A 115,343-nucleotide genomic window follows, 5' to 3' on the forward strand; every position below is an offset into this window, starting at 1 on the left:
GAGGCGGAGGATCTGGCTCAGGAGATTATGCTGCAGTTGTTGAAATCCTTCTCTGGGGTGCGGGACATTAGAAGCCTTGACGCTTACGTCTGGACGGTTGCTCGATACACTTGGGTGAATTGGTTGAAAAAGCGTGCACACGCTCCCCAAGCGATCGAAATCAACGGCATGTCCGAACTGTCGGCCGCCCCTTCTCGGGAACCGCTTGACCGGTTGCTGGTAACCGAAGCTTACCGCGAGCTCCGCCGAGAAGTCGCGTTTCTGTCCGACATCCATCGCCGGATCGTGGTCATGCATTACTACGACGAGCTTAAAATCGGCGATATCGCGATTGCTCTGAACATTCCTGTCAACACGGTGAAGTGGCATTTGAGCGAGGCCAAAAAGAAGTTACGGAAAGGGATGAAACGTATGCGTGCAACAGGAACTTTAAGTGTCAATCCGGTCAGCATGGGGGAAATGGGCCATTCCGGTTCGGCCGGCAGCCTGGGCGAAACCAACGATTTTCTTGGACGCGCCTTGGCGCAAAATATCGTTTACGCGGCTTATCATAAGGCGCGTACCGTACATCAAATCGCGGAGGAGCTCGGAATGCCGCCGTCTTTGCTGGAAGGCGAAGTCCGGCACCTGGCCGATTACAATTTTCTCATCCAAACCTCTCCCGGCAAATATCAAAGCAATACCATCGTCTGGGACCTCTTCGAGTTAGCCGTAGCTGGTCATCAATTCTGGCAAGATTGCGCCGCCGAAGTGGCCGATGTTCATTTCGACGCAATAATGGAAGTTCGCCGGCAAGTCGAGGATAGCGGAGTTTACGTTCCGGACGGCGACTATAATTTCCTGCTCTGGACCTTGCTGCCCAAGAACATCGAGGAGCAATCTTGGCGGAGCATGCCGGCTGGCGAAAACTTCGATGCGGTCGCACCAATGCGAAAGGACGGAGGTCAATATATTGCCTATGCGGCGTTAAATCGGAGCCACTATGCCGATCCGGGTTTTGATATGAGTAGTTACGTCACCTTCGGTCCGTCGCTCCGCTACGTCGAAGACTCTCCTTTATACTTGTGGCAATTCAATACGTACTGGAGCGACCGCCAGATGGATTGGCGTTTGCTGGAATATCGGAATGTCGAGATTTGTCATGCGTTCCAACAAGGGGAACTGCCCGACAACGAAGAGAACGCTGAGCAATATTCGTTCCTGCTGGAGAAGGGGTACATCCGCAAGACGAAGGAGGGGTACAAGTTCAATGCGGTCTGGATGGACTCTCCGCAAACGTTGGATCGGTTGAACAAAGCAATGCCGGATTTGTCCGCTCTGTATGCGCCTGCTGTCGGCAAGCTCTACGACAAAATGCTCAACCTGTTCCTGCAAAATCAGCCGAAGCATTTGGAGCCGCAGCTTGCTTACATGGTGAGAGGCAACACCGGCGGAGGCCGGCTTGTCGCTTATATTTTGAAGCATTTGATCGATAACGGGAAGTTAAAACCGCCGTTGCCGCACCAGCAGAAGACGATTTCAACCTGGATGGGGCCGGTCAAGTAAGTCAGTTCAGAAATGTATACGAAGAATAGCCGTTCCCGGATGGTGGCCGTTTTTACACAAAACTCTGTCTGTCCAACGAAGTGATTAGGACATCGCTATTTCACACGGCCCCCTCCTGAACGTATGGAAATGATTAAACGTAAAATACGTTTCTTCAGTTCAACTTATATAGCAAAAAGGCGAGTCTCCATTAATCGGAGGACTCGTCTTTTTGGCTTTATTAAAAATATTTAAGAAGTGCCTTTTTGCTTACTCGCCTGCATCTGCTGGGCAAATCGCATCATCTCTTCGAACTCTTCCTCGGATACGGCGTCTCCATCGGTGCTTATGTCTTGTACAATCGGAATTTCGGGCTTGGCTTTGGTTCCTTTGCCGTATGTACGGGTACGGGTTCCAGCTGCACCAGCAGCCTGTTTGCCTTTGACCTTGGCCTGATCACGAATATATTGAACAGCTTTCTCGTAAGAGTTCACCTGCTTGAGCAACATGTTGGAGGCGATCGCCTCAACGAAGTTACGGTTAATCCGCTGCTCGCCGCCGGATACAAGCAATGCCATCAAATAATGAATCAATACATTGATGACTTCACCAGGCAACTTGTAGCTCAGATCAATTTTCTCAAATATATCGATCAGATTGTCTGGTACTGCACCCGGGAAAAATGTCTGCAACAGACGTGTGTATGGCTCATTACGCAACATCATATTGTATTGATGAATATCACACTTGGTCATAAATTGCGGAGGTACTTCGACGTAATATTCCATCTGCACTCCATGCTCAACAGGTGGTTCACCGGAGTCTTCTTTCCGCTCTGGCTCCTCCATATGCTGTCTCAGCGCCACGACCTTGGCCGCCTGTACGGTCTGTTGCTCATGACGCTTCTTCGTCTGCCTGAACTGCATGCTCGCCTTATGCTGGAGATCATCCAAAATCAGCTGGCCCTGCGGACTGAAGATATCATCTTCGTCCAGCAGTCGGCATACATCCTGCACACTGAGGTTGAACTTGTTCACTACATAATTTACAATGCCTAGTTGTTCATGGTCGAACCGCAGCTGTTCTACATGACGGCGATTGACGGACTCCCGCGGGAAACGCAAAATAATGTCGGCATAGTTCAAACTATTTTCTTCCGCTGCATCATTCGTGCCTGTCCGTTGGGCCGTAGTTGATACTTCCGACAATGCTTGCTCCAACTCGTAATCAATTACATGGGTATTCAATTCAAATATATCGTAAAAGGGAACGGAAATATTCTCTTTATTGGCTGCCGGATAAGGTGCGTCCCCATTTTCCACTGCCGAGAAACCGGAACGCAGGGAAAGAACTGCGAATTTACCAATCTTGTCACGAAGCAGCAGTGTCAAATGCTGTGTCCGGAAAAACTCTGCCGGAGAGAGCGGCGGTTGCAGCTCATATTCGTAGATGTAATCATCATTTTCCGGTATATATAGACGTGATGTCTGAAGTAGCCCCACTGCCTCAAGCTTGGATGTCTGCTCTAACAAATATTTGCGCCCTTTCTCACTTGGCTCCAAGCCAAGCGTCATGAACAGCCTCCGTTGCTGTTCAAGCGGCGAATAACCGACCTGTTCACCGGGAAGATGCTGAAACAACAGCCGATACAAGCCAACCGCAAAAGCACCTACCATGGGCTGATATGCTCCTGTAAGCATACGGTCATCCAGGGCGCTAAGTCCAAACTCCCTGTATACGCAGTAGCGATGATGTTCAGTATAATGGTGCAGATTCTTCATGCGCATAGCCTGATCTCCTTCTCCCCAAAAGTATGTTTATCTATTCTATCATAAATGTCTGATCCTCAAATGCTCAAAAACAGGTAAAAAGATGGCCTGTTCTCGTTCCGTTTCGTCCTAGGTCGACATCATTCACGTTTTCGCCGAATTCAGCAAATTTCTAAAATAAAATGTCGAGAGCCGCTAGAATACTATAAAAGCTGTAGCCGCAGAATACAAGGGAATATCTAAAGAGAATGTTCTCCAGATGTATATGAAGTACAAGTGTACAATAATCCTTATAATATAAATGAATAGCAAAAAAGCCTTCCCTTTGTACTCGTAAGCGTTTACGACAAAGACAAGACTTTCACGCGATTACAGTGGCATGTGTTGCCTCTTTCCAACAATCTAAAACATTCTGTACCCACCCAAACGCAACTTCTGGATCGTCCAGCCACTGATTATCGCACCAGCCAGTCCAGCGATGCCCGTCATATAGTCTACAAGCTGGAAAGAACCCAGATGTGACATCAGAGATGACGACTGATCCCATAGAGAGTACACAACAATAGGCAGAATTACAATAATGAACAGATAGGAAGGAAACCAGGTTGTCTTCATCAGCATGTTCAGAATGAAACCGATACCAAACATCATAACGAAAAATAATACCATCAATACTAACACAGGTATAAATTGCATCGGGCGACATTCACCTCTTCTTTCACACATTCAGGTTTCACTTCTGGATAGTAGTTAGTGTACCGCAAAAAATGTGGCGAAGCAACGAACTTTCTGGACAAATTTCCCTATATTTATACTCTGTTCATTTGCCCTTCTGCTTCATGTTGGGATACAATGTAAACGATAAAGCAATCACCCGTCCCTTATAGTGCGTGTTCAAAAAGACTGGTTTTCAGTACCGAGAAGATGGAATGAAGTTAGAAATGGAGTAGCGGAGCGTAGATAGAGCTACGTGAGCAGCTACAATGTTTCCTAAGGAAACATACTTCGTAAGCCTCCCACTTATTTCGGCTGAATGCCATATTCGATGCTGATGATGCCACCAGGCATGATTCGTAATCAAAAGCGGACTTTTTGAACAACCTCTTATAGGGATTTGGAAATATACCTTGCAGGAGGAACACAACCAATGAACGAAGCCGCATCAACACTGGAGGGCTGGTATGCCCTGCATGATTTTCGCTCGATTAACTGGGCCGCCTGGAAAGCAGCAGATGATGAAGAACGCGCTGTAGCACTGGACGAGCTTCAGGAATTCTGGAAAGAATGGAAAGAAGTCGAGGATTCATCCAAAGGAAGTACCGTTGTATATACGGTTGTAGGTCAAAAAGCAGACCTCGTCATGATGCACCTTCGTGAAACGCTGGAAGATCTGAAGGCTGTTGAGAACGCGTTTAACAAAACGATGTTTGCTCAATACACAACTAAGTCGTATTCCTACGTCAGTGTAGTGGAACTGAGCAATTATCTTGGCAAAGAAGGCGAAGACCCGATGCAGAATCCGGATATTATCGCCCGTCTGAAACCTGTTCTGCCACAACGACAATACATCTGCTTCTATCCAATGAACAAAAAACGTGAGCTGAATGACAACTGGTACATGCTGTCCATGGACGAGCGTCGCACCATGATGCGTAGTCACGGCATGATTGGCCGCAGCTATGCGGGTAAAGTAAAACAGATCATTACCGGCTCTGTCGGTTTCGACGATTGGGAATGGGGCGTTACGCTATTTGCGGATGACGCACTTCAGTTCAAGAAACTTGTCTATGAGATGCGTTTCGATGAAGTTAGCGCCCGTTATGGCGAATTCGGTTCGTTCTATGTGGGAAGTCTGTTGAACGAAGGAACACTGGAAGACATGCTTAAGCTGTAAAAATAGCACAAAGCACAATAAAGCACCGCGACATCTCCTATAAAGGATACTGTCAGCGGTGCTTTATTATCTATCTATATTCTACTACCTCAAGCTTGATTTAGATCTATATTGTTTGAACTATTTATTTACACAAAAACGGAAAGGACAGAAAAAACCTGAAAAAGCGAAGCTACAAGCTTTCTGCAAGAAAGCTACTTCGAAAGCATCCACTTCGCCTAAAAGCTTTCTGAAAGAAAGCTGCATCGGAAGCATACGCTATCACCGGATTTTCCCTTTAACAAAAGGGAATCAAAAAAATCTGGGGATAACAGCGATTGGAAGGTTATGTCTCTAATCCTCGTCCTCTTCATCTACCGCTTTCAGCGATTCGAGGAATTCGGCTGTGGCCCGGTCACGGTCACGCCCCTTCTCTTTAAGACGCTCAATCGCGGGCAAAATGAGAATATCCACTTCTTTCTGCACAATGTAGGCCAGATCATACTGATCCTGTTCCTCGAGATAACCACCGACCTGCATCAGGGCGTTGTATCGATCCAGCTCTTCACGTGTTAATAATCCCCGGACCTGAACACTGCAATGTCTCATCCAAAAAACCGCCCTTTCTTCAGGACTAGCGGAATACCACCAATGATGAACAGATAACGCAGATCAACCAGTTTTTTCAACTGAGCCGCTTTCCAGCCCTTGTATTTCTTGCCGCCTACAACGGCAATGGCTTCACCTTTACCCAATGAAGCAACCGTGCCTTTGCTCGTAAATACAAAAGGTTGTGGCTGTTTCTTGCGAATAGATGCCACGACGTTCTTGGCGCAGTTCACACCCTGCTGCATCGCAATCTGGGCTGTTGGTGGATAAGGCCGTCCTTCCGCGTTGAACACAAGTGAATTATCACCAATGACATAGACATGCTCATGACCTGGAGCACGCAAGTAGTCGTCTACTTTCACACGTCCTCGCATCACTTCAAGACCTGCCTGTTCCAGTAGTGAGTTACCGCGAATTCCGCCGGTCCATACGACTGTAGCAGCATCGAGTTTTTCACCCTCACCCACAATAACCCCGTCCGGGAGACATTGCTTGATTGGAACACCAATCTTGAAAGTAACGCCCTTCTTCTTGAGCACATTCATCGCATGTTCTACCAATTCCGGATCAAATCCAGGCAAAGCCGAAGGTGCTGCCTCTACATTGTAGATATGCACGTGTTTTGGATTCACGTCGAACTCCTTGCACAGCTGTGGAATACGATCTGCAAGTTCAGCTACGAATTCAACACCACTGAAACCCGCTCCACCTACGACAAACCGAATACGATTTCGTTTGTTATCGTTTTTGTACATCGCAAATTGATATTCGATGTGTTCTCGAATCAGTCTGACCGAGTTAATGCTGCGGATTGTCATGGCGTGATCGAGCATCCCCGGAATCCCGAAGGTCTCAGGCTCACCGCCTAGTCCAATAATCAGATAATCATAGGATAACGTGCCGTCCTCCAGAATAATCTTCCGATCCTGCAGACGAATCTCCTTCACGGAAGACTTGACCAGATCAATCTTGAACTCATCAATCAGCTTGGAAATGGGCACTCTTGCATGCTCAATGGTATCCGTGCCGGCTGCCGGCATATGTAGATGTGTAGTAATATAATGATAATCATGCCGATTCACCAGTGTGACGTCGGCCTCGTTATAGTTCAATTCCTTCTGCAGCCGCTGGGCTGTCAGAATCCCGCCATAGCCCGCGCCGAGGATGACGATTTTGGGAATACTGCTCATGTCTATACCCCTTCCGGTTTCACTTGCATCAGCCCGATCTTGGGTGAGATGCAAAATGCACATACTTACAAATATTGATGAGGTCTTGCCCATTATGACGACAAATGTTAACTTCGCGAATTTATTTAAACGTTTGCATCAATTTCATAACTCACTAAAAATGGATTTTATGAAACTAGATATCGACATATCGAACCGTTTTGATCTATATCTAGACTTGATTGAAGCAACTAAAGGTTTATGAAATTGATACGTTTGCACGCAAGTTATCGTTTCAAGTTGTGAAATTAACCACAAGATTCTACAAAACACGGGATCTGTCTTCATATTACATATTGACTCTAAATTAGACAAAAAAACACATAGTACAGGTCAAGGATATCTGTATTTCTAGTAAAGATCAAGGTTTTTTTTGTTATTTTTCATAACCTTTCATTTCCAATTTCATCCTATTCTCATCTGATCTTCATCAATTGTTCCCAGTTTCGTGACGCTGCTAACTTTGCAACCCTGAATACACCGTTTATAATAGGAAAGACAGTTCAGCACCCATGCCGGTTACGATCCGTAGCCTGCACATTCTTTCTGTTAACTACCTATTAAAATATGAAAGGTGTTGTTGATTCTTGACTGCACAAAATTCCAGTCATGATATGACTGATTTACTTATTATCGGAGGAGGCCCTGCGGGTCTGTTCGCCGCGTTTTATGGTGGGATGCGTCAGGCATCCGTTACACTGGTTGAAAGTATGCCACAGCTTGGCGGACAACTTGCCGCTCTTTACCCGGAGAAATACATCTATGATGTAGCCGGATTCCCGAAAGTAACAGCTCAAGAACTGGTGAATAACCTCGTTGAGCAAATGAATCATTTTAACCCGAACATTCGCCTTGAAGAAAAGGTTGTATCGGTGGAGAAAAAGGATGAGCAACATTTCGTCGTGAAGACGGATGAGAATGAATATCATGCCAAAGCCGTCATTATTACAGCTGGTGTAGGTGCATTCGAACCACGTCGCCTGGAGCTTGAAGGTGCTGCCAAGTTCGAGAAGAGCAACCTGCACTACTTCATCAGTGATCTGAATGCCTTCGCTGGCAAAAAGGTACTGATCAGTGGGGGCGGTGACTCCGCGGTAGACTGGGCACTTATGCTGGAGCCTATCGCTGAGCAAGTAACGCTGATCCATCGCCGGGACAAGTTCCGTGCACATGAGCACAGTGTCGAAAACCTGATGAATTCCAAGGTGAATGTGGTTACACCGACCGAAATCACGGAACTTCATGGGGATGACACGATTACCAAGGTAACCCTTTCCCATGTGAAAACTAAAGAAACACAGGAAATCGAAGTAGATGACGTGATCGTTAACTTCGGATTTGTCTCTTCTCTCGGACCGATTGCCGAGTGGGGTATCGAAATTGACAGCAACTCCATCGTTGTTGATTCCCGCATGGAAACATCCATTCCAGGAATCTTCGCTGCCGGAGATATCACAACATATCCGGGTAAACTGAAGCTGATCGCTGTCGGATTCGGCGAAGCTCCAACAGCCGTCAACAATGCGAAGGTATACTTCGATCCGGATGCCAAATTGTCCCCAGGACACAGCAGTAACATGAAACGCTAGTTTTGCTGAAATAACATATATTGATACAAAAAAGGGTATCTTACTCCTGAGTGAATCCATATCAGGAGGGATACCCTTGTCTTATATATGCCCGCTGTGTAACGGTCTGGTTGTACCGGAGCAGGCTTGCCCCCACTGCCTTCAGGGACTGTTAGAATGCGGCAAATTGGATGATTACACCGGACCATACAGCCCCTACGTATTCCAAACTTCCTCTGACACGGCAGACGAAGTCGAAAACGTTTGCAATCATGTGATGTACTGTCACCATTGTCAGACGAGCACGCCATGGCCAGTCTTACTATGGGACTTGTCCGGAAACCTGTAACATTGCCTGCAATGAGGATCTCTAGTGAAGAATGGCAGATACGTCGGTACCCAGTTTGCGCTTATGGATTTCTGCCAACAGCAGTGCGATGAAATCTCGTTCGAGATTCAACTCAATCGCTTTATGGTAGGAATCCAACAACATCTCATCGGATAACATAGCCATTTCCCGCCACAACCTTTCCTTTTTTTTCCTCAAAACTATCATATCAGAGATTCATATAGAGAACAAGCGTTCTTGTTATCCACAACGATATGTGGAAATCCTGTGCATAGTTTGTTGATAAATGGAAAAAATATAGAGTAATCAACGTGTATAGTGTGGACAATATTTATGCACAGGGAGTTTGTACTACTGTCAGAACGTTTATCAGCGTATTTTTTTTGGAATAAATTCATAGTTTCAAGACTTGTTGCGAGTAAATTACCCGGTAATGTAAAATTTCAAACGGTTTTCATACCGTTTTCTTTTATATATTATCGGTTTTTCTTGAATTTTCTTGAGTTTTCCCATTCATTTTCTATTGGGGTCTGGTATTCACTTCCAGAATCCAGATCTTGCCTGAATAATCCAGTCCATAATCAAATCCAAGCTGACCTACACCAGGGAACTGACTTTCCATAATGTACGTACATGTCAGTGTAAGTGAACGCATCTCCCGGCGTTTGTGCCGACCGGATATATGTGGCAGGGATAAACCAAGAGCTCGCCTTCCGGATAACATGGTGCCACCTTTGCTCAGATTCGTCACACAGAGTCCGGGACGAGCGAGTCGTCCTACTAAGGAACGGAATACCCAGCCTCGTTGGGTTTTGACAACTTTGACTCTGTAATCAACAGGTCTCCCTTGAATTGTTGCCAGATGAATGCCTTGCTGGATCAAGTACTTGCGTTTAGCCTTTACACGCACCAGAGAGCGATACATCTGGCTGAAACTGGCGAAAGAACGGGTTGTTTTCATATGGGTGTATCGATAAGCCCCACCGCTGGCCGATACCCGGATAACACCGTAACCTCCGCCTCCTAAAATAGGTTTGACATACACCATTCCATAACGACTGAGCATTTGCAGCAGATTACCCGAGTTGAATGCCTTGGTCTGTGGGATATGGACAGCAGCTACCGGATATTTCATCAGAGCCGCTGTCTTCCGCCATTTGCTTGCAAGTTGTCTCGACATGGGTTGATCTCCTTCCTTGAAACAATAGTCCTTCCTTATACATACTCAACAGAAGCCTTGCTTTCTTGGATGTTTGTCCGCGGCAAGGGCCCCTTTTCCATGTAACCTGTCCCAGGGGAGATGGCGGAAACGGGAACAAGCGCCCGGTTTACTTTTCAAACAAGTCAATCTGTCGTATGCTACTAAGGAATGGCTTGGAAGGGCTTAAATATGAGGATCTAAGGAGCGTTAAGAACAAATGGAAGCATTTTTCAAATCACTTTATGGCGTAGCCTATTTTGCAATGTCGATCGTTCTGGTAGCTGTTACGGTACTTCTCTTTGTCACAGGTATTCGACTGTTTATGCAAAAGCGTAATCGCGGCTTTGCCGTGAGTTGTCTTATATTTGCCTGTTTCATCGTCTTTATCATTATTGTTATGTTAACTACGCCCTTCTCTGCCACACCGCCGGGTTCACCGGAAGCCATGGCTGCCCTTCTTCACTTCGGGTAGTTGAACCTCTGTAGAAGGAGATGCTTATGACACGTACTAATGAAACCTTAGGAATTATTGATATCGGCTCGAACTCCATTCGTCTGGTTATCTATGAACTGGACCAGGACGAAGCCTATCGCATCATTCATGAAGACAAATACGCCGCTCGTCTGAGCAGCGTTGTTGAGTCCGATGGAACCATTCTGCGCCATTCTCTGGATAAAGCCATCACCATCTTGAGTCAATTCAAAGCGACCTGTGAAGCGTATCAGACCAAACTGATTCGCGCAGCAGCTACGGCAGCTATTCGTAATGCAAGCAATGTCCTGGAGATTATTGAATGGCTGGAGACCGAGACGGGGCTTACCATTGAATGTGTATCGGGAGATCGGGAGGCCTATTATGGGTTCCTTGGTGTCACTCAATCCATTGATCTGGCAGACGGTTACGTCGTGGATATTGGAGGCGGCAGCACAGAGATCACGGTCTTTCGGGATCGGAAAAGGTTACATAGCATCTCCCTCCCTATTGGTGCTGTGAATTCACATGCCCGTTACGGGGGCGAAGATCAGTGGACTGAGGAGAATGCAAATGCATTATGCAACGAAGTCACTGAGGCTCTCCGTGGACAGGATTGGATTCGTGAGCATCCTGATCTGCCACTCATCGGACTTGGCGGCACAATGCGTACACTCGCCAAAGTGGAACAGAAGCGCACCCAGTATTCTTTGCCTGTCAGCCATCATTATGAGATCAGTGAGGAAGCGATGGAGAACATCGCTCGCTCCTTACCACATCTCACCTCGGCACAGCGCAAAAAGGTACCTGGGCTCGCCAAAGATCGCGCTGACATCATTGTGCCCGGCGTACTGATCCTGCGAACTGTCTTCCAGATAATACAGGGAGATCGTTATGTGGTTAGTGGCGCGGGTCTACGAGACGGGTTGTTGCGTGATTACATGGCTGGAGGGCAGCCGGTCGTTCCAGACGCGCTGAGGGACAGTATCCGCAACTTTATCCATTTTGGTCCGCCTATTCCAGAGAAACGTCTGCAACGGATTCATCAGGATATGGTTACCCTGTATACGGCATTACAAGGTACCCCTCCTGATCAAGCAGATGCCCGAATCCTGTATGCATCCTCCATGCTGCACATGGCAGGTAAACAGATTAACTATTTCCGTTATACACAGCACTCGGCCTATTGGATCATGAATTCAAGCATTTATGGACTTTCTCATCGGGAGACCATTCTAAGTGCCAGTGCAGCTGATTATCATCCCAAAAAAAGAACGCCCCAGCTGCTGAATAAGCACCGGGACATTCTGAAAAACTCGGATGAGCGGCATGCTCATCGTTTAGGCTCTCTGCTCCGCGTAGCTGAAGCCATCAATCGATCCGAGAGCATCGCTGCGATCAAAGCAACAAAAGAAAACGACTCGCTGCAGGTGCAATTCACCTGTACAGCTGAGCCGTTACTGGAACTTGATGGCCTGGAAGAGGCCGTCAAGGATCTGAAGGAAGCCTGGGGAGTTACGTTAACGCACTCCATTCAGCAGGCTTCCAAGGGATAATACCCATGGCCTCCGTCTGACTTCTCAGCGGGGGCTTTTCATTTTCTACAAATACATAATTGCCACCAGGCATAAGTTGTCTCGCTTTGACATTATCCATAAGGGACAGATTAAGGATATCCACTAGCATCTTTTTCAGCTCTGGATCAAATACGGGACACATCAGTTCAATTCTTCGATTCAGGTTACGTGTCATCCAGTCTGCACTGGAGATGAATACATCCGGGTTTCCGCTATTTTCAAAATAAAACAACCTTGAATGCTCCAGAAAACGATCCACAATGCTAATGACCCGAATATTCTCACTGAGCCCCTCTACCCCCGGACGCAGACAACATACACCACGCACAATCAGATCGATCTGCACGCCGGCTTGAGAAGCCTCGTACAATTCATCAATCATTTCCTGATGGGATAAGGAGTTGATCTTGGCAATGATTCTGGAAGGTTTGCCTTTCAGCGCGTGCTCTGTTTCTCTACGAATCAGTGCAAACAGCTCATCCTTCATACCATCCGGAGCTACGCGGAACGCCTGCAATGCCTTCGGACCGGAGTATCCTGTAATCTCATTGAACAATTCGGATGCATCTTCCCCAATAATTGGATTAGAGGTGAACAGTCCCACGTCCGTATAAACTTTGGCTGTACTCTCATTATAGTTACCGGTTCCTACATGAACATAACGTCTCAGCCCCTGCTGTTCCCTGCGTACAACAAGAATGATTTTGGCATGGGTCTTCAGTCCAACCAGTCCATATACCACGTGACAACCGGCTTTCTCCAGCTTACGCGCCCAAGCAATGTTGCGCTCTTCATCAAACCGGGCTTTCAGTTCCACCACCACCGTGACCTGCTTACCACTCTCAGCTGCAAGTGCAAGTGCCGGAATAAGGCGTGAATCGCCATTGACCCGATATAATGTCATCTTGATGGCCAGAACTCTTGGATCTTCCGAAGCCTCCAATATAAAATCAGTGACTGGTTCAAACGATTCGTACGGATGATGCACCAGTACATCGCGTTTGCGCAGTAGCTCAAAATGACTTTCTCTTGGCAGAAACTCAAGTGGGTAGACTGGCTTCACCGGACTGTATTTCAGATGTGAGAAACTTTCCAGACTGTCTACGAATCCCGCCAGAAAACTCAGATCAAGTGGTCCATCAATTTCATATACCGGGTCCTGAATATCAAATTCATCCTGCAATTCCAATAAAGCATCCGGACGAAAATCCTTACAGACTTCCAGTCGTACAGGAGCCCCGCGGCGTCTGCGGCGTAATTCTTTTTCAATAGCCTCAAGCAGATCTTCCGCTTCTTCTTCATTAATAAACAGATCCGCATTACGGGTCACTCTGAATTCCTGTGCAGCAAGCGAGATATATCCGCTGAAGAGCGTATGGATATGATGTTTGATAAGATCTTCAATCAGTATGAATGTTTTCTTCTTGCTATTCGCCCGAATGGGAGCCTGAACTACCCGCGGCAGATTGGAAGGCACCTGAACAATAGCCATAAACGGCTCGCCCTCTTGCTCCCCTTCCTTCTGTAACATCACGGACAGATAGACAGACTTGTTGTGTACCAGTGGGAACGGACGACTCTGGTCAATCGCCATCGGTGTGAGTACCGGAAAAATAATCTCATGAAAGTACTGGTCCATTGCGCGCTGCTGTGTCACATTAAGATCTGTATATTCCTGAATGTTCACGCCTTTCTTGGCGAGTAGACGGATGAGTTCACGATACGTTTTATACTGTTCGGCGACCATAGTCCCGGTTCGTTTGATCAATCTGCGGTACAATCCCGAAGGCGTGTATCCTGTAAAATCTTTTTGCGTGAATCCGGCCTTGATCTTCTCTTTTGTCTCTGCCACCCTTACACTGACGAACTCGTCCAGATTACTAGCGACAATGCCGAGAAATCTCATGCGTTCCAGCAGAGGCGTTGTTGGATCCTGGGCCTCCTGAAGTACGCGCCGATTAAATTCAACCCAACTCAAATCACGATTAACGTAGTTGCCTGTTTTGACGTCTCTATGCATGTATGGCCTCCGAATGTGTTGCATATCTATTCTTGGTTAGAAGTTCTCATATAATTGTACTATTCGTAATCAACATCAAGCGTCAGCGCAGTGTAAACGCTACGTAAAATTTATGTAAATGATACCTCATGGCCGCAACTTTTTCCATCCCTTTACAAAGGTCAATAGACAGAGTAAAGTGAAGTACAGTGTGATTTGGTCCGGTTGCTTGTTCTCATTCCAAATATAGTTGATTAAAGGAGTATATAATGAAATCCAACAAACCTAGAACATTACAAAAAAATATAGAGTTTTTCACAGCTGCACTATCCCAATGTATGGTAAGCGCATGGCAGGAAGACCCGGCTGGTGTCTATTGCGAGGTCGGTTGTGGCATTGTGGAGCGGATCAGTGAAGACAGTGTGCGCATTCGAAACAATGACGGAACCAAGAGCCATTATGCACGAGATATCACGATGTTCCAGACTGAAAAATAATTTTTCGTAAATACGTAAAAAAGACTAGCTTTCCGAAACAAGGTGTTGTATACTCTTGCCACAAGGAAAGGAGGTGCGTCAACATTTCTAATGTCATGTTGAACGTGTCCCTTACCCGATCCACTAGCTCAAATTAAAAGAGTCTGGTGGAGGCGCGGGATACGGATCAATGTTTCAAAAAGCGCCACGGGTAGAAAAGCCGTCTTCGGACGGCTTTTTGTTTTCTCTTTTTCTATAGAGAGGTTGAGAAAACACCCAAAATATTGGAAATGGACCCTTTAGTAGAGCAAACCAGGATGGCTATAATTAGGATGCAACTCAACCTAAATCCGAGGAGGCATCTTGTAATGTTCAAAAATGTAAGGGGTTTCAAGACATCCATCATGTTGGCTTTTGTTTTGTTATTCACCTCCATCATGTTGCCCGCAGGTCAGCATGCCAGCGCAGCACCAAGTTTCGCCAAAGGAGCCGACATCAGTTGGGTTCCCGGAATGGAAGCCCAAGGTTACAAATGGAAAGATAAAAACGGCGTACAGCGCGACATCATTGATATTTTGAAAAAAGACTATCAAATCAATTCCGTTCGCATTCGGGTATTCGTTAATCCTTCGAATGATTATGGGAACGGTTACATGAATAAGGATCGTGCGGCTGCACTCGCACAACGTGCCAAGAATGCTGGCATGAGTGTAATGCTTACCCTGCACTATAGCGATTCATGGGCAGACCCTGGTCAACAAACCAAACCAGCTGCCTGGAAAAACTACACGTTTCAACAGCTCATGGATGCGGTGTGGAACCACACACGTGATGTCATGACGGCGATGCAAAGCAAAGGCGTTACCCCTGACTGGGTACAGATCGGTAATGAAACAAGCAACGGCATGTTATGGGAAGATGGTAAAGCATCTACCAACATGAAAAACTATGCGTGGTTGGTGAACACTGGCCATAACGCAGTAAAATCCCTGAGCAGCGGCACCAAAACCATTGTGCATCTGGCAGGTGGAGATGATAACGCCCTCTATGTATGGAATATTGGTGGTCTGATCAATAACGGAGCTAACTTTGACATGATTGCCATGTCCCTCTATCCTTCAGCTTCCGGCTGGAACACTGCTGTGACAAATACAGTAAACAACGCCAAGGATATGATCAACCGTTATGGCAAAGAGATCATCATCTCCGAAATTGGCATGGACAATAACCAGGCTGCAGCTGGAAAAAGTTTTGTTGCTGCGATGAAAAACCAAATCCGCAATCTGCCAAATGGCAAAGGTAAAGGTGTATTCTACTGGGAGCCTCAGGCTACACCAGGTTATAACAGTGGATATGGTAAGGGCGCTTGGCAGTCGAATATGATGCCGACTGTTGTCATGGAAGGATTTATTGACTAGAACACGGAGAGGTTAGAAGTGTGGGCTTTGGGGAGCAGTGTGGTGGCGTTCCGGTGGCGGATCGTTCTTATGATCGCTGTTATCCCCAGATTTTTATGAATTCCCCTGATAGGGGGAAAATCCGGGGATAAAGGCGACCGCTCCGCTTCTTCAGAATCGATTCCGCCCCCTCCACTACGTTGCTGCTCCTTGAGACACTTCTAAAACCGTGTGTAGGCAATGGTAAGTAGTAAGGTAAAACAAGAGCTTGAGGCGCTGTTCCCGGGGGGATTAGCGCCTTTTGGCGATGAAGTGCATTGAGGGGGCATCGTGGTGGGCGTTCCGGTGGCGGATCGTTCTTATGATCGCTGTTATCCCCAGATTTTATGAATTCCCCTTATTGGGGAAAATCCGGGGATAAAGGCGACCGCTCCGCTTCTTCAGAATCGATTCCGCCCCCTCCACTACGTTGCTGCTCCTTGAGACACTTCTAAAACCGTGGGTAGTCAAATGGTAAGTAGTAAGGTAAAACAAGGGCTTGAGGCGCTGTTCCCGGTGGGAGTAGCGCCTTTTTTTACGTTGGAGCGAGTGTACAGTTGAGGGTGCCATTTGGGCAGCGTGCAGGGCATTCCGGGGGCGCAACGTTCTTATGAGCAGGCTAAATGCAGAATGGTTTTTTCGCTTACATATGAATATAATAAAATAAAATCATGCAGAACATCGGGGTTAGCTTATTTTAAGAGCAGGGGAAAATGGATGAGTTTTTTAAAAATGTTCGGTCAGTTAGCTGGGGAAGTTACCGGGAAAGTGTTGGGCGGTAGCGTGAGGGTTGTTGGCGAAATTGCAGGAAGCCCCTTTATCAAAGAAGTCGGAAACGGCGTAGAGAAAGCCACGATTAATACAGGCAAAACCGTTGGACAACTCGCTAGCGGTACATATGATCTTGCCAGTGGTGCAATTCGAAAAGATGATACCGCCATAGACGCGGGGCTTGCCGATATTGGAGGTGCTGTAACCAATACTGCAAAAGGTGTAGCGATATCAGCCAAGTATGTATATAACAGCGGTAAAGATGTTGTTGTGGGCATGAAAGAGGAAGATAAGGACAGAGTGAAGCTTGGTGCCAAGAATCTTTTAGCTGCTGCTGCGGTAACAACACTCGCTGTCGGTATCATCGATGCAGTTGATGGGGCTGAAGGTGTGGATACGTCGGAATCCGGATTAGATCACCAATAACACAACAACTGAAGAAAAACAGCTTATTAGGGCAACCAAAATATGGAGACAACTAAATGATATTTTTTCAAGAAAAATCCGTTGTTTCTTCTGAATAAAACATGAGTAGATGAACACCGTTATCACAACGGGCAGATATAAATGAAGATCCGGACCATCCGTGCTCGGTAATAGTTTATTAATATATCTACCTATCGTCTCGTTGACCATCATGAACCCATATATACTACCGATTATTGCTGAAACTGCAAACTGAAATAGTATCTGAACTACAGCCTTCTTTACAAAGAATGGTTCTCGTTTGCGGTAACGGTTATTAACCATCATATATCTGTCGCCTCCTCGTTTTTCTATTTCTCTTTTTGGTTACTATTTTTGATTACTACTCCTGTATTTTACCATAACGTTGATCAGCCTTCCTTTTTAGTTTTTATCGACCTATCGCTCCCCCACAAACAACAAATTGCCCTCTCCACCTCATTGGCAGAAAGGGCAATTATGGCGATACCAGATACCTCTGTTCAGCTTACCTTAGCGAGTCTCGTAGCACGTATCGATGCGGCAGCGTATACGATGAGCGCTGTCCAGATGAGTGCGAAACCAACAAGCAGAACTGGCGAGACCGTTTCCTTGAACACAAACACACTCAGGATCAGCATGATTGTCGGACCAATATACTGTACAAAGCCGAGTGTGGACAACGACATTCGAGCAGCCGCCCGTGCAAAGAACAGCAGTGGCAGCGCCGTCACCACGCCGGAAAGCAACAGTTCGAAGAACATCGGTGCAGGCAGCGTCCATGCCGTTGCTTTTCCCACAATGGCCAAGTAGATCCAGTAGCCGAGTGCGATGGGAAGAACTACAGCTGTCTCCGAAAATAAGCCCACAGAAGCATCTTGCTTAATCTTCTTCTTCGCCAGACCGTACAAGCCAAATGACACGGCCAGCGAGATCGCAACCCATGGGAAACGCCCGTAGTCGATAGCGATGATAAGCACCGCGACACCAGCGATGGCAATCGCGAGCCATTGTCCACGGTTTGGCTTTTCATGAAGGAAGACAACCGCCAGCAGCACATTCAGTAACGGGTTCAAATAATAGCCCAGACTTGTCTCAACGACATGACCGTTATTAACCGCCCAAATGAAGATCAGCCAATTAATAGCAATTAGCAGCCCACTCGCGGTAAGGGACAGCAGGGTCGAACGACTGGTCAGAATGCGCTTCATGTCACTCCAACGACGTTGGACGGCAACGAAAATCCCCATAAAGACAAATGACCAGACAACCCGGTGCGATAAAATCTCACCTGCCGGTACATTTTCAAACAACTTCCAATACAGCGGGAGAACTCCCCACATGATATACGCAATGATCGCGTTGATTAATCCACTATTCATAACTGTATCCCCTCTTATTGCTCTGATATCTCAACGGATTATACGCCTCGATCCTCATTTAAGTAAAGGGGGTAATAGGTCATACAGGAATCCATGCCTAGTTCAAATGACTTTTTGTTTGAGCAAAAGCTACACGTTTAGCACTACCAAATTATGCTTTGCGCTTTTTCTTTCTTACTCTCATGATGAAGGTAAAGATCGCCGCAAATACGATCACACCTACGATAAACAAATCAATATCTTGCTCAAACATAAACCACATTTTGTGTTCTAAGTTTACTTGTTGTTTTGGTGGAAAGCCTTCCCCGAATAGTTCAGTTGCTTGATTAATATTGTTCATTTCGATGGTTGAACTGCACGGACTACTACTTAATTCACCATCCACTTCGCTAAAGTATATTAAGTATTTGTTACCTTCCTTGAAATCAAATCCCCATGTGAAGTTGGTTGCGATAATTAGTTGAGAGTCAACTTCAGTATTCCAACTCCTCTCAACTTCCACTAAAATATATCTAATTTTCTCTTTGGTCCCCGTAAATCCCTCTTGCTTCAAGTCGACCTTTACTTGCTTTACTTCACCATAAACAGCTCCATCATATATTTCTAACTCTTCTTGGGGGCTTCCCGATACAGCACATGACAAAGCGTTAACATCTTGTGCATTTGAGATAAAGAACACGCTAGATATAAAAAAAATTAACGTGATTATACGAAGCTTCAGTTTTTCCACCTTCTTCTCATAATGTTAATTGGTACATCTTTATTGACCTGTTTAACAGGAAAAATGTTGCATTTTCCCTGGCCGGTAGGTGAATGAACAAAGAAGCAACCAATCGGACACAATTGTTTGCTCCATTTGTCTTTATTAAGTTATTATTCAAGACTAATCTAAAAGAAATAAAACTAAGATATTTTTCTTACAGCAAACCATAACTCAACAAAATTCAGTCCATCTTTAACTCCAGTAATTTCAAATTCCATTCCGTCGACCTGTTCATATCCTGTAGTAGGAAGCCATTCAGAAAAGAATCGTCTATGTATGGTAACGTCACATTTGATCCTATTTTGGTTTCTTTCACTCTCCTCCAACACGAAACACACCGATTACGGTTTCACCATCCTTGTCATACAGTGGAATATCACGACCATCTGGTGATCTGCTGTTCTGTATCGCAATAGCTTCTTCAGGTGTTTTGGGTTGCTCGCCATCCATGTCTTTTTTCAGCAGATATCCGTCTGTACCATCCACACCAGTAGCCAAGATTAAATCAGGTTCCGTTTCTGGAGAAGTCGCATATGCGGCAGAACCATATGTCTGTCCATTCTTATTTTTCGGATAAAAAGAAGTGATGTGAAATTGATTCATCGTATTTTTAACGTTTGTATATTGGGATAACCCTGAACCACTCGATACACTAATCATAAAAACCGCAAAGATCAATAATATAACTCCTTTAGAATACATCTTCAGAACTGTTCACTCCCTTGTACTTTTGAACTCGCAGCAATTCCAATGAAGAGAAGATGGTTTTCACATAATCACATTTCCTTCCCATCTTTAGAATAATATAACATAGATTCAAAGGAGTAGTTGGAAGTTGAACAATAATCATCTAACCTATCTAACGTTATTGCAGAACTTCCCTCTTCGATAACAAAAAAAAACGGACACCGATCTGTGGAGATCAGCGTCCGTTTGTATGTTCCATATTATAATTTCAAAGTATTACTTCACTTCGCCAACAACGGTAAAGCGCTCGTTTTTGTGTTGTGGATTCTCGATCTCATCAACCAAAGCAATCGCATAGTCTGCATAGCTGATGTAGCTGTTGCCTTCGCTATTCACGAGAATAACGTCGTTGCCTGCTTGATATTTGCCGGTGCGTACACCTTCTGGATTAAAGAATCCAGCCGGGCTCAAGAATGTCCATTGAATACCCGAAGATGCTTGCAGATCCTGCAAGTTTTGGCCTTGGTTCGTTGCAGTTGCTTTGTAAGCATCCGGGAATCCTGGGGATTCAAAGACACGCAATGTTTTGGACTCGTCTGTGAACAGGCTTCCTGCTCCACCCACAACGATCAGACGAGTGTTTGGTGCATCTTTCAGGATGTTGATCAACGCTTGTCCTACTTCCACATGCAGGTTTTCTTTACCCGCTGGAGCACCAAATGCATTTACAACCACATCGAACGCTTTAAGATCTTCAGCTGTAAGATCGAATACATCTTTCTCCAGCGTATTCAGGCTTTTATCTTCCAATTTGGATGCATTACGAACGATTGCCGTTACTTTATGACCTCTGTCTGCTGCTTCTTTCAAAATTACACTTCCTGCTTTGCCTGTTGCACCAATGATTGCAATGTTCATCATGATCTCTCCTTTGTAATTATCGATATTGTTTTTGCGATATTGTTTATGTTTGAACTTTATAATGTAACTATAGTTGTTACAACTAAGTTTGTCAACCATGCACATCAGTATACGCAAAAAAGCCCCTGATATCATGCCCGTGCAGAACGGATACAATTCAGAGGCTATCTATTAAAGGGATTGCATACTGCTTATTTTAAAACAAGATTGGGAAACCGCAGTACAACTCAGTTCTTAACAATCCTTATCAGGCACACCCGCATCTTCCTTCGTACGGAAAGAAGATCCACAGCCACAAGTGGCTACCGCGTTCGGATTATGGATGGTGAACCCACCCGTCATACCGGACTCTTCAAAATCAATTTCGAGACCATCCAGATACTTCAGGTTTTCCTTCTCAACTACAACCTTCATACTCTGAATATCCATATACAGGTCCTCATCGGACTCTTTATCGTCAAAGCCCATGGCGTACGAAAATCCGGTGCAACCGCCCGGTGCTACGCCAAGACGCAGGAACATACCAGGTGTCTCTTGCTGTGCAAGCATCTCTTTCAATCTGTCAGCAGCCGTTTCGCTGATGTTAATCATGCCAGGTCACTCTCCTTTTTCATATAAAATCATGTTCAAAAAGGGCGCTTTTCAGTACCAAGAAGATGGGATGAAGATAGAAATGGAGTAGCGGAGCGTAGGCAAAACTACGTGAGCAACGGACATTTCGGCTGAATCCCATATTCGACGCTGAGATGCCGCTAGGCATCCTTCGTAATCAAAAGCGGACTTTTTGAACTACCTTTCATTAACTCTTCTTTAAATTATACTCCACCCCGTCAAGGGTCTCAAGTCATGTTTGCCTCTTTCCGCGTTCCCCCTGAACTCCTTTTTCTTCCCAGTGTATTGAACCCCCGCGACACGAGGTTTATAATGAATAGGTGGTCGCACTGAAATGTCGATATTTTGTCATGTCTTATTCAGGTGACGATCATATATAGAGTTGTAATTTTTTTCACATTTCGAGACTGTCCGCAGTCCCCAATGCATATAGAGTCACAAGACTCACTTTAATGAAAAAATTAGCTTTACGTACGCAGCACACGCTGCACCGGGTAAATAAGAGTTAGTCCATATAAGAAGGCGGCAGTTGACCGCATCTTTGCTATGTAGTTCTGTATACAGATCCTACACACAACTCAAATCCGGTTAAGAACAGGAGGAAACAGTATGTCTACATTGGTAACACCGTTCACAGACAAAAGAATGGCTGAAATCGTTGAGAAAGTGCAGAACGGCGTAAGGCTGAACGTAGAAGACGGCGTATATCTGTATGAAACAGATGATCTGCTGACTTTGGGCCAGCTGGCCAATGAGGCCAACTTGCGGAAAAATGGTAAGAAAGTATACTTCATCGAAAACATGAGTCTTTATTTTACGAACGTATGCGAAGCCCACTGCGCTTTTTGTAATTTCCGTAAAGATCAGGGTGAAGAAGGCTCCTATACATTATCCGGTCAGGAAATGATCGATTATGTGGAACAGCATATTCATCCAGGCGTACGTGAGTTCCATATCGTAGGCGGACATAACAACCATGTTCCTTTTCAATATTATGTCGATTCCCTGCGTGCTTTAAACGAGAAATATCCGGATGTTACGCTGAAAGCCTACACGGCAGCCGAGATTGATTTCTTCACCCGGATTAGCGGACTCAGTATCAAGGAAGTTCTGCAGGAGCTGCAAAAAGCAGGTTTGAAAACATTGACTGGTGGCGGCGCTGAGATTCTGTCGGATGAATATCGCAAAAAAATGCGTGTAGACAAAGCGAACGTAGATCGTTATCTTGAGGTGCACCGTACTGCTCATAACCTGGGCATGCGTACCCATACAACGATGCTGTATGGATCGATTGAATCCTATGAGGACCGCGTTAACCACATGGTGCAGATCCGTGAATTGCAAGACGAGACCAACGGATTCATGGTCTTTATCCCACTTTCCATGCAACCAAAAAGTAAAAACGCAAGCATTATGCGTCGTAACTCGGCTTATGAGGATCTCAAAACAATTGCGATCAGCCGTCTGATGCTGGATAACATCGATCATATCAAAGCATACTTCATTAACATCGGTCCACAGCTAGCTCAAGTTGCCCTTGGATTCGGTGCTTCGGATGCACACGGTACGATCGTTCGCGAACGGATTAGTCATGCGGCAGGTGCACTCACACCTGAAGGCCTTACACGTAAAGAGCTCATATGGCTCATTAAGGGTGCAGGACGTATTCCGGTAGAACGTGATACGTTCTACAATGAAATTCAAGTGTACGAATAGGATATAACTCCATTTACAACCAATATTGCACCAGCACCACTCCAGAACGTAGCTTTCATTATAGGGAGACGTTTGAATTCGAGTGGTGCAAACTGCTGATTAATATCTTCAATTTTCAATATCTACTTTTCAATTATTTAAATCATAACAAAAGGAGCAGCTATGTTATTGCATAGCTGCTCCACAGTTTACAGCCCCATTTCAGTGGGACTGATGCAGAAAGGAAGCCGAGTCATGAAAAATTTCGTCATTCTTGGAGGCGGCTATGGCGGCCTCACCATCATCAAGGAACTTCTGGAGGGTAAAATTCCATCCGATACACAAATTATTTTGGTGGACCGCAGCCCCTTTCAGGGATTAAAGACAGAATATTACGCACTCGCAGCAGGAACCGTATCTGATTATGACCTGCGTATCCAATTTCCAGTGAGCGATAAAGTCACTTACCGTTATGGAGAAGTTACTTCGATTGACCTGGAACAGCGTCAGATTGAATTTGAAGGCCAAGACCCGCTCGTGTACGACAAACTTGTCATTGGACTTGGTTGTACAGACCGTTTCCACAACACGCCAGGCGCCGAAGACTACAGCTGTACCATTCAGAGCTTTAGCAAAACACGCGAGACCTACCTGCGCCTTAATGAAGTCAAAGCCTATGGCAATGTGCATATCGTAGGTGGCGGATTAAGTGGTGTCGAGATGGCAGCCGAACTCCGTGAGAGCAGACCCGATCTAAACATCAGCATTCTGGATCGTGGTGAACGTGTATTATCCGCTTTCCCGCAACGTCTATCCGTGTATGTGCATGAATGGTTTAACGAACATCAGGTAGAGACACGCGGGCATATCGCCATTTCACGCGTTGAACCTAATGCTATCTATAACCGGGATGAACAGATTCTAACGGATGCTGTCGTGTGGACTGCAGGCATTCAGCCCGTAAAAGTGGTACAGGATCTGGACGTAACCAAAGACCCTCAAGGACGTGTCGTCCTGAATGAATACTACCAAATCCCGGAATATACCGATGTGTATGTCGTTGGTGACTGTGCCAGTGTACCTTATGCACCTAGCGGTCAAGCTGCAGAAGTACAGGGTGAACAGATCGCCCATATTCAGCATGCCCTCTGGAAAGGCGAAAAGCCCAATCCACATCCACTCAAGCTTCGTGGCACACTGGGTGCACTCGGCAAGAAGTCTGGGTTTGGGCTGATGGGCAAAACGTCCATGATGGGACGTGTACCTCGTATTTTGAAAAGTGGTGTGCTCTGGATGTCCAAGCGTCATCTCGGTTAGTCGAGATCCAGCTCGTCCCAGACATCGGCTTCGGCAATTTTGGCCAGAATGGCGTTATATAGATCTTCAACTTTGTCCGTGATGACAACTTCACCATTCACCAGTGCAAATGGAGTCATAGAACATTGGCCGCAGTTGGTGAGGCAGCCGTATTCAATCACATCATAGTCTGGATTTTCTTCCAGTTGATCCATGACTTCATCTGTGCCAAAATGCATATTATTGGCACAAAATTCAATAATCGGTCTCATATAGGTTCACCTGCTTTGTTTGACCATTTTAATTTGTGGCTATTTGTAATATAATATAGGGGAAAGGAGTTGAAAAAAATGAGCGAAAACGCACAAAGCACCATGTATGATGAAGTAATTGATGTGCTTGACAAACTTCGTCCGTTTCTGCAACGCGATGGCGGTGACGTGGAACTGGTCGACGTGGAAGACGGCATTATTAAGCTGAAACTGGTCGGTGCCTGCGGCAGTTGCCCAAGCTCCACCATTACCTTAAAAGCCGGGATTGAACGTGCCCTTCTCGAAGAAGTTGAGGGTGTACAAGAAGTCGTACAAGTATTCTAATCAATCCTTCACGAAATAAACCTCAAGAGCCTTTCGCTTCGCATGAAGCGGAGGGCTCTTTTTTTGTGTGCATATGCAGAGAGTACATTTCATCTGTCCCTTTTACCAGATTCCACGTACAATCCTTCAATTCACCTTTTAAGTATCCTCGCGCTGTATGGTCGGACGAATCGGATCAAGTCCTCCAGATACATCCATAATGTTGCCTGTTATAAAATCGGAATGATCAAGGCACAGATACGTAATCACTCGTGCAATATCTTCACCGCTGCCTGGGCGCCCTCTTGGCGTTTCCTCGTCGGTGATGCCTGCCATTTCATCAATCGTTTTCTCTTTGTTCGCACCACGAATGTCACCTGGACATACCATGTTAACCGTAATTCCATACGGAGCTTCTTCAACCGCGAGTGTCTTTGTAAAAGAAACCAGACCCACCTTGGCAGCCGCATATACGGCGCGATGAGGCCAGGATCTCGCTTCTCCAGCGTGACTGAAGCCAAAATGGATAATGCGTCCCCATTGTTTGCGTCTCATCTCTGGCAATACACGCTGATCCAGCAACATCGGTCCCAGCAGATTTCCTTGCACAAGCATCTGTACCTCAGCTTCAGAATATTCCGCAAATAATCGTCGTTCACGGACAAATGGACCTGCGTTATTCACCAAAATATCAATGCTGCCCAGGTTGCCTTCCACCTGCTCAACCAATGAAGAGATATCTTCCACCTTGGATATATCAGCCTGGATGGCAATGCATCTCACACCCTTGGCTATAATCTGAGCCTTTAAAGCCTCAGCTTCTGTTCTACTGTGTACATAGTTGAGGGCAATATGGCACCCTTGACCTGCCAGACTGAGGGCCGTCATTTTACCAAGACCTTTGGCACTTCCCGTTATGAGGGCAATCTTTCCCTTCACGTTCATCCCCCTCTTCAAAGAGCAGTCACTATCCAGTATAAAAGATTTGTCGTCCTCCTACAACTCGCTTATCCACAAGGGATTATCCACCTTTAATTCCAAATATATTTTGACTGAGCCAGCACCTGATGAGTACGATTGGATTACTGGACCAGCATCTGTCTCTTTGGACGGTAAGGCCACCCTGGAAGTCCCTGAAAGCCATTCCTATCTGGATAAGCCCAATACCCAACGCTCGATACTTAACAGTGATGGAAAGCCTAATGGGAACGAAATCGGAAGCCTAACCAGCAATAGTGAATTCGGCTCGTGGTATGTTGTGTTCGAGTACGTGAAGACAGGTCATATCCATGATGACGATCAAAATTTAAGTGCCGAAGAGCTGTTAAGCAGTTATATCCGAGGCACAGAAGAAGATAACAGAGAATTTGATCCTGAATATAGAACGTACATAACGGGGTGGGAGATCGAACCGACATATGACAGTACCAAACATCAGTTGGTTTACTCCCTCGGTTTTAAGAATGCTGATCAGCAAGCCATGGTCAATTACAATGTAAAACTCCTGACACGCGAAGGGTACATCACAGCCATTCTGGTTACCGATACGGACAACTTTCAACAGAGCCGCCAGGTATTCGAGGAAACTGTCCTTAATCAACTTAGCATCAATGCAGGATATACCTACGAGGAGTACAATGCTTCGACTGACAAAACATCCACCATAGGGCTCAACAGTCTTCTGATGGGCGGGATCGGGTACACGGCTTCCCAAAAATTCAGTGCTCTTCTTTTGCTCAAAAAAGGATGGGCTTTGATCCTCGTTGTCGTCCTTGGGTTAATCGGTTGGATCAGATACAAAATCAAAAGCTCACACGGAGAAGAAGAGAAACTCTCTCCCTCCGAGAGGACGTACCTGCAAGAAGCCGATGAACAGCAGTATGCTGATCAGAATGAATTATCCTACTACCTCCAATCTGGGCATCCATCCAACGCGGAGAAACAAGATAAGCCCTAACCCTTCCCTTGTTGATCCCCACGTCAGCACAGATTAGGAAACATAAAATAAGCCGTATATCTCTTCAGAAGAGATATACGGCTTAATCTTAATAGCTTCACATCATATCATACATATCGTGAATTATTCAGTTGCAGGTTCAACTGCACCTTTATAACGTTCTTTGATGAATGTTTTTACTTCTTCGGAGTGCAAAGCAGCAGCCAGTTTTTGGATTGCATCTGCATCCTTGTTGTCCTCACGGGAAACGAGGATGTTTGCGTATGGGTTACCTTGCAGATCTTCGATCAGCAAAGCATCATTCGCCGGATTCAGGTTCGCTTCGAGCGCATAGTTAGCGTTGATAAATACCAGATCCGCTTCATCCAATTGACGAGGCATCATGGCTGCATCCAGCTCGATGATATCCAGGTTCTTCGGATTGGCTGTGATATCTTGAATCGTAGATGTAATATTTGTGTTGTCTTTCAGCGTAATGATACCTTCCTTCGCAAGCAACAACAGTGCACGTCCACCATTGGATGGGTCATTTGGAATTGCTACTTTTGCGCCGTCTGCCAATTCATCCAAAGACTTAATCTTTTTGGAGTATCCACCAAAAGGTTCAACATGAACAGGTGTTACAGAAACGAGGTTGAATCCACGTTCTTTATTCTCTGTGTCCAGATATGGTTGGTGCTGGAAGAAGTTTGCATCCAATTTTTTGTCAGCAAGTTGCTGATTGGGTTGAACATAGTCGTTGAATGTAACGACTTGCAGACGGATACCTTGTGCTTCCAGTTCAGGCTTGATGCTTTCCAGAATCTCTGCGTGTGGTGTAGGTGAAGCTCCAACTTTCAATTCAACTGTACGAGGTGCACCTGCTGAATTGTCTGCGCCGCTATCGGCGTCCTTGTTGTTTCCGCAAGCTGCGAGAACCGCAATCAACATAAGACTAAGTAGAGCAAAAGACCATTTTTTCATGTGTAAAACCCCTTCTCTAATCATTTTGTCATGTGGCATCTGCATTAATGCATATCCATCATGTTATCTATGTGTTATTTCCTGGTGAAAAATGTAACCAAGCGATCTCCAGCCATCTGGAGAATTTGCACTAGAATGATCATCGACACTACGGATATGATCATAATTTCATTTTGATAACGGAAGTATCCATAGTTGATTGCCAGTGTTCCCAGACCTCCACCGCCAACCATGCCCGCCATCGCCGTATAGGAGACGAGCGTAACAATGGTGATCGTTATACCAGCAAGCAGTCCAGGCAGTGCCTCAGGCAGTAACACCCGTCTTACAATCTGTCCGGTCGATGCACCCATCGACTGTGCCGCTTCAATGACACCACGATCAACTTCTCGCAACGTCGTCTCCACCAAACGAGCAAAATAAGGAGCTGCTGAAATCACCAAAGGAGGTATAACGCCGAGCACCCCCGTAGCTGTTCCGACGAGTATACGAGTGAATGGAATAAGAGCAACAATCAATATGATAAATGGGACTGAGCGCAAAATATTCACAATCAGGGATAGTATAGTGTACACTGCCCGTGACTTAATCGAAGCAGATCGGGCTGTCATGAACAGCAGTACTCCGAGCGGTAAACCTAAGATAACGGTAAACAAGCCTGATACACCCAAAATTTGCAGTGTCTCTATGGAAGCTTTACCAACCTCTTCCCAACGTACGGTTGAAAAATCCATCTAACGAAGCACCTCCACATCAAGTCCCTCAGCGGTTAATTCTGATATCGTCCGATCAATCGCATTTGAATCACCCTCGAACCGAACGGTCAGCTGCCCATAAGGAACCTGTTTGATCGTAGAGATTGTACCTTGCAGGATGGCAAAATCCACGCCTGTTTTACGTACCGTTCTAGACAAAATCGCTTCATACGTTTTGTTACCCAGAAAGGATATCTTCACAAGTTTGGAAGCAGCACCTGCCTGCAATTCAACGCCTGCATTTGCCAGAGCGGTCTCTTCCAGAGCAAGTCCAGCTTCATGGTCACGCATCATGAAGTCCCGCGTAATCGCATGCTGCGGCTTCAGGAACACGTCTGTAACAGGTCCTTGTTCCACAATGCCACCTTGATGAATGACAGCCACCTTGTCACAGATGTTCTGAATGACATGCATCTCATGTGTGATCAGCACAATCGTAAGGTTGTACTTTTCATTAATGTCGAGTAATAACTTAAGGATTGAATTTGTCGTCTGCGGATCAAGTGCCGAAGTAGCCTCATCACAGAGAAGAACATTTGGGTCACTTGCAAGTGCTCTCGCAATCCCTACACGTTGTTTTTGGCCACCCGATAATTGAGCCGGATATTTGCTGCTATGGTGCTCCAGACCAACCAGTGCGAGCATTTCCTTCACTTTGCGATCAATGGCTTCCTTGGGTGTATTCACAAGTTTTAGTGGAAAAGCTACATTGTCATATACCGTTGCCGAGGATAACAGATTAAAGTGTTGAAAAATCATTCCGATCTTGCGTCTCTGTTGCTGCAATTCGGTTTTGCTCAGTTCAGTCAGGTTAATTCCGTCAACCCATACCTCACCCTCCGTAGGCCGTTCCAGCAAATTAATACAGCGAATCAATGTGCTTTTGCCCGCTCCGGAATGGCCAATCACTCCGTAGATTTCGCCCTTTTGGATGCTCAAATTCAACTCGGATAACGCTGTTGTAGATTTTGTTCCTTTGCCGTACGTTTTCGTTAAACCTTTTAATTCAATCAATCGCACTTGCCCCTTTCCAACCACCTACATGTATCTTTACCCGATCTAAAGGAAAACTCCCCCTAAAGTACAAAAAAAGAGCCCTTTGCAGATACAAAGAGGGCTCTTCACGTGAAAGAATATACCTTCTCATCTGCCAAAATCGTGTCTTGCACCATTTTGTAGGAATTAGCACCTAACATCTATAACGAATGATACATGTATCATGTCATTACAAATCGGTTGCCGGGCTTCATCGGGCCTGTCCCTCCGCCGCTCTCGATAAGAAATATGTTGTTGTAGGATTTTATAAGTTCATGTAGTTTATGCTTTATAATGTGAACGTAACTTCCGAAATATCAGTTATATCCATGTAACATTCGATTGAAACTCAGTATATTCCAAGTATTCCGATTTGTCAAAGGGAATTATTTCTTTTCCATATTTTATTGATATAACTATAAGAGGCTGTTAATGTTTCACAGACCATATCCACGCCCTGACGCATTTCCTGCACATGCTGATTCAGATCCTCCAATTTCACTTTACCTTGCAAGGTCTGGTGTAACTGCCACAGGTCATCGTGCATTTCTGAGTTCATGTAGTGAATTTCCATATTACGTCGCTTGCGCAGCTTGCTCATCGGTTCACGATAAGAGTCCTTGATCTGTATTAATTGCAATGCAAGATCATGATGCTCCCTTGCATAGTCGAACTGCCTTAACACAGTAAAATAAGAAAAATGCGCTTTGGTATTGGAAGTATTCAGCTGGAATATTTCATTTAATACTGTGCCGACTTTATCCAGAATGGCAAAGCAGCGGATAAAGCCATCTTTGTAGAAATACACATAACGTGCATACTCGGCTTTTTCAGTCGGCGTCATATCATCCGTTGAACCTGCAACGACCTTTTTACGAAAATGAGCAGCAGCGAAACAGCTTTGCTCCAGTTCATCCAGTGAGGAGATGAGTCCCTGAGTCCACACATACAGTTTCCGATAGTCATGCGTGGGATCATGGTCCACATGCATTTGTCGTTGAAATAGCTCAAGCGTATGCGCCATTGCGTCCATCGCTGCTTTCAATTTACCTTCGTTTATACGTGGCTTTTCCCCCAACAACGTTCGCAGCATATCTAACCTCCTCTTTTCCAAATCAACAAGAATTCATCACCGTAAACGAAGCATCATTCATTCCGTGTAATTGCTGCTTGCCATAGGTTGCCCTGATCCCTCTGACATCAAACAAAGTCCACCTGTCCAATGATGTACATCACTGGATGGTGGACTTTCATATTTAAAAACGATTAGCCGGGAGATGTAGCTTGTACACCAGGAAACTCATATACGTTAAGACTCCGAACAATATGGCGATATCCAGCATATGAGCAAGAGCTACGAACATGTATACTTCCGGACGGTTCATTGTCACCATCATGAAAATACCAATGACTACTTGCATCAGAATAAGAACAACGGATACCACACCCAGAGTACGCATTTCCTTGTTGTCCGGATGATTACGGTAAGCGAAGTGACCCAGGATCGCGATAACAATCACGAGCGACGCAGCTGCTGCACGGTGAGCAAAAGCAACCGCTACCCCACCCGAAAGCTCAGGAATAATCTGACCGTTACAAAGCGGAAATCCAGAACATCCGCCGGCAGAATCCGTGTGACTCACAAATGCACCTGTGTATACCACGAGATATGTGTAAATGGTGGAGAACCAGACCAGATTCCTGAATTTTTTGCTAACCCGAGGGTATTTATTCAGGCGCTCCAATCCGCCATCTTTTGCCTCCTGCCTTATGCCCAGCGCCATCATTAGAGAACTGGCAAAAGCAATCAGTGCAAAACCAAAATGCAGTGCCATGACTGCTGAAGATTGGGAGAAGACAACGGCAAAAGCCCCCATGATTCCCTGGACGATAACAAATACCAGAGTTAAGAAAGAAAACAATTGCAGGTCACGGCGTGACTTGCCAAACCGCAGAAAAGCAACAAACGAGGCAATGGACAACAGTCCAGCCAGTGCACTTACAGCGCGATGGGAATATTCAATGAGTGAAGCCACAGTATGTGCGGGAACGAGTTTTCCGTTACATAAAGGCCATTCTGTTCCGCAGCCAAGGCCCGATTCCGTTTTGGTTACGATGCCTCCACCAAAAGTGGCCAGAAACATGACAAGACAGGTTAATACGGTTAACCATTTAAACAAAGTTAAGTGTTTCAATTTTTTCTCACCCGCTGTTGGTTTAAGATGGCGAAGAATTATTCTCCGCTTGTTTCGGTACTTTGACACTTATTTCACAACTAAATTCATTATACCGGATAAAATGTTCATTGACGTCGCGCTTTGTGACAAAATGTTAACGTCTGGTGAAATAATGACCCGCAGGTCATTGGGGATATGTACAGAAACGTTTCTTACATAGACGTGTCGAACACACAAACGCCATTTCCCTATTTCAAGAGAAATGGCGTTCTTTTTATTATACCCTTTTACAACATGAACCTGTCATACTTTTATTATCATTTATGGATCGTGTTGTACACCTCAACTGCGCGATCCAGGAACTGCTCAATCTCTTCTCTCGACTTGCGCAGCTTGTTCACATACCGTACGAGTTCGCGGCCATCTGTATACGCCACAAAGCTTGGAATGCCAAGAATATTCTGCTCTTCACTAACAGTTCCAACCTGATCCACGTCGACCTCAATTAAGGTCAGTTCACGTGCATATTTCTCTTCAACCTCAGGCATAAACGGATCGATGTATTTGCAGTCACCACACCAGTCTGCCTTGAATACGGCAATCGTCAAACGTGGGGATTGGATGGCTACATCAAAAGCCGGTTTGGAAGTAATCTGTTCCATTCGGTTCATCTCCCTTTCTGTACCTTGTCTTACCCTAAGTGAAGCAAATTGGCGAGTGGAAGTCAAATAATCAGCGCATACTTAGAATAAACCACATAGTCTGTGAAATTAAACCCAGAACATCATGAAAGGATGTCACATCATGACTTCCACCAGAACCGATTCTTCCAGCGAACAACATCACGGGTCCCTCCTGCAGATGGTCCGTTCCATTCCGGGTGCTGCCCGGGAAATCTGGCGTGGCAAACAGGCTGCATGGCAAGCTTCTGCACAGCTTCGTCACCCTTTGCGTGATATCGAGTGGAATACCGATACGGCAGCTGCCTTACAGTCTGAGGTGGAGCGTTTGTTACCTGCCAGCAACAAATCTTTTGCACGCACGGACCAGGTTCAAAGCGCACTCGTCTGCGAAGAAGATTGCATCATTCTGGAAGAGATTAAGACACTGACTCAAGAGCACAATCGGAGTAATATCACTCGCACGGCAGCCTATCTGGAATGTTATGAACAATATCCCGAACTGCATTGGGCACTGCTTGCCCATATGGTCTCTCGCAACGGCGGATATCACATGACAGATCTTCAGAGTGACTTAATGCATAATCTACAGAATCAAAGCGATCGCGAGCATATGTATCGGCTGCTGGAGCGGTGCAATGCACTCATTTTCCAGGATGCATATCCACAGCTTCTGCTGTATATGAACAGTCGCCGGATCGGACGTAGCTGTTTCCATCTCTTGTCGCACTTTCACGTATCGGCGTTTATGACGCCGTTTTGGGAACGCTTTTGGCTGGAACGATGCAGTTCACTGCTAAGTGTGGCATTAATTATTAATGAGCAGAACTATATCGAGAGCCGGGTGGTGCAGCATCCTTATTTTCAAAAAGAAGTACTTTCCAAACCCGCATTCCATCTGCATAATCTGGCCGGTCTGAATCATATCGTCTTTCCTCTTGGACAGGGAGCAGGACTCGCAGGACGCGTCATTGAACATTTTGGCAAACTGGATGAGCGAATCATGTTTGGTAAAGGCCTATATGCACTATTGTTTGGCGTGGAGAAAGTACACACACAAGTGTTGGAGTTCGCACGCTTGGTTTCCCATCGTGGCTCGCGCGCTGAATATTGGCCTGATCTGTTTACCAATCGTGAAGACGAGGCGGGTGAACATACACTTTATGCTCAGGAGCTAATGGATGAAGAATGGCTTCCAGAAGGGCAACGATTATACAGTCCGGAACTGCTCTCCGTATGGGGGGACACGCCTTATGAACCGATTACCAGACAGGACTGGCTTCAGACTCGGGATTGTCTCGGTTATTTGACGGCACCGCGTCGCCCATGGCTGTTTGAGATGAGTCACGAACACCGGTATGGCATGCTGAAAACAGCACTGGCTCATGATGCTAAAGCTATCACACACTAATGCTGAAGACTATATAGAGCAGGCAAAGACGGATGATGTGATATCCCGATGTACCGCTAATCCTCGCTTGCTGGCCTAATGTCTAGTTCAGTCGCTCAGCATTCCCTAACTATACAAAAAGCCCTGTCCGCTTAACAGCAGACAGAGCTTGTATCCTATTTTCACAAAATATTGGAGCATAAATGATGCTCCTTGCATTTTTAACCTCTTTGCCCAGCTCCACGTTGAAGACGCATAAGTGGACGAAGAATTTTTTGCAGGATACGGGGGTAACTGCCCAGCTCGTCCTTGCGCAGTACACGCAGCACAACCATGAGAACCAGATACACCACCACAACAAGCACACCAACCACAAGGCAGGTAAACAAGAAGGATACACGCGCTGGCAGGAACAGTCCAAAAATCGTATTCCCAATCCAGTTCGTTGCAAACCCTACACCTGCTGCAAGCAAGACCGTAATGATAAATCCTTTCCAACGATCTCCCATGATGGAGAAATCAACGATTTTGCGAAGGACCCGCAGATTCAGGTACGTGATGACCAAGAAGCAGAGGGCCGTTGCAATAATGATGCCGTAAATGCCGAAGATCGGCGCCAGAATCAGACTTGCGATCAGTTTGATCACAACACCTGCTGCGACACTGATCATCGTAATCCGCGGTTTCCCTACCCCGAGTAAAATGGAATTGGTGGTCATCATCGTAATCTGGAAAATGGTACCGAATGTTAGCAAGGCAATGATCGGTGTTCCATCCAGATTGGTAAACAGCAATCCGTTAACCGAATATGCTGCCGCACAAAGTGCAATGACAATCGGCATACCAGTCAGAATCGAAATGCGCAAGGCAAGTGTAACCTGACTCTTCAGATGCGCTTCATCCTTGCGTGCAAATGCTGCTGAAATGACAGGCACCAACGATTGACTCAAAGCGATAGCCAGAATCGGAGGAATCCCCGCAATACTTTGGGCCTTCGCCCCGAGGATCGCAAGTACACCAGTCGCTTCTTCGAGTCCGATCTGGCCACTAAGCAGTGGTACCACAAGGGATGAATCGATGAAGTTAATGGCTGGAACTGCAAGTGAGGACAGCACAATTGGAATAGACAGCTTGAAGATATCACTGTAGATACCTCGCATCGGCAACTGCTCTGCACGCTCGTAATTCAATTGGGCCGCACGGTCGCTACGACGTAGCTTCAAGGTGAAGTACAGCATGACACCGAAGGCACCCACACTTCCTAATACCCCACCAAATGAAGCACCCGCAGCAATCGTCTGGTCATCATAATTCCATTGCAGCATGACATAAGCCACGATAATGGCTGTACCTACACGGGCGAACTGTTCCACGATCTGTGAAATACCGCCTGCTGTCATGTTGCCGCGTCCCTGGAAATATCCACGCATCATCGCAATAGCCGGGAAAAGTAGTAACGCTGGAGCCAAGGCGCGAATGGCGCTGACTGACTCCGGTACTTTGGACACATACGTAGCATAATAAGGTGCCGCGAACCACAACAAAGCAGACATGACTACCCCAGCCACAGCGGCAAAGATCAGGGCTGCACGGTAGATCTGTTGGGCTTCACTCGCGCGTCCGAGCGCATAACGTTCCGATACCATCTTACTAAGTGTACTCGGTATGCCCGCCGTTGCTACAGTTAACAGCATTAAATATACCGTATTGGAGATGGTAAACGATGCGTTACCGATATCGCCGAGGATATGCTCCAGCGGCACCCGTTGAACCAATCCGAGTACTCTTGCGATAAGCGCAGCGGCCGCCAAAATGAGCGTACCCCTAATGAATGTTTCTTTCTTAGACAAACGAATTCCCCTTCTTTCCTCCACACCGGACGTGCATCCCGTTGAAGCTAATCCTGAACGTTTAGGCGAATCTTACCACCCAGATAATAAAGAGAACAATCATGACGATTTGCAAAATAATTTTCATCACAGTACTCGTAAATAGCCCCACGACGGAACCAAATCCAACTTTCGACGCTTTGGAAGGTGAAGACCCTCCGATCAGTTCCCCGATAAATGCACCGATAAATGGTCCCAGCACCAGTCCGAATGCCGGAATGACAAATGGACCAATGATAACACCAATGGTACTCAGCGTGGTCGATAACTTGGAGCCACCGAACTTCTTCACACCCCATGCGCTGACGACATAATCAGCCACAAACAACACAACAACAATCAGAATCTGAATGATCCAGAACCACACACCAAACGGATCAAAGCTGAAGAACCAGCCGTAGACCAGAAACGCGAAGAAAATCGCTACAGCACCAGGCAGTATAGGATATACCGTTCCAGCCATCCCCACTGCAAACAGCAGTACAATTAAAATCCAGGCAACGGTTGCGAGCAAAGGTTACTCCCCCTTCAAAATATGTTCACGGATCACTTCGACGATGCCGTCTTCATTGTTACTCGCTACGATCAGATCAGCTGCTTCCTTCACCTGCTCTTGCGCATTGCCCATAGCCACACCAAGACCCACGGCCTCAATGACAGCCAGATCATTCAAACTGTCTCCGACAGCAACAACTTCGGACATCTCGATGCCCAGCAGCTTGCAGACTTCGGCTACACCACTGGCTTTGGATACGCCAGCAGGGTTGATCTCAATATTAACGGGTGAGGAGTTGGTCATTTGCAGACCGCCCATTTGTTGCAGTTCCATCATGATCTGGTGACGCACTTCATCCACTTCCGTATTGAAGCCGAATTTCAACCATTCCAGACCTTCAATGTTGTCCGTCCAGCGGTCCCGATTGAACAGTTCTTCCACGGAGTATGCCCAGTACCAGCTATTATATTTTTCACCGATTTCCTGCATTCTGCGAATCAATGCCGGGTCCATCAGATGACGCATATGCAGGTCATGCGGGGCTTTCCAGACCTCACTACCATTAACAGTAACCATCGGTGTCTCCAGCCCAAGCTGGACCGCATAAGGCATGGCGTGGAATACCGCTCTTCCCGTAGAAAGGCACACATGTACACCCCGACGAATGGCAATTTGAATCCACTTGGCGGTCTCCTGTGTAATTTCATGATTATCGTTAAGTAATGTTCCATCCATATCCAATGCAAGCAATTTGTATTTCAGTTCACTCATACAGTAGTTCCTCCTAGGTTGTCTCTCTCCAAGTTGAACTCATGGATATCCATTCAGGCACTACGCGGGCCCTCTCCGTACCACAATGGTTCTCCAGTTCAACTTAAAGGTTCTCTTTATCTATTTTAAACATTCTTTCACAACAAGATCGCCCGGCACCCGTAACAACGGACGCTCCGGACGTCACAGCTAACGACATTTTACCACAGATCATCTGTATGCAACAAAATAACCCGTAATCAGCAGGATGACGCTACATAATCAATTTATATTGCATATGTTATATCCGGTTGCCCTTGTCAAAGTAATACGACCAGACACGCAAAAAACCGCCTGCGATGCAGACGGCTTCTTATAATTTTATTTATTCACCTGTTATCACTTAAACTTCCATTACCTTGCCGCGAATTTGCGACGAGCGTAACGGAATACGATGCCATGTTTCGGTGACAGCAGCAGTGTAAGAACAAACAGAATTCCAGCAACAGCTACCATACAGCCCGCAATGGAAGCATCCAGGGCGTATGCCATGATGTAACCTCCAACCGAGGATGCTGCTCCGATTAGGACGGCATACAGAATCATTTTGCCCAGACGATCAGTGAGAAGGTAAGCCGCCGCCGCAGGTACAATCAGCATGCCCACAACGAGAATCGAACCAACACTTTCAAATGAAGCTACGGACGTCATCGAAACGAGTCCCATGAGCAGATAGTGGAACAGCACTACTGGAATGCCGCAGGCCGCAGCCAGCGCCGGATCGAAGGCACATAACTTGAACTGTTTGTAGAACAGCCCAATAACGACGAGGATGACTAGCAAAGTGATACCCAGCATCCAGACCGCCCTCGGCCCGACATCCGTACCTCCAAGGGTTAGCGTATCCCACTGAACATAAGCGATCTCACCGAACAAAACACAATCCAGATCCAGATCAATATGCTGGGCGTTCAGACTAATCAGAATGACACCTACTGCGAAGAGTGCTGTGAACACAATTCCGATCGAGGCATCAGACGACAGTCCACCCGCCTGCAAACTCTGTATGAAGAACACCGTCAGTAGTCCAAACACCGTTGCACCAAGTAGCATCCACAATGAATCTCTGGAACCACTCCACAGGAAAGCAATCGCAATACCGGGGAGAACTGCATGGCTGATCGCATCACCGACCAGAGCCATTCGCCGCAGAATCAGAAAACAACCGAGGATGGCGCAGGCGGAAGAAACCAATACGGCCGTTAAGATAATCCAAAACGTTGCCATTACATCTCCCCCCGTTCCTGCTGATTTCGCTGTGTGGCGAGAGTCTGGAGTGTAGCCCGCTCTTCACGCATATACGCCGATTTTGCCTGAATACTACGCAAACGTCGAGCTAATAATCCACGACGCGGAGCCAGCAAGGCTGACCCGGCAAACAACACCGTAGCCGCAAGAACGGTTACAGGTCCTGTCGGCAGATTAGGTACAAGCGTACTGAAGATCGTGCCTGTTGCACCACTCAATGCACCAAATATGCCTGCCAATACCACCATCAGTGCAAGTGAGTCGGTCCAGCACCGTGCCGCTGCTGCTGGAGTTACCAGCAAGGCTGCAACAAGCACCACACCAACGGCCTGAATTCCTGCAACCACCGCGATCACTGTCAAGAGCAGAATGAGCTGCTCTAACATGGCAACTGGCAGACCCATACCACGTGCAAATCCCGGGTCAAAACTCACCAGTTTGAATTCCTTGAACCAGGCAAGACAGGCAATCAGTAATACTAAACATACGCCACCCATGACATACACATCCGTCATGACCATGGATGCCGCCTGCCCAAACAAATATTTATCGAGTCCGCTTTGACTTCCGCTCGCCCCATGCTGGATGCGCGTCAGCATCACTACACCAACCCCGAAAAAGACGGTCAGCACAATTCCCATCGCCGCATCCTGCTTGATCCGGGAGTAGCGTGTAATCCACGAGATTCCGAAGGTAGCGACAATGCCAGCCACCAGAGCACCGAACAGAAACAAGCCTACGGACTTCGTTTCCGTCAACATAAATGCAATACAGATCCCAGGCAGAGCAGCATGAGCAAGGGTGTCCCCCATCAGGCTCTGTTTACGAAGAAAGGTGAAGGAGCCAATAATCCCGCTACTGAATCCTAACAACAGACAGCCAAGCAATATCCAACGTGTATTGGGGTCAGATAAGATGGCAACGATCCAGTTCCACATGCACTACACCTGGCCTTTCTCCGTCCGGCTTCCGATCATCGCAATCCGGCCTCCGTACGTCTCTTGCAGTGTATCCGGTACAAATACTTCACTTGTCGGTCCACCTGCCACCAGTCGTCCATTGAGTAGCAGCACATGGTCGAAGTATTCCTCGACTGTCGCCAGATCATGGTGAACGACCAGTACCGTCTTGCCTTGTTTCTTCAACTGTTCCAAAAGCGAAATGATCGCTTTCTCTGTGGTGGCATCCACACCTGCAAACGGCTCATCCATGAAATACAGATCTGCGTCTTGCACGAGTGCCCGCGCCAGAAAGACACGTTGCTGCTGTCCACCGGACAGCTGACTGATCTGGCGGTACATGTAATCACCCATGCCGACTTGCTCCAGGCAGTGTGCCGCCAGGTCTCGCTCCTTTTTCCCCGGACGACGGAACCAGCCTAGATGACCATACCGTCCCATCATCACTACATCGAGTGCATGCGTTGGAAAATCCCAGTCCACCGATTCCCGTTGGGGCACATAACCGATGCGGCGACGTTGTTCCCTGTACGATTGTCCGAAGATCCGTACCTCTCCATGCATCTTCGGTACTAGTCCCAGAACGGCTTTGATCAGGGTCGATTTCCCTGCACCATTCGGTCCGAGTATTCCGATGAGTTGTCCTTCAGGGATGTCGAAGGATACGCTGCTAAGCACCGGCTTTTTGTGATACGCAACAGCCAGATCCCTCACACTAAGAGGAGCCGATGTTGGCTGCGTTCCCTGCAAGTGACTGTTGTTCAGTTTCGTAGGAGTTTGTTTCAATAAAGTTGTATCTTCCATAATCCTGTACTCCTCTCTTCATGTGATTCATTATTTCAGTGCTTCTACAATCGTCTCAACATTGTGGCGAATCATACCGATGTATGTGCCTTCTTCCGTTCCCTCAGCCCCCATGGCATCCGAGAACAGTTCTCCGCCAATGCTGACCGTATGTCCTTTTTGAGCTGCTCCGGCAATGATGGCTTCCATCGCTTTTGCAGGCACACTCGATTCAACAAATACTGCTTTGATATGGTTATCTACGAGATAATCCCGCAGTTCGCTAACATCTTTTGCTCCGTATTCGGCTGCTGTACTGATGCCCTGAAGCCCCATCACTTTCATGCCATATGCCTGACCGAAATATCCAAATGCATCATGCGCCGTAACCAATACCCGGCTTGCTTCCGGAATCTCCAGAATCTTCTCACGCACCTCGGCATCCAGTACTTCGAGCTTCGCCAGATACGCCTCTGCCTGAGCCTTGTACTCTTCAGCATGGTCCGGGTCCGCCTCCACGAGCGTATCGCGTACGGCTTCTGTCGCATGCATCCAGTGGCTGACGTTAAACCAGACGTGTGGATCATATTCGGTGCCGCCTGTATCTTTGCCTGAGTGTAACTCCTCGACTGGAATAGTCTCTGTAACAGCAGTAACCAGCTTGCTTGAGGACATTTTCTCCAAAATGTCTGTCATTTTGCCTTCAAGATGCAGTCCATTATAGAAAATGACTTTTGCTTGTTCCAGCTTGCGAATATCACCTTGGGATGCCTTGTACAAGTGTGGATCAACTCCCGGGCCCATTAGCCCGGTAACGTCAACATATGCCCCGCCTACCTCACGTGCTACGTCAGCGATCATTCCCGTTGTAGCTGTTACTTGCAGCTTGCCACCACTGCTTGTCTCTGCATCACTGGAACATGCCGTAAGTATAACAACCAGAACCAGAGCCGCTAGCGTGATGAACCCCCTCTGAATACTCCTCATTTTCACCATTAACAATTCAACCGTCCCCTTTCCCTCTCCTAAAATACTTGTCTACATCTAATTTTGTTGTACAAGGTATTAAGTTTTAATCAAGACTAATAATGTTGTACAAGGTATTAAGTTTTAATCAAGACTAATAATGTTTCCCTTGTGCAAATTTTATCCGAAGCCAAAAAAAAAGGCAAGGGATTATTTCCCCTGCCTGTCCAAATTCATATGTTGTTCACTTCATTAACCTGTTAGATGTGATGTAAAAGCGCTACATCTGCCTCGTTTCTTTTACATTACTCTTTGTCTTTCCCTTCGTCTTTCTTACCTTTTGGCGTTCCATCGAGACCATACACTTCATCATATGCATCGAAGATTTTCCGTGCTATTGGTGAAGCACTGACTGACCCGAATCCACCTTCAGGTACAACAACGGCGACAGCAAGCTTCGGATTATCTCGTGGTGCAAAGGCAATAAATACACCATTCTCTTTTTTGTTCGGTCCGGTTCCCTGCTCTGATGTTCCTGTTTTCCGAGCATAATCGTAAGGGAAACCGTCAAATGCACTTACTTTGGTAACCATTCCTTTGTGCACTTCATTCCAGTGCGCATCGGCAAAATCAACTTCATTAAGCACCTTAGGTTTGATCTCTTTCACCACATTGCCGTCCGCGTCACGTATTTCCTTCACCAGATGTGGTTCCATCCGCTTGCCCTTATTGGCAAGCATGGTGGTATATTGTGCGAGTTGCATCGTAGTGTACTTGGCTTGTTGCCCAAATGAGGCAAATGCCAAACGTGTTAGAGCTGATTCGTCTTTATTAGTATATTCTAGCCTACCCAGAAATTCGTTAGGCAGATCTACACCAGTGGACACACCCAAGCCAAATTCCTTCATGTGTTTGTCCCAGATATCAATTCCTTCCGAGCCATATTTGCTTAACAAACGTTTACCTACCATATCGATCATAAACGCATTGGAGGATTTCTCGATCGCTCTTCTCGCCGTGATAGAACCATTATACGCAGAATGTGAGTTCTTCACTTGTCGTCCGTCTTTCCCCAAGATAGCATATCCCTGATCGTGATAAGTCTGTCCTGCTGTAAATAATCCCTCTTTCAATCCAATCAGCACACTTAGCGGCTTGATTACTGATCCAAGAAGTATAACGGATTCCGCGCGACTAGGCTTGGCATCATTCGGTGGGAACGACTCGGTGGTTCCATTACGGAACACATATTTGATTTTGTCATAATCCCAATCGTTCGGATCATAATCCGGCATACTCGCCATAGCCACCACATTCCCCGTATCCACTTCCATGGCTACTGCGTATCCGGTAATTGCCTTAGGGAGTCTGCGCAATTCGTCCGTTATTGCTTCTTGTGCGGCCATCTGAATTTCCTTGTTAATGGTGGAGACCAGACTGTAGCCTTTCTCCGGTGGTGTTTGTAACATCGTCCCATCTGGCAGATTACGTGCGTCAATATCAATGGACTGATATCCGCTTCGTCCACGGAGTTCTTCCTGGTATTGAAGCTCCAGCCCATCGAAGCCAACCTTTTCTTCTTCATGGTACACAAGACCAGGATCACGCTGGGTACTTGCCCCCTCACGGATGGCCTTATATTTGGCAATGGAATCTGGTGCTCGCTTGAACTCTCTTGTGTAACCCACAACCTGAACGGCTACACCATCCGGGTCATATTTTCTTATGTTTTCTTCCAGCACCATAACGCCCGGATAATCTGCTTTTTTCTCCATGAAAAAAGCAATTTCTTTGGTCGATAGATCCGATTTCACAAGCCTCGGCACATACCCAAACGTTTTCTGGTAATCCAGATCCAATCGTTTGATGATCTCTTCCCCGTCCGGCTGCTCTTTGTCCCCTGGATTAAACTGCTTAAACACAGCCGCCAGATCATGAGCCAGTTCCTCTGCTTCCTGTCTACGTTCATCATTCCGATAATCCTCATATAACAGCACATACAGGGACTGTACAGGTTCGGAATAAGCCAGCGCGACTTCCCCAGTCGCATCATAGATGGGACCACGAACAGGTGCGAGTGGAATGTCTTTGGTATTACGACTCGTTTCCATATACGTCAGTTCAGGACCCTCCACAAATTGCACAAAGGCTAATCTGAAAATAAGGATACTGAATATGACAAATGCCGCGAAAAAAAACAGATTCAGCCTTGCGGTGGAAGGCTTGTTGACGGGTGTATCTTCCTCAGTCATGGGTTTCTTCCTCAATCGGTTAAACATGTTATAAGCCTCTCCCGTTCCTTTATAAAAATAAAATATTTAATCCGTCTTGTGAACGTGTTCAATCCTATATTTAATCCTTTCTCAACCAAGTCTACCAAAGGTTAGCTGTCACGTCTTTCAATATTTGGTTACATTTTCGTAAACAGAACCGTTACACTACCTAATCTACCGATTTTAATGTAAACACTGACATATCAACGTTATCCCGTTCCCCAGATCGCGTTTACCCTTCCTTTATATAAACGTGGTACAGCTCATATGGTTACATATTAATGCAACTAATTAGTTCACTCTTACGATCCATTCTCCACGTAAAAACAAAAAAGAGGACCCACGAAGAGTCCCCTCTGTAACCAATGCCTCACATTACTGTGTGCCTGATTCCGAATCTGAATCTTTATTTTTGTCCTTTTTCGGTACACCGTCGAGACCGAATTCCTCGTCATAGGCATCGAAGATCGCACGTGCAACCGGAGCCGCACTGCTCGATCCAAAGCCCCCTTCGGGGATAACCACAGCGACAGCAAGCTTTGGATTATTACGTGGTGCATAGGCGATAAATACACCGTTATCCACCAGTTTACCGCCTACTACCTGTGTCGATGTTCCTGTTTTTCTAGCAAAGTCATAAGGGAATCCGCTAAATGCAGATACCTCGGTTGCCATGCCTCGTTGTACTTCATTCCAGTAGGCATCGTTAAACTCCACCGTGCTGAGTACCTTCGGTTTTACTTTCTCGACCACGTTGCCTTCCGAATCCCGGAACTCTCTAACCAATTGTGGCTCCATCCGCTTTCCTTTGTTCGCCAGCATTGTCGTGTACTGTGCTAACTGCATGGTTGTGTATTTTCCCTGCTGTCCAAAGGAACCATACACGAGACGAGTCAACGAGCTTTCCGTGTCGTTCATGTAATCCCGTATGCCCAGGAATTCATTCGGCAGATCAACCCCTGTAGATACCCCAAGGCCGAACTGCTTCATGTATTCATCCCATTTGTCAATTCCGGTCGCGCCGTATTTTGAGTACATCTTCTTCCCAATCTCATCAATCATGAATACGTTCGAGGAATGACGAATCGCATCACGAGGATACATTGCACCGTACACATGCCCTGATGAGTTCTGCACTCTGCGATTGTCCCCACCAAAGGTCGTTGAACCTCTATCCGAATAAACCGTATTGGTAGTGAAGAAACCTTCTTTTAAACCAATCAAGACACTAAGCGGTTTGATGGTGGAACCGAGTAGCACGATCGATTCAGCTCGCTTTTTAGAGTCATCCGGAGGGAATGAACGAATCGTACCATTTTGATACACATATTTGATATCATCATACTGATCATTTGTGATACTGCCTGTTCTCCAGATGTTGGTATCATAATCTGGCATACTAGCAGCAGATACGATTTTCCCCGTATCCACTTCCATCGCAACTGCAAATCCGGTCTTGGCATTTGGATGTAATCGACCGGAAACCTGATTCCGATGAAGCCAACTCAACTGATCCAGAATGGCCTGTTCTGTTTTTACCTGAACGTTCTTGTTAATGCTGGAAATCAGGTCGTACCCTTTCTGCGGAGGGGTAGAACCTGCTACACCTTCAGGCAAATTACGCAAATCAACATCAACGGATGTATATCCGCTTTTGCCGCGGAGAGCATCCTGATACTGCAGTTCCAGTCCATCAAAGCCTACAAATTCATTCTCTGTATACACCAGGCCCGGATCCGTTTGCGTTTTATTGGCCTCATCCACCTCTTTGTATTTGTTCAAGGACTTCGAACTTCTGAACTTCTTCAGATAACCGATGGTCTGAACCGCTACCGTATCCGGATCGTAGAATCGCACACTCTCCTCGACGATCTGAATACCTTTGAACTCGTCCTTGTGCTGTAGGAAATAAGCAACTTCTTCCTCGGACAGATCACTCTTGATCAGACGTGGCATAAAACCGTTCGCTTTGCGGGAGTTCAAGTCCATCTCTTCAATAATTTTCTCCACCGTAAGTGGCTCTGAGTCCTTCAGCTTGTACTGTTCAAACACATCATGCAACCGGGTTGCAATATCCTGCACTTCCCCTATGTTAGGACTCGGTTTCCCATCAACATCCCCATAGTTTTTATACAGTGTCAGGTAGAGAGACTGAATGGGCTTGGAGTAAGCCAACTTCACCTCACCTGTAGAATCATAGATCGTGCCTCTCACAGGAGGAAGTGGTACATCCTTGGTAATGTTACTTGCTTCTTCCTGGCTAAGTTCAGGCCCTTCCACGAATTGCAAAAAGGCCAAGCGTACAATAATAACGCTAAAAATAACAAAGGAAGCGAAGAAAAATACGTTCATTCGGTAACTGAAGCGCCGTTTGTCCGTAAGTTCATCCTTCTCATTGGAATGTTTTTTCATCCATCCTACCTCTTTCATGACTTGATGCATACCGCTCAAACTGATTCTCCGCGGCATGATAACCTGGCAACGTCGTCATATTCCGGACCCATGTCCGTTGTATTGCTAAGCTGATTGATCCTTTAGATGGGTGTCGGCAAAATTCGGAGGATTAAACCAGTCTCCACTGATCGCCCATGTCGGGTCAAGCGGAACCCAGCTCTCGGAATCACTCAAATACACCTCATTCCACGCATGCGGACCATACCCTCCCTGGCCGTTATAACCAAGTCCTGTAACAACTTTGACTTCAAGTCCTTGTGAACGGGCCATCACGGCGTAAAGACGGGCATAATCAATACATACGCCTTTGCGTGTATCAAATGTATTCTGTGGATTTTGTTCATGCCATATGCCCTTTTGCTCATAGTCATCCACTTTACCATAGTCATACTGAATACGTGAACCTACCCAGTCGTATAGCGCTCTTGCCTTGGCTTCATCTGTCGATTGGCCTTTGACAATCTCACTCGCTGCAGATTCAATGTCCGTCGGAATATTGTGGTCGATAACTTCATATTTGCGTTGCAGGATGCCGCCCAGTTCCTTCTGCACAGCCTGCGTAAATACGGGTAGCTTGTCCTTGATAAACGTGCCAGACAACGGTTCGATAACCGATTTGGCCCCTTGCATATAGATCGGAGATGCTTCCACATATCGGCTGAACATGCTCCCAGGGTAAAGACTGACAATCATGAACAACACCGCAATGACAATCATTCCGCGGACGGAGCCTATGATCGTGCCAATGAATGCACCCGTCAACCGACTAAACATACCTTTAGGCGCACTTTCCTCGGCTGACCTCTGCCTGCTGCTAAAAATAAATGAAGAGAGAAACCCGAGAATCAGTCGGATGAGTCCATAGCTAAGTACAAATAATACAGCGAACCGCATCAGCGGAAAATCTGCAATCGCCGTAACCAACGTATAATACATCTGTTCCCATCGGTTCAACTCACGATTAGGCATGGCTGAAGCATACTCAGACAGCCACTGCTGTACATATGGCGCAAGCCACAACGTTAAACCGATCGACAACAGAATACCAATGACCGCCATAATGCCATCCATCAGGAACCCAAAGAGTCTGCCTGCTGAACGCGAAGCCCCTCTGGACCAACCCTGCAATAATGAAGCAGCCACAATCAGCAACAGCATAATCGTGATGCCATTCAATTCCTTCAGGCTGTCCAGCCAATTCTGCAGCACGTACCGATTCCCCCTTTACTACGATGCTGGTGCTGTTTTGTTCTCCTGTGCCTGTTCGACAAACGTACGTATAGTTTCATTGTCGAGTTTCCATTCGCCAAGTGAAATTCCGCGGAAGGTCACATCAACTTTATCCGATTGAGTTCTGCCCTTAATCTCCACATTGGGACTTGTGATGGTGAACGCTCCATCCTGTCCTTTGACGTATTTCGCTTTGGAAGCCTCCTTCAGCATCATGCTGGTTGCTTCCTTCTTCAATGTGTCCATCGTGCTGGATTGTACGTCTGTCACTGTCTGTTTGATCTGATCGATGGAGATGCCGCTGTATATCAGTAGAGCCGCAATAATGATGATGGCAATCGCCCATTTCAATACGGTTTTGACCACATTCAGAACAAAGAACAATATGATCAATGCGACCACGATCACCAGCCAGTTCTGCATCACAAACTCTTTGATTACTTCTATGTTCATGACTACACCTTCCGTATTAGAATTCATTCGTAACACTCCCGAATATTATACATGATTTCCGAAGCTGCTGTCAGCTAAGCCCTCTCCCTTAAAAATAAACGGTCTAAGTTCGTCCCGCCGGGCGTACAAGTAGTACCATGAGGTTCTGCCGGGCGAACGGGGAACACGTTCAAGACCTGTAGTTTGAACATGCATCGCTTAACAAGGAGGGGCTTATGTGAAAACGGCCATCTGGCTATACCTGTTTTTGTTCCTTGCCGTATTTGATTTGCACGCCCAGTATCCCATTCTAACCCCTTTTGCCATCTCGCTGGGAGCCGCCCCTACTTTCATTGGCTGGATGATGGGCATCTATTCCTTAACACATCTTCCTGGCAATCTGATTGCTGGAACACAAATCGATAAACATGGCAGTCGCCGCTACATTGTATTCAGTCTGCTCGGTGCAGGATTCATCCTGCTCCTGCAAGCCTATGTCCAGACACCATGGCAACTGCTCGCGCTGCGTTCCATCAGCGGTTTTGTACTGGCCTTCCTGTCTCCTGCATGTCTCGCTCTGCTTGCACAGTTATCCAGCGATCCGGTGAAACAGGGGAAGTATATGTCTGGTCACGGGGTAGTGCATACCCTCGCGTCTGTCGTATCACCAGCAGCCGGTGCGATCATTGTGGGTTCCATGGGATTTTCTGCTACATTCTCAGGATTGGGCTATCTGCTTATTCTCACAGGTGTCATTGCTTTCATGACCATGCCTCGTGGTATCGTCAAACAGCATGAGAAAGTAACGGTACCTGCTAAACCTGACGCTTCACCAGCAGATGCCACAAGTGCATTCCTGCCGGTGTCCTGGCGATACTTTGCCTTGCCTCTGGTGATTGCCTGTGCCCAAGGGATTCTCTTCTTCGAATTACCCCTGCGGGGCGGAGGACAATCGTCCATCATGTCTACCGGACTGCTGTTCTCTATAATCAGTATTGGGGCACTCTTCACACTCAGCATGTTATTCCTCAACCGGTATTCCCCCAAGCTGCGTCTGGTTGCGGGCGTGCTGTTAATGTCCTTGTGTTTTTTTGTGATGGCAGCCATTCCGCGAGTTCCGTTGTCTACTGTATTATTTGTACTTGGGATGTCCAAAGGCATCATCTTTCCAGCTATGGCAACCCTATTTATCCGTCTGAGCGGAGGAAGCAAGTTGGGCCGCATTTTCTCGTTGCAATCCATTGCCACCTCCATCGGCTCTTTCATCGGCCCCATCACAGCCGGGCAACTTCGTGTCGGGTTATCACCCTATTTCATCGCGTTTCTTTTGTTAATGATTGGTATGCTACTGCTTCCATACTATACATCCAGACGCGAAGCTTCCCTGTCCGATCCGAAAAGTATATTAAATTAGGCTGGTCTGTATTTTCATTAGCTTTGCATCATTCCCCCATTTACAGCTAAACTATATAAAATGGACTAACGTTTTACACGTTAATAAAAGCTAACTGGGAAATCTACCTTTTACAATCACCGAAGGTTTTATCTTATTGAAGATCATTAAGGTTGAACAATTAGCCAAAAGTAGTGAAGGGGACGGAATCGATTTTGAAGAAGCGGTAGCGTTCGCCTTTGTCTCCAAATATTAACTTAATAAAAGCAAATCAGAAATATATGGAGACAACAGCGATCGGAAGAACGATCCGTAACCGGAACGGCCACTAAAGCTATTACTGACCTAATGATGCATTTATGAAATAAGACCTCAAACTTGATGTGTTGTTCTATCCAGTTAGCAGTCGTGTAAAGAAAGGAGTCCATTTTATATAATCAGTCGATTTTCGCTGCAACATTTCCCGGGGAATGTCGACATAAGCTCTCGAACAAGAGGTGAATATCATGCCTATTCATGTCATTGTGGAAGGTAAGAATGACCGAAGCAAACTGAAACGTCTGGTTGGACCCGAAATCAACATTCTATGTACGTTTGGAACACTTAATTCCCTCAAGTTGGAGACCCTGCGCAAGCAAGTCGGTTACGATGAAGTCTTTTTATTTATGGATAATGACAGTTCCGGCAAAAAAATTAGAGGTGTACTTCGGGATGCTTTCCCGGATGCAGTACAGATGTATACACGACGAGGATATGCGGGTGTGGAAGGAACACCTGATGAGTATATCATTGCCCAGCTGGAGAAAGCCGGGTTAGAGACATACATCCAATACCCTGAACATCCTTCCTATTAAAATGAAATACCAAAAGGCTGCCTTTGGGTTGATATCCAACCAGAAGGCAGCCTTTACAATATGAGTATCATGTTATTCGTTGATCAGATTGCGAATATCCTCGGCAATGACAGCTGGCACAACGTCCTCTGTATTAAATGCGTTATATACCTTGCGCAGCTGGTTGTTCTCATCCACCAATCCAATCATATTCATATGGGCAAAATCGTCCTTACTCTCCCCATCGATCAGGATCTGAAATGATTCCCTGGCCAACTGTTTGGTTTTGTCCATATCCCCTCGCAAGAAGTACCATCCGGAATAATCCGCGTGGAAGCGGTCCGCAAACGTCTTAATCTTCTCTCTTGTATCGACTTTCGGGTCGAATGAAATAGATACAAATGAGACATCTTTACCAAAGGTATCGTCCTCTTTCAACAGATCCTGCACCTGGGATAACGTAAAGGTCGTAATAGGGCAGACATCCGGACAACTGGTGAAATAAAAGTAGAACAAGCGGACTTTCCCTTGCGTATCCTCCAGCGATACTGTACTGCCATCTACATTTTCCATGGAAAAGGATTGGATTTCACGAATCTCGGGTAATTTTTCCTTACTGGCAAATACGGTGCCCCACATCAGATACACAGCCATAATCAGTGCGAGCCCGAGCAGCATCCATGTCCATTTATACTTTTTCAGCATCTTCCTCGTCCCTTCTGTATTTCCTCTTATGAATACGCATACATATGTGAATCCAAAATCACGTTTGTTTCGCTTTATCCATCTACTGTGACATATGTATTCAAAGAAACCTACTTTTTATAAGATTCTATATTATTGTAACGGTTTAAAGGAACAATGCCCATAAATTATTTTAGCATTGTATATCATTCGAATAGTATCGTACGTTCTCTGGCGATTTTCTCACTGTATCCGATATAAAGTTTATCATAGGAAATGCCAAAATAGTTTGACAAACTACGTACATTTATTGGGTATGGAACAGAAAATTGTAATAAATTTGAAATTAGGGATGTTTTGCATCCTGACAAACGGATATTATACACTATATATGGGTATCACCTAGATAGAGAAGTAATATGCCTTAGAACGATATACCAAACAAAGGAGACGTTTATGGATACCTCTACACATTTTGTCATGGGGATTGGTCTAGCTGGTCTGGCTTATGTCGATCCTGTCGTCGCGGCGAGTCCCATGCTTGCAGCTGCGGTAATGGTTGGCACGATCGCCGGTTCCCAGGCCCCTGACATCGATACTGCGTTGCGTCTCAAAAGCAATTCGCTTTACATTCGTAATCATCGGGGCTTGTCACACTCTCTGCCATTTCTCCTGTTATGGGTTTTGCTCATCACCGGCGTCATTGCACTGATATTCCCTGGTGTCCCTATTGGACACGTTGCCACCTGGACCGCTGTGGCAGTAGGCTTTCACGTATTCACCGATCTGTTCAACACCTATGGAACCCAAGCCGCTCGGCCTTTTACGGAACGCTGGATCGCCTGGAACATCATTCATATTTTTGATCCGTTTCTATTCACTACACATGTCATAGCTATCCTGTTATGGGCCTTTGATCTGATCGCCCCTGCACCACTCTTCGTTACGTTGTATAGTTTGACCGGTTTATATTATATATGGCGAACGATTGCTCGTGCACAAACGGTCAGAAAAGTCAGACGTCTCGACAACAGCCCAGAGCAGGCAAGATACATCGTCATTCCAACGATATCCTGGAACCGCTGGCATGTGGTCAAACGAGTTGAGGACGGCAGTTATGTGATCGGTAAAATGGATGGTTCTAATCTGGTATGGAGTCTGCACGCTTCGTCTTCTACTCATGCGGCCGTTGCTGCTTCACGCAAATCACCGGAAGTCAGTGCCTTCCTCTATTTCACCTCCTATGCGGTGGCAGAGGTTGAAGAACTGCCTGCCGGTTACAAGGTCCGTTGGGCAGATGTACGTTATCGACACCGGAAACAATATCCATTTGTCGCTGTGATTGTGATGGATCGGAATTTTGAAACTATTGATACGTATGTAGGCTGGTTAAGCGATGAGAAAATGGATAAAAAACTTTTATCTGCACGCCCTTGACGAAGTGAGCATGGCAAGGCACAATCAGACATAGGAACTGATACGCGAGAAAGCCCGGAGCGTTTCCGCTCCGGGCTTTCCGTTTATCCTGTTTTGTTGCTGTTGGTTAAAATAAATTATTTGCCAGACCCAGCCAGAGACTGCTCAGCGATTTGTACCAGACGTTTGGTGATATATCCACCCAAAGATCCTGTTTCACGGGAAGTGTAGTTACCATAGTAACCGTCTTGTGGGATAGTTACACCCAGTTCCTGTGCAGCCTCGATTTTCAATTGTTGCAGTGCTGAATTTGCCTGAGGTACCACCAAGTTGTTAGAACGAGATCCTTGAGCCATATTTATAATCTCCCTTCAATCTGTGTCTGTAATGTAATTGCAAGCTTGCAAGATTATTATGGCTCGTAGGCTACAGGTTATACGGAGTTTTACTAAATTTGTAGATGGAGGTTTTTCCCAATGAGTAAAGGCTTGTCTTTATGGTTCGCATTCTCTTCGATTATCTTGTTAACGGTTTCAGCAATTATGATCTCCTACTCCGGTTGGTTTGCTGCACTACTGTTTGTCCTGTCCATTGCCAACATTGGCTGGGGATTTGTGATTCGCGCCAAAAAAGAACGTCAGGAAGTTCGCTCGGCTGCTTCAGAGCCCACTTCTTGAGCAGGTCATTTGATAGTTCAATAATGAACGCATGAATAAAGAGGAGTCCTTCAATAGGGCTCCTCTTTATTTGTGTTAACTATTCATTGCATGAAATGAAGATCTTTGTTCACGACTACTGTTTACGTCTCGGAACAAATCCCATACGTTCTTTCACTGCATCCAACGTTTGAGCAGCAACTTCTTCTGCACGACGGGCTGACGTATCCAGAACATCCGCCAATTCGCCAGACTCACGAATCTCATTATATCGTTGTTGCAGCGGTTCAATCACAGATACAACCACTTCAGCCAGTTCCTTTTTGAACGGACCATACATCTTGCCTTCATAACGCTCAGCTACTTCCTTAAGTGTTATACCTGCACATTCAGCATAAATACTCATCAGATTGCTGACTTCCGGTTTGTTTGCCGGATCATATACGACTTCACGTCCCGAATCTGTAGTGGCACGGCTGATTTTTTTGCGAATCACATCCGGCGGATCCAGCAGGGCAATATAGCTGCCAGCGTTAGGGTTACTTTTGCTCATTTTCGAAGAGGCATCATCAAGTGACATTACCCGTGCACCCACCTGCGGAATATACGGATCTGGAATGGTGAAGTACTCCCCATAACGGTGGTTAAAACGTCCTGCCAGATCACGTGTCAGTTCCAGATGCTGCTTCTGGTCCTCACCTACTGGTACAAGGTCAGCATTGTATAACAAAATATCAGCCGCCATTAATGATGGATACACAAACAGTCCGGCACCAACGGAATCTTTACCGGATGATTTATCCTTAAACTGAGTCATGCGTTCAAGCTCACCCATGGAGGTCAGCGTTGTCATCAACCAGCCCAATTCCGCGTGCTGCGGTACATGGGATTGCAGAAATACGTTAGATTTCGACGGATCAATACCTGCTGCAATAAACAGTGCGGCTACCGCTTCAGACTGTTCACGCAATGCTGCTGGCTCCTGAGCCACGGTGATGGCGTGAAGATCAACCACCATGAAATGACATTGATAGTCATGCTGGAGTTTTACAAAATTTTTGATTGCACCAATATAGTTGCCCAATGTGAGCTTACCGCTTGGCTGAATACCTGAAAGTACTGTTTTCATTACACATAACGCCTCCCTGATTGTATATAAAAAACTCCTGCCATTCTCTGCGAACGCAAAAAGGCCCCACATCCGCAAGGGACGTGAGACCGTGGTGCCACCCTTATTCGCTTTTCTTCGATTGCTCCTGACCCTGAAATCAAGTCAAGCTGAAGAAATGCCTTCATTGTTCCGTAACGTGGATTATACGGCAGACTCTAGTGGGGCAAGCCCATCTCTGGCTTAACCTGTTCAAACCTACACTCAAGGGTCCATTCGGTAAAGAGCTCACACCGGTTCACATCAACCACCGGCTTTCTGGAGAGGATTCTCTTGGCCTACTTATCCCTGTCATCGATTTCATGTCATTTAATTCTAATAAATGCTTTCAGAGTTCCATCTTAATGCGCACAGGCGTGAATGTCAAAATGAGTTGAACTTTTTTACCCGAGACATCAAAATCTGTTATGATGGAATTGCTTATCCTGTTGCCTGCTTCACACGAAATAGCGCAGGAAATAGCTGGCATGTACACAACGACACGCCTGCAGCAGTAGCTTCATCACAACTGCTTGCAGACAGATTTCAAGTGGGAAAAGGAGCATCGATATGAAACAAGTGACCAAAGGCCAATGGAATGGTTACGACACGTATATCCTACATAGCCGTGAATTGGAAATAATATTATTTCTATTCGCGATTTAGTGCAGGACAGAGATGTCGTCCGCCGTCCGGATGAAGACGATCTTGCCTTTTATCTGCAGAAGCCGTACCATTTTGGCGTTCCTCTCCTGATTCCACCAGGGCGCATTCATCGTGGACAATTCGAATATGAAGGCGTTCGTTACCAGTTTGATCAGAACACGGCGAATGACAACCATATTCACGGTCTCCACCGTACCCAATCCTGGTGTGTCAGTGACATTGAGGAAGATGAAGACGGCTGTGCAATTACGACTGAATTACTGACCGAAAATGAAGAGCATTGGATGGCCCAATTCCCGATTCCCCTAAAACTTGAGATGACGTTCAGTCTGCAAAACGCTGTATTTAGCCAGCGTCTGCGAGTCACCAATCTGAGCTCAACACCTGCTCCTTTTGGGATGGGATATCATACATGGTTTTTGTTAGACGGCAAACCTGCCGACTGGACACTGCAACTGCCTGTTTCCGGAATATACGGACAGAATGAAGAACAACTACCGACAGGTGAACTGGAATCCCTGGGTGAATGGTCTGCTCTGAACGAAGGCATCAATTTGCAGGGACGTAACTGGGATACCCTGTTGAAAGCTACCGAAGGTGAACCGGCTACGGCTTACTTACGCAGGCAAGATGGGTATACATTGAAATATTCAGCAGATGAAACATTTTTCAAACATTGGGTTCTCTTCACCAAAGGTGAATCCGATCAGTTCTTGTGCATTGAACCGTACACTTGGCTCCCGGATGCACCTAATTTGGCTTTATCGGATGAACAAACCGGGTTGATTCGCTTGGAACCGGAACAGCCTGTTGAGTTATTTACACGTATTGAGGTTATACCTCCTACAGACTAAGCGAGCTGATCATGCTCTACTTTGCTTTTACGCATATCACCCTATATTTTGATATCCAAATACAACTTGCCGACCCGCATTGGGTCGGCTTTTTTATGTGTCCTGTGCACTGATATTTATCCATATTTTCCCTTACGCCATATCATGTATATTTCCGTATTCTCTAACCATACTAACATCACCAACCCATAAGGAGGTGACACATATGTACGGAAGTCAAAACCAAGGTAGCGGTAGCCGCTCCAACAACCTGGTCGTTCCCCAAGCAACAGCAGCATTGCAACAATTGAAAATTGAAGCTGCTCAAGAGCTGGGTGTAACTATTCCACAAGATGGTTACTACGGTAACTATACTTCCCGTGAGACAGGTTCTCTGGGTGGATACATCACTAAACGTCTGGTGCAAATCGCTGAGCAGCAATTATCGGGTCGTTCGTAAGCTCGTAATTATTGCTTGAGCCTAAGCAGAATCCAAAAGTAAAAGCGGCCTTCTTCAGAAGTGCCGCTTTCTCTTGTGCAACTAATTAGGAGGTCGACTCCATATCTGAATCCTTGTATGTATTGGTTCTAGGGTAACGAATCATCAGGCTCGCCATATTGTAATTAGACTCCATCGTTGCATCTACCAACATCATACCTTGTCTTACTGTGAAGTCGTACGATATTTCGCCATGCGTCCAATTACGTTTGAATTTCAACGTCTCCAGTGCCATTGCCCGGAAAGAAGTTCTCTGGGTTTCGTTTAGCCCCCCTTCCTCCATATCCATCTGCCCATCTCGTCCAGCTATCGGATTATGTCGAATACCGAATTTCCCAATTACGTTGTTTCGTATTTGCACAAAAACTACCCCTGAATCTAACCCTGACAACTCATGATCAAGTTCTTTGAATACCAGATCCAACTGTCTCGCTAATGAAAGCTCATCAATTTTCATATTAACACTCTCCTTATATGCTTATAGTCCTATACATCAAGGACTTACGACTCATTATATGACATCATATGTGCTCATTCAACAAAGAACGGAAAAGTTGGGTATTTCTAACTATGATTTGCACAATTAATTGCCATTCCGATCCCTTAAACTGAGCTTTTTCAATTAATTACGACAAAATCTTCGATAATCAAAAATGAGGATTCTGTACAAAAAAAAGGCTGCAATCCTGTGTCTGTTAACACGGATTTGCAGCCTTTTCATATATATTCAACCTATTCTATTCAACTTATTTTTCGGTTGCTGTCATCTGCAGAAACTGCTCAATATCGGCAATAACCAAGTCCGCAGCATTTTGCCAGAATTCCGGTTGTGTCAGGTCCGTACCCAGATGTTTCTGAGCAAGTTCTTCGACCGTCATACGCCCTGTATCCCGCAACAAATCATCATATTTATCTGCAAATGCTGTACCTTCCTGCTGCGCTCTTGCATAGATTCCCGCACTGAACATATAACCGAACGTGTATGGGAAATTATAGAATGGCACACCTGTCAGATAGAAATGCAGTTTGGATGCCCAGAAATGAGGATGATCTGATGCAAGCACACCGCAGAACGCTTCCTGCTGCGCCTCCACCATTAATTTGGATAATTCATCCGCGTTGACCAAGCCTTTTTTGCGTTGTTCGTAGAAACGATTCTCAAACAGGAACCGGGCATGGATGTTCATAAAGAAAGCCACACTTCGCTGTATCTTGTCTTCCAGCAAAGCCAGCTTCTCTTGCTCATCTGTTGCCGCCTGCACCAGGGCATCTGCTACAATCAGTTCAGCAAATGTGGACGCTGTCTCAGCCACATTCATCGCATAACGTTGATTCAATGCAGGCAACTCTTCCATAATGTGTTGATGATATCCATGCCCAAGTTCATGCGCAAGAGTCGACACATTAGATGGTGTCCCGGAGAAGGTCATGAAAATCCGGGTTGCTTTGCTAAGTGGCAAAGACGTACAGAATCCGCCTGGACGTTTGCCAGGACGGTCTTCTGCTTCGATCCAGCGTTTCTCAAAAGCCATCTCTGCAAACGTGGAAAGTTTAGGACTGAACTTGGCAAACTGTTCAACAATATTGATGGCTGCCTCATCGTAAGTGATTTTGCCACTTGATTTACCTACAGGTGCATCTACGTCGCTCCAGCTGAGCTTGTCTACCCCCAGCAGTTCTGCCTTGCGCTCCAGATATTGAACAAGCGCAGGTTTGGCACCGTTAATCACATCCCACATCGTATCCAGTGTCTGACGTGACATCCGGTTGATGGCCAGAGGTTCTTTGAGGATATCATCCCAGCCACGTTTCTCATATAACTTTAGACGGAATCCCGCGAGGTGATTCAGCGTGTCAGCACAGAAATCTTCGACATCGGTCCAAGCCTGCTCCCAGTTTGCGAATACCGTCTCGCGTACATTCCGATCACTATCGCTCAGCTTGTTGGCAGCCTGTCCTGCGGAGAGCATCACCGTTTCCCCATCTTGCTCAAATGGAATGTTCACCTTGCTGACAATCGTGTTGTAGAATTTGCCCCAACCATGGTAACCATCCACACCCAGATCCAGTGCAAGGCCTTCCAGTTCAGGCGACAGCTTCTCACGAGCCAGCGTGCGACTCTCGTTCAGTACAAATGCCAGCAGCTGAATATCTTCCCGAGCAATCCAAGCGTCCCACACCGAATCCGATGTCTGACTGAGTGTATTATCAAACTTCGATTTGCTGCCGTTCAGCATCGCACCAAGGGAACTGATGGCGCCTTGAAGCTGCGTTGCCTTTTTGTCCTTCTGGTTTTGCGATGAGAGGCAGGATACAAACGCAGATCCTTCCGATATGCGGATATAACAGCTTTGCAGTAGTTCCAAAATCGGATCAAATGCAGCCGTCTCTTCTAATGAAGTCGGTGCATCTGTTTCGTTCAACAGATGTTGCAGTTTACGTACATCCTCTTCCAGTTCAATCAGATACGCAGCAAATGTCTCGGAGGAAGAACCTCCACTAAAAATGGACTCCAGGTCCCATACGGGGTGTAATGGCGTTTTCATTTAATAAGGCACCTCTCTCTATAAATTGGATGGTTAGGATTGAATTAAAAACTGGTTTTCTGTCAGCCATATCTCTATACTAGAGAAATACTTATAGCAACTTTCAGGAGGTAAACGTATGAAACCTTTACAAGTATCGGCTGATACAGCCGTCAAATTAGCAGAATCCCTGGGCGTACCTTTGGAGCACCTGATGCACATGCCCCAACATATCCTGATGCAGAAGATTGCGGAACTCGCCAAACAAGAAACCTCCAAACCTTCCGCACCAGAAGGCGAACAAGAATGATTCCGTTTGAGAACAGCTGGCCTTACGATATTGTGATGGGAGACATCTATGTACAGCAATGTCCCTACTGTCACGCAAGCAACGTGCTGCTCCCCCTCAAACCCAAAGAGCTTGTGCTCATTCGCGAAGGCAAAAAGAAATTACTGGTCTTTCCCTGCTGTAATACAAGCATGACCGTGATCGACAACGACAGTGACTATTTGTTATCCAGCCGTCCTGTCCGTAACTAATGTAAGATCAACCTAGAGGGGGCTGCGCTTTGCAGCCTCTTTGTCTGTTTCCAGCATCTCTTCAGGGAGTTCCAACTTACTTGAAATCATCTGCTCACGCAGCACGGCCCACTGTTCCCTTGAAGCACGAATCATGGCCGCATCTGTGATCCGCTTGTCATGAATGACCTTGCTGAACCATTGCACTGCTTCATTAAACCGGCCTACCCTGCGGTTCAATTCCCCGAGCAAATACAACAGTTTGGCTTCATTGCCACCCGTTCCTTCACGTTCGAACACCTTCACATAGGCTTCCAGGCTAAATTCAAGAAAACGATGTTCCTGTGCATGGTCCTCCATATAACGATACAACCAAGCTATATGATGCAACAGACCAGCGACGACACGATCTTTCTCCCGGATAACCTGTGCGCACAGCAAGGCAAGCTTGTACGTAGCCAGCGCCTGTTCCAGTGTTCGTGCTCCGCTATAATCACGTTTAACCCAGCGGTTACCGATCTGTTCCTTAAATGCCTTGCGCTGAGCATCATTTAAATGCTCCGTTGCGTTCTCCGTCGTGGCAAACCCGCACTGCGGACAGATGCGAACCACATAAAAATCTGGATTCTCCAGCTTGTAGTAAGCACAAAAATCCGAATCCGTCCGGTAGGGCCTTTTCAAACTCGGTCTTACCCGTGAGGTTTCATACTCGGTTTCGCAATAATGGCAGGTCACTTTCACCTTATACAGCGGCTCTAATTCCAATCTCTTCCATCCCTCTCCCGTACGCTTGTAATCATATTCGGATCTACGGTGTATTCACAAAATGATGTGCAGGCCCGGATAAACGCTGCAGGATAAACGCATGCAAGGGCTCCTCCACACCAATCTGTGTTAAGGCTTGATCCATACATGCCAGCCACGCCTCAGCCCGTTCAACCGTCACTTCAAAATGCATATGACGGGCACGCATCATTGGATGTCCAAACGCCTCGGAAAACAGCCCTGGTCCTCCAAAAAACTGAGACAAAAACATATACTGCTTGTCGATGACCGGCTGAATATCTTCCGGGAAAAGCGGAGCCAGCTGCTCATTCTGCTGAACGATCGGATAGAAAGCCTCGACCAGCGCGCGAACACCTTTCTCACCGCCAAGATTGTCATAAATACTCAAACTGGGATTCATTCGTCTGATTCCCCTTTCTGATGTCGAATTTTGCCATATATTACACGTTCCGTGAACATTGTGAAAACAGTAACAATATCCAGGCCACAAAAGCCTTTATCTTCATTCTATCAAAAAAAACCAAAAAGTCCTATATAACATGAAATCATCAGGACATGTAACCTGCCATCTGTATATAGGACCTTATTCGAAACATAACACAAAAAAAGCGCCAACCGCTTGGGTTGGCGCACTAGATATTTCATTAATAACTCCGCCAGTCCTCTTCCTCAGAGCGTACCAGCGAGGCACGTATCACATATACAAAAGCACAGACCAGGATTCCGGTGACAAGACTCATGATCATCACTCCATCCGAATTGAATTCCACCTTGGAGACAATTAGGTGACGTTCAGGCGTTTTTCTCATTTTAGCACACATCACTCAAAAACACAGCCACTTTTGCAAGCGCTTTCTACGTATAATTTTGTACTGTTTGTCCACTTTTTTTCATATATTGATGGCAATAACATCACAGACTTCCGCACACTGACCATTCCAAATATAAAGGAGAAGAATTCATGGCTGCTTCACAACGACTCACCCATGTCCTGGTCACACTCGCTCTCCTGATCCTTTGTGTGTTAATGGTCTTGTATCCAGCGGAAACCTGGCATGCAGGTGTACGTGGACTGTCCATCTGGTGGGACGTATTGTTTCCCTCCCTTTTTCCTTTTTTGGTGCTGTCCGAGCTGCTGCTCGGCTTTGGCATTGTTCATTTTCTAGGTACCTTGCTGAATCCACTGATGCGTCCATTGTTTCGTGTTCCCGGAAGCGGTGGTTTTGTATTTGCCGTGAGCTGTGCATCCGGTTATCCTACAGGGGCGAAACTGACCGCTCAGTTATGGGAACAAAAGCTGGTTACCCGGGAAGAAGGAGAACGGCTCGTTGCCTTCACTACATCATCCGATCCGATCTTCATGATTGGAGCGGTATCGGTTGGGTTCTTCCATAATGTCGCCATTGCTCCAGTATTGGTTGCGAGCCATTACGCTGCAGCTTTTCTGGTGGGTATGCTCATGCGTTTTCACGGGGGTACAGCCAAAGGCTCACACCCAGACAGTTCTTCTGGATCTCCATCGGAGGAGATACCTAGAAACAGACTGGTCCGGGCCATCTATGCGATGCACGAAGCAAGAAAAGCTGACGGACGGGCATTTGGTGAACTGCTGCGCCAGGCAGTCTCCTCATCCCTTCGCCTTATTATTATCGTAGGAGGGCTGGTTGTATTCTTCTCGGTCATGATGGAGCTGCTTGTCCAGACCGGTTGGCTTGGCGGATTATACGGCATAACCGAGCAATTGTTACGACATAGCGGACTGCCTCCATCTTTATCTCCTAGCTTGGTCGGTGGACTATTTGAAGTAACGCTGGGGAACAAAGAGGCTGGGAGTGCCGGGGCATCCATCCCTCTCGTCTATAAAGTAGCAGCAGCAGCCTTTGTTCTCTCCTGGGGCGGATTATCCGTCCATGCACAGATTATGAGTGTCCTTAGCAACACACCCATGAGATATGGTCCCTTTCTATTTGCCAGAGCCATTCATGCGCTAATCGCACCTGTGCTGGTCCTGCTCTTGTGGACACCCATGATGGGACGTTCCTCTTCACCCGTTCTCATGGAGCCCGGTTTCATCCCATCGTTATCAACGTATACACCGGACTGGGGACTGATTTTCTTATCCGGAATGATTGTTTTTGTAAGCCTCATCGTGTTGTTGTTATTCCTTGCGATATTAAGTTCCATTCTCAAGCCTAGACGACATACCAAAAAATAAGTGAACGATTCATCTATATTTAACTGAATATGCGCCCAAACGTTGTGTTCTTCCGCGGAATTGATTATCATCGGTAGTATAATGACCACAAAGGAGCTTTCATCTTGAGATACTATGTTCAAGACCGCGGAGACCAGTTATCGATTGATCTCAGTCAGCAGTTTCACGCGCTGGCGAAGGAAGAAGGGTTCAAGCTGGATGCAGAATCGCCGGAGATTGTTATCTCCATCGGGGGCGATGGTACGATGCTACAGGCATTTCACAATTTCATCGACCGTATTCCGGATATTGCTTTTGTTGGGGTTCATACAGGCCATCTCGGCTTTTACGCCGATTGGAAGAAGGAAGAATTACGGGAGTTAGTCAGGCTGATGAGTGGCAAGGGAGATCCGGAGCGTCTCAAACCACGTATTGTACAATACCCACTCTTGGAGCTTGAGATTCGTAAAAAGTCGGGGAATTCCTCTTACATCGCCCTTAATGAATTTACGTTAAAAGGTGTAGACGGTACCGTCGTAGCCCAGGTCGATATTAACGATGTGACATTTGAGATGTTCCGTGGGGATGGCATCTGTGTATCCACGCCATCAGGCAGCACGGCATACAACAAGGCCCTTGGCGGTGCCATGGTTCATCCAACCATCGAGGCGATTCAGATTGCGGAGATTGCATCGATTAATAACCGGGTCTATCGTACACTTGGTTCACCGGTTATTTTGCCCAAGCATCATCATTGTGATATTTTCTCCCGCAAGGATCAGCGGTTATTGATGACGATTGATCATGTGAATGTGATGGTGGAGGATCTGATCTCCGTCCGTTGTCAGGTATCCAGTCACAAGGTCAGTTTCGCACGTTTCCGCCCTTATCCATTTTGGAACCGGGTTCGCACGGCATTTCTTGACTAAAATAAACACACCAAAAAAGCGGTCCTTCTCAGGAACCGCTTTTTGCTTTGGCTTGAGGTTGATCCTTGCTCTTCTGAAGCACAAAGTACGCACAGCCAAAGTTACAATATTCATTGATATAATCCACCATACTGGCAATCGTGGAATCCTTCGTTGCTTTTGGATGGTTATCACGGTAAAAACCTTTTAACCTCAACTGGTTATAACCCCAGTCTCCGATAATATAATCATAACGCTCCAGCACTTCACTGTAACGATCACGGAAAACCTCTGGATTCCAGCCCTCTTTGTGGTTCTGGACGATTTCATAATTTTTGCCGCCGATCTGTACAATGACCGGTTCTTTGGGCTTTTCCTCAACCGATTCAACAACTGATTCCTGAACCGGCTCCTGGATCTGATCCTGAAGTTGGTCCTGAATCTGTTCTGTGATTTTTTCTTCTTCCAATCCGGTATCCTCCATCACGCGTGTGTTGCCGCCTGTTCAGCATGTTTGGTAGCCGATTTCACCTGTTCATGCGCATGGTAGGAGCTGCGTACCATCGGGCCGGATTCGACGTGGCTGAACCCACGTTTTAATCCTTCCTGTTTCAATGTAGCAAACTCCTCTGGCGGATAATACTTTTCAACATACAGATGTTTCTCCGATGGCTGCAAATATTGACCAATCGTCATAATATCACAGTTCACCGCACGAAGATCATCCATTGTTGATAAAATTTCATTATATTCCTCACCTACACCAAGCATAATGCTTGATTTCGTAGGGATGTTAGGTTGCATTTCTTTGGCACGAGCAAGCAATTCCAGTGAACGTTTATATTTTGCCTTGGCACGCACTTTGTCTGACAACCGCTCAACCGTCTCAATATTGTGATTCAAAATGTCCGGTTTGGCATCCATTACAATCTGCAAAGATTCCCGATCACCCAGAAAGTCTGGAATGAGTACTTCAACGCTACACAATGGCAACCGTCGTCTTACGGCCTTCACGGTCTCTGCAAAAATCGTAGCTCCCCCATCCTTCAGGTCATCACGGGCTACACTTGTAATTACGCAGTGTTGCAGATTCATCTGCTCTGCTGCTTCCGCCACACGTTCTGGTTCCTGCAAATCAAGCTCCGTTGGCAAGCCTGTATTCACCGCGCAAAAACGGCATGCCCTTGTGCAAATGTCGCCCAAAATCATAAAAGTGGCCGTTCGATTGGCCCAGCATTCATAAATATTCGGACACCGTGCTTCCTCACATACCGTATGCAACGTTTTGGAACGCATCATCGTTTTCATTTCCTGATAGTTATCGCCGGTTGTCAATTTGATCCGAATCCAATCCGGCTTCGGTTCTTTAACACGTTTAGCCAATGCATAAACCTTCTTTCTACTGAAGTTAGGCTGTTGCTCGGAACATATTATACCATGAAAGCGCTGGAAAAACCCCCATTTGTCACATCTTGTGCATTCATGCCCGATATGGATAATTTGTATAATTGGATTCCCCCCCAAGAGCTTACATGGATAAAATGAGAACTTTTGAAGAACGCTAACCTTTAGCTTGGTTCATCGGGTACCTTGTATCATTCTAATGGAAAGGGGCTGCTTCCCAGTGCAACAACGCTTGACCTTCAGGCACACGTACCGCTTTTGGATCAAAACATTACTTGCAGGTACTCTGCTTCTCCCATTCTTGCCTGTTGAAGTTTACAGTGAACCCACCCAGGCCGCTCCCAAACCACAGGCTGCCGAGTTAAAACCCGCAGAAATTTTCGCTGCACGTCGCCATTTATATGAAACCATTGGTCAGATGACCCAGATTCCCTGGTACAGGCTTGCTGCTATTGATCAGTATGAACGAACGATTACTCGTGCACATCCAAAGGATCGCAAGCATCCAGAGCGACTTACGGGTATTTTCATGACCCCTCCAGCCTGGAGAGGATGGCTAAATCCCGATGAGACGGATCAACATCCGGAATCCATTCTTTTTTTCAAAGGATATGGACGTGATGGTTCAGGAGACGGTATAGCGGATGCCAACAATGATCAGGATGTGCTGTACAGCATGGCTTCTGTTATTCAAGGTTACGGGAACAAACAAGAGGACTTCAACATTGCCTTGTGGGAATATTATCACAACTCCCGTGCTGTGCAACGGATACAGCAATTCGCGAAGTTATATGAGCATTTTGACAATCTGGATCTATTCGGACATGCCTTTCCGGTCCCGCTCGGAACCAACTACTCCTATCGCAGTACCTGGGGGACAAAAAGAAGCTGGGGCGGTTATCGCATTCATGAGGGAACAGATATTTTCGCTCCGCATGGCCTGCCTGTGCGCAGTACCTGTTACGGGGTCGTGGAGATCAAAGGCTGGAACCCGTTTGGTGGCTGGCGCATCGGCATTCGGGATTTGAACAACCATTATCATTACTACGCCCACCTTTCGGGTTTTGACAAAAGTGCACGCATCGGTGAAGTTGTGATCCCCGGTCAGGTCGTAGGTTGGGTTGGCAGTTCGGGGTACGGGAAACCTGGGACACAGGGCAAATTCCCTCCACATCTGCACTATGGGATCTATCGCGACAGCGGACTGCACGAATGGTCGTTTGATCCTTATCCACAGCTGAAACATTGGGAACAGGATGAACGCAAACAAAAGAACAAGAAAAGTAAGTGAGACGAGGATATGCACGATAAGTATTCGAAAAAGGGACCTCTTTAATAGCAATGTCATTAAGTTAAGGCGCAGGACCAAAAATCAATAAAATGAGCAGGTTATCGAAAAGATAGCCTGCTTTTTTCATGTATGAAAATAAGAAAAAAGACTTGACAAGCAGGTGAAAAGGTGTGGCGAAGCCCTTGGAAAACGAGGGGGTTACGCCAATGAATGAATATGCGAATTCGCTAAAAGAAAAACTGGCTTCTCTCATACGAGAAATGTCAGTTGCACCAGCACCTTATGTCAATAATCCTGAAAAAGATTTTACCCGTAAAAAGAAGTTACCGTTTGAAACGGTTATGCAACTACTGATCTCTATGGGCGGAAACAGTTTATACAAGGAACTCTTGGAATCACAGGGCTATGATGTAAATACGGCCACCTCTTCTGCTTTTGTCCAACAGAGAAATAAAATCTTGCCGTCTGCAATGGCATATTTGTTTCAAGAATTCACGCAATCGGTTACGGATCTCAAGAACTACCGAGGGTATCGGTTACTCGCCATTGACGGTTCGGATTTGCATTTCGCCACTGACCCTGCGGATACCGACACCTATTTTCAAAGTCAACCGGAAGCAAGAGGCTATAATCTGCTGCATTTAAACGCCACCTATGACCTTTGCAACAGACTTTACGTGGATGCGATTGTTCAACCGCGAAGATTAAGTAATGAGAGAAAAGCGTTAGGGGATATGGTTGACCGTTCCTGCATCGAGGGAAAAACCATTGTCATTGCCGATCGAGGTTATGAAAGTTACAACAATTTCGCACATATTGAACGCAAAGGGTGGAGCTATGTCATTCGAGTAAAAGATCTGGCCTCCAGTGGTATTCTCTCGGGCTTGCGTTTACCCGATAGCGGTTCGTTTGATCAGGAGGTTCATCTAGTGCTTACTAAAAAACAAACCAAAGAGGTCAAAGCTCATCCCGAAATTTACAAGTTCATCCCTTCTAAGTCTACCTTTGATTTCTTAGATTTGAAGGAGCATCTGTACTACCCCATATCTTTTCGAGTCGTTCGGTTTGTCCTGCCGGATGGCGCTTATGAGACCGTTATTACGAATCTATCTGACGCAGATTTTCCACCCGATGAACTCAGGTCCATCTATAACATGCGGTGGGGAATTGAAACCTCGTTCAGGGCATTAAAATACACCGTCGGTCTGACCCATTTTCACGCAAAGAGACGAGAGTCCGTCATCCAAGAGATTTTTGCAAGAATGATCATGTACAATTTTGCAGAAATGATGACCTCGCACGTCGTCATTTCCCAAAAAGCTAAACAGTACCACTACCAAGTCAACTTCACGGTTGCCGTTCATGTTTGTAGACATTTCCTGCGCTCAAGAGACGATGACCCCCCGCCCGATGTTGAAGCACTGATTCGCAAAAACGTTTTGCCGATTCGACCCATTCGACCAGGGCAGCAGAATACGCGCAAAATACGTTATAAATCATCGGTTAGCTTCGTCTACAGAGTAGCATAAATTCGGTTCGTATGAACACTTTTTTAAGCGGATCATCCATCCGTTTGTTTGCTGTACGCTTTTTTCCTTGCATACACAAAAAAACAAACGACACGGGACTTTTTCCCATGCCGTTTCAGATTTCATTTTATTCTCAGTTTTGTCTTTGAGCTAAACTTAATGACATTGCTCTTTAATAGAGGCCCCTTTCTTTGCTTTACAATTCAAATTTGTGTGTATCATGGGTGCGCGTCCTTATTGAGCTGTAATCCCCCATTCACATCAGGCAGATCATCCGGTTCAATTTCTTCAAGTTCATTCCCTTGCAAATGGTCTGACGGCGTCTGTTGCTGATTCTGGCTAGGGGGATTCGTAGTTACTCCATTACCGCTTGATACACCCGTATGACCTGATGGCAGCGCAATAGCTGGGGCATTACTGCCGTTACTGCCCACTGGCTTGCCCTGATTATCGTAATAATACATTGGCACATCCCCGACAACCAGAAGGTAGGAAATCGGGATCTCCGTATCGACCGTTTCGGGTTCCATGTCGAAGGGCACCACGACCGCGACCTCAGCAATGATGTGAATGTACACTTCCACCAAAATCATGTTAATACCCGCATTCTGTTGACGGGTGTTCAGATCCACTTTGACAGCGCCTTGGGGCTCAATACGAACCGGTATACTCGGGCCAAATGAAGCCAACACCGGACTGCCCAGCGCCTGCCCCAGCGGGATTTTTTCTTTTAACATGTGTACATTCTGCAACGTGGATTGCACAATATTCATCGTACTTGCAGTGATTCGCATATGCTCATTGTAGTTCAGCATGAAACCGGACACTTTCCCGGCGGTATCCGTCTTCCAGTCAATCAGTCCTTCGTTGGTTTTGCCATCGGCAACCTGTGCTGTAATCGCCTTGTTGATCGCTTCGGTCGCAATCTGCTTCACTCTGATCTTGGCCAAGTGCATGATGGGGGGCTTCATCTTTTTATCCACATAAGCAAAGCCCTGCATCAAACAAAACGCGGTGACCAATAAAATGATCAACCACATTTTGCGTTTGCCGCTTGGCGGCTTACGGCGTCTCCGGCTTCGCCATTTTCTTCTCATCATCGAAGTGTCCCTCCCCTACGGGATGAGCTATAGGCTATATGTTAACCTTATGCACCGTTGTCCCGAAAAAGAAGGACAGTACATGGACACTGGATAGAAAGTAACAACAACATGAAAGGGACGAGTACTCCTCATTGGCTAAACTAACTCGGAAATCGGAAACACATAAACAGAGATAAAAAAACCTTTCGCCCGCAGATTACTCTGCAAGGCGAAAGGTTTTATGTTCAGACCACCCAAAGATTCAGGCCATGTCTATCCTTTTATTTCGGAACAGATTCCCAGTCTTTCAGGAAACGTTCAATCCCGCTGTCCGTCAGTGGGTGTTTCCAAAGTGTCGGCAGAAGCGAACCCGGAATGGTGGCAATATGCGCACCGGAAAGGGCTGCATCTTCTACATGTTTGATATTGCGAATGCTTGCTGCGATAATCTCGGAAGGCAGATCATACATGTCCAGAATAAGACGCAGATCACGAATCAATTTCATACCATCCACCGCAATATCATCCAAGCGACCAACGAATGGACTGATGTAGGTTGCACCGGCTTTCGCCGCCATCAGGCCCTGTGCTGCGGAGAAAATCAGCGTTACATTGGTTTTGATCCCTTTTTGCGTCAACTCATGACAAGCGTACAGCCCATCTTCGGTCATCGGCAATTTAATGACTACATTCGGTGCCCATTCTGCAATTTCATAAGCTTCCTTCAACATATCCTCGGCTTTGAGACCGATGACTTCAGCACTGACCGGGCCTTTAACAACGCCACAGATCTCCTGAATGACTTCTTTAAATACGCGACCTTCTTTGGCAATCAAAGACGGGTTAGTCGTGACTCCATCCACCAGACCCAGACGTTCGATCCGTTTGATTTCTTCCACATTCCCTGTATCCAAGAAAAATTTCATGATATGTTACCTCCACTTGATGAATTCGTAAACACGATATAAGTCATTACCCGATGTTCATCATATGTTAACAGTTATATATAAAATTAATTTTTCTCTACAGCGTGACCACCAAATTCATTACGTAATGCTGCTACCACTTTACCTGTGAATGTGTCTGTTTCCAGGGAACGATAACGCATCAGCAAGGACAAAGCGATAACCGGTGTTGCGGTTTGAAGGTCAAATGCCGTTTCTACCGTCCAACGTCCTTCACCGGAAGAGTGCATTACGCCTTTAATCTCATCGAGGTTTGCATCTTTGGAGAAGGCACGTTCTGTCAGCTCCATCAACCAAGAGCGGATAACGGAACCGTTGTTCCATACGCGAGCCACTTGTTCGAAGTCGAAGTCAAATCCACTTTTCTCCAATACGTCAAAACCTTCACCGATGGATGCCATCATACCGTACTCGATACCATTGTGAACCATTTTGAGGAAGTGACCGCTGCCCGCTTTACCAGCATACAGGTAGCCATTCTCCACGGAAGTATCTTTGAATGCCGGTTCAACAATTGCCCAAGCTTCCGGGTCTCCACCGATCATATAACATGCTCCATTACGTGCGCCTTCCATACCGCCAGATGTACCTGCATCCATGTAGTGAATGCCTTTAGGTTTCATCTCTTCGTAACGACGAATGGATTCTTTGTAGTGGGAGTTACCCGCTTCAATAATGATGTCACCTTTGGACAACAATGGGCTAACTTCAGCCAATACAGCGTCTACTACATTGTGGGGAACCATGATCCACAATACACGTGGGGATTCGAGTGAAGCCACCATCTCTGCGTAAGAAGATACGCCTTCAGCGCCATATTCTTTCATTTCATTTACTGCTTCAGCGTTCAGGTCAAAAGCAACCACTTCGTGTTTGTGATCAATCAGGTTTCTACCCAGGTTCAATCCCATTTTTCCTAATCCGACAAGTCCAAGTTTCATTTCAAAATCCTCCTGTTATGAACAATGTTTAAATTTCATTTGCGTTCAAAATTAAAAATAAGAGCTTACGTTTGGCGAAGTAACCGTTCCGGTCACGAATCGTTCTTTTGATCGCTGTTATCCCCAGATTTTTTGAATCTCCTATATAGGAGAAAATCCGGGGATAAAGGCGAACGCTTTGCTTCTACAGAATCGATTTCGTCCCCTACACTACATTCTCAGCGTTCAAGCCAACCATTTTTAAAACTGAACAGCTAATCTATATTCAAAAATTTTCACGGCCTTCCGGCCAATAACCGGAAGGACTTATGCAAAATTGGAACGGTATGATTCGTAATAGTTACTGTATATCTCAGTATTTTGCATCATTCGATCCAACTTGATCCTGAGTACAAGCTCTAGGGGAATAAAACATTTCGTTCTATATCCTGTTAACTTGGAAAGGTTTGTTTGGATTTGTGCAAATGATTTATTTGTGAGCAGAACAGATTGTACTGTTGTCTTTACTATTGTGTTCTCTTATGCTCACTCTTTCGTTTCACTTACCACCAACGGAAGCCGTCTGCTGCGGTCAAGCGATCTGCTGACTCTGGTCCATGCGAACCTGCACTGTACGTATCCAGTGGCACGTTGCCCGCTTCGAATGCTTCCTGAATCGGTTGCACCCATTGCCATGCCAGCTCCACTTCGTTCCAGTGTGCGAAAAATGTGGAATCCCCACGCATCGCATCAAAGATCAGATTCTCGTAAGCTTCAGGGATGTTACGTTTACCTGAGTTGAAGGTCATATGCATTGGTTCCACTTCACCATGGTTCAATGGATTCTTTGCATTTAATTGAAGCGAGATGCTTTCTCCCGGACCAATTTCAATCGTCAGCAGGTTAGGTTCCGTTGTATTTTCGGATTCATGACCGGTCTTCAGTGGAGCCTTGAACTCAACAACGATTCGGGTGGATTTCTCAGCCAGGCGTTTACCTGTACGGATATAAAATGGAACCTCGCTCCAGAACGGATCATCGATCCAAAGTCTTGCGGCAACATAGGTCTCGTTCTGAGATCCGGCTGGAATGCCAGGCTCGTCCAAATATCCAACAACCGATGTCCCTTGCAGGTCACCTGCTGCATATTGCGCACGAACAACTTCAGAAGCGATATTTTCTTTTGTCAATGGACGAAGTGCTTCAGCAATTTTTTGCTTTTTGAATTGAATTTCTTCCGGTGTGCAACGTTTTGGCAAATGCAAACCAATCATCATCAGCAACTGAAGCATATGGTTTTGGAACATGTCACGAAGGGCACCACTTTGGTCGTAATACGCGGCACGTTCTTCAACACCCACCGTCTCACTAGCCGTGATCTGTACATTGGCAATATAACGGTTAGACCACAACGCCTGAATCACCGGATTTGCATAGGTGAGCGTCTCAATATTTTGAACCATCGGTTTACCGAGGAAATGGTCAATGCGATAGATTTCTTCTTCCGCAAAGGTATTGCTCAGTTTTTCGTTCAAATCACGAGCTGATTGCAGGTCGTGTCCGAATGGTTTTTCGATAATCAGTTTCTTCCAGCCTTTGGTGTTACCCAGGCCACTTTCTTGAATGTTTAATGCGATTGGTTCAAAGAATTCCGGTGCCACCGACATGTAGAACATGCGGTTTTCGGGAATGTTAAGCTCTTGTTCACGCTGTTGAACCCGTTCCAACAGTTTGGTGTAATCTTCAAGCTTCGTATTATTTAAAGAACAATAACGGAAAGCGCCAATGAAATCACGAACCTGAGATGCTTCTTCCGGCGTCTGACGTGAGAATTCATGCAGTGACTTTTCAACATTCGCCTGGAAGTCCGTATCCGACAATTCACGTCGTCCCAATCCGATAACGGAGAAGGATTTCGGCATTTTCTGATCCATGTACAAGTTATATAATGCAGGGTAAATCTTGCGTTTGGCTAAATCGCCTGTTGCCCCGAACAGGACAAATGTCATTGCATCCATTGGAGTGCCTCCTGTGATCTGTGCAGTATAGTATATGATGTTGCAAAATGTTCAAATCCAAGCATGACAAAAGACGGAATAAGTGGGTGTATTCCCCGCCTTGCCTCCGTTTATATAACACGCCTGAATTCAACCATGGAACATTCCTTCTCTCCACAACCTGTGTTTAGGTTATAAATTGTAACCATTTGAATTAACGTTACCCATATTACACCTGTCGTCACAATTCGTCAATAATCGTGTCGAACCTGTGAACTCCAGTGTTTATAGGGTTTTTATTTGATGATAACGCTTTATGTGGTAACATTAAGAACAATTGGTATGTGACATTTTACACATATGGCCTGTGGACAAGTAGGTTACAATAAGTATACTAATGATATTACAAGCAATACTAAATCAAAGGAGTACAATCATGAGCGATGATGAGAATGCCAAGCAAATATGTACAAAAGTGGAACAATCTTATCAGATCATTGGCCGAAAATGGGTAGCCCTCATTATCCATGCGTTGATGGAGGAACCCAAACGCTTCAGTGAGATTCACGCTTATATCCCTGACTTGAGCAAACGTGTGTTAAATGAGCGAATGAAGGAATTGGAGGAAGAAGGACTTGTGGTTCGCCATGTGGTCACGGAACGTCCAGTTCGGACTGAATATATGTTGTCACGAAAAGGCACGGAACTGGGGAGAGCGCTAAGCGCCGTGGAACGTTGGGCTGATAAGTGGCTGTAACAGCTTGAGGAAAACCTTAATGTTTATTTAGCTTGAAGGTTACCGATGTGTAATCCCGGAGGTGAGTTTCGCATTTAGCAACTGGCTAGTGCAATCCACAGCCGGGATTTTTTTAATTCAAACGGTAAATACTAATTATGTATATAGAGACGTAATAACGCTATTATTTTGCAAACTAAAATAATGCTTGCTGCACCGTTCAAATTGTTGCCGATAATACAACGGGCTCGTCCCGGCAGATTTGCGAAATAATTGGATGAAATACATCCGTTCGGAAATCTGGCACGTCTGCCAATCTCCTCCACCGAAAATGTTGTTATATCAAGGCGTAAGTAGTCCTGCTTCAACCTTCGAGCTGTGACGTAATCCGTAATGCTGCTACCTGTCTCTTGATGAAAAATGCGGGAAGCATACGATTTGGACAGGTGAACATCTGCCGCCATCTTGCCCAATCTGGATTCATAATCCAAATGCTTTTCAATCCACCACATCATCTTCTCCAAGTGTCTAAAATGACGTGAATCCGCTAAATGTGAAAGCGCTACATTTGCACCCTCTTTCTGTTGAACCAACGCGCTCAAAAGCTGAAGCTAAACAGCACTGATTCTTCCTATTCTCCCTCACACAACTACGAGACTGATTGTAGCTCTCATTGATCCAATCCCTGACTATGGAGATTATGATCTTGAAGCGAATACGAGTTACATGGATGGAAAAACCAAGTGTATTGATTTTTTATGGTGATGTAGGTGTAATCGACCTAGTACAAAAAAAGATGCCCATTCTCACTTATGTGAGGGGCATCCTTTTCACGAAAACACTACGAATCCAACTTGCTCCCGAGTGTAATACTCGAATCCTCGAAGTTGTCCACCGTCGTCTTTTTTTCATAAAAGTGTACGGCATGTTGCATAATTCCTTCTCTTGTGTAAAACGCGTCTTCCGCTCCTAGTGGAAAAACAACCTTTTCTCCCGTACTTGCCGACTTATAGATACCCACAATCAGTTCAAGCGTATTCCGGCCACTTTCACCATCCACCAGAAGAGGACAGCCTGTTTCAATAGCATTTAACACATCCTCAACTTGCCCAGCGTGACCGACATGAATAACATCCGGTAATTCGTCAGCGAGCTTCTGAATCTGTTGTTCCAACTCTCGATTCGGTTCCGGAAATCCGTTATTCCGCGCGGTAGAAGCAACGACTTTCCAAGGTGCAGATACCCGGGCTTCTTTGCCCTGAAAAATTAACTGTTGCTCCTCTCCGTGATGTACGACGGAACTGGTAATTATGCCAAGCGCCCCTTCCTGGAAGCGAAGCATCGCCATGGATATATCCTCAACTTCGGCATTATCATGTGCCGTATTTGCCATCATCGCCTGTAGTTCCACTGGAGGTCCCATCATCCAGAGCATGGCATCAATATGATGCACCGCATGATTAAGGGTACAGCCTCCGCCTTCTTTTTCCCATGTCCCGCGCCACCACAGATCATAATAATTGTGGCCACGCCACCAAAACGAATCAACCTGCACATGTACAATCGGTCCCATCCGTTTACTGTCCAGCACACCTTTTAACTTCATCATTGGTGTCGTAAAACGATTCTGTGCTACTACGGATAACAACTTGCCACTTGCTTGCGCTGCTCTCAACATCAGATCCGCTTCCTCCAGGGAAGAAGCCATCGGTTTTTCGACCAACACATGTGCACCTGCTTGCATGAAATCACACGCAATGGGAGCATGCGTATACGGTGGTGTACAGACTGATACCAGATCAATGTTTAGGGCAAGTAACTCTGTGTAATCCGTGACAGCTTGTGCACCTTCCAGACCATATTCATTAATTCGCTTCTGTGCTTTTTCCACGTAGATATCGACCACAGCAACAATCTGACATCGCTCAGGGAACGCCAAATATGCTGAGATATGTGCTCCACTAATTGCACCTGCTCCGATAATCGCCACTTTTAACATCGTTGCATACCTCCCTTATTCCCTTCACAATACACAATAATAAAGCGCTTTTATGCGTTCATCTTGTGCTAAAATAAAACTATCTTGCGCATGATAAGGGAGGCATTCATGAAGTCCATCTTTCTGGGAGAACAATTTAATCTGGTCTGTCGTCGTACATCCAACACTACGTCTCGCGAAGTGTTCCATGCTCATTCGCAGCTGGAGATAACCTATATCCACGAAGGATATGGGCAGTTGATAACCGAAGGTCAGGTTTTCTCCCTTGAACCCGGTATGCTCATGATTTTTCGACCTTTTCAATTGCACCACATCCAGATTCAAGTATCCAGACAGCAGCCTTTCATTCGAAATGTACTCATGGTTGAACTTGATCTACTGAAGGCACATTGGCCCCAATTTATCGTTACTCACGACTTCATACAGGATCTGCTGGAAGAGCAATCCCCCATTCAGCCCATCCGACTTGCTGCCACATCACCACTCGTTCAACGAATGGAACAATATGCAGATGCGTATCCAGGTCTGCTTCCTCACGAAATAGAGGAGGATACACGCCTCTTTTTATTGGATCTGCTCGCACAACTTCGCTATCTGTGGCAGGACGGGCAGCAAAGCCGCTCCCAAGATGTACTTTCGTCCAGTGCTACCGTTCTTCATCCTCATGCCGAAGCCATCATGCAATGGATTGAACAGCATTACCAGGAGCCTTTTCGTTTGGAGCATATCGCAGATACACTTCATCTGTCCCCCTATCATCTATCTCATGTATTCAAAAAAGCGACTGGCACCACCATCGTTGCTTATGCTCAAGCCACCCGCATCCGTCATGCCTGTGTGCTACTCACTCGCTCCTCGCTCACCGTTCCCGAAATCGGTCACCGTGTCGGTATGACGAGCCCCTCCTACTTTTGCAAAGTATTCCGTACTACCACAGGCTCTACACCACATCAATATCGGCTGAAGGTGCAGGGGAGGAAGTAATGGATTACAACAACTTCCTATTTCATTTCAATGACTTTACCTTTACTTCGCAGGCATAGCTTAATCCCTTGTTCCCAATGCAAAAACACCTCCAAAATTATCTCCCTATCTTACGACAAGGTTTAATTCTCTTGAAGGTGTTCAGATCAAACTCACATTATGGCCAATCCTTAAATATTCGCTTGATATAACTTACTGTACAGGAAAACTCAATAAATCTAGTTCTCCGTCAACTTCACATACAGAGACATTGAGCCAAAAGCAGTAACCTTATATTCTCCAGGTTGTAGATCTTTAGTATCAAATTCGAAAGTCATATCAGCACCGTCCATAGGAATATCCAATTTATAACCATGGCCATCTGTCACTTCTTTATCGTAATCACTTTCAGTACCAAAAGTATCTTTATATACAAAATAGAATGTATCTCCACCATAATTGGCTTTAAATTTGATCACCGTTCCGACTGGGACAGCTATTTCCCATTTATCGGGATAATCAATAAACTCAGGACGTGTAAAAGTCCGATATTGGGTTGATGCGTAAACTTTATTTTTAAAGAGACCGTCCAACGTCTCCACCGCATCAGCATTTAATCGGATATATGTTGCTTTACCATAGTTATGTTGTGGAGTTATCACGATACCATTATTAACGATTTCCACGCGATCTCCATCACCTAGCGGGCGATAATTAGGTTGTTCCGTTCCCGTTGAAATCTCAATACTATTTTTCAATGTATTTAGATCTATCGCTTTAATCAGTGTGTTGAAGTAAATAAAATATGATTCGTGATCATTTAGCCATCCACCTGAAGATAAAATCATCCCCTGACTTTTAAGCTCTTTTCCTGGTCCATCCAGAATCATAATATTTTTGATATAGGAAGCGCGATTTTCGTTATCCACAGCAAAAACTTTAAAGTAGCTACTAAACTCGGTTGCTATCTCTCCCACAGGCAATGCAGTACGAGTATTAGCTTCAATCTTCACTCTATATGCTACTTTTTGTCTAATTGCTTCTTCCAACAAAACTGGATCATTCTCATTAATACTGCTTTTAGATACGTAGGCATACCCGCTGCGAGGACTATAAATATATACCGCATCCGTAACAGGGATTGCATCAGATTCTACTCCTACAAAGTAATAAGAACCACCCTCATAACTACCATATTCATTTCCCGGTAAAGGAGTAGTTGGTGTAGTTCCTCCGCCATTGCCCGTACCCGGATTTACAGGAGTTGTACTACCACCACTTCCTTCTGATGAACCTGAGGATGATCCTCCACTAGCTGATGGAGCAGGCGTAACTGGAGGTGTAACTGAAGTCACGGGTTTACTTGTCCCACCAATTTGTACTGTTGTATCGGCAGGTACACTCTCTCCCAAGTTAACCTTATTTGGTGCTGTCTCCATGGTCACGCCTACAGCGTTAACTGTAGCCTGCTCAATGGTTCCTGTCCCTAACATTCTTACAGCTGCATTAAGAATAGCTGATATAATTTTGGCTTCCTGATTAGTCTGAACCGTAGTTCCTGACGCAGAATCGTCAACGTTCAGTTGATTAATCGTACCCGATGGAATTTGAATGTTAATGCTTTTGGCAACCACATTAACCGTTTCAAAATTACCTTTAAGGTATACTCTTGATTTTTCCGGCAGTGCCTCGGACAATGTCAGTTTGTCGATCTTTGCCCCCATGTCAGACTCGATGTTGGCCGCCGTTTGAACAGTGATTTCCTGAACCTTTGTTTTTCCTGTTGCAACCAAACGCACAGTACCATCCTGTTTATTCACAATAACCGTCAACAGGACCGAATCTTCCAGATGTACGCTATTTTCACCGCCACCATATACATATGTTTTCCCCTGCACAGTTACGTTTTTGAGGAACACATCGCCATCACCGACCGCTTTACTAATGATCAAATCACCTGTAATATTCATATTCTGAAGTGTAACGCCTGATGTACCGATCACTACACTGCCAGATATCTCTTCCCTTTTTTCTGTAGATCCATAGGTTCCTTCTTGCCCATACCAACTGCCATATGTACTAAAAGCTCGATCCAAAATCTGTACTGCTTCAGCTCTAGTAATTGCCTTGTTCGGCATAAAATTGCCGTTACTGTAACCAACGATAATCTTTTTGTCAGCTGCTCCACTTACTGCTTCTTTACTCCAACTTTGGATATCCTTATCATCGGCAAAATTAGACTCCCCACTTCCCTGCAATTGCAGTATCCGTGAGATCGTAGCTGCTGCTTCTTGCCTTGTCACTGAACCAGTCGGCCGAAATGAGTGATCTGCATATCCTCGGATATATCCGGCTTGTACTCCTTTAGCAATATCTTGAGCATACCAACCCGATGATGTTACATCTGAAAAAGTAGTATTGCTTACCTCTTCATACTGGAAAATTCGGTTAATCATCGCGACCCACTCAGCACGCGTAACTTCTCCTTTGGGCAAAAACGTATTTCGTTCATTTCCTTGGACGATTCCACGGTCAGCCCACTTTTCAATTACTTCCTGAGCCCAGTTGCCCTCCACATCTTTGAAAGATTGTTGAGCTGTTTTTAAGGATGATTCATTCCCAATCCATCCGTCTTTGGTTACTTCAGCCTGTACTGATGTAGCCATACCACTAAATAACAATACTCCTGATAAAAATAGACTTCCCCACTTTTTCACGTTTCAATTTCGCCTCCATTGGTTTTAATTCTATAGACCTACTACTTTAGTATCATAAGCCTCTTAAAAAGGTATCACAGAAATTTAAAACTAACAATATTTTCATTCATTTGTATACTTTATTTTTAATCCAATAAAAAAGATCTTCACTTAACTAAAAACATTTAAAGTACTTATTGTGTCTTTGTCATCAACCTCCTTTTTTTTCCATTTCTGCACATCGCAATAAAGAATAATCATAAACTCATGATTATCCTTTATTGCCTAACTCAACGCACATTGAGCTCCAACCGTTTCAAGTAGGGAATTAGGCGTCTCTCTAGATACCTTAAATCATCCTTCTGCTCCGCTGACAAGCGTTCCTCATGGATACTCCCATCCTTGTCCATCACTATAACTTTGTATTTTTTCATTTGTTCATAGACAGACTTGAACTCACGATATTGTTCCTTGGTAAATGTCTTTTCTGCCTGTTCCAACTGTTCCGTCCAAAATTGCTGCTCGTCCATCAGTTTTTTGGAGGACCCCACACTCACAGCTTCCAGCTTCTCAAAAAACGGTTCCAGCTCAGCTACAAGAAGGTTATATCGTTCCTGCTCCACTGTACTCCACTGCTCTGGATGCATATTGCCCTGAGAATCGGCATACTTCACGGCCATTTGCCCTAATTGCTTCAGCAAGTCCATATATTGAACAAATTCTTCTTCGCTGAAATGGGCCTTGGCCGTCTGCAGCTTTGCTTCCAACCTCATATAATCCTCAGCTGTTCCCCCCATAACAGCGATATTCTCCTTCGAACCATATATTCCGTCTGCGAGATAGGTGTATCCTGCGTAGGCTCCGGTGGGAATAACGAGCACAACTGCTAATAGTCCAGTGATCAGCCATTTTTTTCGATTTCTTCTGATGTGTGAATCATTTCGAATACTATCCATCATTTTATGTTTAATTCTCGCAGGAACGGACCAATCATTGGTCTCTTCCTGGTAGGCTCTTCGCAACTGTTCATCGAGTTTCATGCAGATCCTCCACCTTTCCCCGCAATCTTGGATTCATCTTCTCTTTCTGTCTTAACTTCGCCAGCGCCGCATGTATGCGCGATTTTACGGTTCCAAGCGGAATCTCCAATATGCCAGCAATCTCCTCTTGCGTGTATTCATTCAAATAATGAAGTGTAACCACCTGCTGCAGCTTGTACGGCAAACGGTGCACCTCTTCCAGCAGAGGACGATTTGCCAGTTTGTTGACCAGATCAGTGGAAAAATCATATTCTAGTCCAACGTCAGATTTCTCGATCCGCTTACCAAACCGAAACTGCATCAATCTTTTGCGTCGACAACTCTGAACCTGTCGCATCGTCACCCCCATCAACCAGGGACGAAAAGCACGCTCCGCATCATATCGCGCCAATGATCGATACGCCTGAATGTAAATCTCCTGTACCACATCCTCCGCGTCAGACTTGTCCTTGATGAGAAATCGCACAGTTTGATATATCCTCGTCACTGTTTTCTCATATAATTCTCCATATGCTTCTTCATGCCCCGCCCGTATTAACGTTACAAGTTCTATGTACTCATCTTGTTCACTCATTATCCATTCCCCTCCTCCTTACACTATATATTGGCATGCCAGCATCATATCGTTCGATTTATTTATTGAATGAGTAGGTATGGCTGAATCTGATACAAAAAGGTCCTCTGGTGTTTATCATGATATAATATACCTAATTTTGATATAATTGGAGGTTCTGCATCTGAGTTATAAGATCCCCTTTGGTCTTTTGCTATTATCTTATTTCGATCATCGGATTGGTAATCGCCAGAAGCTACTTCGCGGCCTACCCCACGGTATACAGACTTATTGGGATATTGGTTATCTTATCGTCTCTTTTTCTTTCGAAAGCGGAAATAAGGGAGCAACTTAGCAGGGGTGGTCACTACTGTAATGAAACTTTTCAGCAAATTGTACTCAGAATATCTCCTGATTCCACGACCTTTACGTTTGTTGTTTCTATGGGGATGGATTGTTTTGTTTTTTGTTGCTGGTAAAAAATTTAACTGGTTCTACTTCCTACAATAAGCTGATCCAAAGAAGTCTGATCCCCTGGGACATCAAAAAAAGAGCTGAGTCGTCATTATGACGTCTCGGCTCTTCTTTGATCATCCTCTTCCTTGTAGATAAAGATATAGGTAATCAACTCGAGCTCGCTTATACGTTCCTTTTTGAGACAAACTTTATTTGGTATTCAGAAATTCATATCACTTGATCACCGCTCCTAAATATGTCTTCCTGTTCAAGTCTTGCCAGTACGTTGGCAAGGCTTTTTCTCTTGAACGCAGTTGTTTGGCTTTGCTTATGTATTCTTTAGATTTTCTTCAGATTTATGCTCATTAATTCCTTAGTTTTTTTCATTAAGATTGCTATATCAACAAGAGAGGAGGCAAAACAATGATCAGTAATACGATCTTAGAGCTACTTCATCAGTATGGATATCTGATTTTTTATTTTGCCTTCTCATTAGGGCCTTTTGGGATTCCAATTCCAAATGAAATCACGATTATCAGCGGTGCCATTTTGAGTCACACGGGGGTTATCAATTCATGGATCACATACTTCTGTATTTTATCAGGACTATTAACAGCCATTACCTTTGCCTATTTTGCAGGGAGGTTATTTGGAACCAAGATAAAACACAGATTTCAACATCATAAACACTTCGTCAAGGCCGAACTGATTCTGAATAAAAGTGGCAATTGGGCAATGTGCATCGGTTTGTTCATTCCAATCGTGCGATATGTTCTCCCTTTGGTCATTGGACTGAGCGGCGTGCAGTATAGAAAATTTGCTCTCATCTCCTATTCCAGTGCTTTGTTATGGACCATAACGTATTTTACAGCGGGAATCTACTTCGGCGGTCCCATTCTTTCTACGCTTCAATTATTCCATTTCTAACTGGTTTGGATAACATACCATCACATATACGGAGGAACCACAAACATGAATTCCAATGAATCCATTTTATTTCTGAAAAGCTTTCTGCAAAGCCCTAAACATGTTGGCAGCATCATCCCCAGTTCCCGGTTTCTCGCCAGCAAAATGGTGAAGCAAGCCTCTTGGCTAGAGGCCAAAGCAGTCGCCGAGCTCGGATCGGGTACAGGTGCTATCACTCGTTATATTAAACAAGAGGTGCAGGGTTCAACGAAAGTGTTGTTGTTTGAGATGAACGAAACGATGAGGAATACTCTTAAGACGGCATACCCGGAGTTCTCCTGTTATCCAGACGCCGCTCGATTGGTAGAATCCATGAATCAAGAGGGCGTTCAGCAACTCGATTACATTTTTAGCGGATTGCCGTTTTTCAACTTTGAGCCTGAATTAAGAAGTACGTTGGTAGACCAGATCTATAAGGCACTCAAACCTGGAGGATTATTCATCGCCTTTCAATATTCACTTCAAATGAAAAAAACATTATCCGAACACTTTATCATCGAAAAAATAGAATTAGTGCCTTTGAATATCCCACCTGCGTTCGTTTATGTCTGTCGCAAAAAGGAAACAATTTAAACATTCCAGACTATCGTTTACACTGATGTTATCCAAATTTTTAAGGAGTGTTCAATTATGAATACCGTTCTTGTTGTTGATGATGAACCCGATATCCGGGATGTCATTCATGTCTATTTACGTAACGAAGGATATCATGTCATTGAAGCAGCCAATGGTGAGGAAGCGCTAAATATTATCAAAACAACATCGGTTCAACTCGTTATTCTGGATGTTATGATGCCCATTATGGATGGAATCAAAGCCTGCTTCAAAATAAGAGAAGTATCACCCACTCCCATTATTATGTTATCCGCTAAGGAAGAAGACATTGATAAAATCACGGGCCTGACTACCGGGGCTGATGATTACATGGTCAAACCGTTTAATCCATTAGAGTTACTGGCTCGCGTTAAAGCTCAGTTACGACGTCAAACACTGATCGGAAAACCAGAATCCAATTCACTTATTTTGATCAAGGACCTTGTCATTGATACGAGTAAACATTCTGTGAAACTCAAAGATAATGACATTTCGCTTACACCACTGGAGTTCTCCATTCTGGTGTTGCTTGCCAGCCATCCTGGACAAGTATTTAGCTCCGAGAAAATTTACGAAACCGTATGGAAAGAACCTTACGGGTATTCGGATAATACGGTGATGGTTCATATTCGTAACCTGCGAGAGAAATTGGAAGTAAATCCGCGGGAACCTCATTACATTAAAACGGTATGGGGAGTTGGATATAAAATTGATTAAACGATTACCACATTTAAAAAAAAAGATACAGATTAACATCCTATATCAAATGTTGATCAGTTTATTGATTTCGTTTGTTGGCTCTGTGGGTGTAAATAATATGTTGATCATAGCTGCCGCAAAAATTAGTGAAAGATTTAATTGGCCTTCGCTTCTCTACATCTTTCCTTATGTTCTAACACCAATCTTCATCGTAATTTTCACGTTAATTTTTTTGTTTTCCACACGGAAAATTGTGAGAGATCTCATTACATTAGAGCAAGGGCTTCAAATCATATCTGAAGGAAATCTGAATTACAGGGTGCCCGTTAATCGACAAGATGAACTTGGACGCGTTGCTTCCAACATCAATCATATGACAGAACAGTTAAAGCAACAGATTGCTAAAGAACGTGAATTGGAGCAATCCAAGATGGACATGATCACTGGCATCTCACATGATCTGCGTACACCGCTTACCAGCATAATTGGCTATATTGAGCTTCTCAAATCAGAATCATTTCAAGACAAAGCAGAGTATGATCGTTTCATACAGAACACCTATAACAAAGCAACGCATTTAAAGAAGTTGCTCGATGATTTATTTGAATATACGCGTCTTAACGAAGTGAACACCCAATTGGATTTGAAAAATATTGACCTCTGTCAGCTATTGGACCAATTGTTGTTTGAATTCGAACCTTTAGCTCAGGAGCATGGGATTCGTATTGAAAAAACACTCGGTAATGCTCCAATCATGGTTTCCCTGGATAGTGATAAGATCGCTCGAGCCATCGACAATCTCCTCATGAATGCACTCAAGTATTCCTTTAAACCGGGCACGATTCATGTTCGAATGAGTGTGCAGCATAATCACGTTACCATTGAAGTAGAGAATAAAGGCATACCACTAACGATAGAACAAAAAAACAGACTGTTTGATCGCTTTTATAAGGTGGATTATTCGAGGAATAGCGAAGGTATTCAATCAGGATCTGGTCTGGGACTTTCTATTGCGAGAAACATTGCGGATTTACATCAGGGGACTTTAACACTAAAACATACGCGTAACGTATTTATATTCCAACTAAGCTTGCCTTCTAACATCCAGTGATACATCAATAGCATTGATAATGGAGGATACCGCGATGAAAACATTCGAACCACTTCTTTTCCTGCAAGGATTTCTGAGGAACCCCAAACGAGTAGGCAGTCTCCTGCCCAGCTCCAAATCTTTGGCTAAGGAAATTGTCCAGTCCGTACGATGGGATGAGGTTAGAACCATTGCTGAGCTTGGGCCAGGAACAGGGGCAGTCACACGTTTCATGAGAGCACATTTACCGAAATCTGCAACCGTGTTTTTATTTGAAAGAGACCCCAAAATGAGAAGTAATCTGAAGAAAACATATCCTGAATTCATGTTCCATTCCAATGCATCCTATCTATTAAAAAGGATCAACCAAGAACATATGCATCAGTTGGATAGCATCATTTGCGGACTGCCCTTTTTTAATTTTTCCAGAGAAATGAGACACAACATCCTGTCACAGATCCATACAGCGCTCCGACCTGGAGGCACGTTAGTTTTATACCAGTACTCCCTTCATATGAGGAAACAATTAGCTGAGCTATTTGAGATGGAGAAAATTCAATTTGTGCCCTTCAGCTTCCCTCCTGTTTTTGTATATGTTTGTCGTAAAAGACAAGATGAAGGACAACGTGTATCGATCGACTTGAGGAGGACTTGATTTATCCTCTTTATATGTTTAATGTCCTGTCTTGTCCTGTGAGGATCTAATTATGCGAGTCATCATCTTACGCGGCAACAACCGCGGCATAAACGCGATGAATCGGTTCCGAGCTCCAGGCATAATTAACGTCTTGCCACGTAAGAAGCCTCGATACCCTTCTTCGGCCACCTGTCCAGCTTCCATAATCGGACCCTGCAACATCTTCGAGACACCCATACCCGAACGATCAACAAACCCGGTGGATGTCAGGCCTGGGCACAGTGCCGTTACCGTAACGCCAGTTCCGCTTACTTCATTCTCCAAAGCCTCAGTGAACGATAGCACGTACGCCTTTGTTGCATAATATACCGACATCATCGGTCCAGGGAAAAAACCTACCAATGAAGCCACATTCATCACTCCGCCTTGTCCACGTTGGATCATATCCGGCAAGAATAGCTTTGTCATGACGGTTAAAGCCTTGATATTCACGTCAATCATATTAACTTCTTGTTCCATATCCGTTTCCATAAACGTCCCGAACAGACCGAAACCTGCATTGTTGACAAGATAGTCAACAACAATGCCCTTTTCCTTCAGCTCATGATAAATCTCCTGTGGTACCCCAGGTGCCGCTACATCTTTGGCAATAACCGTTGTCCGAATACCATACTTTTTCTGATACTCCTGAGCTAGATCCTGTATTTTACCCTCGCTTCGTGCTACCAGCACAATATGATGTCCACCTTTGGCAAACCGATCAGCTAACTCTTTACCGATCCCACCCGATACCCCTGTGATTAGAACTGTCTTTCTCATATCGTTACCTGCCTCTCTTTTCTATAAAATATGTTTCATCTGGAACATCAATATTTGAACGAGCGTTCTATAATAGTGAAAAAAATAGACTACCTCCGTATGAGATCCATGGATAGCGTCGCTATACGAAGAAGTTTTTCCTTGGTCATCGAGGTCTTGGCCATCCCCCTTAACCCAATGCTTACGTTATGCAGATATTCCGCTAATACTTCGCCGTTGTACTCCGTTGTGAATTCACCTTCTTGCTGTCCCCACACCATAATGTCCTTGATTAGTTTCTCCGTATTTGCAAACATCTCCGTCGATCGGTGGTTCATGTCTTTATCACGTGCCGCCAATTCTACCGTCGAATTAACAATGAAGCAGCCTGATGCTGGAGATTCCTCTCCATGAATTAAAGAAAGAAATATAAACTGAAGTGCTTCCGTTGCCGTTTTAGAACGCTTTACGCCTGCTGCAAGAGCGGAGCTGATTTTGTGATCATACAGATCTACTGACTTTAGAAACAAGGTATGTTTGTCACCAAATGTGTCATACAAGCTTTTACGATGAATTCCCATATGATTAACCAGATCCGTCATAGACGTCTTCTCGTAACCTTGTTCCCAAAAAAGTCTCATCGCTTTATCCAGTACAACAGACTCTTCGAACTCTTTGCTTCTCGCCATTGGTTTCCCTCCTGTTCAGAAAACGAACATTGAATAGCATAAGCATGATCCTATCGAGCCTTTAAAAGGTAACAATGACTTTGCCCTGAGAGTGACCCGTGGACACTTTAATCAATGCCTTTTCAATGTCATCAAACGTATACGTAGAATCGATCGAAGGTTTAATGTCTTCTTTTTCTACAAGAGCTGTAATCTCTTGCAATTGAACTCCACTGGAGTGCACAAATAAAAAACGATATTCATTTTGATTCTTACGCGCTAAAGAATCCAGGCGTGCACCTACGAGACCAAACAATGCTCTTTTCCACAACGGGAATTGACTGTCCACTGCAAAGCGATAATTGGGTCCTGCCTTCAAAGAGACTAATTTCCCCTGTGGTTTCAAAATGCTCAGTTCATCTTTGATCTCGTCCGCACCCAAGGTATCGATCACATAATCAATATTCGACAGAATATCAGCATACTGCTCGGTCTTATAATTAATGAATTTATCTGCTCCAATGGATAAAGTACGTGCTCTGCCCCGTTCACTGCCACTTGTAATCACCGTTAATCCCATAGATTTGGCAATTGGGATAGCCATCGCACCGAATCCCCCGGTTCCGCCAGGAATAAACAACTTTTTATTCGGTTCCGCTCGGAGCACATCATGCAATGCTTGATACGCGGTCAAGGCAGTAAGGGGTACTGCAGCAGCTTCGATAAAAGACAGATTTTCAGGCATCATGGATAAAGCATCCTCATGTACAGCCGCATATTCAGCAAAAGCACCAATTTTATTCAGAGGTAACCTTGTATAAACCTTATCACCCACTTTAAAATTCAAAACATCATCACCGACAGCTTCAATGACACCCGATAATTCATTCCCTAAAGTTAAAGGTAACGCATAGTCGGCAATCATCCGAACACTGCCATTCATATTCAAGATATCCAGTGGATTTACACCCGCTGCTTTTACTCTGACAAGAACCTCATGGCTCTGGATCTGAGGTGTCGCAATATCATTAATTTCCACCTGGATTTTTTTAGAGTATTTCTGTATTTGAGCTGCTCTCATCATTTATCCTCTTCCTTTGCTTATAGACTACATAAGTTGAACTAAAGATTATTTACACTGATACTACGATGACAGAACAACCTTCCAATCGCTGTTATCGTGTAAAATGATTAGTTCAACTTATGTAGGAACATGGCGCGCAATGTTTAGTTGTACGCCATGACCCATGCTTTGTGCTAGTGTAGCCCCTCTTGCGACTTTAATTCTTCCAACGTAGGATAATCCGTGTAGCCCTTACTTCCCAATCCAAAGAAGGTTGTCGGATCTGCTTCATTGAGTGGCGCACCTTGTTGAAGTCGTTCCACCAAATCTGGATTAGCCAAGGACCATACACCTACAGGTACCACATCAGCGAGACCATTATCTAAATCGACACTAAGATCATCCAACGTTCTTCCAGCCCGATTGACCAACAATGGATTTTGCCAGATCGAACGAATGTCTTGGAGCAGTTGTTCATCTCCAATATGCATAACATGAAGGTAAGCCAAATCCAATTGAGCCAATTCTTCTACAAGATAGCGATAGAGTTCAGGACCTTGTTCGCCATCTTGAATTCCACCCAGCGGTGTCCCTGGTGAGATACGGAAGCCTGTTCGTTCTGCCCCTATTTCCTCCACGATGGCTTTGGTTACTTCAATTGCAAAGCGAGTACGATTTTCAATAGACCCGCCATACTCATCTGTCCGTGTATTTGAATTTTCTCCCAAGAATTGATTGATCAAGTATCCGTTGGCCCCATGAATCTCGACGCCATCCGCCCCTGCTTCGATCGCTGCGGCTGCTGCTTTTCGGAAATCGGCAATGGTCGTTTGAATATCCTCCTGACTCAATTCCCGGGGAACGGGGATATCCTGCATCCCTGTAGCCGTAAACATTTCTACACCCGGTGCGATTGCTGATGGAGCAACCGGTTGACGATGATGCGGGGTATTGTCCGGATGTGACATGCGACCCGCATGCATTAATTGAATGTATACATATCCGCCAGCTTCATGCACCGCATCCGTTACCTTTTTCCATCCATCAATATGCTTATCGGTGTAGATGCCAGGTGACCACAAGTATCCCTGTCCATCATCGGAAGGTTGCGTTCCTTCCGTAATCAGGAGTCCCATCGTTGCGCGTTGAGCATAATAAAGTGCTGCCAACTCTCCAGGTGTACCATCTTCTTGTGCTCTACTGCGTGTCATAGGTGCCATCGCTAGTCGATGAGACAATTCCATGTTACCAATCTTTGTTTTACTCCATATCTTTTCCATTTGGATGTACTCCTCTTCTTATGTGAGATTTTGTAGATGTATCCTCTAGATTCTGCTGTATTAATTCAATTCTGAAATCACCGGGTAGATCGCACCTGTCAGCTGGAAATCATAGTTCTGATCTACAATCCCTACAACCACTTCGTTATGATCATAAAGATCGATCATGAAGCCTGCCATTTCTTTAGCAGTATGATATTTGGACATATTCGCTTTGTAATCAAATCCTTCAGCATCTATTGATTTTTGCACAAATTCTGTTTCCGTGACCGCTGGTGCAAGCACCTTCGCTTTTAGTTTTGCACCCTTCAATTCCAGTTCTTTGGCAAGGCCCTCTGTGAAGGCACTAACGTAGTATTTCGATGCAGAGTAAGCCACACTGCCTACAGCAATGGCATATCCGAGTGCGGATGAGATGTTAATCAATTGAGTGCCTTCCACATTCGCATAATCTCGCACATACAATGTAGATAGAATGGTCAAAGATTCGATGTTAACACGCAGCATGGTCTCCACTTTATCCAAATTCTGTTCAGCAATGAACGAGCCTTCTCCAAGCCCTGCATTATTAATCCAAGTCTCAATTTCATATTCCTTCAAATCGTTATATAGCGTGTACGCCTCTGCGGTAACAGACAAATCGCTTGTATGAACGATAACATTTACTTTAGGATCGATACCCTGAATAGTCGATTTAAGCTCTTCAAGCTTATCCAATCTTCTAGCTACCAAAATCAAGTTTTTGCCCCGTGCTGCAAATGCCAATGCTGTTTCATATCCAATTCCTGAACTTGCTCCTGTAATTACGGTGTATTTCATCTTATTCTCTCCCTTATATTCTTTAGAGTAGTGTAGTTTTAGTTTCGAGAACGATCATTCTTTAATGTGTAAAAAAAACTAGTTAGATCTAACTTGCTGTTAGCATATCATTTCTAGAACGAACAGTAAAGAATTATTTTATATGTAGAAAACATGCTTGGAACTTACTTAAATGAGAAGAGAAACGCTATATAAACCATTTTATATCATAAATTAAGAATTCCTATATCGTTTCACTCCTTCTATTTAAGCAGCACTAACTTTTCCTTCATTGGTTAATCTAATGTCAGGCCAATGGCCATAAGTATAACCATCAACCTTTCCTGGCTATGCTAATCTGAATTCGACATCATCCATGCCAGAAATTCTCCAAACGAATCGGATACCTTTTCAACCTCTTCAAATTCAGGCTCACATCCACGGACAATAGCTCCACTGTCGGTTGTTAAGTCAATGGCATAGAAGGAATATCCATCTTCCACAGACATTACGATCGGCAAGTGATGATCCCACCAAGCCGTTATCTCTGACTGCCAAATAGAATCACCCTCTGCTGCCTCCAAACTAAGCATTTCAAATTCATTCCATTGGAATGCGGTCTCCGTGCTATTGTTGAACTCAGCCTCACAAATAAACCAGGTTTGCTCATCCGGTGCAACGCATTTTTCAACTACATTTAGAAATTCTAAATATTCATCTGGAAGTCCTTTATATCTTGAAGTAATGCTGCTGTTTAAATGTGACTGCGAACCGGATTTACTCATTATGTCCCAGCCCTTTTCCCCGGCCCAAGCCATAAATTCCCTAAGGTGAGTTTTTTCTTTTCCATTATTCATTTCCAATTTATACACCTGCCTATCAGCTTAAGAAATAGAAACTATATCACCTATTCGGAATTTGAATGGAAAATCCCTGCTGTCGTGCTTCAAAGAGAAAAACAAAAAGACTGGAAACATGGTTGGGAAAAGCGGCAACCAGGTTCCTGAGCTTCTGCGGAAAATCCGTTTCCATTATCTTGGATTATAATACTTGCACACTTGTCTTTTTCGTCTTCAAGCCATGTTGCTTTAATAAGTACTGATATCGGTTCATCCATTGACAGGCAGTTTCATAATATTCTCAATAAAGGTATGCAAGATTAAAGGAGGCATCTGTAAATTCATTAACTGCTGATTTGCATCAATATGACAAATCAAATTCTCCCCCGAGCGAATTTTTTGAATTTGCAGAAATGTTTGGACATGCTTTAATTCGTCCTCGAATGGGACAAGTGTAAGGTTCCCCTTAACCGTATACCTTAAATAATCCGACAAACTGCGAACTATCTCCTGAATCAAACTATAGTCCTTCATCTGAGACATGCTATAAATGGTATTGAATGCATTCAAGTGAAAATGAGGTTTGATTTGCATTTGAAGATACTAGAGTTCCGCCTTCTGTTTATGAATTTGCTCCTCATATACATTAATTTTAAGTTGCTGAATTTCTGATGTGAAAATGGTTAAAAGTATCACTTAACAGCGTAAATTCATATGGATGCTCTTCTACTTTAATACTATGATTTTGGTCACCACCTTCAAGTTTCTTTATGGCTTGTTTTAACTTTGTGATTGGCTTAAAAATCCACTTCCGTAATACAATAAAGGTTAATGGGATGCAGAGAACTGAAAGTAGGGCTATTAGGCTGATCACAATTTGGATATAGTTAAGTCCTTCGAGAATATTATTTTCATTATCCACAACTGTTAATCTTAGGTCACCTCTTTTTGAGTCCTGCCCAATGACCATATAATCTTTATCAGTTCCGGTAAAATAATAGTGGCTTGAGTCACCAGATAAATCGATATCACGCTTGTGAACAAAATCAGCATTTTGCAATGGTACACCGTTGGAAGTAGCCAATATAAAGTAATCCTTCTGATTGAGGTCTAAGTATACATAAGGTTTACTCATAACGAGCATCAATTTGCCGAACCCATCTGCTGAGTAATAACATGATAGACCTGCTTCACCTCATTGCCACCATGTTTGAACATTCTCATCCATCGCTTTCGAAGCTTCTTTTCCTTCCATAAAGGAAGATGCCTTAGCAGGTTTATTGTAAGACAACAGCATCCATTCCGGATTGTCCCATGGATTCATCTGTGCCTGTTCGATCCTGCTGCGGTAGAAGAAATGCTGAGATATCGCTTTCACATCAGTAAAATGGACCGCATGGTCAAAGAGGATAACGATCTGCTTGGAGTTAAGATGAAAAAAGGAGACGCCATCGTAGCATGGATGAGTGCAGCCAATACGGATGAGAATATGTTCGAAGATCCGTTCAAACTTAATATTCATCGCTCAAACAATAACAAACAACTTGCATTTGGTTTTGGTACGCACTTCTGTCTGGGAGCACCCTTGGCACGCTTGGAGGGCAAAATTGTACTGACTACATTTTTAAAAACTTTCAACAAAATTGAGCCAGTGGATGGATTCATACTAGAAGATAATCTTACTCCTTCTGCCGCAGGACAATCTTTAATAAGCCTACCTTTAAAGTTGTATAAGTAAATATAATTTTCACGTATGTGACACTTATGGCAGATAAGGTTCATTACTCATTAATAAATTTAATAAATACAAATAAAGAACAAACAGTCCCCGAAGAATTATTACTATTCATGGGGACTGTTCGAGTTAGTTATTAAGTTTGTTATCAGCAGGAAGTTTATCTTACTAAATCATATGACGGATTGTAATATGAAGTGCGACACCTACTGAAAATAAAAAAATGGCTCATAGCTGATTCGTGTAGAATGAAAGTTACCACACCAGCATTCACACAAGGAGAATCAGTCCATGAGTTATTCACATCTTAGCATAAACGAACGCAGCAAGCTAGAAATCCTCCACAAGCAAGGCCAAAGTTCACGAACCATTGCAAAGGAACTGGGTAGACATCCTTCCACGATTTGCCGTGAGCTAGATCGTGTTGTTGCATCGCATCCCTATCAGGCAGAACAAGCTCAGAACGCGTATGAGGAGCGTCGTAAGGTTTCTGTCTCACCAGGTAAATGCTCAGACGCCTTGGCTACTTCACTGGAGGAAAAACTGGAGGCAACGTGGTCTCCGGAACAAATCACTGAACGTTTCCGCACCGAAGGCCGCCGTGCAGTCTCCTTCAAAACCATCTACCGCTGGATCTACGCTGGGTGCTTGGTTCGAGGTGTATTACAGGTTCTTCGACACAAGGGGAAGCGCCAGAAACCCGCAGAAACTCGCGGTAAATTCGCTATTGGTCAACCCATTTCAGATCGCCCCAAAGAGGTTCGTTCCCGTGAAACGTTTGGACACTGGGGACTGGATACCGTCGTATCGGGTCGCGGGAAAAGTAAAGGCTGCGTAGCGACGTTGATTGAACGAAAAACACGCCTATATACCGGTGTTCTCATGCCCGACCGTACCGCTTTGTCGATGGAGATTGCGCTCGGTGTAGCGATCTCACAGTACCCTACAGGGACCTTCCTCACAGCTACGGCTGATCGAGGAAAGGAGTTTGCATGCTATGCCAATCTGGAAACGACCCACAACATGCACGTTTATTTTGCTGATCCATATTCGTCTTGGCAACGCGGTTCCAACGAGAATGCAAACGGGTTGCTTCGAGAGTTTTTCCCTAAAGGTACCGATCTCGCTCAAGTGGAGGATGAAGATCTCGCCCATTCACTCGATCTAATGAATCACAGACCACGAAAATGCTTGGGTTGGAGAACCGCTCACGAATCTTTCACAGAGGAACTGTCGCACTTGGTTTGACAATCGGTCGTATAGAATACTTATTAACTACCAATGGTTCGTACAATTTTTTCCTACTTCACGCCATTTTTCTGACCGCCTGGAGAGCCCGCTATCCGATACTGCTGTGAAGCTAATGTCTCTAACGACCATATGTATATTGTTCACATTTCCTAGCCGAATCTCCTCTTGTTCAGCGAGCAGTATGCCGACTTACTACCATTTGAGGCTGCTGAGAACGGCCATTTTTTACCATATATACTGACGTAACTACGTCACATATGCATTCAGCAGACTTCTACGACTGATGAAAAAAAGAGATAATAATTTCTTTGTGAGCGACATTTCTTCCAGTCTTTCAATTTTCATTTTAATTGTAGAATTTGGGAAAGATAAAACTTTACGAAGAGAAAAAGACTAGAGATTGGACAGGATAATACCTGCGCAATTTCCAGTCTTTTGGGAGCTGGCGTAATAACTTTATATCTACTTACGCCTCTTTCTGCAAAACTCCATCTTTCAAACGAATGATACGGTTTCCGTATACAGTTGCTTCTTGAGAATGTGTCACTTGAATAATAGTTTTGCCATGTTCCTTATTAATTTTTTTGAACAGTTCCATAATTTCCATACCGGTTGTACTGTCCAGGTTGCCTATTGGCTCGTCCGCTAGAATGAGTTCAGGTTCATTGATTAATGCTCGGGCAATAGCCACTCTTTGCTGCTGTCCGCCAGACAGTTCCCTTGGTGTATGTTTTCTTCTATCCGACAAGCCCACAATTTCAATAATATCATCCAATTTATCACGGTAGCTGCTTTTAGGCTTTCCATCCAGAAGCATAGGCAGCATAATATTTTCTTCCACACTTAAATTGGGAATTAAATTATAAAACTGAAATACAAATCCGATATCCCGTCTTCTCATAATACTTTCGTCCTTGTCTTTCATCACGGAAATTTCTTTACCAAGTATCTCGATCTTACCTGCACTCGGTTTGTCCAGGCCGCCTATTAAATATAATAATGTGCTTTTTCCAGAACCGGAGGAGCCCATAATACTAATAAATTCGCCTTTATTAATTTGAAGATTCACATTTTTCAAAATTTCTGCCGAAAGACCGCCCATTTGATAGCTTTTAGATACATTTCTAGTTTCAACGATAATACTCATTGCTCTCTCTCCTTTTGATCATCTATTCGTATTTAATTACATTAATAATATTTAACTTAGATGATTTAATCATTGGGCTAATGGAAGCCACGATGGCGATGCAAGCGGATGCTAGGAAATATAGCCACACTTGGCTAAACGGATAGAAAATATATACTGGTGGAATGTATAGCGCTTTATAAATATACGGAAGCAGCCAAATAAGTAAATACCCACCCAAACATCCAAACACACCACCAATTAAGCCAAGCGTTAATGATTCAATAAATATCATTTTAGCGGTCTGAGCCTTGCTCATTCCGATGGAACGAAGCATCGCTAGACTTCGTCTTCTCTGGATAAGATTGATAACCAGATTATTAAATACACCAACAATGCCAATCAGCATAGAGAGAAATGCAAAACCTTTTAATATACTAAATATCTGCTCGTTGCTCTTGACGTTTTCCTGTTGCCAATCTTTCACTGTTATAATCTGAGGCCTATCAGAGAAAAATTGCCGTTCCATTTTTTTAGCAACCGTACTCGGATTTTGATTTGTTTTAATATACATATTAGAATACATGGTCGTGCCTAAATCCTCTTTCATATACTTCTCAGAAATTAACGCATAGTTGCCTGTATACATCAGAGTGTTAAAGTTACCTTGAACTTTATATTCTTTATCCCCCTTAGGAAATGCCAGCGTAATTGTATCCCCGTCTTTAACACCAAGTCTTTCTTTTACCTGAACGGCAAGCAGAATATTACGCTCGTTATCTAAGCTTTTCAGTTGCTCCTTGGCATCACCAACCACATCTACTTTCCAAAAATCAAGATGCCTATTCGAATCCACACTGTCTATAGCAAGAATATCTCCGTTTTTATCAATTACTTTTACATTTTTAGCTTCATAGTTCGCATATACGTCCTTTACACCGTCGACTTTCTGAATATTATTCACAAGCTGTTGATCGGCTCCCGCAGCGGTCATCTTAATATCAAAGGTGGAACTTTCTGAATACAAATTCGTAGTTGCTGTCAATACACTGTTACTCGCCGTATTGACAAACATAATCGAAGTGATACCAATCGCGATTAACGATATAGTATTCATCATATTGCTGTTTCCTCGAATGTTTCTCAACGCAAGCGATCCTATATTACCGAAGATGAGAGCATATGGTTTCTCAAGAATCACCGCAGCAAGTTCAGTCAAGAAAGGAATCACCAGCGTTAATGCCACGCCTGCTAAAATAACGCTCACACCTATAACTACTACGGATAATTGGCCAGTAACCATTGGCGCGAATATCACAATTAATGCGATAAAGACAAGACCTATAATAAATTTCTTTCTTTTTCCCAAATCCTTTAATTCTGTAAGGTTTAATATCACTTCTTTAAGTGGAGCTTTTGATGTTTTAAGAATAGGCATGAGCGAGCTTCCCAAGCACAATAGAATGGCAAATAGGGAAGATGCAACTATATGTACAGGCGAGAACTGAGACATTATTGGGGACTGCTCAATATAACCCGGAGTCGTCATGGAAGTGATATAGTTAAGAATGACAACACCTAGAGCGCTACCCAATACCGCACCAATCACACCATAAAATAAACTTTCCGCAATAAGTAATAAATGAATGACTTTCTTTGTAGCTCCTATACTTCTAAAAGTTCCTACCATTGGAAGCCGCTCAATCGTCAGAACTTTAAAGCATGTGTATATGATGAATATGCTCATAAAAGTGACTACAACAACCATAACCATAAGTGCGGTACTTAGAACGCTAGTTTGACTTTTAATATCCTCTGGAGACACTGGATCTTTCACCATTTGGTCTTTATACATAGCTGACAGCTCCGTAATGGCTGCTGGCTTATCAGTGACGTCCGCGAGTTTGATATTCACATAATTAACCAAACCGTTTGTCTGGTATATTTGACTGAGCAATCCTTTGGGCACGATTGCAGAATAGAACTGAGACTCATCCATAAAATAACCCATTGGATTTGAGATTCCATATATATTGAAGGATTGCTTCTTACCGTTAACCTCCAAAACAATAGCATCACCTATGCTAAGCTTGAATTTATCAGCTACTCCCTGACTGACAATGATCTTATTTCCTTCGAAGAGCTGGTTATTTTGTTTGTCTACGAACGTAATTGGATTCAGTTTTTCAAGTTCGCCCTCCTCTAACCCATGCAAGTTAAACCAATTTATGTTATTACTCTCAGTTATATATATAGCAGGACTCTGTATTTCCCCGATATTATAGGACGTGCTTTTACTCAAATTCTCAGCCTTATTTGCCGAGAAAAACGGGTCAGTATTATCCACGCTTTTAATTATAATATCTGCATTCCCCTGTGCATTTTCCAGCTTCTGTGTATACACATGGGTTAATGAATTCGAAATTGTAATGGAAGAAAAAAAGAGCGCAGTAGCAATCAAAATCGAAAATATAATTAGACAGGTTCGAAATTTTCTTTCAGCAATGCTTTTGATAATACTTCTAGCAATAATATTCATAATTCACTCTCCAAGGCCAGTTTACTTTCGGAAAATTCATAATTATATTTCCTTTTTTGAGATGAAACACCACCCGATTGCAAAAAAGAAGACTGCCACAACTAAAGTTAGCATTGTTCCCACAATGATGTTCGGATTCATAATGACATCGATAAGTCTTTCTACAAAAACGGTTCTCAGTGCTTTTATGGATAAAATAGAAGATATCCCCCCTGCTATAATTAAGCTGAGAATAATTCCAAGCCTGCTTTTAAGAGAAGTTACAATAAAGTTGAACAATGAAATAGCGAGTAAGTAAGCCCCAAACTGGTATATGAACATCCCCAAAATCCCATGTTGATCCCAGTTGAGAATCTCAATAATATTGAAGTAGTTTTTGTATTTAACAAATACATTAATCTCAAGTAAATACCACAATATATTGAATATGGAGAAGACCACTGTGAATAGAAGATATGTAGCTATACTACCAATATAATACTCACCTCGAGATGCTCCCAAATTCAAAATTCGTTTGAATAAGAAAATGGGCAATATGATAGCCATCACGATGAGAAAGGACGTCACAATATTACCTGCCGACACTTCAGGATTCTGATTCAGGCCACTGATACCTAAAATAGAGTTGATCAGAAAGTGTAGTCCCTCCAACACAATAATGATAAATAAGTACAGCTTCAAAAGAGAGTATGCACCAACGATAACGCCTCTTATTCTAGTCATTGTTTCTCACACTCCCTACCAAATCAGTAAACAGCCTTTGAAGTGGCATTCCTGTAATGGAGATGTCTAGCTTCTGGGAATCTCTCTTCTCCATATCACTTATGTCATCAAATACAGTGGCAACTTCCATGTTTCCGTAATCCTCTACTTTCAAAATGTTCTTATTACTTAAGAATTCTTTAAGAGCATCAGGCCTTCCTGATACAATATAGGCTTTACTCCTGATATCTTCCATAGATTTATTCAGCAATATGCTCCCTTTATTAAGAATATAAATTTCTTCAACAATTTTAGATATTTCATCCAATAAATGGGTGGATAATATTATTGTCCGCGGATGATTCGCATAATCCGTTAACAACACATTATAAAACTTTTCCCTCATTATGACATCCAAACCGAGTACCGGCTCATCAAACAGGGTTATCGGAGCCCTGCTCGCAAGTCCTATTATATTTCCAACTAGCGACTGCGCGCCTCTCGACAACTGGCTTACTTTTTTATTCGTATTCACATCGAACAGTTGCAGCAGTTCTTTGGTGAACTCCCAATCCCAGTTCTCATAAAAGGAAGCTGCTACCCTCAACACTTCGGAAACTTTTAAACGCGTGAAATGAATATTTTTCTCTCTTACATAACACATTCCTTTAGGGGTGACCCCCTTTTTCAAAATCTCATCTTGAACCTTAATCGTACCGTCACTCGGAAACAGTCCGCCGCTAAGCATATCCATCAGTGTAGTTTTACCTGCTCCATTTGGCCCAAGCAAACCATAGATTGTATTGTCTTTGAACAATAAATCAACATTTCGGATAGCGTCTAGATTCCCATAAGTTTTAACCAGCTTCTTGGATTCCAATACTATAGCCATTGAAGTTACTCCTTTAGCCCATTATTAATCATGTCAATAATATCTTCAGTTTCCAGACAAATTTTATCAGCCTCTATTAAGAGCTTCATAACATAATCATGATAAAACGTTTTTCTTCTCTGGCTTAAAATTTTTGCCTGGGCACCCCGTGTAACAAAAATACCCAACCCTCTTTTTTTGTAGAGAATCTCATTATCAACAAGCAAGTTTATTCCTTTAACAGCAGTCGCCGGATTTATATGATACATATTGGAAAACTGAGTTGTTGACATGATCTGACCATCCTCTGTATATGTTCCGTTAAGAATTCCATCCTCAATCATTTCAGCAATCTGCTGAAAAATCGGCTGCCCTTCATCAAAGCTAGCCTTCAATTAGATCACCCTTCACTTATCTGGTTAGTTACTCATGTAGTTAACTATATAACACAATCAGTTTCTTGTCAATTTTTCTCAGATATTTAAAAAAATAAAAAAACACCAGATCCAACAAGTAGCCCTGAGCCTAAAACACAGAGCAGCTACTCTCTAGTAACGAAAGAATCGCTGCTCTGTTGTTTTTAAACTCAATGCTGCACTTTCTCATCGTTAGAGATCCGCATAAAGGTAGTCCCCATACTCTTTACTGGAGCTAGACTGAAATGAAATAACCAGGCCTCTCCTCATTTGTTTTGAAAGAAGTTTCTTAACGGCTTGTTTTGATGTGCTAACAACGCAACAATGAATAGTAGTACTCCCGAAATACTGACCACAACCGTCCAGTTCACTTTTTCCAAGGCAAGCCCATACCCCCAAATACCTATAGGTACAGCGATCTGTATAGCCGTGTTTACGACGCCAAATACACTTGCCCGTAGCTTATCAGGAATGTGGAGTTGCAGATACGTTAACATTGGAATATTAGTCATCGCATTAAAAAATCCGCCAATCGCTAAAATAATACAGTATATAGCGACAATTAATGAATGATTATTGGCATCAATATTTGATAACTTAGGGAAAGCCCACATGACAATTATGATGGATTGTAACTGTACCAAAATAAACAGTTTATTAATCACTTTCTTGCCCACTGCCTGAATAGATACAACGACGGCTCCCCCAATAAAACCAACCGACCACATCGCCTGAACCCATGATAGATGCGTTGCCGTCAGCTCGATTCCTTTGTAAATGATGAATGGAAGTACGACGGACATTAACGGAACAAGCATGAAATTGATAATGACTACGATGGATAGCAAATAAATAATAGTCTCCTGAGACTTTAGATACCTCCATACATCCTTAAAGCCCTCCATATAACTTTTATGTGCCTGCTGTTCATCATCAACTCTGAAAATAAGGAACATTTCAACAATACCCGCGAGTATAAAACAAATGCCTTCAATCAATAAAATATCACTAAAGCCAAATTTCCTGTATAACAATGCCCCTAGAATAGGACCTATAATATTGATGATTGAACCTAACCCTTGATAGATAGAATTTAGTTTGGTTACGTGCTCTTTTGCTGCCAGGTTAGGAATTGAAGCATTGAGCGCCAGAGCAAAGAAAGCATTAATAATACTTAATACGACAGAAAAGCAAGTAAAGAGAATCAGGCTAGTAGAATAATTCTGGAACAGAAAAAAAAGTGAAAATAAGACGATTGCGCTGATTAGTTCACTCCAGACGATAATCTTCTTTTTATTACTTTTATCTACCAATACTCCACCAAAAATATTCACAAATACGCCTGGAAATATAGAAAGTGCTAAAATCATCGAAAAAGCTGCTGCTGACCCTGTTATGTCAAGAATATATAAACTTAAGGCAAACTTAAAAATGGAAGACCCCAGTTCAGATATCAGACGGGCTAACGTAAAGATATAAAAGTTCCTCTGTGAACCTCTCATAGACTTCGTTAAAATTAGGTTTTTTTGAGTTTCCATGCTCCACTTCTCCATTATTCCATTAGTTATTTTAAATGCGACCTATAGGATTATATAATTTAGCTTCTACACACTCTTTGAATAATGCCTCATCCAACCGATAAGGGAAAATTGCCTTGAACACCGTAGTATGCTCTTGACGAATAGCCTCGAACAAAATGCGATTATGCGGCGCAAACTCCAAATTTTGTTCAATCATCTGTTCTACATGATGATATGGTTCACTCGTATAACCAATGAAATTAAATATAATTTGGAGATTATCTGGTATGTCCTGTAACAACTGACCTGCATCCGGAAACTTTTGTTTCAAATTTTCATTAAATATTAGTCCAGCAAAATTGATATTTTTCTGTTGTGCAATTTGTAGCCTTTCCTTGATATCAGTTGTGACTTTGTCTGGATTATCATTACTATCAAGAACAAATGGAATAGTATCAATAAATTCACCGATTGTATCATAATATGTCGTTCCCATATACGATCTTCCATAGTTCACAACATAGACTGGAATTCTCTCCAATCCGGATAAACGACTCATAACCACGCCAGTTAAAGAGAGCAGAAAACCTGTTATATCTTCAAGCAAGGCTGTGCTAGAATGATCAATTTCATACTCCACTTTTGTTATTCGATCAAAATCCTGTATTTTTCCATACTCCGCCACTTTTTCAGCTTGTTCCTTGAAAATACTTAGATGGTATAGATCCACTATCTGAGAATCCGTTATTTCATAAGGCCCATCCAAGATTTGATCGACATAATCCCAATAGCTCTTTCTCTGCACAGGTAATACTTCTTTATTTGCATCATTAGCATTGATAAATGTTGTTAAATCTTTTTTTATAATTTCACTACTCATAAAATCGAATTTGGCATGTGCAAAAGGCAGCAACAGGGAATATTCCTTCATGTTCTCCTTAATGAGAAGCACGCGGTATTGGAATGAATTAAATAGGCTATAAGGTTTAAAATAAAACTCCTTGATAAACGTATCCATGCATTTTTTCTTAGAAGTCTCGGTATATAACGACAGATCCAAATAAGGCAATGTTATGCTGTCCGGCATTGCGTGCATGTTCCATTTTCCTTCATGCACTTCTTCACTCAAGGTACATCTTAAAATATCATGCTTTTTTAACAGTTCATAAAAAGCTTTATTTATGGTTTCTATGGAAATCATGCCGCTAATTTTGAGAAAGGTTCCTGAGAAATCCATTGTTGACAGATGGTATTGCTGTATTGGCGCTACGTTTTGCTGACTCACCACCGTATTGTGCATAAGCTGTGTTTCGAACAATTCATGTGCCTTCCACATATTGCTTATCGTATCGTTGATTTCTGATTCATCTAGGCTACTTAGATTCAATGCTTGACCGAATGCGTCCTCAGTTTTATATTCAGCTACACATTCAGTATCCATCGCGCAAATATAGTGAGGATAAATCGTCGGAGCCATATTTTGCTTGATCATTTCTTTAAGCCTGTCTACTGATGTAGGATCCGTGTACTCTGAATGAACACAATAGTATGTCTTGCCGCCTACATTAGACCTCGTATACTTCACTTTAAAGCCTAGGGCGTTCTCCAACATAAGCTCTGCCGCCTGTTCATTTTCAACTTGAACTTGATTAGTTACCTCTGTTTTTTCAAACTGGGTAGCAATGTTTTTAATGGTCTGAAGCTCAAATAAACTATTAATTCGCAGTGTAATGTCCAAGCCTTTTAATTTTGATACAATCTGTATGGCATTTAAAGAATGTCCTCCGATGTCTGAAAAAGCCTCATTCACACCAACGCTCTCTCTATTGAGCACTTCTTTCCAAACGCCGCATAGGATCTCTTCCGTTTCATTTCGAGGCTGATCGTCTTCGTCATTGAAGTTGACACGCTCACTAAATTTCTGGAGCGCCGCACGATCAACTTTCCCGTTCCTAGTGAGCGGCATGGTTGTCACCTGTACGAAATGTGATGGAATCATATAATCTGGCAAAGAGTTTGACAGGTGCTCTTTTAATACAGTGGGTATGCAATCCCCATTCGTTACAAGAAAGGCGTATAGCTGATTATCCTCATTGCTTACAATATCGATAATCTCCACTTCTTTTACCATTTCATGTTTCAATAAATGATGCTTAATCTCGTCTATCTCAATTCTAAAACCTCTTATTTTCACTTGATGGTCAATTCTCCCTAAAAACTCAATCTCTCCATCCAGCATCCAGCGCCCCATATCTCCTGTCCGATAAAGTTTCTCACCCGCAATAAATGGATTATCAATGAATCGTTGCTCTGTTAATTCAGGCCGCTTTAAATAACCCTGGGCGAGCCCAATCCCGCCAATACAGATCTCCCCGGCCATCCCTACAGGGAGCAGATTTAAATTTTTGTCTATTATGTATACTTGTATATTAGACATCGGCTTCCCAATTGTAATTCGGCTCCCTTGGTCAATACTGTCTGAAATAGTCGCACAAACCGTTGATTCTGTCGGCCCATAGGCATTAATAAAATTCCTCCCCTTTGACCATTTTGTCAATAAGTCCTTACTGTAGCTTTCACCAGCAGAAATAATACTTGTCAAGTCAGGCAGATTTTCACTAGATATTATCTTCAGTACGGAAGGAGGAAGAGTCACTACGTTAATTTTTTTGTCCCTTAGTATCGTATTTAAGTTATAGACAAACGCCTTATCTCTTTTCGGGAGATATAAGGTTGCCCCACTAGTTAATGCCGTGAAAATTTCAGAAACAGAAGCATCAAAGCTGAAAGAAGCAAATTGCAACACTCTGCTGCTACTGGTGATACCAAATGATTTATTTTGAGATACAGTCAGATTAACTACACCTTTATGTTTGAGCATGACCCCTTTAGGAACACCTGTTGTACCGGATGTATAAATCACATAAGCTATGTCCTCCGGACTGTTAATATCAACCGGGTTCTCTTCCAGGAAGACAAGAGCTTCCGTAGCAACCTCTTTAAACAATTGCACCTGACTACCCATTGATTCAACGTTATAAATAAACTTTTTGGAGAGGTTATTCGCAATAATGGATTCATCTGTTAACAGTAGCTTTATAGTACTATCTTCAATAATGTTCATGATTCTTTCTTCGGGATAGTACGAAGCATCAATGGGAAGGTAAGCTCCACCTGCTTTTAGCACGGCAAGTATTGAAACAATCATTTCTTGGGGCCGCTCCATTAATAGCCCTACAAGATCTCCGGGTTTAATTCCCTGTTGTCTTAACAAGTGGGCAATCTGATTCGATTTTCTATTCAATTCGGAATAGGTTATGCTATTCAAAGCCTTAGGCTGTTTGCACATTTCAATTTTATGTTCATTGCGGAATACTTTCTGATATAACGGTGTGTTTCTGAATTGTTTACCGAACTGTAAAATATCATAATTAAAAGGAACACATTCCCCACTCGTTTTTTCAAGATAGCCTGTTAAATTAAAGTCAGGATTCAATCCATTCTCACACAACGTGCGAGTGCACGTTGCAATAATACGATCCCCTTTAGACACATGAACACCAGGGTAAAAGACGGGAACAAATACCGGTAGCCAGCAATATTCGTGGTCAAGGATATCAATAACCTCATCCTCTGAAACATATAAATTCAGCCATACAAGAAATCCTTGAATCTTCGTATCTTTACTAATCAATAGCTCGATCTGATCCGAGGTTTCCAAATCTACCTTGCCGGAATGATCTAAATCCTCAAAGATACTCGAATTTGAAATCAGATGCTGTCTGTCGAAGTTTTTGATGCAGACACGCAAGTCGAATTCTCTTCCCACATGTTCAAATACTTTGTTTGTATACTCGGCAGCCAGGTGTGAAAAACCTATATTTTCAATGAACTCATCCGGTAGACTAATGGCTGCGATCATTGTTTTACTTCTAAGCGGAATCATTATGCCGTCTTCCTTGAGTAGTCTCCATGCGCTATTAATGATGACTGCTGAACCTTCCGCACCACCAATTGCTCCCACAATTTCCGAAACGCAGACATCCGCTTTCTCTGGTAATTCGATTTTTGTAGCATCGCCATGAATGAGCGTTATTTTATCCTGCAAATGGAGTCTTTCAATGACTGCCTTCGCCTTTAAATAACTGCTTTCCAATATTTCGATGGCATACACCCGCTTAGCCCCTGCTTCAACACTAAATCTGGATAGAATTGCATCACCTCCAGTGCCTATATCCACAACGATCTTATCCTTTACATACTTGTTAATAACAGTTTTATAGCTTGCATTTCGATGCTCATCAAACGTCATTGCACTGTACAGTAAGTCATCATAAATAAAATATTCTGCTACGGATGGCCAAAGTTCCATTTGCTTCTCAGATTCAAATTCCAGCGCGATAGCATCAGGCGTGAGTTCCGCCTGATGCTCAAACAATTGTTGAATGGATCGCCGATCATACTCTTGTACCGGATTATTGAATTTTGAGACAATCATTGCTTTTTCTTCTGCTGTAACCAGTTCGATCTGTTCAACTGCTATTGTGTCGTTCGTAATCACAGTTTGAATGAGCTGCGTTATATACCGTTCTATTCGTTTGACCATCCCAGGCTCATACAAGGATGTATTAAATCCCATTCTAAAGATGTAATCCTTCCCGGGTATAATCATCACGCTGAAATCATAATTCGTGCGTTCATAAACTTGCAAATCGCTGAATTGAAAACCAAATAACTGGTTATTTTCTTCGGCTTGCTCGATATCTTGCTCAATTGGCTGATTTTCAAACACAAAGACGTGGTTAATCAGCCCCTGCTTTAACTCTGTGTTTGCTTGAATTTCTGACAGACTCATATAGCCGTATTTTTCAGCCCATAACGCATCCTTTTGCACAACTTGCAATAAATCTGCGAAGCTTGCATTACTTCTGATCCGAACAGGAACTGTATTGATGAATAAACCAACTATGTTTTCTATTCCAATAATTTCTGGGGGCCGCCCTGAAATAACTGTGCCGAATACGATATCATTGCAATTGTTGCTTTTTTGCAAAAATACTCCCCATATCGTTTGAAACACTGTATTCATAGTGACTTGATGCCTTTTAGCTAACTTAGATAATGCCTCGATTGTTTCTTGTTGAATTCTAAAACGATGCTCCTGGTATTCATATGATTTGTTGGAAGGTTGCATGAATGGCACAAATGACGGCTGCATAAAATCAATCAGATACTCATTCCAATATTGTCGGGCTTCAACTCGATCCTGCCTCTCCAACCATTTAATATAGTTCACGTAAGGTTGAACAGCTCCTACATTGGGAGTTTGCCGCGTTATCAACCCATTGTATATTTCAAATAACTCCTTAGTTACGATCCCCATGCACCATCCATCCATAACGATATGATGAAAACTCCAGATGATGAGATGGGCATGCTCGCTTTTTTTAATAATACTCATTCGAATAAGGATGTCCCTTGACAGTTTAAACCCTCTCTGAATATCCTCCTCTTTAAAGAGTTTCACGAATTCATCCTGTTTATCGCTTGTCAAATTGCTAATGTCCTCCACTTTGACTTTGGCTGGACGCTTTTTAAGAACAACCTGCTGGGGAGTACTGGTCTTCTCATGTATGAATAAAGTCCTAAATACATCATGCCTTTGTATAATAGTATTAAAGCTCTCTTCAAATAAGGGAATATTGAGCGAGCCGCCCAATTCGAACGAATTTTGTTCAAAATACGCATTTGAAGCATCTTCCATGAGGGAATGAAATAGCATGCCTTCCTGCATGGGGGATAGTGCATAGATTTTTTCAACTTCCAGCTTAGTGTTCATACCGTTCTCCTTTTAATTAAGGTCGTTAACCATATCAAGAATATGGTCAACTTCTTCAAATGTGAGCTTGTCGTTCCCGAAGTCGGTAGGTGTAAATTCGGTATTGCCTTTCTCACAGCAATGTCTAATTATATCTTGTAAACTGCTTACGAAATGATTAGAGAAAGCTTGAACAGATGCCTGGCGATACTGATTTTGACTATAACCGATTGTTATCACAAGCTGATTAGATTTTACAATACTGACTAGGTCAATTTTATGCAGGCGTTGCGTTCTTGGATCTATAGACTCACCGACCCCAGACTCCGATATCGTAAACAAACCACTTTTCGCATTCTCATCGAACTGTCCTAAGTAGTTGAAGCTAACATCGGGTATAACTGGAACCGAATCCTCCCCCTCTAAATACTTGAATGAACTATAGCCAACACCATTATTCGGTATTTGCCGAATCATTTCTTTTACCGACTTAATTACAAAAGATAGTTCCATTTCATCTGTGGCCTCTAATTGAATAGGATAAATGGAAGTAAACCATCCTACTGTTCTAGACATATCTATACCTGGAGTTAGTTCCTCACGTCCATGTCCTTCCATCTGAACTAGTGTCTTATCCATCCTCTTCCATCTGAATAATGCCAACCCTAAAGAAGCAACTAGCAAATCATTAATTTCTGTATTGTAAGCTTGTCTTGCCTGCTTCAACAGACGCTCTGTCCACTCTTCTGTCAAGGATACTTCTATCGTCTGGGTATCCTTTTGCATACCATTTCCATTTGCAAAATCTGTTACCAACTGGGGTCCATCATATGAGTTTATTTTTTTCCAATAGGTCGTTTCCACACTATTCCTTTTATCCAGCACATATTTCGAATGAATATCCGCCCATTCCAAGTATGGAAAAGTTTTTTGGGGGAGAGTGAATCCCTCACCTTTCAGCACTTTCATGTATCCATCATCGAAATCCTCTAATAAAATACGCCATGATATTCCATCAACAATAAGGTGATGAATGACAACCAACAAATAATCTCCATAGTCGGTATGGAACAAAGCAAACTTATACAGCGGCCCGGCTTCTATATTGATGCTGCTTTGGATAGAACTTGCCGTCTCCTCTATACTGGATGAACATTCTCCTCTGCCCAAAAAGTCGTGAATCAACAATTGTGGCTCATGTTCAATGTCCATATTCACTTGAATCCTTTTATTATCTCTAATCGGGAAACACATTCTTAACGCATCATGATGACGAACTAGAGTATGAATAACCTTTTGAACAACTGAAGTTACAAATTTATTATTTGCAAACAGCAACACAGACTGATTCCAGTGGTTTATATTGTAGAAGCCATTTCCAAAAAACCATCTCTGAATTGGCGTCAGCATTGCTTCCCCGATAACGGGCTCTTGGCTAACAGCATTGGTTCGAACATAGGATACATAAGGACTTAATTCCGCGATCGTGGAATGCTTGAATAGATCCTTCAAGTCGAATCTCAAATGATATTTGTTTAAATATGCAGCAATCTGTATAGCTCGAATGGAGTCGCCACCAAGTATGAAAAAGTTATCATGAATTCCTATTAATTCGACTTTAAAGACTTCCTGCCAAGCCTCAATCAACTGTTCCTCAATCTCATTCCGAGCAGGTATAAAGTTTCGTTGATCTGGACCGGCTTGCAGCTCCGGTAGCTGCGCTTGATCAATTTTCCCAGTTGAAGTCAAAGGAATCTGTTCCAACTGCTTGATTAATTTAGGCACCATGTATTCAGGCAAATGATCGTACAAGTAGTCTGTCACAACATGAGTGTCCATCCTCTCTGATGCAACAAAATATGCGCGTAAGCTGGAGTTCCCTTCCGTATCCTGTCTGGCAACTACAACTGCCGCGTTAATCTCCGGTAGTTCCAGAAGCTTGTGCTCAATCTCTCCAACTTCGATGCGATAACCCCTGATTTTAACTTGATGATCGGTTCTGCCTAGGTATTCGATTTCACCATCACTGTTCCAGCGTGCAACATCACCTGTTTTATATATTTTTTGCCCTGCCGCAAAACGATTGATCACAAACTTGGCCGACGTTAATTGATCTTGATTGAGGTAGCCTCTCGCAAGCCCAACCCCGGCAATACAGAGCTCGCCCGGAACGCCTACTGGCACTAAATTTCCGTCCAAATCTAATATATAAATCTTCGTATTGGCAATCGGCTTGCCTATTGTAATGACCTCACCAGGCTGTATATTGCGCTTTACTGTAGATACAATGGTTCCTTCAGTCGGGCCATACTCGTTAATCAATTCCAGATCCGGGTGTTTCAATTTGCTCTGTTCTACAATATTTTTCGTCATCTTCTCGCCTGCCAGGACAACTTTCCTTAATGATTGAATGTCTTCCTTTGACATGTTATCTATAATGACTTGAAAAAGGCTAGGTATGCTGATCAGATAGCTAACTTTCTCTCGTACGATACAGTGCCTGATAGCATGTGGGTCTTTTCTTTCTTGTTCTTCCATAAGTATGATCTTGGAACCAGATAATAATGGAGTAAAAAAACTCGTATTAAAACCATCAAAAATAAAGGGAAATAGTTGTAAAGCACTATCACTAGCAGTTAAATCAAGTTGATCGCGTTGCCATTGAATTCTGCTTGCAAATGCTCGATGTTCAATCATGACACCTTTAGGTACGCCTGTAGTACCGGATGTGTAGATGATATAAGCCAAGTCATGGGGTCTATGCACAGGTTCAAGCATATCTGACGGCCATTCGCTTAGCGCCTCTTCATCCAAATTAATAATGATTCCTTTATATCCTTTAGGAACTTGTATAAAAGAAGGCTTTAAAAGAATTGGTGCTTTGCAATCCTCCAACATGTACAGAGTTCTTTCTATAGGAAAGGACGGAGACAAAGGAAGGTATGCTGCACCCGATTTCAACACTCCTAACAGACCAACAATAGACTCCATAGAAGCATCTGCCAAAATACCAACGATTGTTTCTGACTTCGCCCCATGGCTTCTCAGTAATCTGGCTAACTGGTTAGTCTTGGTATCAAGCTCCTGGAAAGTCATTTTACTGTTCTTTTTAACAATAGCTATCCCATCAGGAGTTCTTTGAGCTTGCTCTTCAAACATCTGATGAATATATGTTTCTTCCTGCTCCCTATCCGTATCGTTAAATTCCAAAAGTAGCTGATGCTCCTCCTGCTGGGATAGCATATTCAGCTGATGTAGAGGACAATCTAAGCTAGTTTTTAGCCTTTTCAGAATCGTCATAAGATGCTCAGCCATCCGATGGATTGTTTCCTCTTTGAATAGTTCTACCGAATATTCGAGTATAAGCTCTAACCCATGTTGATCTTCAGTTGCTATTAACGTGAAATCAAATTTAGAAACGTGTTCGTTAATGCTGAATGGGATAAATGTCAAATCGTCTAAGTGGAATTCATGTGTATCTGTGTTTTGCATTACGAACATCACATCAAATAATGGGTTTCTTTCGGTTGAACCTTCAAGACCCATTTTCTTTACAAGCTTCTCGAAAGGGTAAGATTGATGATTGAACGCAGATAAGCAGTTCTCTCTGACCTCATTCAAGAACTCTCTAAAGGTAGCGTTACCCCTAGGTTGATTCCGCATGACTAATGTATTCACAAACATTCCGATTGTATGTTGGATATTGTTATGTATTCTGCCAGCCGCAGGCGAGCCAATGATAATGTCCTGTTGCCCTGTATACTTGGCAAGCAGTACATTAAAGGCGGATAGAAGCACCATATAAAGGGTTGAATTATTATAATTGGAAATATCTCTCAACTCGTCCAACAATACCTTATCGAGATGGAAGATTTTCCGGTCTCCTGCAAAACTATTTTCAGTCGGTCGCGGATAGTCCGTTTGCAAGTCGAGAATTGGCAGTTCCCCAGCTAATTTATTCATCCAATAGTCTTCCAACTCGCGTTCCATGCCTGAATTAAGCTGATTGTTTATCCATACTGCAAAATCTTTGTAATGTAAATTGATTGGATTTAAAGATTTTCCATCATAATATCTGCTTAACTCCTGGACGAAAATAGATGAGGACACTCCATCCCAAATAATATGATGGGCATCAAATATGAAAAGATGCTTCTGCTCTTCTAATCTAACCATGCCTACACGTATTAAAGGAGATTTTTGAAGATTAAACGGTCTTATGAATTTGCCAATGATCTGTTGTAAATCCGTATTTTCATATTTCAAGGCTTGAATATTAACAAAAGCTCCATCATGAACGATTTGTACAGGAAGTCCTTCCAACACATCAAACGATGTTCTCAAAATCTCATGACGTTGGACCATGTAATTAAGCGCTTGCTCAAACTTGCTTACATTCAGTTGGCCCTCGATCATAACAGCATAGGGCATATTATAAACAGTGCTCTGATCATACAGCCGATTCATTACAAACATGCGCATCTGTGCCGGCGAGAGCGGATACCATTCCCGTTTTTCGGTACGCTCAATCATTGAGGGCTGATGCATTTCATAATGATTGATTTCTTCAGCAAGCTCTCTAATTGTCGGAAATCTAAATATATCCTGAATATTCATGTTTAAGGAAAATTGCTCATTAATTTTGACTATCAATAACGCAGCTTTTAGTGAATGTCCGCCGATCTCAAAAAAATTATGATCAATTCCTACATTAGAAAGCTGAATGATTTCTTTCCACAACTCAACAAGTTTTACTTCCAATTCATTTGTTGGAGCAACAATCTTCTGCCCATGGATCAAATCATAAGGATTCGGCAATTCCTTTACATTTATTTTCCCATTACTACTTATTGGGAAATTATCAATCTCAACAAAATGGGTAGGAACCATATAGGCAGGGAGAAACTCCAGCAGAAAGCGTCTAAGCTCACGTGTGGTTAACTCACTTTTAGCCACATAATACGCACATAAGAAAGTATCTTCCTCGTCTTCCTCCATAGAAATAACCTTAGCTTCCTCTATAACCGGATGCTTAAGCAAATGACTTTCGATTTCTCCTAACTCAATACGGTACCCTCTAATTTTGACTTGCTGGTCGCTTCGTCCTTCATATTGCATGTTACCGTTAGGCAGAAATCTAGCGATATCGCCAGTTTTATACATTTTGCTCTGAGGAATAAACGGATTGTCAATAAATCTCTCCCGGCTAAGCCTTTCATTATTTAGGTATCCTAGTGCAACACCCGAACCGGAAATATAAATTTCTCCATATGCTCCAAGGGGAACCGGACGCAGATTGGAATCCAACAAATAAATTTGAGTGTTATCAGCCGGTATTCCAATGGGAACGGAGATTGCATCGTCCGTCTCTGGGTCATACTTATGAATCATACAGCCTACAACTGTTTCAGTTGGCCCATACTCATTATAAATACTCACTGCACCATCAAATGCACGAGATATACTCAAAGCAAGTGCGGTTTTTAAATCCTCCCCGCCGACAATAAAAGCACGGATGATTGATTGACTGAAATCCATGTCCGCAATCAGTTTCATATGGGTAGGGGTTAATTTAATAATACCAACACGGTTATCTTTGACTATTTCCTTTATTAAGGCTGCTTTATCCTCACCCTCATACACGATAATTTTATTCCCAGAAACTAACGGAGTAAAAAGAGAAGTCACCGTTAAATCGAATGAAATTGAAGAATACAGTGGAAAATCAGCAGGTTGGTCTGCAATATATATTTTCTTTGCCCACCATATATAATTGACCAAACCGCTGTGCTTAATCATAACTCCTTTGGGATTCCCAGTTGTACCCGAAGTATAGATGACATAGGCTCTACCGTCAGCAGGAAGATCCAACCTCAAGTTGCTGTCTTCTTCCCAAGAGAATGTATGCCCATGGCTTACGTCAATGGCTTGTCCTGCGAAATGGGCTTGAGGCATGGCAGAATCCGTAATAATTAATTCTGTACCGCTATTGTTCAAAATATATTCAACCCGTTCCACTGGGTACTCCGGGTCAATTGGCAAGTACGCTGCGCCTGCTTTTAATATCGCAAGAATACTAATAACAACCTCGACTGAATTACCTAGCAAAATGCCCACTAGGCTTTCAGAAGTGATATTATGTTTCACTAATACCCGGGCGAGCTGGTTCGATCGGCTGTTGAGCTCACTGTAACTCATCTGAATATCATTATGTTCAACAGCAATCTTATCAGGCGTTATCAGAACCTGCTCTTCGAATAGTTCATGAATTCTTTTATTTTTCGGATACGGCTGTGCAGTTTCATTATAACCATGCAAGATCCAGACTCTTTCTTGTTCCGATAAAATCAACAACTCCGACAACTTACAAGCCGGATTTTCAACTATTGATCTCAGTAAATTCTGATAATGATTTTCCATTCTTTCAATAGTCTTTGCTGTAAATAATTTCGTACTGTATTCAATATTGCCGCTCAGGCCATCCTGGGTTTGGATAATTTCCATCGTTAAGTCAAATTTAGCTGTTTTCGTCTTTATTTCAAAAGGCTTGAAATTGATCTCATTAAATGAAACCTCATTAATTTCTAAATTTTGAAACATAAACATCGTGTCGAACAGAGGATTCCGACTGCCATCTCGTTTAATGTCAATTGCCTCAACAAGCCTCTCGAAAGGATAATGCTCATGCTCATACGCGGAGAGAAGATTGCCTTTCATATCAGCAAGAAATTCAACGAAGGTATTCTCTCCTTGAGGACGGCTACGGATGGCTAACGTATTGACGAACATGCCTATCGTATAGTTCAACCTTTCATCCGCTCTTCCTAGAGTCGGCGTGCCTACAATGATATCTTCTTGAGCAGAATAGATAGAAAGAAGCACATTATAAGCCGCAAACATAATCATATGCAGCGTTACTCCATGATCCCGTCCAAGTGCCTCTAGCTTCAAAGATAATTGCTTGTCGATGTTAAAATAATGGTGATTCCCTTCAAAGCTTTGGCTAATTGAACGCGGATAATCCGTTGGTAAATCCAATACAACTACTTCGTCACCAAATACATCTATCCAATACCGTTCATGGATCTTGATGTCTTCTGAATCAAGGTATTTATTATGCCATGCAGCAAACTCCTTGTATTGAACGCTAACTTCAGGTAACTCTTCTCCCCAATAAAGACTGATCAATTCCTGTACAAAGAGTTTCATGGAGAACCCGTCAGTTATTATATGATGCATATCAAGGAGCAACACATGATTTTGTTCTGCTATACCTAATAGTCTAGCTCTTATTAAGGGTGCTTTATTTAAATCAAAAGGTTTTGGGAACGACTGAATCTCATTATGCAAGGCATTTTCCGAAATCAGAGCATATTCCATATTAATAGAAACGTTGCTTCTTACTCGCTGCATAACCTCCATTCCGTCCAATTCAAACTCCGTCCTTAGTGATTCATGTCTCTGAATTAATGTATTCAAGGCGCATCTCAGACTCTGAACATCCAACTCACCTTGAATGCTTATACCACCAGATAAATTGTAAACCACACTCACGACATCATCATTCCTTCAAATTGATTTAATAGAAAAATCCGTTTTTGGGCTGCTGAAGCTGCATACTTCTCCTGTTTTGGTAGTGTAGCCATGTCGATTTGGCTTTCTTGAGTTCCGTTGCGGATGTATGCCGCGAAATCAAGTATGGATTCAAGATTAAATACCTCTTTAAGCGGAACTCTAATACCAAATTCCTTTTGCACCGAAGCGAGCATCACTGTTGCCTTGAGTGAGTCCCCCCCTAGCTCCAGAAAACGATCCTCTACAGATATTTCTTCCCTATTCAGCACTTGTCTCCAGATATTGCGCAGACGGTATTCAATGTCTCCCAAGAACTCTTTATTCTCCCGGATTCTTTCTGCAGCCCCTCTATTCATTTGCAAGCTTAAACTGTTTAATTTCTCTCTATCTACCTTTCCATTCAGCAATACCGGGAGACTGGTCAGACACACAAAATGTTTAGGAATGGCATGTCCAAGCAAAACCTCCTTTACCCGCTTCATTAATTCTTTTTCCTCCAACATCATTGGTGCCGCCAAATAGGCAATCAGTTGTTTTTCTCCTGTTTCAGGATCACGACTCATAATCACGCTACATGCTTGTACAGCAAGATAATGCTGCAGAAATTGCTCTAATCGCTCCAAGTTTACTTGGTGTCCATGCAAATTATGTTGCAGATCTGCTGCTCCAAAATGTTCAATCGTATACTCAGATGTATAGCGTCCAATCTGGCCTAACTGAACATGATTAGAATCGAACAGTTGTCCCAATACCCCTACTGGAGCGGTTTGCAAGTAATGATCCAGCACATAACCTGTTGCCCGATTATTATTGACATACTCCATATTTTCGGATGCCGCCAATAATGACAGTTCTTTTATTTTGCGTTCCGCATCTGTGACTATGGATTGTAAGATGTTGCTATAGTAGCCGACCCATATCTTCATCATATTGGACTCAATCAGTTCCGAGCTAAAATCGAAATCTAGTTTAAGTTCACCTTGTATCTCTGTAATATTCAAAAAGATATCGTATTTCGCGTTTGGACTAGTGTTCTCTATCATTTCTACTTCCATATGTGCAAAACCGAATCCATTTATCGGCCGATCCATGTTAAATACAGCGCGAATTGGTGGGATGAATGCTTGCTCTAACCGCTCTGCCAACATGCTCAAAGAGAATTGTTGTAGCTTATCGACTGCGGTCATACCGGCTTTCACCTCTTGAAGATGCAAACTGAAAGTTTCTTCTTGTTGAATGACAGTATATAAGGGAAGCATATTAACGCAGTTACCCATCAGGCGGTTTGATCCCATTTGCGATTGACCTGAAGTCGGAATACCAACGACAATATGTGCGTTCCCAGTTAAGCGGTGAAGCCATACGTTAAAGGAGCTTAATAGTGTCGTGTATAAGCTGCAACTTTGCTGAACACTTAGCTTTCTTACCTGCTGTGTGAAAGCTTTGCTTAGAATGACTGTCTCCCTTTGTCCGCTAAAATTACGCTTCTTGAACATTTGATTGTTTGAAGGAATCTCAAGCACATCCATTGGCTTAGAAAACTGCTCTGCCCAATAACAGGCAGCATCATTGCTCTCCTGACTATGCATAATTCGTTCCTGCCACAATATATATTCCTGAAATGAGCCGGGTTTCTGCAAGACAGGCTGTTCTCCCCGAACGGCGGCCGTATAAATTAAGTCTAATTCTTGGAAAAACAGAGCCAATGACCAACCATCTGTAATTAGATGATGGAATGTGCATAACAGATAATACTCATACTCCGACGACTTGATCATCCCCGCTCGGAATAACGGCTCTTTGCTACTTAAATCAAATTTCTGAGCTCTATCGGCTTCAATTACCCCGTTAATTTGCTGCTCCTTTATTTCTGGGCTAAGCATTGAAAAGTCATGTAATGGAATATTGCACTTATACTCGGAAAGTATTGTCTGCTCCTCCCC

The 115,343-nt window shown here is 44.0% G+C and carries 100 protein-coding genes, 2 pseudogenes, 1 riboswitch and 1 other annotated feature (2 of these 104 only partly in view); of the genes and pseudogenes, 35 read left to right on the plus strand and 67 right to left on the minus strand.

Annotation, left to right across the window (positions count from 1 at the left end; translation table 11 throughout):
- On the plus strand, positions 1-1,545 hold the 3' portion of the coding sequence (locus MHH25_RS25060) for an RNA polymerase sigma factor (RefSeq protein WP_076319804.1). Its footprint begins 102 nt before the window's first position; only the last 1,545 of its 1,647 coding nucleotides appear in the window; its start codon lies off the left edge, out of view; its stop codon occupies positions 1,543-1,545.
- A gap of 230 nt (positions 1,546-1,775) precedes the next feature.
- Here the strand turns inward: MHH25_RS25060 and MHH25_RS25065 are convergent, their stop codons facing one another.
- Complete coding sequence (locus MHH25_RS25065) at positions 1,776-3,311, minus strand: helicase DnaB (RefSeq protein WP_036605770.1); 1,536 nt, start codon at positions 3,309-3,311, stop codon at positions 1,776-1,778.
- A 384-nt stretch (positions 3,312-3,695) separates the two neighbouring features.
- Positions 3,696-3,989 (minus strand): YuiB family protein, encoded by a 294-nt coding sequence (locus MHH25_RS25070; protein WP_036673352.1) that lies wholly within the window; start codon positions 3,987-3,989, stop codon positions 3,696-3,698.
- 451 nt (positions 3,990-4,440) lie between these two features.
- Between MHH25_RS25070 and hemQ the strand changes: the two genes are divergently transcribed.
- The gene (gene hemQ / locus MHH25_RS25075; protein ID WP_036605768.1) at positions 4,441-5,187 is read left to right on the plus strand and encodes a hydrogen peroxide-dependent heme synthase; all 747 of its coding nucleotides are present in this window, start codon (positions 4,441-4,443) and stop codon (positions 5,185-5,187) included.
- A 333-nt stretch (positions 5,188-5,520) separates the two neighbouring features.
- Here hemQ and MHH25_RS25080 read toward each other — a convergent pair whose 3' ends face one another.
- Both MHH25_RS25080 and MHH25_RS25085 read right to left on the minus strand, forming a co-directional pair.
- Positions 5,521-5,775, minus strand: a complete 255-nt coding sequence (locus tag MHH25_RS25080) for a hypothetical protein (protein WP_036673350.1) — start codon at positions 5,773-5,775, stop codon at positions 5,521-5,523.
- Complete coding sequence (locus tag MHH25_RS25085) at positions 5,772-6,965, minus strand: NAD(P)/FAD-dependent oxidoreductase (protein WP_036605766.1); 1,194 nt, start codon at positions 6,963-6,965, stop codon at positions 5,772-5,774. Before MHH25_RS25085 ends, MHH25_RS25080 begins: the two co-directional genes overlap by 4 nt.
- A 626-nt stretch (positions 6,966-7,591) precedes the next feature.
- Here MHH25_RS25085 and MHH25_RS25090 point away from each other — a divergent pair.
- Both MHH25_RS25090 and MHH25_RS25095 read left to right on the plus strand, forming a co-directional pair.
- Entirely contained in the window at positions 7,592-8,593 is a 1,002-nt protein-coding gene (locus MHH25_RS25090) for an NAD(P)/FAD-dependent oxidoreductase (RefSeq protein WP_036605764.1), read from the plus strand.
- Positions 8,594-8,669: 76 nt separating this feature from the next.
- Complete coding sequence (locus MHH25_RS25095; protein WP_340018458.1) at positions 8,670-8,921, plus strand: hypothetical protein; 252 nt, start codon at positions 8,670-8,672, stop codon at positions 8,919-8,921.
- 21 nt (positions 8,922-8,942) lie between these two features.
- Here MHH25_RS25095 and MHH25_RS25100 read toward each other — a convergent pair whose 3' ends face one another.
- Both MHH25_RS25100 and MHH25_RS25105 read right to left on the minus strand, forming a co-directional pair.
- Positions 8,943-9,086, minus strand: a complete 144-nt coding sequence (locus MHH25_RS25100) for a sporulation histidine kinase inhibitor Sda (RefSeq protein ID WP_017692430.1) — start codon at positions 9,084-9,086, stop codon at positions 8,943-8,945.
- Positions 9,087-9,441: 355 nt separating this feature from the next.
- Positions 9,442-10,101, minus strand: a complete 660-nt coding sequence (locus tag MHH25_RS25105) for a YheC/YheD family protein (protein WP_340018459.1) — start codon at positions 10,099-10,101, stop codon at positions 9,442-9,444.
- A 238-nt stretch (positions 10,102-10,339) separates the two neighbouring features.
- Between MHH25_RS25105 and MHH25_RS25110 the strand changes: the two genes are divergently transcribed.
- Together MHH25_RS25110 and MHH25_RS25115 are read left to right on the plus strand one after the other, a co-directional pair.
- Positions 10,340-10,594 (plus strand): hypothetical protein, encoded by a 255-nt coding sequence (locus MHH25_RS25110; protein ID WP_036605762.1) that lies wholly within the window; start codon positions 10,340-10,342, stop codon positions 10,592-10,594.
- Between the two features lie 26 nt (positions 10,595-10,620).
- Positions 10,621-12,150: a Ppx/GppA phosphatase family protein gene (locus tag MHH25_RS25115; protein WP_340018460.1), complete on the plus strand. Its 1,530-nt coding sequence runs from the start codon at positions 10,621-10,623 to the stop codon at positions 12,148-12,150.
- On the opposite strand, the gene ppk1 is transcribed toward MHH25_RS25115, so the two are convergent.
- The gene (gene ppk1 / locus MHH25_RS25120; RefSeq protein ID WP_036605760.1) at positions 12,110-14,191 is read right to left on the minus strand and encodes a polyphosphate kinase 1; all 2,082 of its coding nucleotides are present in this window, start codon (positions 14,189-14,191) and stop codon (positions 12,110-12,112) included. The genes MHH25_RS25115 and ppk1 overlap by 41 nt on opposite strands.
- A 248-nt stretch (positions 14,192-14,439) precedes the next feature.
- On the opposite strand from ppk1, the gene MHH25_RS25125 reads away from it, so the two are divergent.
- The 3 genes from MHH25_RS25125 (at position 14,440) to MHH25_RS25135 (ending at position 17,279) form a co-directional block, all read left to right on the plus strand.
- Positions 14,440-14,667: a hypothetical protein gene (locus MHH25_RS25125; protein WP_017692425.1), complete on the plus strand. Its 228-nt coding sequence runs from the start codon at positions 14,440-14,442 to the stop codon at positions 14,665-14,667.
- Between the two features lie 383 nt (positions 14,668-15,050).
- Positions 15,051-16,064, plus strand: coding sequence for a glycosyl hydrolase 53 family protein (locus MHH25_RS25130; RefSeq protein WP_243391499.1), 1,014 nt, complete (start codon positions 15,051-15,053; stop codon positions 16,062-16,064).
- A 735-nt stretch (positions 16,065-16,799) separates the two neighbouring features.
- The gene (locus MHH25_RS25135) at positions 16,800-17,279 is read left to right on the plus strand and encodes a hypothetical protein (RefSeq protein ID WP_340018461.1); all 480 of its coding nucleotides are present in this window, start codon (positions 16,800-16,802) and stop codon (positions 17,277-17,279) included.
- Between the two features lie 521 nt (positions 17,280-17,800).
- On the opposite strand, the gene rarD is transcribed toward MHH25_RS25135, so the two are convergent.
- The 5 genes from rarD to MHH25_RS25160 all read right to left on the minus strand — a co-directional run bounded on the left by rarD (position 17,801) and on the right by MHH25_RS25160 (position 21,641).
- Positions 17,801-18,679 (minus strand): EamA family transporter RarD, encoded by an 879-nt coding sequence (gene rarD, locus MHH25_RS25140; protein WP_340018462.1) that lies wholly within the window; start codon positions 18,677-18,679, stop codon positions 17,801-17,803.
- Between the two features lie 151 nt (positions 18,680-18,830).
- Positions 18,831-19,409 (minus strand): hypothetical protein, encoded by a 579-nt coding sequence (locus MHH25_RS25145; RefSeq protein WP_340018463.1) that lies wholly within the window; start codon positions 19,407-19,409, stop codon positions 18,831-18,833.
- A 345-nt stretch (positions 19,410-19,754) separates the two neighbouring features.
- A complete protein-coding gene (locus tag MHH25_RS25150; RefSeq protein WP_340018464.1) occupies positions 19,755-20,120 on the minus strand; it encodes a hypothetical protein in 366 nt (121 codons plus the stop codon).
- A gap of 285 nt (positions 20,121-20,405) precedes the next feature.
- Positions 20,406-21,047, minus strand: a complete 642-nt coding sequence (locus tag MHH25_RS25155; RefSeq protein WP_036605754.1) for an NAD(P)-dependent oxidoreductase — start codon at positions 21,045-21,047, stop codon at positions 20,406-20,408.
- Between the two features lie 237 nt (positions 21,048-21,284).
- Positions 21,285-21,641, minus strand: coding sequence for an iron-sulfur cluster assembly accessory protein (locus MHH25_RS25160; RefSeq protein ID WP_036605753.1), 357 nt, complete (start codon positions 21,639-21,641; stop codon positions 21,285-21,287).
- A 630-nt stretch (positions 21,642-22,271) separates the two neighbouring features.
- On the opposite strand from MHH25_RS25160, the gene mqnE reads away from it, so the two are divergent.
- Positions 22,272-23,378 (plus strand): aminofutalosine synthase MqnE, encoded by a 1,107-nt coding sequence (gene mqnE, locus MHH25_RS25165; RefSeq protein WP_047841294.1) that lies wholly within the window; start codon positions 22,272-22,274, stop codon positions 23,376-23,378.
- Positions 23,379-23,612: 234 nt separating this feature from the next.
- On the plus strand, positions 23,613-24,674 hold the full coding sequence (locus tag MHH25_RS25170; protein ID WP_036673332.1) for an NAD(P)/FAD-dependent oxidoreductase: 1,062 nt from the start codon (positions 23,613-23,615) through the stop codon (positions 24,672-24,674).
- On the opposite strand, the gene MHH25_RS25175 is transcribed toward MHH25_RS25170, so the two are convergent.
- On the minus strand, positions 24,671-24,925 hold the full coding sequence (locus MHH25_RS25175; protein ID WP_036605750.1) for a YuzB family protein: 255 nt from the start codon (positions 24,923-24,925) through the stop codon (positions 24,671-24,673). The two genes, MHH25_RS25170 and MHH25_RS25175, sit on opposite strands and share 4 nt — an antisense overlap.
- A gap of 78 nt (positions 24,926-25,003) precedes the next feature.
- Between MHH25_RS25175 and MHH25_RS25180 the strand changes: the two genes are divergently transcribed.
- A complete protein-coding gene (locus MHH25_RS25180) occupies positions 25,004-25,249 on the plus strand; it encodes a NifU family protein (protein WP_017692412.1) in 246 nt (81 codons plus the stop codon).
- 138 nt (positions 25,250-25,387) lie between these two features.
- Here MHH25_RS25180 and MHH25_RS25185 read toward each other — a convergent pair whose 3' ends face one another.
- Entirely contained in the window at positions 25,388-26,167 is a 780-nt protein-coding gene (locus tag MHH25_RS25185; protein ID WP_340018465.1) for an SDR family oxidoreductase, read from the minus strand.
- Positions 26,168-26,213: 46 nt separating this feature from the next.
- Between MHH25_RS25185 and MHH25_RS25190 the strand changes: the two genes are divergently transcribed.
- Complete coding sequence (locus MHH25_RS25190; RefSeq protein WP_340018466.1) at positions 26,214-27,185, plus strand: DUF2167 domain-containing protein; 972 nt, start codon at positions 26,214-26,216, stop codon at positions 27,183-27,185.
- 123 nt (positions 27,186-27,308) lie between these two features.
- Here the strand turns inward: MHH25_RS25190 and MHH25_RS25195 are convergent, their stop codons facing one another.
- From MHH25_RS25195 to MHH25_RS25220, 6 genes are all read right to left on the minus strand, one after another.
- Positions 27,309-28,148 carry a MetQ/NlpA family ABC transporter substrate-binding protein gene (locus MHH25_RS25195; RefSeq protein WP_036605748.1) on the minus strand — a complete coding sequence of 280 codons (840 nt, stop codon included), beginning with the start codon at positions 28,146-28,148 and terminating at the stop codon, positions 27,309-27,311.
- 74 nt (positions 28,149-28,222) lie between these two features.
- Positions 28,223-28,882: a methionine ABC transporter permease gene (locus MHH25_RS25200; RefSeq protein WP_036673326.1), complete on the minus strand. Its 660-nt coding sequence runs from the start codon at positions 28,880-28,882 to the stop codon at positions 28,223-28,225.
- Positions 28,883-29,917 (minus strand): methionine ABC transporter ATP-binding protein, encoded by a 1,035-nt coding sequence (locus MHH25_RS25205; RefSeq protein WP_101314217.1) that lies wholly within the window; start codon positions 29,915-29,917, stop codon positions 28,883-28,885. It abuts the gene before it with no gap.
- Positions 29,918-30,043: 126 nt separating this feature from the next.
- Positions 30,044-30,185: riboswitch (SAM riboswitch) on the minus strand.
- A gap of 129 nt (positions 30,186-30,314) precedes the next feature.
- Complete coding sequence (locus MHH25_RS25210) at positions 30,315-31,031, minus strand: Cthe_2314 family HEPN domain-containing protein (protein WP_017692405.1); 717 nt, start codon at positions 31,029-31,031, stop codon at positions 30,315-30,317.
- Between the two features lie 163 nt (positions 31,032-31,194).
- Positions 31,195-32,133: a heme A synthase gene (locus MHH25_RS25215; RefSeq protein WP_340018467.1), complete on the minus strand. Its 939-nt coding sequence runs from the start codon at positions 32,131-32,133 to the stop codon at positions 31,195-31,197.
- A 299-nt stretch (positions 32,134-32,432) separates the two neighbouring features.
- On the minus strand, positions 32,433-32,777 hold the full coding sequence (locus MHH25_RS25220) for a thioredoxin family protein (RefSeq protein WP_017692403.1): 345 nt from the start codon (positions 32,775-32,777) through the stop codon (positions 32,433-32,435).
- A gap of 142 nt (positions 32,778-32,919) precedes the next feature.
- On the opposite strand from MHH25_RS25220, the gene MHH25_RS25225 reads away from it, so the two are divergent.
- Positions 32,920-34,206: a DUF2515 family protein gene (locus MHH25_RS25225; RefSeq protein WP_340018468.1), complete on the plus strand. Its 1,287-nt coding sequence runs from the start codon at positions 32,920-32,922 to the stop codon at positions 34,204-34,206.
- A gap of 200 nt (positions 34,207-34,406) precedes the next feature.
- On the opposite strand, the gene MHH25_RS25230 is transcribed toward MHH25_RS25225, so the two are convergent.
- The 11 genes from MHH25_RS25230 to MHH25_RS25280 all read right to left on the minus strand — a co-directional run bounded on the left by MHH25_RS25230 (position 34,407) and on the right by MHH25_RS25280 (position 47,773).
- Positions 34,407-36,035 (minus strand): polysaccharide biosynthesis protein, encoded by a 1,629-nt coding sequence (locus MHH25_RS25230; protein ID WP_076319823.1) that lies wholly within the window; start codon positions 36,033-36,035, stop codon positions 34,407-34,409.
- A gap of 61 nt (positions 36,036-36,096) precedes the next feature.
- A complete protein-coding gene (locus MHH25_RS25235) occupies positions 36,097-36,537 on the minus strand; it encodes a DUF456 domain-containing protein (protein WP_047841365.1) in 441 nt (146 codons plus the stop codon).
- Between the two features lie 54 nt (positions 36,538-36,591).
- Complete coding sequence (locus MHH25_RS25240) at positions 36,592-37,341, minus strand: Cof-type HAD-IIB family hydrolase (protein ID WP_036605740.1); 750 nt, start codon at positions 37,339-37,341, stop codon at positions 36,592-36,594.
- 393 nt (positions 37,342-37,734) lie between these two features.
- The gene (locus MHH25_RS25245; RefSeq protein WP_340018469.1) at positions 37,735-38,607 is read right to left on the minus strand and encodes a metal ABC transporter permease; all 873 of its coding nucleotides are present in this window, start codon (positions 38,605-38,607) and stop codon (positions 37,735-37,737) included.
- Entirely contained in the window at positions 38,607-39,566 is a 960-nt protein-coding gene (locus MHH25_RS25250) for a metal ABC transporter permease (RefSeq protein WP_017692397.1), read from the minus strand. Before MHH25_RS25250 ends, MHH25_RS25245 begins: the two co-directional genes overlap by 1 nt.
- 3 nt (positions 39,567-39,569) lie before the next feature.
- The gene (locus MHH25_RS25255) at positions 39,570-40,391 is read right to left on the minus strand and encodes a metal ABC transporter ATP-binding protein (protein WP_235193917.1); all 822 of its coding nucleotides are present in this window, start codon (positions 40,389-40,391) and stop codon (positions 39,570-39,572) included.
- Between the two features lie 30 nt (positions 40,392-40,421).
- Positions 40,422-41,366, minus strand: coding sequence for a zinc ABC transporter substrate-binding protein (locus MHH25_RS25260; RefSeq protein WP_340020549.1), 945 nt, complete (start codon positions 41,364-41,366; stop codon positions 40,422-40,424).
- 275 nt (positions 41,367-41,641) lie between these two features.
- Positions 41,642-43,588, minus strand: coding sequence for a penicillin-binding protein 2 (locus tag MHH25_RS25265; RefSeq protein WP_340020550.1), 1,947 nt, complete (start codon positions 43,586-43,588; stop codon positions 41,642-41,644).
- A gap of 396 nt (positions 43,589-43,984) precedes the next feature.
- Positions 43,985-46,021: a penicillin-binding transpeptidase domain-containing protein gene (locus tag MHH25_RS25270; RefSeq protein ID WP_047841307.1), complete on the minus strand. Its 2,037-nt coding sequence runs from the start codon at positions 46,019-46,021 to the stop codon at positions 43,985-43,987.
- Between the two features lie 105 nt (positions 46,022-46,126).
- Positions 46,127-47,272, minus strand: a complete 1,146-nt coding sequence (locus MHH25_RS25275) for a transglutaminase domain-containing protein (protein ID WP_211082955.1) — start codon at positions 47,270-47,272, stop codon at positions 46,127-46,129.
- Positions 47,273-47,290: 18 nt separating this feature from the next.
- The gene (locus MHH25_RS25280; protein ID WP_174806458.1) at positions 47,291-47,773 is read right to left on the minus strand and encodes an ATPase; all 483 of its coding nucleotides are present in this window, start codon (positions 47,771-47,773) and stop codon (positions 47,291-47,293) included.
- Positions 47,774-47,963: 190 nt separating this feature from the next.
- On the opposite strand from MHH25_RS25280, the gene MHH25_RS25285 reads away from it, so the two are divergent.
- Positions 47,964-49,139 (plus strand): MFS transporter, encoded by a 1,176-nt coding sequence (locus tag MHH25_RS25285; RefSeq protein ID WP_340018470.1) that lies wholly within the window; start codon positions 47,964-47,966, stop codon positions 49,137-49,139.
- 485 nt (positions 49,140-49,624) lie between these two features.
- Complete coding sequence (locus tag MHH25_RS25290) at positions 49,625-49,972, plus strand: toprim domain-containing protein (RefSeq protein WP_036605733.1); 348 nt, start codon at positions 49,625-49,627, stop codon at positions 49,970-49,972.
- A 72-nt stretch (positions 49,973-50,044) separates the two neighbouring features.
- Here the strand turns inward: MHH25_RS25290 and MHH25_RS25295 are convergent, their stop codons facing one another.
- On the minus strand, positions 50,045-50,656 hold the full coding sequence (locus MHH25_RS25295; RefSeq protein ID WP_307416169.1) for an SCO family protein: 612 nt from the start codon (positions 50,654-50,656) through the stop codon (positions 50,045-50,047).
- Positions 50,657-51,091: 435 nt separating this feature from the next.
- Between MHH25_RS25295 and MHH25_RS25300 the strand changes: the two genes are divergently transcribed.
- Complete coding sequence (locus tag MHH25_RS25300) at positions 51,092-52,072, plus strand: metal-dependent hydrolase (protein ID WP_340018471.1); 981 nt, start codon at positions 51,092-51,094, stop codon at positions 52,070-52,072.
- A gap of 116 nt (positions 52,073-52,188) precedes the next feature.
- On the opposite strand, the gene MHH25_RS25305 is transcribed toward MHH25_RS25300, so the two are convergent.
- Positions 52,189-52,407 (minus strand): alpha/beta-type small acid-soluble spore protein, encoded by a 219-nt coding sequence (locus MHH25_RS25305; RefSeq protein ID WP_017692386.1) that lies wholly within the window; start codon positions 52,405-52,407, stop codon positions 52,189-52,191.
- A 120-nt stretch (positions 52,408-52,527) separates the two neighbouring features.
- Here MHH25_RS25305 and MHH25_RS25310 point away from each other — a divergent pair, with 120 nt between their 5' ends.
- The gene (locus MHH25_RS25310) at positions 52,528-52,728 is read left to right on the plus strand and encodes a hypothetical protein (RefSeq protein ID WP_017692385.1); all 201 of its coding nucleotides are present in this window, start codon (positions 52,528-52,530) and stop codon (positions 52,726-52,728) included.
- Positions 52,729-52,843: 115 nt separating this feature from the next.
- Here the strand turns inward: MHH25_RS25310 and trpS are convergent, their stop codons facing one another.
- Positions 52,844-53,836: a tryptophan--tRNA ligase gene (gene trpS / locus MHH25_RS25315; RefSeq protein WP_339185786.1), complete on the minus strand. Its 993-nt coding sequence runs from the start codon at positions 53,834-53,836 to the stop codon at positions 52,844-52,846.
- Positions 53,837-53,910: 74 nt separating this feature from the next.
- Positions 53,911-54,179 (minus strand) — a binding site (T-box leader).
- A 245-nt stretch (positions 54,180-54,424) separates the two neighbouring features.
- On the opposite strand from trpS, the pseudogene MHH25_RS25320 reads away from it, so the two are divergent.
- Together MHH25_RS25320 and MHH25_RS25325 are read left to right on the plus strand one after the other, a co-directional pair.
- Positions 54,425-55,374 (plus strand): annotated as a pseudogene (locus MHH25_RS25320) (aldose 1-epimerase).
- A 205-nt stretch (positions 55,375-55,579) separates the two neighbouring features.
- Positions 55,580-55,813, plus strand: a complete 234-nt coding sequence (locus MHH25_RS25325; RefSeq protein WP_047841310.1) for an alpha/beta-type small acid-soluble spore protein — start codon at positions 55,580-55,582, stop codon at positions 55,811-55,813.
- An 85-nt stretch (positions 55,814-55,898) separates the two neighbouring features.
- Here the strand turns inward: MHH25_RS25325 and MHH25_RS25330 are convergent, their stop codons facing one another.
- Together MHH25_RS25330 and MHH25_RS25335 are read right to left on the minus strand one after the other, a co-directional pair.
- Positions 55,899-56,309, minus strand: a complete 411-nt coding sequence (locus tag MHH25_RS25330) for an O-methyltransferase (protein WP_339185784.1) — start codon at positions 56,307-56,309, stop codon at positions 55,899-55,901.
- Positions 56,310-56,598: 289 nt separating this feature from the next.
- The gene (locus tag MHH25_RS25335; protein WP_340018472.1) at positions 56,599-58,398 is read right to left on the minus strand and encodes a M3 family oligoendopeptidase; all 1,800 of its coding nucleotides are present in this window, start codon (positions 58,396-58,398) and stop codon (positions 56,599-56,601) included.
- 118 nt (positions 58,399-58,516) lie between these two features.
- Here MHH25_RS25335 and MHH25_RS25340 point away from each other — a divergent pair, with 118 nt between their 5' ends.
- Complete coding sequence (locus MHH25_RS25340) at positions 58,517-58,687, plus strand: YycC family protein (protein WP_074096390.1); 171 nt, start codon at positions 58,517-58,519, stop codon at positions 58,685-58,687.
- Complete coding sequence (locus MHH25_RS25345; RefSeq protein WP_017692378.1) at positions 58,684-58,917, plus strand: hypothetical protein; 234 nt, start codon at positions 58,684-58,686, stop codon at positions 58,915-58,917. Before MHH25_RS25340 ends, MHH25_RS25345 begins: the two co-directional genes overlap by 4 nt.
- 12 nt (positions 58,918-58,929) lie before the next feature.
- Here MHH25_RS25345 and MHH25_RS25350 read toward each other — a convergent pair whose 3' ends face one another.
- The 3 genes from MHH25_RS25350 to MHH25_RS25360 all read right to left on the minus strand — a co-directional run bounded on the left by MHH25_RS25350 (position 58,930) and on the right by MHH25_RS25360 (position 60,491).
- A complete protein-coding gene (locus MHH25_RS25350; protein ID WP_036605724.1) occupies positions 58,930-59,661 on the minus strand; it encodes a DUF2225 domain-containing protein in 732 nt (243 codons plus the stop codon).
- A 43-nt stretch (positions 59,662-59,704) separates the two neighbouring features.
- Positions 59,705-60,082, minus strand: a complete 378-nt coding sequence (locus MHH25_RS25355; protein ID WP_076254602.1) for a globin — start codon at positions 60,080-60,082, stop codon at positions 59,705-59,707.
- Between the two features lie 244 nt (positions 60,083-60,326).
- A complete protein-coding gene (locus MHH25_RS25360) occupies positions 60,327-60,491 on the minus strand; it encodes a hypothetical protein (RefSeq protein WP_155984997.1) in 165 nt (54 codons plus the stop codon).
- Between the two features lie 152 nt (positions 60,492-60,643).
- On the opposite strand from MHH25_RS25360, the gene ylbJ reads away from it, so the two are divergent.
- Both ylbJ and MHH25_RS25370 read left to right on the plus strand, forming a co-directional pair.
- Positions 60,644-61,897: a sporulation integral membrane protein YlbJ gene (gene ylbJ / locus MHH25_RS25365; protein ID WP_127548164.1), complete on the plus strand. Its 1,254-nt coding sequence runs from the start codon at positions 60,644-60,646 to the stop codon at positions 61,895-61,897.
- 104 nt (positions 61,898-62,001) lie between these two features.
- Positions 62,002-62,805, plus strand: coding sequence for an NAD kinase (locus tag MHH25_RS25370; RefSeq protein ID WP_036673293.1), 804 nt, complete (start codon positions 62,002-62,004; stop codon positions 62,803-62,805).
- 28 nt (positions 62,806-62,833) lie between these two features.
- Here MHH25_RS25370 and MHH25_RS25375 read toward each other — a convergent pair whose 3' ends face one another.
- On the minus strand, positions 62,834-63,253 hold the full coding sequence (locus MHH25_RS25375) for a YutD family protein (protein WP_340018473.1): 420 nt from the start codon (positions 63,251-63,253) through the stop codon (positions 62,834-62,836).
- 14 nt (positions 63,254-63,267) lie between these two features.
- Positions 63,268-64,167: a lipoyl synthase gene (lipA, locus tag MHH25_RS25380; RefSeq protein ID WP_340018474.1), complete on the minus strand. Its 900-nt coding sequence runs from the start codon at positions 64,165-64,167 to the stop codon at positions 63,268-63,270.
- A gap of 241 nt (positions 64,168-64,408) precedes the next feature.
- Here lipA and MHH25_RS25385 point away from each other — a divergent pair, with 241 nt between their 5' ends.
- Positions 64,409-65,479, plus strand: coding sequence for a M23 family metallopeptidase (locus tag MHH25_RS25385; RefSeq protein WP_340018475.1), 1,071 nt, complete (start codon positions 64,409-64,411; stop codon positions 65,477-65,479).
- A 206-nt stretch (positions 65,480-65,685) separates the two neighbouring features.
- Positions 65,686-67,008 (plus strand): IS4 family transposase, encoded by a 1,323-nt coding sequence (locus tag MHH25_RS25390; RefSeq protein ID WP_340018476.1) that lies wholly within the window; start codon positions 65,686-65,688, stop codon positions 67,006-67,008.
- A gap of 218 nt (positions 67,009-67,226) precedes the next feature.
- Here the strand turns inward: MHH25_RS25390 and yunB are convergent, their stop codons facing one another.
- The 4 genes from yunB to zwf form a co-directional block, all read right to left on the minus strand.
- Entirely contained in the window at positions 67,227-68,108 is an 882-nt protein-coding gene (gene yunB, locus MHH25_RS25395) for a sporulation protein YunB (RefSeq protein ID WP_051446910.1), read from the minus strand.
- A 263-nt stretch (positions 68,109-68,371) separates the two neighbouring features.
- Positions 68,372-69,016, minus strand: a complete 645-nt coding sequence (gene fsa / locus MHH25_RS25400) for a fructose-6-phosphate aldolase (protein ID WP_036605718.1) — start codon at positions 69,014-69,016, stop codon at positions 68,372-68,374.
- An 86-nt stretch (positions 69,017-69,102) separates the two neighbouring features.
- Positions 69,103-69,996, minus strand: a complete 894-nt coding sequence (gnd, locus tag MHH25_RS25405; protein WP_017692367.1) for a phosphogluconate dehydrogenase (NAD(+)-dependent, decarboxylating) — start codon at positions 69,994-69,996, stop codon at positions 69,103-69,105.
- A 542-nt stretch (positions 69,997-70,538) separates the two neighbouring features.
- On the minus strand, positions 70,539-71,993 hold the full coding sequence (zwf, locus tag MHH25_RS25410; RefSeq protein ID WP_340018477.1) for a glucose-6-phosphate dehydrogenase: 1,455 nt from the start codon (positions 71,991-71,993) through the stop codon (positions 70,539-70,541).
- A 415-nt stretch (positions 71,994-72,408) separates the two neighbouring features.
- On the opposite strand from zwf, the gene MHH25_RS25415 reads away from it, so the two are divergent.
- Entirely contained in the window at positions 72,409-72,729 is a 321-nt protein-coding gene (locus MHH25_RS25415) for a helix-turn-helix domain-containing protein (protein WP_036605715.1), read from the plus strand.
- Between the two features lie 131 nt (positions 72,730-72,860).
- Here MHH25_RS25415 and MHH25_RS25420 read toward each other — a convergent pair whose 3' ends face one another.
- Together MHH25_RS25420 and MHH25_RS25425 are read right to left on the minus strand one after the other, a co-directional pair.
- Entirely contained in the window at positions 72,861-73,223 is a 363-nt protein-coding gene (locus MHH25_RS25420; protein ID WP_340018478.1) for an AraC family transcriptional regulator, read from the minus strand.
- Positions 73,224-73,549: 326 nt separating this feature from the next.
- Positions 73,550-74,707 carry a Gfo/Idh/MocA family oxidoreductase gene (locus MHH25_RS25425; protein WP_340018479.1) on the minus strand — a complete coding sequence of 386 codons (1,158 nt, stop codon included), beginning with the start codon at positions 74,705-74,707 and terminating at the stop codon, positions 73,550-73,552.
- Positions 74,708-74,815: 108 nt separating this feature from the next.
- Here MHH25_RS25425 and MHH25_RS25430 point away from each other — a divergent pair, with 108 nt between their 5' ends.
- Complete coding sequence (locus MHH25_RS25430; RefSeq protein ID WP_340018480.1) at positions 74,816-75,691, plus strand: AraC family transcriptional regulator; 876 nt, start codon at positions 74,816-74,818, stop codon at positions 75,689-75,691.
- Positions 75,692-75,909: 218 nt separating this feature from the next.
- Here the strand turns inward: MHH25_RS25430 and MHH25_RS25435 are convergent, their stop codons facing one another.
- From MHH25_RS25435 to MHH25_RS25445, 3 genes are all read right to left on the minus strand, one after another.
- Positions 75,910-78,387 carry an S-layer homology domain-containing protein gene (locus MHH25_RS25435; protein ID WP_340018481.1) on the minus strand — a complete coding sequence of 826 codons (2,478 nt, stop codon included), beginning with the start codon at positions 78,385-78,387 and terminating at the stop codon, positions 75,910-75,912.
- A 269-nt stretch (positions 78,388-78,656) separates the two neighbouring features.
- Positions 78,657-79,406 carry a DUF3600 domain-containing protein gene (locus MHH25_RS25440; RefSeq protein WP_340018482.1) on the minus strand — a complete coding sequence of 250 codons (750 nt, stop codon included), beginning with the start codon at positions 79,404-79,406 and terminating at the stop codon, positions 78,657-78,659.
- Complete coding sequence (locus MHH25_RS25445; protein WP_340018483.1) at positions 79,393-79,980, minus strand: sigma-70 family RNA polymerase sigma factor; 588 nt, start codon at positions 79,978-79,980, stop codon at positions 79,393-79,395. Before MHH25_RS25445 ends, MHH25_RS25440 begins: the two co-directional genes overlap by 14 nt.
- An 858-nt stretch (positions 79,981-80,838) precedes the next feature.
- Here MHH25_RS25445 and MHH25_RS25450 point away from each other — a divergent pair.
- The 5 genes from MHH25_RS25450 to MHH25_RS25470 are packed head-to-tail and all read left to right on the plus strand — an operon-like array spanning position 80,839 to position 84,419.
- Positions 80,839-81,342, plus strand: coding sequence for a DedA family protein (locus tag MHH25_RS25450; RefSeq protein ID WP_340018484.1), 504 nt, complete (start codon positions 80,839-80,841; stop codon positions 81,340-81,342).
- A gap of 45 nt (positions 81,343-81,387) precedes the next feature.
- Positions 81,388-81,954, plus strand: a complete 567-nt coding sequence (locus tag MHH25_RS25455; RefSeq protein WP_340018485.1) for a methyltransferase domain-containing protein — start codon at positions 81,388-81,390, stop codon at positions 81,952-81,954.
- 57 nt (positions 81,955-82,011) lie between these two features.
- Entirely contained in the window at positions 82,012-82,692 is a 681-nt protein-coding gene (locus MHH25_RS25460; protein ID WP_340018486.1) for a response regulator transcription factor, read from the plus strand.
- A gap of 49 nt (positions 82,693-82,741) precedes the next feature.
- Positions 82,742-83,785 (plus strand): HAMP domain-containing sensor histidine kinase, encoded by a 1,044-nt coding sequence (locus MHH25_RS25465; RefSeq protein WP_081745816.1) that lies wholly within the window; start codon positions 82,742-82,744, stop codon positions 83,783-83,785.
- A 34-nt stretch (positions 83,786-83,819) separates the two neighbouring features.
- On the plus strand, positions 83,820-84,419 hold the full coding sequence (locus tag MHH25_RS25470) for a methyltransferase domain-containing protein (protein WP_340018487.1): 600 nt from the start codon (positions 83,820-83,822) through the stop codon (positions 84,417-84,419).
- Positions 84,420-84,437: 18 nt separating this feature from the next.
- On the opposite strand, the gene MHH25_RS25475 is transcribed toward MHH25_RS25470, so the two are convergent.
- From MHH25_RS25475 to MHH25_RS25510, 8 genes are all read right to left on the minus strand, one after another.
- Complete coding sequence (locus MHH25_RS25475) at positions 84,438-85,220, minus strand: SDR family oxidoreductase (protein ID WP_340018488.1); 783 nt, start codon at positions 85,218-85,220, stop codon at positions 84,438-84,440.
- An 89-nt stretch (positions 85,221-85,309) separates the two neighbouring features.
- Positions 85,310-85,888 carry a TetR/AcrR family transcriptional regulator gene (locus tag MHH25_RS25480; RefSeq protein WP_340018489.1) on the minus strand — a complete coding sequence of 193 codons (579 nt, stop codon included), beginning with the start codon at positions 85,886-85,888 and terminating at the stop codon, positions 85,310-85,312.
- Positions 85,889-85,949: 61 nt separating this feature from the next.
- The gene (locus MHH25_RS25485; protein WP_340020551.1) at positions 85,950-86,948 is read right to left on the minus strand and encodes an NADP-dependent oxidoreductase; all 999 of its coding nucleotides are present in this window, start codon (positions 86,946-86,948) and stop codon (positions 85,950-85,952) included.
- 176 nt (positions 86,949-87,124) lie between these two features.
- Positions 87,125-88,210, minus strand: coding sequence for an alkene reductase (locus MHH25_RS25490; protein ID WP_340018490.1), 1,086 nt, complete (start codon positions 88,208-88,210; stop codon positions 87,125-87,127).
- Positions 88,211-88,270: 60 nt separating this feature from the next.
- Positions 88,271-89,029: an SDR family NAD(P)-dependent oxidoreductase gene (locus MHH25_RS25495; RefSeq protein WP_340018491.1), complete on the minus strand. Its 759-nt coding sequence runs from the start codon at positions 89,027-89,029 to the stop codon at positions 88,271-88,273.
- Positions 89,030-89,361: 332 nt separating this feature from the next.
- The gene (locus MHH25_RS25500; protein WP_036673263.1) at positions 89,362-89,865 is read right to left on the minus strand and encodes an SMI1/KNR4 family protein; all 504 of its coding nucleotides are present in this window, start codon (positions 89,863-89,865) and stop codon (positions 89,362-89,364) included.
- A gap of 634 nt (positions 89,866-90,499) precedes the next feature.
- Positions 90,500-90,931, minus strand: coding sequence for a HAMP domain-containing protein (locus tag MHH25_RS25505; protein ID WP_162158942.1), 432 nt, complete (start codon positions 90,929-90,931; stop codon positions 90,500-90,502).
- Positions 90,932-91,042: 111 nt separating this feature from the next.
- Complete coding sequence (locus MHH25_RS25510) at positions 91,043-91,225, minus strand: hypothetical protein (protein WP_155984993.1); 183 nt, start codon at positions 91,223-91,225, stop codon at positions 91,043-91,045.
- Between MHH25_RS25510 and MHH25_RS25515 the strand changes: the two are divergent.
- A pseudogene (locus MHH25_RS25515) lies at positions 91,187-91,585 on the plus strand (cytochrome P450); the annotation flags it as partial. The gene MHH25_RS25510 and the pseudogene MHH25_RS25515 overlap by 39 nt on opposite strands.
- Positions 91,586-91,873: 288 nt before the next feature.
- Positions 91,874-92,830 carry an IS30 family transposase gene (locus MHH25_RS25520; RefSeq protein ID WP_340018492.1) on the plus strand — a complete coding sequence of 319 codons (957 nt, stop codon included), beginning with the start codon at positions 91,874-91,876 and terminating at the stop codon, positions 92,828-92,830.
- 469 nt (positions 92,831-93,299) lie between these two features.
- On the opposite strand, the gene MHH25_RS25525 is transcribed toward MHH25_RS25520, so the two are convergent.
- The 9 genes from MHH25_RS25525 to MHH25_RS25565 form a co-directional block, all read right to left on the minus strand.
- On the minus strand, positions 93,300-93,971 hold the full coding sequence (locus tag MHH25_RS25525) for an ABC transporter ATP-binding protein (protein WP_268748576.1): 672 nt from the start codon (positions 93,969-93,971) through the stop codon (positions 93,300-93,302).
- Positions 93,972-94,002: 31 nt separating this feature from the next.
- The gene (locus MHH25_RS25530) at positions 94,003-96,498 is read right to left on the minus strand and encodes an FtsX-like permease family protein (protein ID WP_340018493.1); all 2,496 of its coding nucleotides are present in this window, start codon (positions 96,496-96,498) and stop codon (positions 94,003-94,005) included.
- A 42-nt stretch (positions 96,499-96,540) separates the two neighbouring features.
- On the minus strand, positions 96,541-97,221 hold the full coding sequence (locus MHH25_RS25535; RefSeq protein WP_340018494.1) for a hypothetical protein: 681 nt from the start codon (positions 97,219-97,221) through the stop codon (positions 96,541-96,543).
- Positions 97,214-98,092 carry an ABC transporter ATP-binding protein gene (locus tag MHH25_RS25540; protein WP_340018495.1) on the minus strand — a complete coding sequence of 293 codons (879 nt, stop codon included), beginning with the start codon at positions 98,090-98,092 and terminating at the stop codon, positions 97,214-97,216. The genes MHH25_RS25535 and MHH25_RS25540 overlap by 8 nt, the downstream gene beginning before the upstream one ends.
- A 5-nt stretch (positions 98,093-98,097) precedes the next feature.
- Positions 98,098-98,466 carry a GntR family transcriptional regulator gene (locus MHH25_RS25545; RefSeq protein ID WP_340018496.1) on the minus strand — a complete coding sequence of 123 codons (369 nt, stop codon included), beginning with the start codon at positions 98,464-98,466 and terminating at the stop codon, positions 98,098-98,100.
- Positions 98,467-98,753: 287 nt separating this feature from the next.
- Complete coding sequence (locus tag MHH25_RS25550; protein WP_340018497.1) at positions 98,754-100,025, minus strand: MFS transporter; 1,272 nt, start codon at positions 100,023-100,025, stop codon at positions 98,754-98,756.
- A gap of 31 nt (positions 100,026-100,056) precedes the next feature.
- A complete protein-coding gene (locus MHH25_RS25555; protein ID WP_340018498.1) occupies positions 100,057-105,846 on the minus strand; it encodes an amino acid adenylation domain-containing protein in 5,790 nt (1,929 codons plus the stop codon).
- Positions 105,847-105,858: 12 nt separating this feature from the next.
- Positions 105,859-113,379 carry an amino acid adenylation domain-containing protein gene (locus MHH25_RS25560; protein ID WP_340018499.1) on the minus strand — a complete coding sequence of 2,507 codons (7,521 nt, stop codon included), beginning with the start codon at positions 113,377-113,379 and terminating at the stop codon, positions 105,859-105,861.
- Positions 113,376-115,343, minus strand: partial view of an aminotransferase class III-fold pyridoxal phosphate-dependent enzyme gene (locus MHH25_RS25565; protein ID WP_340018500.1) — the 3' portion only. The gene runs 6,039 nt beyond the window's last position; only the last 1,968 of its 8,007 coding nucleotides appear in the window; its start codon lies off the right edge, out of view; it ends in the stop codon at positions 113,376-113,378. The genes MHH25_RS25560 and MHH25_RS25565 overlap by 4 nt, the downstream gene beginning before the upstream one ends.

The organism is Paenibacillus sp. FSL H3-0457, assembly GCF_037981725.1.
Classification (GTDB): domain Bacteria; phylum Bacillota; class Bacilli; order Paenibacillales; family Paenibacillaceae; genus Paenibacillus; species Paenibacillus amylolyticus.

What these genes read in the sequence shown, in the direction of transcription:
- MHH25_RS25225 (WP_340018468.1), top strand. Translation starts at nt 32,920, where the DNA reads ATGACTTCCACCAGAACCGATTCTTCCAGCGAACAACATCACGGGTCC.
- trpS (WP_339185786.1), bottom strand. Translation starts at nt 53,836, where the DNA reads ATGAAAACAGTACTTTCAGGTATTCAGCCAAGCGGTAAGCTCACATTG.
- MHH25_RS25085 (WP_036605766.1), bottom strand. Translation starts at nt 6,965, where the DNA reads ATGAGCAGTATTCCCAAAATCGTCATCCTCGGCGCGGGCTATGGCGGG.
- MHH25_RS25530 (WP_340018493.1), bottom strand. Translation starts at nt 96,498, where the DNA reads ATGAATATTATTGCTAGAAGTATTATCAAAAGCATTGCTGAAAGAAAA.
- MHH25_RS25480 (WP_340018489.1), bottom strand. Translation starts at nt 85,888, where the DNA reads ATGGCGAGAAGCAAAGAGTTCGAAGAGTCTGTTGTACTGGATAAAGCG.
- MHH25_RS25160 (WP_036605753.1), bottom strand. Translation starts at nt 21,641, where the DNA reads ATGATTAACATCAGCGAAACGGCTGCTGACAGATTGAAAGAGATGCTT.
- MHH25_RS25420 (WP_340018478.1), bottom strand. Translation starts at nt 73,223, where the DNA reads ATGATGTGGTGGATTGAAAAGCATTTGGATTATGAATCCAGATTGGGC.
- MHH25_RS25195 (WP_036605748.1), bottom strand. Translation starts at nt 28,148, where the DNA reads ATGAAAAAATGGTCTTTTGCTCTACTTAGTCTTATGTTGATTGCGGTT.
- MHH25_RS25070 (WP_036673352.1), bottom strand. Translation starts at nt 3,989, where the DNA reads ATGCAATTTATACCTGTGTTAGTATTGATGGTATTATTTTTCGTTATG.
- MHH25_RS25550 (WP_340018497.1), bottom strand. Translation starts at nt 100,025, where the DNA reads ATGGAAACTCAAAAAAACCTAATTTTAACGAAGTCTATGAGAGGTTCA.
- yunB (WP_051446910.1), bottom strand. Translation starts at nt 68,108, where the DNA reads ATGATGAGAAGAAAATGGCGAAGCCGGAGACGCCGTAAGCCGCCAAGC.
- MHH25_RS25490 (WP_340018490.1), bottom strand. Translation starts at nt 88,210, where the DNA reads ATGGAAAAGATATGGAGTAAAACAAAGATTGGTAACATGGAATTGTCT.
- MHH25_RS25235 (WP_047841365.1), bottom strand. Translation starts at nt 36,537, where the DNA reads ATGGCTGGAACGGTATATCCTATACTGCCTGGTGCTGTAGCGATTTTC.
- MHH25_RS25210 (WP_017692405.1), bottom strand. Translation starts at nt 31,031, where the DNA reads ATGCTGCGAACGTTGTTGGGGGAAAAGCCACGTATAAACGAAGGTAAA.
- MHH25_RS25425 (WP_340018479.1), bottom strand. Translation starts at nt 74,707, where the DNA reads ATGTTAAAAGTGGCGATTATCGGAGCAGGTGCAATTAGTGGAGCACAT.
- MHH25_RS25110 (WP_036605762.1), top strand. Translation starts at nt 10,340, where the DNA reads ATGGAAGCATTTTTCAAATCACTTTATGGCGTAGCCTATTTTGCAATG.
- MHH25_RS25220 (WP_017692403.1), bottom strand. Translation starts at nt 32,777, where the DNA reads ATGGAACAGATTACTTCCAAACCGGCTTTTGATGTAGCCATCCAATCC.
- MHH25_RS25430 (WP_340018480.1), top strand. Translation starts at nt 74,816, where the DNA reads ATGAAGTCCATCTTTCTGGGAGAACAATTTAATCTGGTCTGTCGTCGT.
- MHH25_RS25175 (WP_036605750.1), bottom strand. Translation starts at nt 24,925, where the DNA reads ATGAGACCGATTATTGAATTTTGTGCCAATAATATGCATTTTGGCACA.
- MHH25_RS25290 (WP_036605733.1), top strand. Translation starts at nt 49,625, where the DNA reads ATGCCTATTCATGTCATTGTGGAAGGTAAGAATGACCGAAGCAAACTG.
- MHH25_RS25520 (WP_340018492.1), top strand. Translation starts at nt 91,874, where the DNA reads ATGAGTTATTCACATCTTAGCATAAACGAACGCAGCAAGCTAGAAATC.
- ylbJ (WP_127548164.1), top strand. Translation starts at nt 60,644, where the DNA reads ATGGCTGCTTCACAACGACTCACCCATGTCCTGGTCACACTCGCTCTC.
- MHH25_RS25440 (WP_340018482.1), bottom strand. Translation starts at nt 79,406, where the DNA reads ATGAAACTCGATGAACAGTTGCGAAGAGCCTACCAGGAAGAGACCAAT.
- MHH25_RS25460 (WP_340018486.1), top strand. Translation starts at nt 82,012, where the DNA reads ATGAATACCGTTCTTGTTGTTGATGATGAACCCGATATCCGGGATGTC.
- MHH25_RS25115 (WP_340018460.1), top strand. Translation starts at nt 10,621, where the DNA reads ATGACACGTACTAATGAAACCTTAGGAATTATTGATATCGGCTCGAAC.
- MHH25_RS25465 (WP_081745816.1), top strand. Translation starts at nt 82,742, where the DNA reads ATGTTGATCAGTTTATTGATTTCGTTTGTTGGCTCTGTGGGTGTAAAT.
- MHH25_RS25325 (WP_047841310.1), top strand. Translation starts at nt 55,580, where the DNA reads ATGTACGGAAGTCAAAACCAAGGTAGCGGTAGCCGCTCCAACAACCTG.
- MHH25_RS25250 (WP_017692397.1), bottom strand. Translation starts at nt 39,566, where the DNA reads ATGTGGAACTGGATCGTTGCCATCTTATCTGACCCCAATACACGTTGG.
- MHH25_RS25100 (WP_017692430.1), bottom strand. Translation starts at nt 9,086, where the DNA reads ATGGCTATGTTATCCGATGAGATGTTGTTGGATTCCTACCATAAAGCG.
- MHH25_RS25345 (WP_017692378.1), top strand. Translation starts at nt 58,684, where the DNA reads ATGATTCCGTTTGAGAACAGCTGGCCTTACGATATTGTGATGGGAGAC.
- MHH25_RS25455 (WP_340018485.1), top strand. Translation starts at nt 81,388, where the DNA reads ATGAATTCCAATGAATCCATTTTATTTCTGAAAAGCTTTCTGCAAAGC.
- MHH25_RS25295 (WP_307416169.1), bottom strand. Translation starts at nt 50,656, where the DNA reads ATGCTGAAAAAGTATAAATGGACATGGATGCTGCTCGGGCTCGCACTG.
- MHH25_RS25335 (WP_340018472.1), bottom strand. Translation starts at nt 58,398, where the DNA reads ATGAAAACGCCATTACACCCCGTATGGGACCTGGAGTCCATTTTTAGT.
- MHH25_RS25485 (WP_340020551.1), bottom strand. Translation starts at nt 86,948, where the DNA reads ATGAGAGCAGCTCAAATACAGAAATACTCTAAAAAAATCCAGGTGGAA.
- ppk1 (WP_036605760.1), bottom strand. Translation starts at nt 14,191, where the DNA reads ATGCATAGAGACGTCAAAACAGGCAACTACGTTAATCGTGATTTGAGT.
- MHH25_RS25540 (WP_340018495.1), bottom strand. Translation starts at nt 98,092, where the DNA reads ATGGCTATAGTATTGGAATCCAAGAAGCTGGTTAAAACTTATGGGAAT.
- MHH25_RS25135 (WP_340018461.1), top strand. Translation starts at nt 16,800, where the DNA reads ATGAGTTTTTTAAAAATGTTCGGTCAGTTAGCTGGGGAAGTTACCGGG.
- hemQ (WP_036605768.1), top strand. Translation starts at nt 4,441, where the DNA reads ATGAACGAAGCCGCATCAACACTGGAGGGCTGGTATGCCCTGCATGAT.
- MHH25_RS25305 (WP_017692386.1), bottom strand. Translation starts at nt 52,407, where the DNA reads ATGGCTCAAGGATCTCGTTCTAACAACTTGGTGGTACCTCAGGCAAAT.
- MHH25_RS25495 (WP_340018491.1), bottom strand. Translation starts at nt 89,029, where the DNA reads ATGAAATACACCGTAATTACAGGAGCAAGTTCAGGAATTGGATATGAA.
- MHH25_RS25080 (WP_036673350.1), bottom strand. Translation starts at nt 5,775, where the DNA reads ATGAGACATTGCAGTGTTCAGGTCCGGGGATTATTAACACGTGAAGAG.
- MHH25_RS25255 (WP_235193917.1), bottom strand. Translation starts at nt 40,391, where the DNA reads ATGGAAGATACAACTTTATTGAAACAAACTCCTACGAAACTGAACAAC.
- MHH25_RS25330 (WP_339185784.1), bottom strand. Translation starts at nt 56,309, where the DNA reads ATGAAAATTGATGAGCTTTCATTAGCGAGACAGTTGGATCTGGTATTC.
- MHH25_RS25245 (WP_340018469.1), bottom strand. Translation starts at nt 38,607, where the DNA reads ATGGCAACGTTTTGGATTATCTTAACGGCCGTATTGGTTTCTTCCGCC.
- MHH25_RS25310 (WP_017692385.1), top strand. Translation starts at nt 52,528, where the DNA reads ATGAGTAAAGGCTTGTCTTTATGGTTCGCATTCTCTTCGATTATCTTG.
- MHH25_RS25300 (WP_340018471.1), top strand. Translation starts at nt 51,092, where the DNA reads ATGGATACCTCTACACATTTTGTCATGGGGATTGGTCTAGCTGGTCTG.
- MHH25_RS25450 (WP_340018484.1), top strand. Translation starts at nt 80,839, where the DNA reads ATGATCAGTAATACGATCTTAGAGCTACTTCATCAGTATGGATATCTG.
- MHH25_RS25240 (WP_036605740.1), bottom strand. Translation starts at nt 37,341, where the DNA reads ATGAGTGAACTGAAATACAAATTGCTTGCATTGGATATGGATGGAACA.
- MHH25_RS25340 (WP_074096390.1), top strand. Translation starts at nt 58,517, where the DNA reads ATGAAACCTTTACAAGTATCGGCTGATACAGCCGTCAAATTAGCAGAA.
- MHH25_RS25170 (WP_036673332.1), top strand. Translation starts at nt 23,613, where the DNA reads ATGAAAAATTTCGTCATTCTTGGAGGCGGCTATGGCGGCCTCACCATC.
- MHH25_RS25265 (WP_340020550.1), bottom strand. Translation starts at nt 43,588, where the DNA reads ATGACTGAGGAAGATACACCCGTCAACAAGCCTTCCACCGCAAGGCTG.
- fsa (WP_036605718.1), bottom strand. Translation starts at nt 69,016, where the DNA reads ATGAAATTTTTCTTGGATACAGGGAATGTGGAAGAAATCAAACGGATC.
- MHH25_RS25200 (WP_036673326.1), bottom strand. Translation starts at nt 28,882, where the DNA reads ATGGATTTTTCAACCGTACGTTGGGAAGAGGTTGGTAAAGCTTCCATA.
- MHH25_RS25470 (WP_340018487.1), top strand. Translation starts at nt 83,820, where the DNA reads ATGAAAACATTCGAACCACTTCTTTTCCTGCAAGGATTTCTGAGGAAC.
- MHH25_RS25180 (WP_017692412.1), top strand. Translation starts at nt 25,004, where the DNA reads ATGAGCGAAAACGCACAAAGCACCATGTATGATGAAGTAATTGATGTG.
- MHH25_RS25260 (WP_340020549.1), bottom strand. Translation starts at nt 41,366, where the DNA reads ATGGTGAAAATGAGGAGTATTCAGAGGGGGTTCATCACGCTAGCGGCT.
- gnd (WP_017692367.1), bottom strand. Translation starts at nt 69,996, where the DNA reads ATGAAACTTGGACTTGTCGGATTAGGAAAAATGGGATTGAACCTGGGT.
- MHH25_RS25065 (WP_036605770.1), bottom strand. Translation starts at nt 3,311, where the DNA reads ATGCGCATGAAGAATCTGCACCATTATACTGAACATCATCGCTACTGC.
- mqnE (WP_047841294.1), top strand. Translation starts at nt 22,272, where the DNA reads ATGTCTACATTGGTAACACCGTTCACAGACAAAAGAATGGCTGAAATC.
- rarD (WP_340018462.1), bottom strand. Translation starts at nt 18,679, where the DNA reads ATGAATAGTGGATTAATCAACGCGATCATTGCGTATATCATGTGGGGA.
- MHH25_RS25270 (WP_047841307.1), bottom strand. Translation starts at nt 46,021, where the DNA reads ATGAAAAAACATTCCAATGAGAAGGATGAACTTACGGACAAACGGCGC.
- MHH25_RS25445 (WP_340018483.1), bottom strand. Translation starts at nt 79,980, where the DNA reads ATGAGTGAACAAGATGAGTACATAGAACTTGTAACGTTAATACGGGCG.
- MHH25_RS25535 (WP_340018494.1), bottom strand. Translation starts at nt 97,221, where the DNA reads ATGACTAGAATAAGAGGCGTTATCGTTGGTGCATACTCTCTTTTGAAG.
- MHH25_RS25415 (WP_036605715.1), top strand. Translation starts at nt 72,409, where the DNA reads ATGAGCGATGATGAGAATGCCAAGCAAATATGTACAAAAGTGGAACAA.
- MHH25_RS25105 (WP_340018459.1), bottom strand. Translation starts at nt 10,101, where the DNA reads ATGTCGAGACAACTTGCAAGCAAATGGCGGAAGACAGCGGCTCTGATG.
- MHH25_RS25125 (WP_017692425.1), top strand. Translation starts at nt 14,440, where the DNA reads ATGAAATCCAACAAACCTAGAACATTACAAAAAAATATAGAGTTTTTC.
- MHH25_RS25390 (WP_340018476.1), top strand. Translation starts at nt 65,686, where the DNA reads ATGAATGAATATGCGAATTCGCTAAAAGAAAAACTGGCTTCTCTCATA.
- MHH25_RS25360 (WP_155984997.1), bottom strand. Translation starts at nt 60,491, where the DNA reads ATGAGAAAAACGCCTGAACGTCACCTAATTGTCTCCAAGGTGGAATTC.
- MHH25_RS25280 (WP_174806458.1), bottom strand. Translation starts at nt 47,773, where the DNA reads ATGAATTCTAATACGGAAGGTGTAGTCATGAACATAGAAGTAATCAAA.
- MHH25_RS25555 (WP_340018498.1), bottom strand. Translation starts at nt 105,846, where the DNA reads ATGAACACTAAGCTGGAAGTTGAAAAAATCTATGCACTATCCCCCATG.
- MHH25_RS25130 (WP_243391499.1), top strand. Translation starts at nt 15,051, where the DNA reads ATGTTGGCTTTTGTTTTGTTATTCACCTCCATCATGTTGCCCGCAGGT.
- zwf (WP_340018477.1), bottom strand. Translation starts at nt 71,993, where the DNA reads ATGGATGCAATGACATTTGTCCTGTTCGGGGCAACAGGCGATTTAGCC.
- MHH25_RS25475 (WP_340018488.1), bottom strand. Translation starts at nt 85,220, where the DNA reads ATGAGAAAGACAGTTCTAATCACAGGGGTATCGGGTGGGATCGGTAAA.
- MHH25_RS25500 (WP_036673263.1), bottom strand. Translation starts at nt 89,865, where the DNA reads ATGAATAATGGAAAAGAAAAAACTCACCTTAGGGAATTTATGGCTTGG.
- MHH25_RS25155 (WP_036605754.1), bottom strand. Translation starts at nt 21,047, where the DNA reads ATGAACATTGCAATCATTGGTGCAACAGGCAAAGCAGGAAGTGTAATT.
- MHH25_RS25355 (WP_076254602.1), bottom strand. Translation starts at nt 60,082, where the DNA reads ATGAATCCCAGTTTGAGTATTTATGACAATCTTGGCGGTGAGAAAGGT.